We start from the raw sequence: 97250 nt of genomic DNA, 5'->3' as shown, positions 1-97250 counted from the left end.
GCTCCCGCAGCCCCGAAAGATCATCGCGTCCAACGGCCACGGTCCTCGCAACTCCCACAGATCGCGGGTGTTGCGAGGACCGTTAGAACCCAAGGTGTACCGGGGCCCTGTGATGACGTGCGGCCGCCTACGGGCGGCGCGGTTCGCTCAGCCGCACTGGCAGGTGCCGCCCGACTGGCAGCCGCAGCCGCAACCCGAGCCGCAGCCGCAGGCGGCGAGCAGCGGGAGGCTCCTGGGCTCGGCGGGCTGCTCGGTCTCGCGGTTCTGCGTGGGGTCGGGGACGGTGCTGGGGGATTCGGCCATGGGTCCCTCCTCGAGGCTGGTGCCTTTGTCCATTCCATGCCCGTTCCGCCGGGCGCATCAACGGCGCACAGTGGCTCGGCCAGGCCCCCGCCGGGGGGAGGGCCGGGAGCTACGCCCCCTCGACCCCCGTGACCGGCTGGATGTCCGACTGGAGCTCGTCGGCGTGCTCGCCCGTGACCAGGTAGACCACCCGCTTGGCGACCGCCACCGCGTGGTCGGCGTAACGCTCGTAGTACCGGCCGAGGAGGGTGACGTCCACGGCCGTCTCGATGCCGTGCTTCCAGCGGTCGTCGATCAGGTGCTGGAACAGGGTGCGGTGCAGGAGGTCCATCTCGTCGTCGTCCTGCTCCAGCTGGAGGGCCAGGTCGACGTCCTTGGTGACGATCACCTCGGCCGCCTTCGCCATCAGGCGCTGCGCGAGCTGGCCCATCTCCAGGATGGTCGCGTGCAGGTCGTGCGGGACCGCGCGCTCGGGGAAGCGGAGGCGGGCGAGCTTGGCGACGTGCTGGGCGAGGTCGCCGGAGCGCTCCAGGTCGGCGGACATGCGGAGCGAGGTGACGACGATCCTGAGGTCCGTCGCCACCGGCTGCTGCCGGGCCAGCAGTGCTATGGCCCGGGCCTCCAGGCCGTGCTGGAGCTCGTCCACCTTCTGGTCGGCCTCGATCACGCTCTCGGCCAGCTTGAGGTCGGAGTCGAGGATGGCCGTCGTGGCGCGTCCGATCGCCGACCCGACCAGCCGGGCCATCTCCACCAGGCTGTCGCCGATCGAGTCCAGTTCCTCGTGGTACGCGTCCCGCATCTTCGGCTCCCTCTCGTGCGTTCTTCGTTCGGGGGTTGGTACAGGGGCGGCGGCCGACCGCCGCCGGCGAGACCGGTATGACAACCGGCGGTGCGAACCCCACGCTTCCACGTTCCGGCCCCTACGCGTCCGTTTCCGTCACCCCGAATGAACCGTCACTGGCCCCCAGGTGAACTCTGGGCGACGAGTGTTCGAGGTCGCACTCGGATGGGTGCGGGCACGTCGCACCCCGTGCCTAACCTTGAGGCATGGACGTGAACGCGGCGGTCGCCGCAGCGGCAGCGATCGCCGGAGTACTCACCGGCGTCATCGCCATGCTCGCGTTCCGCTTCAGCGAGCGCGAGCAGAAGCGCCCGACCCGTACCTCCCTGCACACCGACGCGGTGCTGCCGCCGGGCGTGGACACCGTCCTGTCCGTGCTGCGGTCCTCCGCCGTCGTCCTCGACGAGGCCGACGCCGTGGTCAAGGCCAGCTCCGCCGCGTACGCCCTCGGGCTCGTACGCGGCGGCAAGCTGTCCGTGGAGCCCATGCTCCAGATGGCCCGGGACACCCGGCGGGACGGGGAGATACGGCAGGTCGAGCTGGACCTGCCCCGGCGCGGCACCGGGCGCGGCGAGGCCCTCGCGGTCTCCGCGCGTGTCGCCCCGCTGGGATCGCGGCTGGTGCTGCTGCTGGTGGAGGACCTGACCGAGGCCCGGCGCATCGAGGCGGTACGACGCGACTTCGTCGCCAATGTGAGCCACGAGCTGAAGACGCCCGTCGGTGCGCTCTCCCTGCTGTCGGAGGCCGTCATGGACGCCTCCGACGACCCGGAGGCCGTGCAGCGCTTCGCCGGGCGGATGCAGATCGAGGCCACCCGGCTGACCAGCCTGGTGCAGGAGCTCATCGACCTGTCGCGGGTGCAGAACGACGACCCGCTCGAGGACGCCGAGCCGGTGCGCGTGGACGAGCTGGTCGCCGAGGCCATCGACCGCTGCCGGCACCAGGCCGGCACCAAGCAGATCACCATGGCCACGAACGTGTGGGCGCCCGAGGGGCTCGACCAGGGTGCTGGCGGGCGACGGGCGGGCAGTCCGGCGGAGCTGCACGTGTGGGGCAACCGCGGCCAGCTCGCCGCGGCCCTCGGCAACCTCGTCGAGAACGCCGTCAACTACTCCCCGCCCCGCACCCGGGTCGGGATCGCCGCCCGCAGGATGACCGTGCCCGGCGGCGACCTGATCGAGATCGCCGTCACCGACCAGGGCATCGGCATCTCCGACAAGGACAAGGAGCGCATCTTCGAGCGCTTCTACCGTGTCGACCCGGCCCGTTCGCGTGCCACGGGGGGCACCGGACTGGGCCTCGCGATCGTGAAGCACGTGGTCGCCTCGCACGGCGGGGAGGTCACGGTGTGGAGCGCCGAAGGACAGGGCTCCACCTTCACCCTGCGGCTGCCCGAGGCCGCCGCGGCCCGTGCGGCCCGCGAGCGCGGCCGTGACCGCGCACAGCAGCACCCCGCCCTCGACGACGAGGCCGGGCAGCCCCCCACAGTCTCATCTCCGTACGAATCGCTTCCCGCCCCGGAGGTCCTTCCGTGACCCGAGTGCTCGTCGTCGAGGACGAGGAGTCCTTCTCCGACGCCCTGTCGTACATGCTCCGCAAGGAGGGCTTCGAGGTCGCCGTCGCGGCCACCGGGCCCGACGGACTCGACGAGTTCGAGCGCAACGGCGCCGACCTCGTCCTCCTCGACCTGATGCTGCCGGGGCTGCCCGGTACGGAGGTGTGCCGCCAGCTGCGCGGCCGCTCCAACGTCCCCGTGATCATGGTGACCGCCAAGGACAGCGAGATCGACAAGGTCGTCGGTCTGGAGATAGGGGCCGACGACTACGTCACCAAGCCCTTCTCCTCCCGGGAGCTGGTCGCCCGCATCCGCGCGGTGCTGCGCCGGCGCGGCGAGCCCGAGGAGGTCGCCCCGGCGGCGCTGGAGGCCGGCCCGGTCCGGATGGACGTCGACCGGCACGTGGTGACGGTGTCCGGCTCCAAGGTCGATCTGCCGCTGAAGGAGTTCGACCTGCTGGAGATGCTGCTGCGCAACGCGGGGCGCGTGCTGACCCGGATGCAGCTCATCGACCGGGTCTGGGGCGCCGACTACGTGGGCGACACCAAGACGCTGGACGTCCACGTCAAGCGGCTGCGCGCCAAGATCGAGCCGGACCCGGGGGCCCCGCGCTTCCTGGTGACGGTACGGGGGCTCGGCTACAAGTTCGAGCCGTAGGCCCGCGGCCCGGGCGGAGGCACGGCGAAGGGCGGCACCCCCGCAGTGGGGTGCCGCCCTTGTGCGTCCGGGCGCCCGCGGGCGCGGGCCGGTCGGCCGGTGTCAGTGGCCGGCGGCCGACTGCGACGCCGAGTCGCTCGGGACGACCTTGTCCGGGGTGCCGGCCGGGGAGCCGTTCTCCGAGGCGTTCGGCGAGCCCGCCGGGGGCTTCGCCGTGGACCCCGGCTTGCCGGAGGCGGTGGCGGAAGCGGTGGCCGTGGCGCCCGGGGCGGCCGGGATGCTGCTCGGGCCCCACTTGTCGAAGTAGGTCCCGGCCGGGACGACGAAGGCGCGCAGGCTCACGTCACCGGTCTTGCTGAAGGTGAAGGTGATCTTCTGGGCGTTGCCGTCGGTGACGTTGGGGCCCATGTCGGTCAGCGCGGCGGAGGCGTTGCCCTTGCCGCCGATGACGACGGAGCCGCCAGCCGGGACGGTCAGCTTGCCGCTGCCCTTGCCCTGGGCGGGGGTGAGCTGCGCGGAGCCGTCGCCGTCGACGCGGACCCCGTCCAGCGTCTGGTCGGCGGTGCCGTTGTTGAAGACGGTCGCGGAGATGACGGCCGGGCCCTTGGTCTGGGTGCCCGGCTGGGTGATGATCACCGCGTTCTGGACCTTGATGCCGCCGACGGTGACGGCCGCGTTGTCCGGCTTGACCTCGAGCGTCTGTGCATCGTTGCCGGCACCGCACGCGGCGAGCGAGGCGAGCGAGAACGCGATGGCGGCGGCGGCGAGGGCGCCGCGTCGAAGGCTGCTGCTCACGGCGGCGGCAACTCCTTGAACGTAGGCGGTACAGGGCGGCTCTCGGATAAAGCCGCCCTAAGCGTCTGTCAGCGGCCTTAGGTTACCGAGCCGTTCCCTGGGGCCCGCACCCGACCCGCCCCTGCGCCTGCCGGGGCACCCGGACACCGCTCGCGGACGAGGCCCAGGGAGCGCTCTCAATGCGGCTCTCCGGCCGCCCGCCGACCGCATTGGCCGTGCCGTCGTCCGCCATTCGCATAAGCGCCGTCCGGCATACCCGCCGGATTGGCCGAGGGCCGCGCCGCGCCCCCTCTCGCGGATTTCCGCCGAAGGAATGCGCCGCCGCCGCGGGAATTGATCACCGATCGCCGGGCCGGTCGTTGTGCCGCGGCCGTGATCAATTTCGGATTCGTCCCGAACGCGACGGAGGTCACCGAACGGAGTAGCGGAAGTCGGACACATGGAACCGGACAAATCGGGATGTTCAGCCGTTTGGACGGGCGGCCGGATGTGTGTAACGTACGAGTTTCTCCCCGTGCGGGCAGCCCCTCCGACCTGCGAATACCCGCTTCCTCTTGAGGCGCCGACCCCTTCCGAAGCACGTCCCGGTTGCTGTTGTCAAGCCCTGAGATATGCCCTGACCTGCGAAAACGCCATTCAGAAGACGCCGTATCCGTGTTACCCTGGATAGCCACGGAAGGGGTACCTGTCACATGACGTTCAAGGTTGGCGACACCGTGGTCTATCCCCATCACGGGGCCGCGCTGATCGAGGCCATCGAAACTCGCCAGATCAAAGGCGTGGACAAGACCTACTTGGTGCTGAAGGTCGCCCAGGGTGACCTGACGGTACGTGTGCCAGCGGACAATGCGGAGTTCGTCGGCGTGCGTGATGTGGTCGGTCAGGACGGGCTGGACCGGGTCTTCGAGGTGCTGCGCGCTCCGTACGCCGAGGAGCCCACGAACTGGTCCCGTCGCTACAAGGCAAACCTGGAGAAGCTCGCCTCCGGCGATGTCATCAAGGTCGCGGAAGTCGTGCGTGACCTGTGGCGTCGCGAGCGCGAGCGCGGACTCTCCGCCGGTGAGAAGCGCATGCTCGCCAAGGCCCGCCAGATCCTGGTGAGCGAACTCGCCCTCGCGGAGAACACCAACGAGGACAAGGCCGAGGCCCTGCTCGACGAGGTTCTCGCGTCCTGACGCGAGGTGCCCTGACATGAGGCGGCCGCCGGTCCGTCTCGGTTGAGCGTTCAGCACAGCGAAGCCAATGCCGCGGTGCCCGGTGACGTGACTGCTGTCGCCGGGCGCTGCGGCATGTTCGCACCCGCTGTACGAGATGCCCCGAGCACCCGATGCCCGCGGTGCCCGTGGTGCGCTCCTCGCGGTACGAGCGGCAGGTACCCGCACGCGGGACGGCCATGCCGTACGGCGGGGGAGGTCCCCCGATACTGTGTGCCGGGCCCGGGCATGTCGACTCGACCGCGGTCACGGAAGGGTCCGGTCAAGGCGTCCCGCCCGGCACGGTGTGGCCATACCCACGTAGGCCCCGCCGCCAAACCGGCGTCTGCCGGGCGGCCTCCGCCGCCTGCGTCCGCCAGGTGCCGGCCGGTCCGTCCGCCCGGGCGGGCGACCCCGGTTCGGCGGCAGGCCCCGCACACGAACCCGACAGGAACCGATGTCTGACGAATCGCGCCCCTCGCCCGCGGGCGCCCAGCCTTCAGCCCCCGTCGCCGCCGTGATCCCGGCCGCCGGCCGGGGCGTACGCCTCGGCCCCGGCGCGCCCAAGGCGCTGCGCACGCTGAACGGCACCCCCATGCTCGTCCACGCGGTGCGCGCCATGGCCGCCTCCCGCGCGGTCTCGCTGGTCGTCGTGGTCGCGCCGCCCGACGGCGCCGCCGAGGTCAAGTCGCTCCTCGACGCGCACGCGCTGCCCGAGCGGACCGACTTCGTCGTCGTCCCCGGCGGCGAGAGCCGCCAGGAGTCCGTCCGGCTCGGCCTGGCGGCGCTGCCGCCCGGTCACGACATCGTGCTCGTCCACGACGCGGCCCGGCCGCTGGTCCCGGTGGACACCGTGGACGCGGTCATCGAGGCGGTACGCGACGGGGCGCCCGCCGTCGTGCCCGCGCTGCCGCTCGCGGACACCGTCAAGCAGGTCGAACCGGCCGCCGAGCCCGGCGCGGCCGAGCCGGTGGTGGCCACGCCGGACCGCTCGCTGCTGCGGGCCGTGCAGACCCCGCAGGGCTTCGACCGGGCGACGCTGGTACGCGCCCACGAGACGGTCACCGACAACGTCACCGACGACGCGAGCATGGTCGAGCAGCTCGGCGAGCGGGTCGTGGCCGTGCCCGGCCACGAGGAGGCGTTCAAGGTCACCCGCCCGCTGGACCTGGTCCTCGCGGAGGCGGTCCTGGCCCGCCGGAGGCTGAACGATGGCTTCTGAGACGCCCCGCACCCCCGCGGACCCCGGCGCGCCGGCGACCCCCGGCTCTCCCGTGCCGCTGCCCCAGGTCGGCATCGGCACCGACATCCACGCCTTCGAGGACGGCCGCGAGCTGTGGTGCGCCGGCCTGAAGTGGGAGGGAGAGGGACCCGGACTGGCCGGCCATTCCGACGCCGACGTCGTCGCGCACGCCGCCTGCAACGCGCTGTTCTCGGCCGCAGGGCTGGGCGACCTCGGACAGCACTTCGGCACCGGGCGCCCCGAGTGGTCCGGCGCGTCCGGCGTCACGCTGCTGACCGAGGCCGCGCGGATCGTGCGCGCCGCGGGCTTCCGGATCGGGAACGTCGCCGTCCAGGTCGTCGGTCCGCGGCCGAAGATCGGCAAGCGCCGCGAGGAGGCGCAGGAGATCCTCTCCGAGGCGGCCGGCGCGCCGGTGTCCGTCTCCGGCGCGACCACCGACGGGCTGGGTTTCCCGGGGCGCGGCGAGGGCCTGATGGCGGTGGCCACGGCGCTGGTGGTGCGGGCGGGCTGAGGGTGCGGTCGGGCTGACGGCGTGCGAGGGTACCCGGAGAGTCACCAGTGACCGAGGACCCGGAGGGTGCCCCCATGTCCGCCGTACTGTCCGACCGGCTCAAGAACCTCCTCGACAGCCCCGTCTTCATCGTCGTCGGCACCGTGCAGCCCGACGGCAGCACGCAGTTGTCCCCGGTGTGGGTGAAGCGGGACGGCGACGACATCCTCGTCTCCACCACCGTGGACCGCCGCAAGACGAGGAACCTGGACCGCGACCCCCGCGTCAGCGTCGTGGTCCAGGACCCCGAGTCCCCCTACGAGTACGCCGAGATCCGCGGCACCGCCGAGCTGACCACCGAGGGCGGCCAGGAACTCATCGACGAACTGTCCGTGAAGTACAGCGGCAAGAAGTACGCCGAGTTCAACCCCGCCTCGGCCCAGGACTCCGAGCGAGTGGTCGTGCGGATCCGGCCGCGGAAGGTCGTCGGGAGCCTCTGACCCCCGGCCGGGGCGGCCGCCCGCGCCCGCACCGCGGCGCCGCCGGAGGCGACCGACGGCTCGCGGTCCGGCGGACGCGCGGCCGCGTCCGCGCCGAAGGGCCGCACGCGCGGCCGCACGGCCGAGTCGGGGACGCGAATACGGGGATTCACGGGCAAGGAGGGGACACGAATCCGCGGCCTTGTGGCGAAGCCGAGTCGGGGACGCGAATACGGGGATTCACGGGCAAGGAGGGGACACGAATCCGCGGCCTTGTGGCGAAGGGGCGCCAGGCACTGTCCCCGGCCCACTACCCTGGAGTGGTGACTATTCGCCTGTACGACACCAGCGCCCGGCAGATCCGTGACTTCACCCCGCTCCGGCCGGGCCGCGTCTCGATCTACCTGTGTGGCGCCACCGTGCAGGCCGCCCCGCACATCGGGCACATCCGGTCGGGCCTGAACTTCGACATCATGCGCCGCTGGTTCGCCTACCGCGGCTACGAGGTGACGTTCGTCCGCAACGTCACCGACATCGACGACAAGATCATCGCCAAGTCGCGCGAGCAGGACCGCCCGTGGTGGTCCATCGGCTACGACAACGAGCGCGCGTTCAACGACGGTTACACCGCGCTCGGCTGCCTGCCGCCCACCTACGAGCCCCGCGCCACCGGCCATGTGCCGGAGATGGTCGAGATGATGCGCACCCTCATCGACCGCGGGCACGCCTACGCCGCCGACGGCAACGTCTACTTCGACGTGCGCTCCTTCCCCGGCTACCTCCAGCTGTCCCGGCAGGAGCTGGACAACCTGCTCCAGCCCTCCGGCGAGGGCGAGACCGGCAAGCGCGACCCCCGCGACTTCGCCATGTGGAAGGCCGCCAAGCCGGGCGAGCCGACCTGGCCCACCCCGTGGGGCGAGGGCCGGCCGGGCTGGCACCTGGAGTGCTCCGCCATGGCGCACAAGTACCTCGGCTCCGCCTTCGACGTCCACGGCGGCGGCCTGGACCTGATCTTCCCGCACCACGAGAACGAGATCGCCCAGGCCAAGGCCTACGGCGACGACTTCGCCCAGTACTGGGTGCACAACGCCTGGGTGACCATGGCCGGCGACAAGATGTCCAAGTCGCTCGGCAACAGCGTGCTCGTCTCCGAGATGGTCAAGCAGTGGCGGCCCATCGTGCTGCGCTACTACCTCGGCACCCCGCACTACCGCTCGATGATCGAGTACAGCGAGGAGTCGCTGCGCGAGGCCGAGTCCGCGTTCGCCCGCATCGAGGGCTTCGTCCAGCGCGTGGTGGAGAAGGCCGGCCCGGTGGAACCGTCCGCCGAGGTGCCGCCCGCCTTCGCCGAGGCGATGGACGACGACCTCGGTGTCCCGCAGGCGCTCGCCGTCGTCCACACCACCGTCCGGCAGGGCAACAGCGCGCTGGCCGCGGACGACAAGGAGGCCGCCGTGGCCCGGCTCGCCGAGGTGCGCGCCATGCTCGGCGTCCTCGGCCTCGACCCGCTCGACGAGCAGTGGGCCCAGGAGAGCGACCGCGGCGACGACCTGCACGGAGTCGTGGACAGCCTGGTCCGCATGGTGCTGGACCAGCGGGAGGCCGCCCGGGCCCGCAAGGACTGGACGACCGCGGACGCCATCCGCGACCAGCTCGGCCAGTCCGGCCTGGTCGTCGAGGACAGCCCGCAGGGCCCCCGCTGGAGCCTCGGCCCCCGCTGAGACCGCGCGGTCCCCGGAGATCGACTGTGCCGCCCGGCGTACCGGGCGGCACACTTCATAGACGTAGCGGCACACTTCCATAGAGGTAGTGGACCGACTACGTGACAGACGTACGCCTAAGACGTACGACGCTTTCGACAGACAGGTAGGTCATGGCCGCGAACAACCGCCGCATGTCCGGCAAGAAGGGCGCGCAGGTCGGCAGCGGCGGCAAGCGGCGCCGCGGCCTGGAGGGCAAGGGCCCCACGCCGCCCGCCGAGATGCGCAAGGGACACGCCAAGCAGCGCGCCGCCCAGGCGAAGACGCGCCGCGCGCAGGGCCGCCCGCAGCAGCGCCGTGGATCGGGCAGGTCCTCGGCCGAGCTCGTCGTCGGCCGCAACCCGGTCGTCGAGGCGCTGCGCGAGGGCGTGCCCGCCACCACGCTCTACGTCCAGCAGTTCATCGACAACGACGAGCGCGTCCGCGAGGCGCTGCAGCTCGCGGCCGAGCGCGGCGGCATCAACCTCATGGAGGCCCCGCGCCCCGAGCTCGACCGGATGACGAACGGCCTCAACCACCAGGGCCTCGTCCTCCAGGTCCCGCCGTACGAGTACGCCCACCCCGAGGACCTCGCCGACGCCGCCGCCGACGCGGGCGAGGACCCGCTGATCGTCGCCCTCGACGGGGTGACCGACCCGCGCAACCTCGGCGCGGTCGTCCGGTCCGTCTCCGCGTTCGGCGGGCACGGCGTGGTCGTCCCCGAGCGGCGTGCGGCCGGCATGACCGCCGGCGCCTGGAAGACCTCCGCGGGCACCGCGGCCCGTACCCCCGTCGCCCGCGCCACCAATCTGACGCGCGCCCTGGAGGCGTACCAGAAGGCGGGCATCACGGTCGTCGGCCTCGCCGCGGACGGCGAGGCCGAACTCGGCGACCTGGAGGCCCTGGAGGGCCCCGTCGTCATCGTCGTCGGCAGCGAGGGCAAGGGACTGTCCCGGCTGGTCGGCGAGACCTGCGACCTGCGGGTACGGATTCCGATGCCCGGCGGGGCGGAGTCGCTGAACGCGGGTGTGGCCGCGGGCATCGTCCTGTACGAGGCGGCGCGCAGGCGCGGCTGACGGCGGGGGCGGCCGACCGCACCCGCCCGGCCCGGACGCCCGGCCGACCCGGCCCGGACGCCCGGCTGAGCCGGAACGGGTGTCCGGCCGGCCCGGCACGGGTGTCCGACCCGGAACGGACGCCCGGCCGACACGGAACGGGTGTCCGGGGCGGCCGGGCACGGGTGTCCGCCGGCCCGGCACGGCGCCCGTACCGCTTTGGGCCGGGTGGCCGCGCCCGACTCACGCGAACGGTCGCACCGGCTCGCACGAACGGCCGCACGAAGCGCCATGGGCACTCGAACGGGTGCCCATACATTCACTCACTCGGGTACATCCGTGAGTTCACCGCAACCTTGACGCGGTCCGGACAGATCCGCCGGGTCAAGGCAGTGTCCTAACTCCGCATCACTCGGTTAGATGAGTGTGGACACCAGAACACCCCGCACACCCACGGGGGACCGCTCGTCGGGATACGACGACGCTCCCGCGCTGAGCATGGTGAAGGTGCCGAGCGATCCGGCGCAGGTCATCGTCACTCACGCGAGCTTCCGCGTGCAGTTGGGCGCCGCGTCGTGGCGCGCCCGGTCCCCGCGGATCGCCCGGCCCCAGAGCGCCACCGAGAACACCGCCCGCGTGCCCCTCGCCGGTCTGGCCGGCCGGGCCGGGACCGCCACCCGCCGCCGCCCGGTCGTCTGGAGCGGCAGGTCCGCCCCCGACGACACCGGCGCCCACCGGCTGCTGCAGGCCGTACGCACCGGCAGCGTGGGCTACACCGAGGATTCGTCCGCCGACGTCGGAGCCACCCAGGTCATCCCGCGCATCGACGCCGGCCAGGGCTACGGCACCGGCCCCGGTGCCGACCTCGACCGGACCATGGAGACCCCCGTCGTCGGTGGCCGGCGCGCCCCGCAGCCGGGGGGAACCAGGCTGCTGCCGCACATGCGCACCGCGGGCAGCGCGTACGAGGAGATCGCACACGACGACTCCGGGTACGCCGGCGCCGGATACGCCTCCCCGGGCGGCGACCCGTCCCACGGCCACCCCGGCTACGCCGGTCCGCACGACGGCTTCGCGTACGACGACCACGGGTACGACGACCACGGGTACGACGACTACGCCCACGACGGTCCCGAGGACCGCGACGGCACGGCCGAGGACGAGCGCGCACGGTCCAGACGGCACGGCGACGACCCCGCCCGCCACGCCTACTACCCCGGCCGCCGGATGAACCTCGGCGTCGTCCTGCTGCCGCTGCGGATCTTCCTCGGGTTCGTCTCCATCTACGCCGGCATGGGCAAGCTGTGCGACCCGCTCTACTTCGACGGCGGCAAGCGCGGCTCCATGGTCAAGTGGCTCAACGCGCTGCACCCCTGGGAAGTCGCCGAGCCGCTGCGCCAGTTCGCGCTCCAGCACCCGGTCGGCTCCGGGCTGGTCATCGCCTTCCTCCAGGTCATCGTCGGCGTCCTGACGGTCCTGGGGTGCTGGCAGCGGGTCGCCGCGATCGTCGGCGCCCTGCTCTCGGCCGCGCTCATCGTCACCGTGAGCTGGCGCACCCTCCCCGTCTACGACGCCCCGGACATCATCTATCTCGCCGCCTGGTCACCGCTGATCATCGCCGGCGCACCGGTCTACTCCGTCGACGGCCGTCTCGCCGCCTCCGCCTGGCGGCGGCTCGGCCCGCGCTCCCACATCTGGGAGCTGCGCCGGTTCGTGCTGCGTCGCGGCGCCCTGCTCACGGTGGTCGTCACCGGCCTGACCCTGCTCACCGGCTCGCTGTTCGGCGACGCGGTGCGCGATGCCGACCGAGTGGTGGTGCCCCGACCCGGCGAGGCCCCGCGCAACGAGCGGCCCGGCTCCCCCCTCCCTCGGCAGTCCGAGGGCGAGCGGCACCGGGAGTCGCCGTCGGCTCCCGCCCGGCCCAGCCACCGTGGTGCGACGGCCGGCCCGTCCGGCGGCCCCGCGACCACCCCGGGCACGGCCCGGGAGAGCGGCGGCGCCGTCACCGGCGGCACGCCCAGCCAGACCCAGGGCACCACGGGCCGCGTCCTGCCGCGCCACTCCGCGCCGCAGCAGCAGGCGCCCAGCACCAGTGCCGGTCCGACCTCCGGCGGCACCGCGTCCGGCGGCACCGGTTCCACCGGCGGCACCGGCGGCGGCACCTCCTCCGGCCGGCCGGGCCTGGTGGGCGGCCTGCTGGGGTAGCCGGGGCAGCGGCCGGTACCGGCCGCGCCACGAGGACGGGGTCCCGCGCAGTTCGTGCGTGGGGCCCCGTCCTCGCGTGGCCGGAGGCCGTCAGGCCCGTCCCAGGGCGGCCAGCTCCTTCGCGGCCTCCGTGAGGTCCTTCGCGGTGTCGATGGCCCGCCAGTAGGCGCCCTGCGGGATCGGGAAGCCGGCCAGTCTCAGTTCGCGGGCCAGCCGGGGGAACGTGGTGCGTTCGTGGTCGCCGCGCTCCGGGAGCAGTGCGGAGAACTCGGGGGAGAAGACGTACACGCCCGCGTTGATCTCGAAGGTCGACGGCGGCGCCTCGATGAAGTCCGTGATGTGACCGAAGCCGTCCGTCTGCACCGCGCCCCAGGGGATGCGCGGACGGGCCAGCGCGAGGGTCGCCACCGCGTCGCGCTCGGTGTGGAAGTCCGCCATGTCGCGCAGCGAGAAGCGGGTCCAGATGTCGCCGTTGGTGGCGTACCAGGACCGGTCCGGGTGGGGCAGATGGGCGGCGGCGAACTTCAGGCCGCCGCCGCGGCCGAGGGGCTCCGTCTCCACGGCGGTGGTGACGTTCACCGGAAGCGCCGCCGACCTCAGCCACTCCTGAAGGACCTCGGCGAGATGACCGCAGGAGATCACCACGTCCGTGACGCCCTCCTCGGCGAGCCAGGTGAGCTGGTGCCCGATGATCGGGGTGCCCGTGCCGGGGATCTCGACCATCGGCTTGGGCCGGTCGTCGGTGTAGGGGCGCAGCCGGGACCCCTGGCCACCTGCCAGGACGACGGCTTGAGTGGGGCGGGACGCCGCATTCGGATGGGTCATGACGGCACTGTACGTGCCGCCCGCCGCGCCGCCTCGCGGCAGGCGGGGCCCGCTCAGAGGGTCCGGGTTTGGGCTTCCCGGGCACGGCCCGCAAGCCGACGGTGCCTCAGCGACTCGGGGCCGCAGGGCCTGTAGGCCGGCGAGCATGTCTCGGGGCCCGCGCCCCGACGAGGCGAGCAGGCACTGCCCCGGGCCACGCGTACGGCCCTGCCCGGGTGCCCGGGTGCGGGCCCGGGCGGCCGTGCCGATGCCGATGCGGGCACCGGTGCCCGTACCGGTGCCTGGACGGCACCGGACGGTGGGAGCGGGGCGCAAGGCCGGGACCGGCCGGGTGCGGGCGCGGCGGCGCGTGACCGTGTGCGGCCGGCCATGGTGGCGTTGGACGCGTCTCGTCGGCCGTGGTGGCGTTGGGCGCGTGCCGTCAGCTGGGAGCCGTCGGCCGGGTGCGGTCGGCCGGTGGGGCGTCAGCTGTGGGCGGCGAGGACGCCGGAGGCGAAGGATGTGTCGCAGACGGGGCGGGCGTACGACTGGGCGCGGGAGGGGCCGTAGATGCGGACCGCGGCACGGCCGAGGGTGCGGGCGATCGAGCCGCAGTACCTGGCCAGTGACGGGCGGCCGTTGACCGCCTGCTGGAGATGGGTGAGCGCGACCCCCGGGTCCTTCTCCTGGAGTTCCGTCAGCAGCTGCTCGCGCAGCGCGTCCTGCGGGGCGCGGGCACGGGTGCGGGCCGAGTTTCCGGTCGCCGACGTGTCGGACGCGGTGAGCACCGAGGTCGCTGGGTTCCCCGACCAGTTGACTCGGGTGACCGCGAGGGTCCCGGAGAGCACCAGGACGACGGGCAGGACGAGGGCGAGGGAGCGGCCGATCCGGCGGGCGGGGCCCCGGCCGCGTCGCGTGGGGTGGGTGGTGGAGTGCTTCACGCGTGGCAGCGTAGCCGCCGGTAATGATTTGGCGACATTTAGTCACCCCTTCGAGGGATGCTGAACGGCACATACCCGCGCGTCGTGTTGACGCACACGGCTCGAAATGTCCGGTGTGGCGAGATTTTCCGGGACAGCGAGAAGGGCCCCGCCGCAGTTCGCGGGGCCCTTCTCGTCAACCTGGGTGAATCGCCCGGGAATATCCCGAGGTTTCAGCCGTAAGGGTGGGGCGGAGGATGGCTCAGTCGGAGAGGCGCTCGCCCGTGGAGGTCGAGAAGACGTGGGTCTCGCCCGGCCGCGGCACGACGTGCACCGTGGCGCCCTTCTCCGGCACCGCGCGGCTGCTGACGCGGACGACCAGGTCCTTCTGCTCGCCGCCGACCTCGACGGTGCCGTAGATGTAGCCGTCGGCGCCGGTCTCCTCGACCACGTTCACCGAGACGGCGAGGCCGGCCGGGGCGTCGGCGCTGTCCTTGGTCAGCGAGGCGGCCGAGGCGCCGCCGCCCAGCTCGACGACGTCGAAGTGCTCGGGGCGGACACCGACGGTGACCGTGCGGTCGCCCTTGTCGGCGGCGGCCTTGAGCGCGTCCCGGTTGACCGGCACCACGCTGTTGCCGAACTTCACACCGCCGTCGGTGATCGGCACCTCGACCAGGTTCATGGCGGGGGAGCCGATGAAGCCGGCGACGAAGAGGTTCGCGGGCTTGTCGTACATGCTGCGCGGCGAGTCGACCTGCTGGAGCAGACCGTCCTTGAGCACGGCCACCCGGTCGCCCATCGTCATGGCCTCGACCTGGTCGTGGGTGACGTAGACGGTGGTGATGCCGAGCCGGCGCTGGAGGCTGGCGATCTGGGTACGGGTGGAGACACGCAGCTTGGCGTCCAGGTTGGACAGCGGCTCGTCCATGAGGAAGACCTGCGGCTCACGCACGATCGCGCGGCCCATGGCGACACGCTGGCGCTGACCGCCGGAGAGCGCCTTCGGCTTGCGGTCCAGGTACTCGGACAGGTCGAGGATCTTCGCGGCCTCCTCGACCTTCTGCCGGATCTCCGCCTTGTTGACGCCGGCGATCTTGAGCGCGAAGCCCATGTTGTCGGCCACCGTCATGTGCGGGTAGAGCGCGTAGTTCTGGAACACCATGGCGATGTCCCGGTCCTTGGGCGGCAGGTGGGTGACGTCGCGGTCACCGATGCGGATGGCACCGCGGTTGACGTCCTCGAGCCCCGCGAGCATGCGCAGCGAGGTGGACTTGCCGCAGCCGGAGGGACCGACCAGGACGAGGAACTCGCCGTCCGCGATGTCGATCTCCAGAGCGTCGACGGCGGGCTTCTCGGAACCCGGGTAGATGCGGGTCGCCTTGTCGAACTGCACAGTGGCCATGGTGAATGGGCCCCCTTCTACCGGCAGGAACGTGCCGGACGATCCGTTGTAGGAAGGTGGTTGCCACTACGGATGTTCCGTTGTGGTTGTCGTGTGGTCCACAAGAGTGAACTGGCACAGGACGGTACCTGGCGTTCACCTGGTCTGTCAGCACTTGAGGGCCTGTGAACTCCACGGAAATTCTCGAGAGCCCGTGCCGGGACCCGGGTACACTGCACGGGCATGGATGTGTTGCCTCCTTAGCTCAGCTGGTCAGAGCGCCGCTCTTGTAAAGCGAAGGTCGTCGGTTCGAATCCGACAGGGGGCTCTGAAGAAGGCCAGGTCAACCGCTGTTGACCTGGCCTTTTCTGTTCCTCGGAGCCGAGGGGCCCGGATCGGTCGGCGCCGTGCCGGGCCGCGCTCACCCGCGCGGCGGGGGGCGCCGGTCCCGCGGGATCAATGGATCACTCCCGCACCGCGGGTCTCCGGGGCGACGCCGGGGGTTCCGGCCTTCGCGGAGATCGCGTGGCGCGCGGCCGGCGGGTGGGCCCGCGGTGTAGGTGTCGTCGTAGTACCCGGCATGACCGGGGCCGCTGGCGTACGCCCGGGGCGGCAGTCCTCCGGTGTCGTCGGGACGCGTGCCCGCAACCGCCGGACCACTCGCACCCCCGCGGCGCCCGCACTCCTGCGGCGCCCGCACTCCTGCGGTGCCCGCACTCCTGCGGTGCCCGCACTCCTGCGGTGCCGCGCTCCGTGGCGCCACGTGCCCCCGCGGCGCGGGTGGTCTCCCGTGTTGTGGCTGGTCAGCCTGTTCTGAGTACCGCTGTGAGGACCTGGCGCAGGGTTTCCTCCGGGTCGGGTACGGCGTCCGTGGCCCGCCATGCCACGAAGCCGTCCGGGCGGACCAGCACCGCGCCGTCGGTCGTCGTGCCGTGGGTCCGCGCCCAGTCGGGGGCCGGTCCGTCCTCGCCGGGCGGTGTGTCGTAGGTGAGTTCGGCGCCGACGCGGTACGACTCCAGGCGCACGTTCCGTCTCTCCGCGACGCGGTGGGCCGCCGCGTGCCACCCGGCGGTCGAGCGGGCGTCGCTGAGCAGGACCAGGGTGCTTTCGTACAGGTCCAGGGTGGAGATGCGCGCGTCGCCGTGCCGGAGCCACATGTGGGGCGCCCGGCTGCCCGGTTCGCCGGTCAGCCGCATGGTCTCGGGCACCGCCTCCTGGTCCGGGGCGGCCCCCACCACGGCGCCGTGCGGGTACCGGTAGCCGAGGACGACGTTGAGGATGCCGCCGCGTCGGCCGCCGCCGAGGCCGGGGGCCGGGGCGAAGCCCGGGTGGCTGTGCTCGACGGAGCGGGCGGAGGCGCGGGCGCTGGTGGCCAGGGCGACCGGGCGGCGCTCGGTCTCGTAGGTGTCGAGGAGGCCGGGGCCGGCCCAGCCGTCGAGGACGGCGGCGAGTTTCCAGGCGAGGTTGTGGGCGTCCTGGATGCCGGTGTTGGAGCCGAAGGCGCCGGTGGGGGACATCTCGTGGGCCGAGTCGCCGGCGAGCAGGACCCGGCCCGCGGCGTAGCGGTCGGCGACGCGCTCGGCGGCGCGCCAGGAGGCCTTGCCGGTGATCTCCACGTCGAGGTCGGGGGCGCCGATGGCGCGGCGGATGTGCCGCTGGAGGCGGTCCTCGGTGAACTCGTCGAGGGTCTCGCCGTGCTCGGGGTGCCAGGGGGCGTGGAAGACCCAGTGCTCCTCGTTGTCGACGGGCAGCAGGGCGCCGTCGGCGTCGGGGTCGGTGAGGTAGCAGCAGATGAAGCGGCGTTCGCCGACGACGTCGGCGAGGAGTTTGGAGCGGAAGGTGACGCTGACGTTGGCGAAGAGGTCGCCCGGGCCGCTCTGGCCGATGCCGAGGCCGCGGCGGACGGGGCTGCGGGGGCCGTCGCACGCGACCAGGTAGTCGGCGCGCACGGTGTGGCGCTGGTCGGTGGCGCGGTCCCGGACGACTGCCGTGACACCTTCGCCGTCCTGTTCGAAGGTCTCCATCTCGTGGGAGTAGCGGAGTTCGCCACCGAGTCGGCGGGCGCCTTCGAGGAGGACGGGTTCGAGGTCGTTCTGGCTGCACAGGCACCAGGCGGTGGGGCTGAACCTGGCGAGGCCGCCGCCCGGGTCGATGTGCTTGAACAGCCATTCGCCGGCGTCGCCGACCAGGGTGGGGGTCTGGAGGATGCCGTGGTTGTCGGCCAGGAGCGAGGCCGCCGCCTTGATGTCCGGTTCGATGCCGGCCACCCGGTACAGCTCCATGGTCCGTACGTTGTTGCCGCGTCCGCGTGGGTGGATGGAGGTTCCGGAGTGCCGCTCGACGAGCATGTGCGGCACTCCGAGGCGGCCGAGGAAGAGCGAGGTGGACAGGCCCACCAGGGAACCGCCGACGATGAGGACGGGTACCCGGTGGTCGGCTTCTTGGCGCATCGATGCCTCCAGGGACGGGGTGCGGGGCGGGCGGTGCGGGCGCGTCGCTGTTTCCATGCCCGGTGGCGTCCGTTCCGCGTGCGTTCGCGGGGTCAATCACCCGTGTGATCACCCGCGTGGATCACACGAGTCGCGCGCCGATCGCACCCGGCACAGGATCGAGATCACGCTGACGTCGCGTCATCCGCGGTCGGCGTCCGAGTTCCCTGTCCCGTGCGAACCGCCGATCCCCGCCAAGGAGACGTACCCAGATGACCGCCATTTCTGAGCGTGTGTCGGAACCGACCGAGCAGCAGGCCGTGAAACGTGTCTCCCAGTCCGTCTTCGACGGCTCCCGGCTCCGGGTGGTGCTGCTGGTGGACGTCTACGACGGCGCCCAGCAGCAGTTCCTGGAGGCGTACGAGGAGATGTACAAGCAGGTCGCGTCCGTGCCCGGGCATGTCAGCGACCAGCTGTGCCAGTCGATCGAGAACCCCTCCCAGTGGCTCATCACCAGCGAGTGGGAGAGCGCCCCGCCGTTCCTCGCGTGGGTGAACAGCGAGGAGCACGTGCGGATGGTGCAGCCGATGCACAGCTGCATCCGGGACACCCGGTCGCTGCGGTTCCACATCGTCCGGGAGACCGGCGGCCAGAAGGCGTCCGGCGAGCGCCGGCTCCAGACGTCACCGCGGATCGGCGACGGTGTGATCCGGCACGCGCTGACGTTCACGGTGAAGCCGGGCAGCGAGGCGAAGGTCGCCGAGCTCCTGGCGAACTACGAGCCGCCCGAGCCTCAGGTCGACGGCACCACCCGGCTGCTGCGCACCTCCCTGTTCATGCACGGCAACCGGGTGGTGCGGGCGATCGAGGTGCGCGGCGACCTGCTGGCGGCGCTGCGCCACGTGGCGCGGCAGCCGCAGATCCGGGCGGTCGAGGAGGCCATCAACCCGTATCTGGAGCAGGACCGGGACCTGAACGACCAGGAGTCGGCGCGGGTGTTCTTCACCCGGGCGGCGCTGCCCGCCGTGCACCACGTGACGGCCGGCCGGGAGGGCGGCCAGACCGAGCGGCACGCGCTGTACTACCCGGCACGGCCGGGCATGGGCATGAAGCTGGCCGAGCTGCTGGCGCGGCAGGACGAGCGGGCCGCGGACGACCCGCGCGGTCCGGTGGTGCGCAGCACGGTCTTCGAGCGCGACGACGTGGTCGTACGCCTGATCGACATCCGGGGCGCGCTGGACGCCGACCCGGTGGCCGCGCTCGGCCTGGCGGACGCCGCGCAGGCGGCCGAGCTGACCACGCTCCTCGGTGAGGGCGCCGCCAAGAAGGACGGCGACCTGGTGCGGCTGCTCACGCTGGCCCGTATGGACTCCGTCACCGACCGCCGGTCCGCGCCGGACGCCTGAGGCGCCCCCAGTCGACCCACACACCTCCGGAGGAACGACGTGATCAAACCCAGGCCAAGGATCGTGGATCTCAGCGACACCGAGCCCAACACCAGGCGCGGAGGCGATCTGCGCGCCATGCTCACCCCGGCCACGGTGGGCTCCACCAGCGGTTTCATGGGCGTGGCCATCGTGCAGCCCGGCGACCGCATCGGCGAGCACTACCACCCCTATTCCGAGGAGTTCGTGTACGTCGTCTGCGGCGAGCTGGAGGTGGACCTGGACGGCGACCCGCATCCGCTCAGGCCCGAGCAGGGGCTGATGATCCCCGCCTACATGCGGCACCGGTTCCGCAACGTCGGCGACGTGGAGGCGCGGATCGTCTTCCACCTGGGTCCGCTGGCCCCGCGCCCGCAGCTGGGCCACGTGGACACCGAGGGCACGGAGACGGCGCCGGTGGCCGTGCCCGAGGAGGCCGGGGCGGCCGAGGTGCGGTCATGACCAGGCGGGTCGCGGTCACCGGCATAGGCATCGTGGCGCCGGGCGGGATCGGCGCGCAGGCGTTCTGGGACCTGCTGGCGAACGGGCGCACCGCGACGCGGGGCATCACGTTCTTCGACCCGTCCGGCCTGCGGTCCCGGATCGCCGCCGAGTGCGACTTCGATCCGGCGGCGTGCGGACTGGACGAGGACCAGATCGCGCGCTGCGACCGCTACATACAGTTCGCGCTGGCGGCCGGCCAGGAGGCGGTGCGGGACTCGGGACTCGACCTGACCGCGGAGAACCCCTGGCGGGTGGCGGTCTCGCTGGGCACCGCGGTCGGCGGCACCACCCGGCTGGAGAACGACTACGTCCTCGTCAGCCACGGCGGCGAGCGCTGGGACGTGGACCACGAGCGGGCGCGGCCGTACCTGGAGCGGGCGTTCACGCCGAGCACGCTGGCCTCGACGGTGGCGGAGCGGTTCGGGGCGCGCGGGCCGGTACAGACCGTGTCCACGGGCTGCACCTCCGGTCTCGACGCGGTCGGGTACGCGCTGCACACGGTGGAGGAGGGCCGGGCCGACATCTGCATAGCGGGTGCGTCGGACTCGCCGATCTCGCCGATCACGATGGCGTGCTTCGACGCGATCAAGGCGACGTCGCCGAACAACGACGACCCCGCGCACGCCTCCCGGCCCTTCGACAACGACCGCGACGGGTTCGTGATGGGCGAGGGCGGCGCGGTGCTGGTGCTGGAGGAGCTGGAGCACGCCCGGGCGCGCGGCGCGCACGTGTACTGCGAGCTGAGCGGCTACGCCACCTTCGGCAACGCCTACCACATGACCGGTCTGACCAGTGAGGGAGTGGAGATGGCACGGGCGATCGAGACCGCGCTGGACCACGCCCGGCTGGACGGCTCCGGGATCGACTACGTCAACGCGCACGGCTCCGGCACCCGGCAGAACGACCGGCACGAGACCGCCGCGGTGAAGCGGGCGCTGGGCGCGCACGCCTACGACACGCCGATGAGCTCCATCAAGTCGATGGTGGGTCACTCGCTCGGCGCGATCGGGGCCATCGAGGTGGTGGCCTGTGTGCTGGCCCTGGCCCACCAGGTGGTTCCGCCGACCGCCAACTACGAGACGCCCGACCCCGAGTGCGACCTGGATTACGTCCCGCGGGTCGCGCGCGAGCGGAAGCTGGACGCGGTGCTCTCCGTGGGCAGCGGGTTCGGCGGATTCCAGTCGGCCGTGATCCTGACCCGGCCGAGGGAGAGGTCACGATGAGCGCACCCAGCAAGCGGCGGGCGGCAGTCACCGGCATCGGTGTGGTCGCACCCAACGGAACCAGCACCGAGACGTTCTGGAAGTCCACCCAGGAGGGCGTGAGCGTCCTCGACCGGGTGACCCGCGAGGGTTGCGCGCACCTGCCGCTGAAAGTGGCGGGCGAGGTGCGGTCGTTCGACGCCTCGGCGGCGATCGAGGGCCGGTACCTGGTCCAGACGGACCGGTTCACGCACTTCGCGATGGCCGCGGCCGACGCGGCGCTGGAGGACGCCCGGCTGGGCCGGGCGGACACCGAGGGCACGCCGTTCTCGGCGGGCGTGGTCACCGCGGCGGGTTCCGGCGGCGGTGAGTTCGGCCAGCGGGAGCTGCAGAAGCTGTGGAGCCAGGGCAGCCGTTACGTCGGCCCGTGGCAGTCGATCGCCTGGTTCTACGCGGCCAGCACCGGTCAGGTCTCGATCCGGCGCGGCTTCAAGGGTCCGTGCTCGGTGGTCGCCGCCGACGAGGCCGGGGGTCTGGACGCGCTGGCGCACGCGGCACGGGCCGTCGGGCGTGGCACGGACCTGATCGTGGCCGGGTCCACGGAGGCGCCGCTGGCCCCGTACTCGATGGTCTGCCAGCTCGGCTACGGGGAGCTGAGCGCGGTGACCGAACCGGAGCGGGCGTACCGGCCGTTCACCGAGGAGGCCTGCGGTTTCGTGCCGGCCGAGGGCGGCGCGATGCTCGTCGTGGAGGAGGCGGCGGGCGCCCGGGAGCGGGGCGTGCCGGTGCGGGCCTTCGTGGCCGGGCACGCGGCCACCTTCACCGGCGCCTCCCGGTGGGAGCTGTCCCGGCAGGGACTGGCGGAGGCGATCCGGGGCGCGCTGGCCGAGGCGGGCTGCGCGCCCGAGGAGGTCGACGTGGTCTTCGCCGACGCCCTGGGCGTTGCCGAGGCGGACCGGGCGGAGGCGCTCGCCATCGCCGACGCGCTCGGGGCGCACGGCCGGCGGGTGCCGGTCACGGCGCCCAAGACCGGGACCGGCCGGGCCTACTGTGCGGCGCCGGTGCTGGACGCGGCGGCCGCGGTGCTGGCGATGGAACACGGTCTGATCCCGCCCACCCCCAACGTCTTCGACATCTGCCATGACCTCGATCTGGTGACCGGCAGCGCGCGTGCCGTACGGACGCGCACGGCGCTGGTCCTCAGCCGGGGGCTCATGGGCTCGAACTCGGCGCTGGTGCTGCGGCACGGCACCGCCGACGCCTCCTAGCGGGGGCGCCGGAGCAACCAGCCGGGAGCAACAAGGAGAGGAACCGCATGAGTGACCGAATCACCGTGGAAGAACTGTCCGAACTCATGAAGAAGGCCGCGGGCATCACCATCAGCCCGCAGGAGCTGGCGGACCGGTCCGGGACCGGCTTCGAGGAGCTCGGCATCGACTCGCTCGGCCTGCTCGGCATCGTGGGCGAGCTGGAGAACCGGCACGGCATGCCGATGCCGGCCGACGCGGAGCGCTGCAAGACGCCCCGGAAGTTCCTCGACCTCGTCAACAGCACCCTTCTCGCAGGAGCCTAGAGATGGCAGGACACACCGAGAACGAGATCACCATCGCCGCGCCGGTGGACCTGGTCTGGGACATGACCAACGACGTGGAGAAGTGGCCGCAGCTCTTCAGCGAGTACGCCTCCGCCGAGATCCTGTCCCAGGAGGGCGACAAGTGCACGTTCCGGCTGACCATGCACCCCGACGAGAACGGCGTCGTCTGGAGCTGGGTCTCCGAGCGTGAACCGGACCGCGCCACGCTCACGGTCCGCGCCCGGCGCGTGGAGACCGGGCCGTTCGCGCACATGAACATCCACTGGCGGTACGAGGAGGTGCCCGCCGGGACGCGGATGGTGTGGACCCAGGACTTCGCGATGAAGCCGGAGGCGCCGGTCGACGACGACTGGATGACCGACAACATCAACAAGAACTCCAAGGTCCAGATGGCCCTGATCCGCGACCGGATCGAGAAGGCCGCCGCCGGCCGCCGGGCCGAGCCGGCCCTGACCACCGACTGAGCCGGAGAGGGACGAGGAGGAGAAGGTCCATGCACCAGGCACTGATCGTGGCCCGGATGGCCCCGGGCTCGGCCCCGGACATCGCCAAGATCTTCGAGGAGTCCGACCGGGGGGAGCTGCCGCACCTGGTCGGCGTCACCCGGCGCAGCCTCTTCCAGTTCGGCGATGTGTACATGCACCTCGTCGAGGCCGAACGGGACCCGGGGCCGGCCATCGCGAAGGTGGCCGGGCACCCCGAGTTCCGCGGCATCAGCGAGCGGCTGTCGGCGTACGTCAGCGCCTACGACCCCGAGACCTGGCGTTCGCCGAAGGACGCGATGGCGCACCGCTTCTACCTGTGGGAGCGCGACACCTCCCGCTGAGCGGAGCGCTCCCGCCGGTCGGGGAGCCTCCGTCGCGCGGGCAGGCCGCCCGTGGCGACGGGACACCCGCCGTCCGGCCCCCTGTCCAGGACCTCCGGACGGCCAACGGCCGCCGGGCCCGCAGCGTCGCGGGCCCGGCGGCCGTTGGTCCGGGTGCGGTCCGGTGCGGTGCGCCCGGTGCGATCCGGTCCGGTGCGGTGGGGCGCGCTCTCCGGCCGGCCGGTGTGTGCCGGCCGGGAGCGGGTGCGCTCCCGCCGGTCAGGCGGGGACGGTGCAGTCGAAGGCGTGCAGGTAGGGGTTGACCGGGCTGATGTCGTCGATGACCAGGCCGGCCGCCGTCAGCCGGCTCACCATGGACTCGGTGGTGTGCTTGGCCCCGCCGACGTTCATCAGCAGCAGCAGGTCCATGGCGGTGCTGAACCGCATCGACGGGGTGTCGTCGACGAGGTTCTCGATGACCACGACCCGGGCCTTAGGGCCGCCCGCCGCCATGACGTTGCGCAGGCACCGTGCGGTGGAGTCGTCGTCCCACTCCAGGATGTTCTTGATGATGTAGACGTCGGCCCGCACCGGAACGGCCTCGCGGCAGTCGCCGGCCACGATGCTCACCCGGCCGGCCAGCGAGCCGCCCTCGCGCAGCCGCGGGTCGGCGTTCTCCACCACGCGCGGCAGGTCCAGCAGGGTGCCGTGCATGGCGGGGTACTTCTCCAGCAGGCCGGCCACCACGTGTCCCTGGCCGCCGCCGATGTCGACGACCGAGTCGGCCCCGGAGAGGTCCAGCAGGTCGGCCACGTCCTGGGCCGACTGCCTGCTGGAGGTCGTCATGGCCCGGTTGAAGACGTCCGCCGACTCGGGGGCGTCCTCGTTGAGGTAGACGAAGAACTCCTTGCCGAACAGGTCCTGCACGACGTTGCGGCCGGTGCGCACCGCCTCGTCCAGCTTCGGCCAGGCCTCCCAGGTCCACGGCTCGGTGCACCACAGGGTGATCCAGCGCAGGCTGCCCGGGTCGTCCTCGCGCAGCAGCCGCGACATGTCGGTGTGCGCGAACGTGCCGTCCGGCTGCTCGGTGAAGACGCCGTAGCAGGTCAGCGCGCGCAGCAGCCGGCGCAGTGGCCCGGGTTCGGTCTTCACCGCCGTCGCGAGGTCGGCCACGGCCATGGGGGTGTCCCCGAGCGCGTCGGCCACGCCCAGCCGGGCGGCGGCTCGCAGGGCGGCGGCACACGCCGCCCCGAACACGAGCTCCCTGAGCCGCATGGGCGGCGGTGGGGCGGTCTGAGCGGTCGTCATGTACCGCCTTCCTTCCTTCTCGGTTCCGTGACTTTTGTGAGCGGCCGGGCCCGGGGCCCGCCGTCACCTTCCCGTCGTCGCCCGAAGGGCGGCCGTGGCGTCCGGTGCGCGCTTGGGGGGTCTTGAGGAGCGTGGGGGAGCGCGCCGGGCGTCGCGGGGCGGACGTGGATTCGACGACGGGCCCTACGGCCTCAGCACAGTCCCGCGGGCTTGGAGGCCCGGCAGGAGTTCTGCCGGAAGGTGTTGCCGCGCTTGGCGCTCTCCTGGTCGACCAGGTCGGCGGGGGCGTTGTCCTGGAGCGCGTTGTCGTGGACGCGGTTGCGCTCGTTGGCGGCGCCGACGAAGCTCCTGAAGAGCACGATGCCGCCGGACAGCGGGGACGTGCCCGAGTTGCCGAGGACCGTGTTGTGGCGGACCTCGGTGTCCTCGGCGCCGGTCAGGACGATGCCCGAGCCCTGGAGGAAGGGCAGCCGGGCGGTCTTCGCGCAGTACTTGTTGTTCTGCGCGACCAGGTTGCCGCGCACGGTCAGCGCGCCGGCCCTGGGCTTGTTCTCGTCGCCGACGACGAACACGCCCGCGCAGTTGCCGGTGACGTGGTTGCCGGCGACGGTGAGGTCGCGCAGCCGGCGGACGGTGACGCCGATCCGGTTGTCCTCCAGCCGGTTGTCGGCGACGACCGTCCCGCCGGTGTCCACCGCGCCCTGCTCCGCGGTGATCGTGTTGGCGAGGAAGACGCCCGCGTCGCCGTTGCCGCGGGCGAGGTTCTCCCGGTACTCGCTGCGCCGGGAGCGCTCCTCGGCCAAGCCCCACAGCCCGTTCCTCTCGGCGCTCACGTGCCGCACGGTCAGCCCCTCGGTGCCCACGGCGACCAGTCCGGCGCGGGGGAAGCCGGTCACGGTCAGGTTGGAGACGGTGACGTCCTCCAGCCGCTCCGCCTTGGTGCCGACCACGCAGATGCCGTTGCCGCGCGAGCCGCAGTCGTCCGTGGGCTTCGTGGTGGCGGGCTTCAGGACGGTGGTGCCCTGACTCGTTCCCCGCAGGGTCAGTCCGGGCGTCGTCACCTTGACGCTCTGGTGGTAGGTGCCCGGCATCAGCAGGACGGTGTCGCCCGGCCTGGCGGCGTCCACCGCCTTCTGGATCGACTGGCCCGAGCGCACCAGATGCACCAGCGGCACGGACACGGAGATCGGCGGGGCGGCGGCCACTCCGGAGCCGACGAGCGCTGCCGCACTCAGGAGCAGGGCGATATGGCGTTTCGTCATATTCTGTACGCTATGACCCTATTTGCCCGAGTTCGCCGGATGGGCCGTCCGGCGGCGTGTCACCGCCCCCGCGGGGGCCGTCGGCAGCGCGGGGCGCGGCCGTCCTGCGGGGAGGCGCTCCCGGGCGGTCCGCCGGTCCGCGGCCCCCGCCGGCGCGGGCGGCCGGCCGCCCGACGCGGCAGGCCCACGGCGGACGCCCGGCCCGCCGCCCGCCGGTACTCCCCTGGGCGGCGGCCGGCTCGGCAGGCACCCCGATCACCCGCGCGACCATACTTGCGGGTATGAGCGGGGTCATCCGGATGCGGCGCGGACTCCAGGCGGCGGCGGCGTACGTCCGCAGCGCCCCGGGCACCTACGTCTGGCTGCTGATCCTGTTCGTCACGACCGTGGCCCTGCACCACATGTCGCCCAGGCTGGAGGAGGACTTCCTGCGGCAGCGGTCGACCAACATCCACGAGCTGTCGGACAACCCGGTGCGGGTGCTGTTCTCCAGCGCCATGTGGATCCCGGGCGGCCGCTGGCTGCCGTACGTGCCCCTGTACACGCTCTTCCACGCGCAGGCCGAACGCTGGCTGGGCACCCTGCGCTGGCTGGTGGTGTGCGTGGCGGCGCACGTGCTGGCCACGCTGATCAGCGAGGGCGCGCTGCTGTGGGGGATCTCGCGCGGCGTGGTGCCGACGGGCTCCGTCAACACCCTGGACGTCGGCGTGAGTTACGCGCTGGCCGGGGTGGTCGGCGTGCTGGCCTACCGGATCGCGCGGCCCTGGCGGTATCTGTACCTGGCCGCAGTGCTGGCCTTCTTCGGGGTGCCGCTGCTGACCGGGCGCACCTTCACCGATCTCGGGCATTTCACCGCGGTGCTGATCGGACTCGGCTGTCGTCCGCTGGTCAGGGGCCGCGCGAAAGCATGGAATCCGAAGGAGACACTGGCCGCCCTCAGGCATTAACGTCCCCGCCATGAGCAGCTCGGCAAGCAGTGCCGCGGGCGGCGGCACCGGCAATGGCGGCATCGTGAACGGCGGCATCTCCTTCTGGTTCGCGGACGACGGACTCCCGGCGGTGCGTGAACCGCTCACCGGCGACGCGACCGCCGACGTGGTGATCGTCGGCGGCGGGTACACGGGCCTGTGGACGGCGTACTACCTCAAGAAGGCCGCGCCCTTCCTGCGGATCACCGTCCTGGAGCAGAAGTTCTGCGGCTACGGGGCCTCCGGCCGCAACGGCGGCTGGCTCTACAACGGCGTGGCCGGCCGCGACCGGTACGCGAAGCTGCACGGCCACGAGGCCGCCGTACGCCTGCAACGGGCGATGAACGACACCGTGGACGAGGTGGTCCGGGTCGCCGCGGAGGAGGGCGTCGAGGCGGACGTCCACCGGGGCGGGGTGCTGGAAGTGGCGCGCACGCCCGCGCAGTTGGCCCGGCTGAAGGCGTTCTGCGAGCAGGAGCGGGCGTACGGCGAGAAGGACCGTGAACTGTTCGGGGCGCGGCAGACCGCCGAGCGGATCCGGGTCGCGGACGCCGTGGGCTCCACCTGGACCCCGCACGGCGCCCGGCTGAACCCGGCGAAGCTGGTCAAGGGCCTGGCGGCGGCCGTCGAGGCGCTCGGCGTGACCGTCCACGAGGCGACCCCGGTCACCGAGATCCGCCCCAAGCACGCGGTCACCCCGTACGGCACCGTCCGCGCCCCGTACGTCCTGCGCTGCACCGAGGGCTTCACCGCCTCCCTGAAGGGGATGAGGCGCACCTGGCTGCCGATGAACTCCTCGATGATCGCCACCGAGCCGCTCTCCGACGAGCAGTGGGAGTCCATCGGCTGGGCGGGCCGCGAGACCCTGGGCGACATGGCGCACGCCTACATGTACGCCCAGCGCACCGCCGACGGCCGGATCGCGCTCGGCGGACGCGGAGTGCCCTACCGCTTCGGCTCGCGCACCGACAACGACGGCCGCACCGGGCGCGAGACCGTCGAGGCGCTGCGCGACATCCTGGTCGCCTTCTTCCCCGCCCTGGCCGGGGTGCGCGTCGAGCACGCCTGGTCCGGCGTGCTCGGCGTGCCGCGCGACTGGTGCGCGACCGTCACCCTGGACCGTACGACCGGCCTGGGCTGGGCGGGCGGCTACGTCGGCTCGGGCGTCGCCACCTCCAACCTCGCCGCCCGCACCCTGACGGACCTCGTCCAGCAGGACTCCGGCCAGGCCGGACCGACCGAGCTGACCGCGCTGCCCTGGGTCGGCCACAAGGTGCGCAAGTGGGAGCCGGAACCGCTGCGCTGGCTGGGCGTGCAGGGCATGTACGCCACCTACCGCACGGCCGACCGGCGTGAAGTCCGCACCCACAGCGCCGAGTCCTCCCGGCTGGCCCGGATCGCCGACCGGGTGGCGGGCCGCCACTGACGGAAGGCACCGGGCCGGAGGAGTTCCGCACGGGGAGGGGTCCCGGGGTCGCACCCGGGCCCCTTCCCGTCCCTCCCTGCCCCTCGCGGGTCCTGGCCGGCCGGTCGTTCCGGTCTCCTTCCGTGCCGCGGACGGTCCTCCCGTCCTCGGGCCGTCGCCGCGGTCCCTCAGGTCACCGACCCCGGCTCGGGCGCCTTCACCGGGGACCCGTGGCCGGGCGTGCGCGCCGTCACCATCAGGCCGGCGACCACGCCGGCCAGCAGCATGACGGCGGCGGCCCACCAGATGGCGACCGTGTAACCGTGCACGATCCCCTCCGGGACCACCCGCGCCCTGTCCGCCGGGCCGCGCGGCCGGGCGGCGACGTACGCGGTGGCGCTGGTCGTGGCGACCGTGTTGAGCAGGGCGGTGCCGATCGAACCACCCACCTGCTGCGAGGTGTTCACGGTCGCGGAGGTCACGCCCGCGTCGCGCGGGGCGACGCCCGCGGTCGCGGTGGCGAACACCGGCATGAAGGTCAGGCCCATGCCGAGGCCCATCAGCAGCAGCGCGGGCAGCACCTCGGTGGTGTACCGCGAGACGACCGTCAGCCGGGTCAGGAGCAGCAGGCCGGCCGCGGCCAGGACCGTGCCGGGGACCATGAGCAGCCGCGGCGGCGCGTGGCTCAGCAGCCGGGCGGAGACCTGCGTGGAGCCGATGACGACCGCGGCGGTCAGCGGCAGGAACGCCAGGCCCGTCCGCAGCGGCGAGTAGCCGAGGATCTCCTGGAGGTAGTAGGTCATGAACAGGAACAGCCCGAACATGCCGATCACGGCCAGCAGCATGGTCAGGAAGCAGCCGGCCCTGGCGCGGTCCCGGACGACGTGCGGGGGCAGCAGCGGCACCGGGGCGCGGGCCTGCCACCGCACGAACGCCGTGAGCATCGCCGCGCCCGCCGCGAACAGGCTCAGCACCAGCGGGTCCGTCCAGCCGCGCGGCTGGGCCTCGCTGAATCCGTAGACGACGGCGACCAGCCCGCCGCAGCCCAGCACCGCGCCCGGCACGTCCAGCCGGGCGCCGGCGTTCCCGGGCCGGCCGCGCAGCAGCGTGAGCGCGCCGAGGACGGCGACGACCGCGATGGGCACGTTGACGTACAGGCACCAGCGCCAGTTCAGGTACTCGGTCAGCAGCCCGCCGACGATGAAGCCGATCGCCGAGCCGCTGCCCGCGAGCGCGCCGTAGATGCCGAACGCCTTCCCGCGCTCCCCGGGATCGGTGAAGGTCGTGGTGAGCAGGCTGAGCGCCGACGGCGCGAGCACGGCGGCGAACGCCCCCTGAAGGGCCCGGGCGCCGAAGAGCATGCCGGAGGAGGTGGCCGCGCCGCCCAGCGCGGAGGCGACGGCGAAGCCGATGAGCCCGACGACGAACGTGCGCCTGCGCCCCACCAGGTCGGAGATCCGCCCGCCCAGCAGGAGCAGCCCGCCGAAGGCGAGGGTGTAGGCGGTGATCACCCACTGGCGGTTCGCGTCGGACATGCGCAGGGCGCGCTGCGCGGAGGGCAGCGCGATGTTCACGATGGTGGCGTCCAGCACGACCATGAGCTGCGCGAGCGCGATCACCACCAGGGCCCACCAGCGGTGAGTCTCGCAGGACCGGGCGTGCCGGGGGCCGTGGCCGCGGGGGCGGTTCCGGCGCGGTCGGCCGGCGCGGTCGGCGTGGAGGGTGCGGCTCGCGTGCCGCGCCTGATTCGCGCGATGTCCGCGTAGGGGGGAGGAGTCACCTTGGGGGGTGCCACTCATTTCGCCAGAAGACCATGGATCGGGGCGGGTCGCATCCGGGGGCGATGTCAGTGCCGGGGTGCAGCATGGGGACATGACGAGGAGAGCGAACGGCCGGGGCGCCTCGGGCGGGGCCGCGGTGAAGGCGGCGCGGCGGCCCGAGGTGCGGCTGCCCGCGCCGGCGGAGTACCGGGGCGCGGGGCTGGCGCCCGACGGGGACTACGACGGGCTGGAGTTCCGGGAGACCGACTTCGCCGGGCAGGACGGAGCGGGCGCCCGCTTCATGGACTGCGCGCTGCGGGGCTGCGTGCTGGACGACGCCTCGCTGCGTCACGCCCGTCTCCTCGACTCGGTCCTCACCGGGGTGCGGGGTGTCGGTACCGACCTCGCGGAGGCGACCCTGCGCGACGTGGAGCTGACCGACGCCCGGCTCGGCGGGACGCAGCTGCACGGCGCGGTGCTGGAACGGGTGTGGATCCGCGGCGGCAAGATCGACTACCTGAACCTGCGCAAGGCGCGGCTGCGGGACGTCGTCTTCGAGGGCTGTGTCATGGTCGAGCCGGACTTCGGAGGAGCCCGGCTGGAGCGGGTGGAGTTCGTGGACTGCGCGCTCAAGGGCGCGGACTTCACCGCGGTCACGCTCACCGACGTGGACCTGCGCGGCGCCGCCCCGCTGGAGATCGCGGGCGGGGCGGACCGGCTGGCGGGGGCGGTGATCAGCACCGGTCAGCTGCTCGACCTGGCCCCGGTGCTGGCGGCGCGGCTGGGGATCAGGGTGGAGGACTGAGAGCCGGCACGGCGAAGGGAGCCGGGCGGTCAGGGCAGACGGGGGAAACGCGCCTGGAGGGTCCAGATCGCCGGGTTCTCCGCGAGGTCCTCGTGCAGGTCGCACAGGTCGGCGATCAGGTCGTGCAGGAAGTCGCGGGCCTCCCGGCGCAGCTCGGTGTGGGAGAAGGACAGCGGGGCCTCCTCCGCGGGCATCCAGTCCGCCTCGATGTCCACCCAGCCGAAGCGGCGCTCGAAGAGCATGCGGTCGGTGGACTCGGTGAAGTCCAGTTCCGCGCGCTGGGGGCGGGCCGCCCGGGAGCCCGCCGGGTCCCGGTCCACCCGTTCCACGATGTCGCACAGCGCCCATGCGAAGTCGAGCACCGGCACCCAGCCCCAGGCGGTGGCCAGTTCGCGGTCCGACTCGGTGTCGGCGAGGTACACGTCGCCGCAGAACAGGTCGTGGCGCAGGGCGTGGACGTCCGCGCGGCGGTAGTCCGTCTGCGGCGGATCGGGGAAGCGGTTGGAGAGGGCGTAGCCGATGTCGAGCACGTAGGCGATGGTGTCACGGGCTCCTTCCGGGAGCGCACGGGCTCCCCGCCGGGGCACGGGCTCCCCGCCGGGGCGCGTGCTCCCCGCGGGGCGCGGGGTCCTCTCGCGCCCGGTGGCGGCCGCGGGGGTGTCCCTGGCTCTCGCCGGGAGCAGGCGCGGTCCCCTGTGAGGGTGTGCGGCGCGCGCCGTGGTCCGCCGGCTCCCGGGGTGTTCCGCGTTTTTCGCACGGATCCATGACCGCCGCATAGGATCGCACCTGTGTACAGACCCGCACAGGCTGTCCGGGCCGTCGCCGCCTCGGTCCTGCTCGCCGTCGCCCTGAGCGGGTGCGACGGAGGCGTCCAGGGCGAGCCGGGCGGCTCCGGCCTCCGCGACCCGTACTTCCCCAAGGCCGGCAACGGCGGGTACGACGTCACCCACTACGGCCTCACCCTCGGCTACGAGCCGGCCGGCCGCCGCCTGACCGGCACCGCGGTGATCACCGCCCGCGCCACCCGGGACCTGTCCGCCTTCGACCTCGATCTGACGGGGTTCGAGGTGCGGGGGGTGACCGTCGAGGGGCGGGACGCCCGTTTCAACCGGGCCGGCCAGGAACTGACCGTCCGGCCGCACGACGAGCTGCGGAAGGGCGAGACGTTCGGCGTCACCGTCCGCTACTCCGGCACACCGCGGACCCTCACCGACGCCGACGGATCGAAGGAGGGCTGGCTGCCGACCTCCGACGGCGCCGTGGCCCTCGGTGAACCGGTGGGCTCCATGGCCTGGTTCCCGAGCAACGACCACCCCTCCGACAAGGCCGCCTACGACATCTCCGTCACCGTGCCCGGGAAGCTGACGGCCGTCTCCAACGGCGAGTTGAAGAGCGTGACGGTCAACGGGAGCCGCCGGACGTTCCACTGGCACACCGCCGAGCCGATGGCCAGCTACCTCGCCACGGTCGCGATCGGCGACTTCCAGGTGAGCCGCTACGAGCTGGAGAACGGCACGCCGGTGTACGTCGCCGTCGACCCCGCCCTGGCCGAGGCGAGCAAGCCGGTCCTCGCCCGGCTCCCCGAGATCATGGAGTGGGCGGAGGACAACTTCGGTCCGTACCCCTTCTCCTCCACCGGCGCGATCGTCGACCGCGTCCAGGGCGCCGACTACGCCCTGGAGACCCAGAACCGGCCCGTCTTCCCCAGCGCCCCCGACACCGGCACCCTCGTCCACGAACTCGCCCACCAGTGGTTCGGCGACTCCGTCACGCCGAAGAACTGGCGGGACATGTGGCTCAACGAGGCGTTCGCGACGTACGCGGAGTGGCTGTGGAAGGAGGACAACGACGGCCCGAGCGCCCAGGAGACCTTCGACGCCGTCTACCGCGGCCAGGGGGACAACGGCATGGCCGTCTGGGACTTTCCGCCGGCCCGGCCGAGCAGCGCCGCGGACATCTCCGACGCGCCCGTGTACGACCGCGGCGCGATGGTCCTGCACAAGATCCGTCAGAAGGTCGGCGACGACGCCTTCTACGACATCGTCCAGGGCTGGGCCGCCGCTCACCGCCACGGCAACGCCTCCACCGCCGACTTCACGTCCTACGTGGAGAAGAAGGCGCCCGGCAAGGACTTCGGCGAGATCTGGAAGGACTGGCTCTACGGCGAGGGCAGGCCGACGAGCCCGTGACCCGGCACGCACGCACCGGGGCCCCGGCCGTGAAGGCCGGGGCCCCGGTGCGAGTGCGAAGGAACCGTCAGACGTTCACGCCGAAGTCCTGGGCGATGCCGACCAGGCCCGAGGCGTAACCCTGGCCGACCGCGCGGAACTTCCACTCCGCGCCGTTGCGGTACAGCTCGCCGAAGACCATGGCCGTCTCCGTGGCCGCGTCCTCCGACAGGTCGTAGCGGGCGATCTCGGCGCCACCGGCCTGGTTGACGATGCGGATGTAGGCGTTGCGGACCTGGCCGAAGTTCTGGCCGCGGTTCTCGGCGTCGTAGATGGAGACCGGGAAGACGACCTTGTCGACGTCGGCGGGCAGCCCGGCCAGGTTGACGTTGATCGCCTCGTCGTCGCCGGAGCCCTCGCCGGTGAGGTTGTCGCCGGTGTGGACGATGGTGTTGTCCGGCGTCTGCTTGTTGTTGAAGAAGACGAAGTGGGCGTCGGAGTACACCTTGCCCTGGGTGTTGACCGCGATGGCGGAGGCGTCCAGGTCGAAGTCCGTGCCGGTGGTGGTGCGGACGTCCCAGCCGAGGCCCACGGTGACGGCGGTCAGGCCCGGAGCCTCCTTGGTGAGCGAGACGTTGCCACCCTTGGACAGGCTTACAGCCATTGTTGGGAGTCCCTTCCCTCGTTGCGTGTGCGGACGAAGCTACCGCCACTCGAAAGAACGCCGAGAGGGGTCCCCATGGTTCCGGATCTCTTTACCTTTTTTACCAAGGCCGGTTCGAACGCCGTCGGGGCCCGGGCCGGGCCGTTGCGCGGATCGCGCCGCGGTGCGGCGGCGCACATGACGCGGTGCGGCGGCGAAAATGTGGTGACGTGACCCGGACGGCGGCGGGAACATGGAGGGCATGTCCGGTCCCCATGTCATCCGCGGCTCCGTCGTGCTCCCCGAGGCCGAGCTGGCCTGGCGCTTCTCGCGGTCCTCGGGGCCCGGCGGCCAGCACGTCAACACCAGTGACTCGCGGGTCGAGCTGAGCTTCGACCTGGCGCGCACCGAGGCCCTGCCCGAGGTGTGGAAGCGGCGCGCGCTGGAGCGGCTCGCGGGCCGGCTCGTCGACGGGGTCGTCACCGTCCGCGCCTCCGAGCACCGTTCCCAGTGGCGCAACCGCGAAGCCGCCGCCGTACGCCTCGCGGCCCTGCTCGCCGAGGCGACCGCGCCGCCGCCCAGGCCGCGCAGGCCCACCCGGATCCCGCGCGGCATCAACGAACGGCGGCTGCGGGAGAAGAAACAGCGCGCCGAGACCAAGCGGGGCCGGTCGGGGCGGGACTGGGGCTAGGGACTTCCGGGGCCAGGATCCACCGGCCGGCTCACGCCAGGGTCTTCCGGGGCCAGGGTCTTCCGGCCGGGGCATGCCGGGCTAGCCAGGGCGGGGACGACCCGGGCGGTAGGCCCCGGGGTCCGGGGTTCAGCGAGCGGCCCCGTCCGCCAGTTCGAGTACGCCCACGGTCTGATCGCCGCTCGTCTCGCCGTCGGTGCGGAAGCCCAGCCCGAGGTAGAAACCCTCCGGGCCGTCGGGGCCCGGGTGCCAGCTCACGTGCATCCGGGTGCCGCCCCGGCGGCGGATCTCGGCGGCGACGCGGCCGACCGCGTACCGGCCGTAGCCGCGCCCCTGCTCCCCGGCCGCGATGTTCAGCCGCCACAGACCGGAGCGGATCACGCTGCCGTCCAGGTGCCAGTCGATGTCGAAGAAGGCCATGAGGAAGCCCACCGGGCGGTCGCCGTCGACGATCAGCCGCGGCCAGGCGACACCCGGGTGGACGTAGGCCTCGGCGAGGGACTTCACGACCGGTGCGACCGCGTGCTCCTGGCCGGGGCGGACCCGGATGCCGAGTGCGGCGTCGAGGTTGTCGGCGGTGATCTCCTCGAGGCGGAGCGCGGGAACGGCGTCGGTGGTCGTCACCGGCGCACCGTAGACGGCGTGCCCGGCGCGCGGCCACCGGATTTCCGGCTCGGCCCGGCGACCGGCTCGTCCCGGCTGTCGACTCGGCCCGGCGACCGGCTCGGTCCGGCCGTCGGTTCAGCCCAGTTGCCGGTACCGGCCCTTGAAGTACATCAGCGGGCCGCCCTCCGCGCTCGGGAGCCGAGCCGTCAGCACCCGGCCGACGACCAGGGTGTGGTCGCCCGCGGGCACCCGCTGTTCGGTGCGCAGTTCCAGGGTGGCCAGGGCGTCGCCCACCAGCGGGGCGCCGGAGACCTCGCCGCGGACGCAGGCGATGTCCTCGAAGAGCAGGCGGTCGCTGATCCTGCCCTTCATGGCGAACCGGCCGGCGATGTGCCGCTGGCTCTCGGCCAGGACGGACACCGCCCACAGCGGCTGCTCGGCGAGCAGGTCGTCCATGCGTGAGCCCTCGCGCAGACTGACCAGGGCCAGCGGCGGGTCCAGGGAGACCGACAGGAACGCCGTCGCCGTCATGCCCACGTCCTCGCCGCCCGGGGCCAGCGGGTCGTCCGGGTCGAGCGGCGGCTCCTGCGCGGTCACCAGCACCACGCCCGCGGCCAGCCGGGACATCGCGGCGCGGAACTCGTCGTTGGTCACCCCCTCAGCATGCCCAAAGGCGGCGGTGGCGGCGGGGGAGGAGGACGGCGCAGCAGATGTGTTCAGCACACACTCAACGCTAACCACCGGCTCCCGGCACCCGCATCGGGCCCATGGCCGAAGCCGGACCTAGGACCAGAGGACCAGCGGCGGACCGGAGGCCGCGGGCGTAGGGCGCGGGCCGCGGGACGTGGGCCGCGGCGGACGCGGGCCGGCGGGCGGAAGAGGAGGTGGCGGGGCGGGCGGCGGGGCGGAACCCGTGATTCCAGCCCGCGGCGCGCGACCGTCGTGCATCATGGCCGCACACCCACAAAGTTTGCGTTCGGTGAACGCACAGGGAAAATGCAGAAACTCCTCTCAATTGTTCACGTTTAGCTGTGACTTGAGTCACAAGAGGCCTTAATTGTTGACCCTGTGTACCGAGTGGGCTCCGCGCTGTGATTCAGTGGCTGAGACCGCACGGAACAATACGCCGACGAGAACCCTTTGATTCGCTGCGAGGTTTCGGGGGGAGGGCGAGCATGGAGACCGAGTCGGAACCGTACGTCCGCCTTACGACCCTGCGACAACTGCACCAGGTCATGGCGGACATGAACACGGCGCGGAGCCTGGCGGACACGCTGCAGACCGTCGCCGACGGCGTCGTGACCGGCCTCGGCTACGAACTGGCCTGCGTCAACCTCGTGCGCGCCGACGGCGACCTCGTGGTCGCCGCCTTCTCGGGCAACCCCGCCGCGGAGGCCCTGATCACCGGCAGGGTCGGCTCCCGCGACTCCTGGGACCGCCGGCTCGCCATGGGCGAGAAGTGGGGCGACCTGGTCTTCATATCGCACACCGAGGGCTGGGTCCTCGACGACGACGACGTCCCGCAGTGGTACACCGACGGGCCGGCCCCCCGCTTCGAGGACGAGTGGCACCCGTCCGACCGGCTGTTCGCGCCCATGTACGCCCCCGGCGCCCCCGGTGGAGCCCCCGGCGAACTGCTCGGCGTGCTCTCCGTGGACCGCCCGCGCAACGGCCGCCGGCCCGGCGCCTGGGGCCGCGAGGCCCTCCAGGTGTACGCGTTCCAGGCGGCCATAGCGATCAGCAACGCCCGGCTGCGCGCCAACATGCAGCGCGCCCTGGTCCGTCTGGAGCGCGACCAGCAGGCCCTGCGGGCCAGCGAGGAGAGCTTCCGGCAGGCGTTCGAGTACGCACCCTCCGGCATGGCCATCGCCGAGATGGGCGGCGACCAGCACGGCCGCATCCTGCGCACCAACGACGCGCTGTGCCGCCTGCTGGGCCGCCCCGCCTCCGCGATGCGCCGCTACTCCTTCGCCGACCTCGTCCACCCCGAGGACATCGGCACCCTGCTGCGCACCTCGGCCGAGGGCGGCCGCGCCGAGCTGCGCCTGGGCCGCCGCGACGGCACCTACGTCTGGGTGTCGCTGCGCAACTCCGTCGTCGCGGACGCCGCCGACGGCCCCCGCTTCCTGCTCACCCACGTAGAGGACATCGAGGAGCGCAAGCGCCGCGAGCTGCACCTCGCCCACCGCGCCTCCCACGACTCCCTCACCGGCCTGCCGAACTCCGCCGAACTGCGCGCCCGCCTCTCCGCGCGCCTGTGCCGGCGCCCGCAGTCCGCGCACCCCGGCGAGTACGACTCCCTGGACGCGGCCTACGGCCACCCGGTCTACGACAGCGGCGGCCACGGCTTCGACTTCGGGCCCGGCGCCCCGGCGTACGACGCCTACGACCACCACGTGCACACCGTCGCCCCCGAGGGCGACCGGGACGACGGCGCCAAGGGGCTCGCCGTCCTCTTCTGCGACCTGGACGGCTTCAAGTCGATCAACGACCGGTTCGGGCACAACGCGGGCGACGCCGTCCTCATCGAGGTGGCCCGGCGGCTCGGCAACGGGGTGCGCGACGGCGACACGGTGGCCCGGCTCGGCGGCGACGAGTTCGTGATCCTCGCCGACGGCCTCGGCCGCGCCGACGCCCAGGACCTCGCCGTGCGGCTGCGCAACGAGATCATCCAGCCGATCCGCGCCGAGGGCCGCGCCGTCCGCGTCGGCGCCAGCTTCGGCATCGGCTGGGCGCACTGCGGGATGACGGCGGACGAAGTGCTCAAGTCCGCTGACGAACGGATGTACGTCGAGAAACGATCTCGTCCCAAACAGCATCGCCGGGCCGGATGATCCGCAGGTCAGAGGCTTGCCGCCGGCTGGGTCACCCGTCCGGGCCCACGGGAGCGGGTAGGCTCGGTCCAATCTCACGACGTACTGCATCCGACCCGCACTGTTGAGGAGCACCAAGGGATGACGCCCGGCAACAACGGCGCGAGCACGCCCGAGGACGACGACCCGTTCGGCTATCTGTACGCCGACGGCCAGGCCAACGGAGCCCAGCCGCCGTCCGGCGGATACGGCTATCCGGGATCGGTCAACCGGGTCCGCACGGTCGGCCAGCGGCAGTACGGCCAGCAGGCCCCCACCGCGCCGTACGGGCAGGCCCCCGCTCAACAGCAGGGCGCGTACGGCCAGCAGAACGCCCACTACGCCGCACCCGAGACCCTCCCGGGCGGCGCGCAGCCGCCCCGGCAGCAGGACCGCGGCGGCAACGGCCGCGGTGGCCGCAGGGGGCCCAACACCAAGGGTCTGCTGATCGGCGCCGTCGCGGTGGTCGCCGCGGTCGTCATCGGCATCGGCATGGCCATGATGAGCGACAAGGGCGAGGACAAGACCGCCGGTCAGGCCGGCGGCGGTACCCCCGCGCCCACCCAGAACTCCCCGCAGCCCACCTCCTCGGCGAGCAGCAGCGTCGCCCCCGACGGCGAGCTGCCGAAGATCGACGCCAAGGCGCTGCTGCTGGGCGGCGGCGCCACCACCGCCTCGTCGGTCAAGGGCGCCCAGGCGGACGGCGGCGTCTACGTGGGGAACTTCAACAACGTCGGCGCCTCGGTCACCTGGACCGTCAACGGCATCCCGGAGGACGGCAAGTACACCGTCTTCATCGGCTACGGCGTCCCGGGCAAGGACGGCACCGCCACCCTCACGGTCAACGGCACCCCGTCCAGCACGCCCGTCAAGCTGATGAACTGGGCGCACGCCCCCGAGGGCGACTACGAGAAGGGCTGGACGAAGACCTTCAACTATGTCCAGCTCACCAAGGGCACGAACACCATCAAGATCTCGTGCGAGCAGGGCAACCAGTGCGACGCCAACCTCGACCAGCTGTGGATGGCCAAGGGCTGGGTCAAGTCGAGCTGACCCTCACGCCGCGCTGACCTCCCCCGTCACCGCCACCCGGCCGAGCAGTTTCTCGTAGGCCGGGTGGTCGTACTCGCCGGCCGCCGGGGCCAGGACCGTGGCGGTGGACAGGGCGACGGCCCGGGCCAGGCGGTCCGGCCAGGGGAGGCGTTCGGCGAGGCCCGAGAGCAGGCCCGCGACCGCGGAGTCGCCCGCGCCGGTCGGGTTGCCCTGGACGCGGGCCGGCGGTGCGGCCCGCCACAGGCCCTCCGGGGTGTGCGCCAGCAGCCCTTCCGCGCCGAGCGAGGCCACCACCGCGCGGGCGCCGCGCCGGCGGACGTCCTGGGTGGCGCGCAGCGGGTCGTGGGAGCCGGTCAGTTCGGCGAGCTCGTCGGCGTTGGGCTTGACGATGTCGGGGCGGCCCGCGATGCCGCGGCGCAGCGCCTCGCCGCTGGTGTCCAGCAGCACCGGGACGTTCGCGGCGCGCGCGGTGCGCACCAGGCCCGCGTACGCGCCCACCGGCAGGCCGGGCGGCAGGCTGCCGCACAGCGCCACCGCCGACACCGAGCCGAGCAGGTCCTCGTAGACGTCCTGGAAGGCGGACCACTCGGCGGGGGCGACCACCGGCCCGGGCTCGTTGAGCTGGGTGGTGTCGCCCAGGCGCTCGTCCACGACCGCTATCGTGCGGCGGGTCGCGCCGGCCACCGGGACCAGCGCGTCCACCACGCGGGGCGTGGCCGAGAGCCGGTCGCGCAGCACGCGTCCGGTGGCTCCGCCCGCGAAGCCGGTGACGGTCACCTCGTGGCCGAGGGCCGCGAGGACCCGGGCGACGTTGACCCCCTTGCCGCCGGGCCGTTCGGCCACCTCCGTCACCCGGTGCGAGGCGTGGGGCCGTAGCGACGGCACCCGGTAGGTGATGTCGAGAGCGGTGTTCAGAGTGACCGTGAGGATCACCTGGCCCGACCTCCCCCGAGTAAGTGCGCCTGGCACGCCTGTCACGATGCCCCGGGCGTTCCCGGGGCTTCGATCATGCCAAACGGACGGCCCACCGCCCACCCCTCGGATCGGCCACCGCGGCCGGACGGGGGACGGATCAGCCCAGTTGCGGATCGACCACCCATTCGCCGCGCCGCAGCACGCCCTTGAGCGCGAAGTCCTGGTCCAGGACCACCAGGTCGGCGTCCTTGCCGGGCTCCAGGGAGCCCACCCGGTCGTCCAGTCCGAGCAGCCGGGCCGGGTTGGTGGACAGCGCGGCCACCACGTCCTCCACCGGCAGCCGGTCGACGGTCACCGCGCGCTGGAAGGCCCGGTCCAGGGTCAGCGTCGAACCGGCGATGGAACCGCCTTCCACCAGCCGTGCCACGCCCTCGGCGACCTCGACCTCCAGGGGGCCGAGCATGTAGCGGCCGTCGCCGATGCCGGCGGCGTCCATGGCGTCGGTGATGAAGGCGACCCGAGCCGCGCCGGCGTGGTGGAAGGCCAGCTCCAGGGCGGCCGGGTGCAGGTGCACGCCGTCGTTGATCAGCTCGACCGTGACCCGCTCGTCCTCCAGCAGGGCGGTGATCGGACCGGGAGCGCGGTGGCCGACCGGCGGCATCGCGTTGAACAGGTGGGTGGCGACGGTGGCGCCCGCGTCGATCGCCTCCACCGTCTGCTCGTACGTCGCGTCGGTGTGCCCGATCGCCGCGATCACGCCGTGCTCGGCGAGCAGCCGTACGGAGTCGATGCCGCCGGGCAGCTCGGTGGCGAGCGTGACCATCTTCGCGTGCCCGCGGGCCGCGTCGATCAGCTTGCGGACCTCGGCCGGGTCGGGGTGGCGCAGCAGGGCCTCGGAGTGCGCGCCCTTGCGGCACGGCGAGATGAACGGTCCCTCGAAGTGGACGCCCGCGATCTCGCCCTGCTCGGCGAGTTCCGACAGCAGGCCGGCCTGCTTGGTGAGGATGCCCATGTCGTCGGTGACGGTGGAGGCCACGAGGGTGGTGCTGCCGTGCGCCCGGTGGGTGCGGACGGCGGTCATGACCTCGTCGGCCGTGCCGGAGAAGGAGGCGCCGCCGCCGCCGTGGTTGTGGATGTCGACGAACCCGGGGACCAGCCAGTGTCCGGTGGCGTCGATCGTCTCGGCGTCGGCCGCGGCCGTGCCGGGGTCGGCGATCCGCGTGCCGTCGACGATCACGCGGCCGCCGTCGACGATCCCGGTGGGCAGCACCACCCGGGCTCCGGTGAGAACCTTGCTAGCGGCCATCAGGTGGCTACCTCCGGGAAGTTGGAAGTGTTGAGGAGGTCCCAGGCGAGGAGGCCCGCGCCCAGGCATCCGGCGGTGTCCCCGAGGGCGGCGGGGACGATCGACGGCAGTTTCTGGAAGGTGACCCGGCGGCGGACGGCCTCCCGCAGCGGTGCGAACAGGGTCTCCCCCGCCTCGGCGAGACCGCCGCCGATGATCAGCGTGCGCGGGTCCAGCAGGGTGAGGGCGGTGACCAGCCCGTCGGCGAGCGCGTCCACCGCCTCCTGCCAGACCGCCTGTGCCCGTGCGTCCCCGGACTCCACCGCCTTGGCGCAGTCCGCGGCGTCCGCCCGGGGGTCCCCGCACGCCTCGGCCCAGGCCTGGCTGACCGCCGACGCGGACGCGAGGCGCTCCAGACAGCCGCGCTGCCCGCACGGGCAGGGGATGCCGCCGGGCCTCACGACGATGTGGCCGATCTCGCCGGCGAAGCCGTGCGCGCCCGCCTCCACCCGGCCGTCGATGCCGATGGCCCCCGCGATCCCGGTGCCCAGCGGCACGAAGAAGAACCGGTCCGCGCCCCTGCCCGCGCCGATGCGGCCCTCGGCGAGCCCGCCGGTGCGCACGTCGTGGCCCAGGGCGACCGGGCTGCCGAGCCGCTTGGCGAGCAGGTCGCGCAGCGGTACGTCGCGCCAGCCGAGGTTGGCCGCGTAGGCGGCGACGCCCCGCTCCTCGTCGACGATGCCGGGGACGGCGACGCCCGCGGCGGCGGCCGGCTCGCCGAAGCGCTCGACGCCCAGCGCCCGCAGCTCGGCGGCGAAGCCGAGGATGTTCTCGACGACGGCGTCGGGCCCGCGCTCGCGACCGGTCGCGCGGCGTGCCTGGTGCAGCAGCGCGCCGTCGGCGGCGACCAGCGCGGCCTTCATCCCGGTGCCGCCCACATCGAGAGCGATGACGTGTCTCACGGGGGACAGTGTGGCCCTTCGACCCGCGAGAGGTCTAGTCCACTCACGTGGTGTAGACCTATCGTGTCCACATGGTGAACGGCGAGACGGCAGGGGCGGAAGAGGCAGTGCAGCGGCGCGGTAAAGCAATGATCGCGGTGGTGTCCGCAGTGGGCATGACGGCGGTTCTCGGCGGCTGCGGGAGCACGGGCTCCTCCGACGTCACCCTCCGACTGGTCGCCGCCGACTACGGGGACTCCGCGGCCAACGGTTCGCAGAAGTACTGGGACCAGCTGGCCCGGGACTACCAGTCCCGGCACCCGGGCGTGAAGGTCGAGGTCAGCGTCTATCCCTGGACCGACGTCGACCGCAAGGTCAAGGAGATGGCCGACGCCGGCGACCCGCCCGACATGGCGCAGATCGGCGCCTATGCCGACTACGCCGACAAGGGCCTGCTCTACAAGGCCGACGACCTGCTCTCCATCCCCGTGCAGGCCGACTTCCTCGGCCAGCTCTCCGAGGCGGGACAGCTGCGCCACGTGCAGTACGGCATCCCGTTCGCCGCCTCCACCCGCGTGCTCTTCTACAACAAGACCCTCTTCGCCCAGGCGGGCATCACCACCCCGCCCAAGACCTGGGACCAGCTCGCCGCCGACGCCCAGGCGCTGAAGGCCAAGGGGGTGAAGTACCCGTACGCGTTGCCGCTGGGCCCCGAGGAGGCGCAGGCCGAGACCCTTCAGTGGCTGCTGAGCGGCGGGGCCGGCTACACCGACGACATCGGCACCTACACCATCAACTCCCCGGAGAACGCCGAGACGTTCACCTGGCTCAAGGACGAGCTGGTCGGCAAGGGCCTGACCGGCCCGGTCGCCCCCGGCAAGCTCAACCGCGCGAAGGCGTTCTCGGCCTTCGCGGCCGGCGACGTCGGCATGCTCGACGGCCACCCCACGCTGATGCAGCAGGCCACGAAGGGGGGCGTGAAGTTCGGCATGGTGCCGGTGCCGGGCAGGAACGGAACGCCCAAGGCGACCATGGGCGTCACCGACTGGATGATGGCCTTCAAGAAGCACGGCCACAAGGACCAGATCGGCGACTTCCTCGACTTCGTCTACAGCGAGAAGAACGTCCTGGACTTCTCCCGCGAGTACGACCTGCTGCCCGTCACCAGCTCCGCCTCGGACGCGATGAGCGCGGCGCAGGAGGACAAGAACCTGTGGCCGTTCCTGGAGGAGCTGCCGCTCGCCCAGCTCTATCCGTTCGGCAAGACGTCCTGGGCGCAGGTCAGCGCGGACATCAAGAAGGAGATCGGCCGGACGGTGAGCCCCGAGGGCGACCCCACCGCGATCCTGAACCAGTTGCAGACCACGGCGTCCCAGGTGGAGAGCGCGCAGAGCGCGGGCTAGGGACTCCCGTCCGGACAGTGCCGGGCCGCGAGCCGGACCGAGTCCCGCGGGTTCCGTCGGGCTCGGTTCACGGCCCCTCGGGCCCCGCCCGGGGCGGCCCCGGCGGTCGGCCCGCGTGGTTGTCGGCGCCGCGAGCTACCGTGCCGGGTATGGACGAGCGGGACGACGAGCGCCCCCGGGGCGAGGGCGGCGACCGGACCTCGGGCCGGGGCGAGGACGCTGGCCGGGCCCCCGGCGCAGGCGAGGAAGGCGGCCGGGTCCTCGGCGGGAGCGAGGCCGGTGGCCGGAGCTCCGGCGGGGATGAGGAGGATGGCCGGTCCCCTGCCGGCGAGGACGAGGCCGGTGGCCGGACCCTCGGCGGGAACGGGGCCGGTGGCCAGGCTTCCGGCGAAGGCGAAGGCGAAGGCGAAGGCGAAGGCGAGGCCGCGGCCGGGGCCGGGGGGCAGGGCCCGGGCGAGGAGCGGCGGCTCGGCCGCCGGGAACGGGACATCCTCGCCCTGGAGCGGCGCGGCTTCTTGGGCCCCGGCGCCAAGGAGCGCGCGATACGCGAGGAGCTCGGCCTGTCACCCGTTCGCTACTACCAGCTCCTCAACGCCCTCCTCGACGACACCCGCGCGCTGGCGCACGACCCGGTCACGGTGAACCGCCTGCGCCGGATACGGGAGACCCGCCGGTCCGGGCGGTGAGGCGGCGGCCCGACGCGACTCGGCCCCGGCCCGGCCCGGCGGTGATCCGGCCCGCCGCGGCGACGACGGGAGCGGCGGACGGCACGGGCCGGTCCCGGCGCTGTGGAGGAGTGGGCCCGGCCGAGTGTGGATAGGTTCGGCACATGGGCAGCCATGACAAGCAGGACACCGCCTCGACCGACTTCGACCCGTCCCTGCCGACGCCGGCCACCCGGGCCGGGCGGGACGGTCTCGACGCCCTCCTCGCGCGGCCGGAACGGGCGGTGATCGCACTCGACTTCGACGGGACGCTCGCCCCCATCGTGCCCGACCCCGACCGGGCCCGGGCCCATCCGGGGGCGGTGCCCGCGCTGGCCGTCCTCGCCCCGAAGGTGGCCGCCGTCGTGGTGGTCACCGGACGCCCGGCCGGCGTCGCGGTGCGGCACGGCGGCTTCGCGGGCGTACCCGGCCTGGAGCACCTCGTCGTCCTCGGCCACTACGGCGCCGAACGCTGGGACGCCGCCACCGGGAACGTCACCGCCCCGGCCCCGCACCCCGGAGTCGCCGCCGTCCGCGCCGAACTCCCGGGCTTCCTCGACCGGATCGGCGCCTGGCACGGCACCTGGATCGAGGAGAAGGGCCGTTCCCTCGCCGTCCACACCCGCCGTGCCGAGGACCCGCAGGCCGCCTTCGACGGGCTGCGCGGACCCCTCGCCGACCTGGCCGCCCGGCACGGCCTGATCGTCGAGCCGGGCCGCATGGTCCTGGAACTGCGTCCCCCGGGCATGGACAAGGGCGTGGCGCTGGCGGAGTACGTCCGCGACCTGGGCGCCGCCTCGGTCCTCTACGCCGGCGACGACCTCGGCGACCTCCCCGCCTTCGCCGCGGTGGAGAAGCTGCGCTCCGACGGCGTACCGGGCGTCCTGGTGTGCAGCGGCAGCACGGAGGTAACGGAGCTGTCGGAGCGGGCCGACCTGGTGGTGAACGGTCCGGCGGGCGTGGTGGAACTGCTGAGGACGCTGGCGGACCGGCTCGGGTAGGGCCGCGCGCTTCGTGGGCACGCGGCTTCCTCCGAGTGCCGGGCGCTCCGGGGGATTCCCGCGTACCTCGTGGGCGCGCGCCCGTCTCCCGGTGCCGGATGCCCCGGGAGGACCCCGCGCACATCGCGGGCGCGCGCCTTTCCGCCGGTGCCCGGCGCCTCGGGGGAGCCCCGCGCACCCGGGGGCGCCGTCCGATCAGCCGTCCAGCTCTCCCAGCTGGTCCAGGAACCACTGGGCCGGCGGAAGGGCGGTGGCGGCGGCCGCGAGCCGCTTGCTCCGCTCCGCCCGCTCGGGGCCCGCCATGCTCAGCGCCTCGTGCAGCGCGTCCGCCGTACCGACCACGTCGTACGGATTGACCGCGATCGAGTCGTCGCCCAGCTCCGCGTACGCCCCCGCCTCCCGGGACAGCACCAGCGCGCACCCCGCGTCGGAGACGACCGGCACCTCCTTGGCGACCAGGTTCATGCCGTCCCGGATGGGGTTGACCAGCGCCACGTCCGCGATCCGGTATGCCGCCAGCGACCGGGCGAAGTCGTCCTTGACGTGCAGCACGACCGGAGTCCAGCCGGGCGTCCCGTACCGCTCGTTGATCTCCTCCGCCAGCCGCCGTACCTGGGCCGTGTACTCCCGGTACACGGCGAGGTCCTGCCGCGAGGGGTAGGCGAAGGCGACGTGCACCACCCGTTCGCGCCACTCGGGGCGGTCCTGGAGCAGCTGCCGGTACGCCAGCAGACCGCGCACGATGTTCTTCGACAGCTCGGTGCGGTCCACCCGGACGATCGTCCGGCGCGCACCGCCGTCCGGAGCCGCGCCGATCTCCTCGCGCAGCGCCGCCATCCGCTCCTTGACGTCGGCCCGGTGCGAGCGCTCCCGCAGGAACTCCGCGTCCGCGCCCAGCCCGTGCACCCCGATCCGGGTGCCCCCGAGCCCGCCGACGAGGGCGTCGCAGCACCCGGCGAACGCGTCCGCCCACCGCTGGGTGAGGAAGCCCAGCCGGTCCGCGCCCAGCATGCCGTGCAGCACCTGCCGGGCGATGTCGTCGGGGAGCAGCCGGAAGTAGTCCACCGGCGCCCACGGCGTGTGCGAGAAGTGCCCGATCCGCAGATCCGGCCGGAAGTCGCGCAGCATCCCCGGCACCAGCGTCAGGTGGTAGTCCTGCACCACCACGGCCGCGCCCTCGGCCGCCTCCTCCGCCAGCGCCTGGGCGAACGCCCGGTTGTAGGCCTCGTACGACGCCCACTGGCGCCGGAACTCCGCGTCGAAGACGGGCTCCAGCGGGGTCTGGTAGAGCATGTGGTGCACGAACCACAGCACCGAGTTGGCGATGCCGTTGTACGCGTCGGAGAAGACGTCCGGGTCGATGTCCAGCATCCGGACCTGCTGCCCGCCGGTGTCCTGTGACGGCAGCCTGTGCCCGCCCTCGAAGCGGCGCACCGCCTCCCGGTCGGCGTCGTTCAGCGCGGCGCACACCCACACCGCGCCCGCGTCCGGGCCGATGGCGGACAGTCCGGAGACCAGCCCCCCGCCACCGCGTTTCGCGTGCAGCGAGCCGTCCTCGTGCACCTCGTACGAAACCGGTCCGCGATTGGACGCGACCAGCACCCCGGCACCGTGCGTAGCAGCCATGGTCCTCAACCTAGCCCGGCCCCCGAACACTCAAACGTACGGTCCGGCTTCGTAGCCGGGCGACCGCGGCGCGGTGCGGGATTCAGGCCACCCGCCTCGCGCCGCCCTCGCGCGCCGCCCGTCTCAGGCCACCCGCCGGGCGGCGTACTCCGCGATCTCGGTCATCGGCGGGCGCTCCTCGGTGTCCACGGAGTACGTGCGCGGCTCGAAGCCGTCCTCGCCGCGCTCGAACTGGGTCAGGGCGGGACGGATCAGATGGCCGCGGGCCAGACGCAGCTGGGCGGTGCGGTAGATCGCGGCGGCCATCCGGCCGAGCGCCTGCCCGTCCTGGTGCCGGTGCTTGCGCTCGCCCACGTCGACCTGGGCGAGCGCGTCCAGGCCGACCAGGTGCAGCGCGTCGACCAGCATGCCCAGCTCGACGCCGTAGCCGACCGGGAACGGCAGCCGCTCCAGCAGCGAGCGGCGGGCGGCGTACTCGCCGCCGAGCGGCTGCACGAAGCCGGCCAGCCGCGGCCAGTGCATGTTGAGCAGCGGGCGGGCCATCAGCTCGGTGACCCGGCCGCCCTGCCCGGCGGCGCCGGCCAGCGGGCGGTCGTACATCGCCTTGACGAGCTGCACGCCGGGGTCGGTGAGCAGCGGGCCGACGATCCCGGTGACGAAGTCCGAGGAGAAGTCCCGCAGGTCGGCGTCGACGAAGCAGACGACGTCCCCGTGGGTGACCAGCAGCGAGCGCCACAGCACCTCGCCCTTGCCGGGGACCGCCGGGATGCGGGGCAGTATCGCGTCGCGGTGCACGACCCGGGCGCCCGCGGCGGCCGCCACCCGCGAGGTGCGGTCGGTGGAGCCCGAGTCGACGACCACCACCTCGTCGACGAGCGGGGCCTGCCGCATCAGGTCGCGGCGGATCACGGAGACGATGTCACCGACCGTCTCCTCCTCGTTCAGCGCGGGCAGCACCACGCTGACCGTCGAGCCGCTCGCGCGCTTCGCGGCCAGGACCGTGGCGAGCGGACGATCGGTCACGGACCAGGAACGCGTCCTCAGCCAGCGCTCGACTTCTTCCAGCACGGTCGACGGCTCCTTAACTCCTGCTCGGTACGGCCACCGCTCGCGCCAGGGCGCGGATCACATCATGCTGTGATCTGTCTCGCGGTTCGGACGACTATCTCTCACTGTCCCGGCCTTCGGTTACAGTCTTGAACAACGCGGATGACCATCGCATGCCGGGGTCGCCGCGTCTCCACAATCGAATACCGCTCATCCAGAGGGGCAGAGGGACACGGCCCGATGAAGCCCCGGCAACCCTCCAGCCGGTCTCGACGATCCATTGCGAGGCTCCCGGCTAGGGAAGGTGCCAAATCCGTCTCACGGCGAGATGCGTCGTGAGGAAGATGAGGAGAAAGGGCCTCGCCTCCATGGCTGTGCAGACCGTCGCAAGCAGCACCGACTCCACCGTAGACCTCGGCCCCGCCGCGGCGCTGAGCTGCCGCGAATGCGGTCACCGCGTGCCCCTCGGCCCGGTCTTCGCCTGCGAGGAGTGTTTCGGCCCGCTCGAGATCGCCTACGACTTCTCGGCCTACGACACCGAGGAGCTGCGCAAGCGGATCGAGTCGGGCCCCGCGAACATCTGGCGCTACGCCCCGCTGCTGCCCGTGCCCGCCGACGTGGCCGACAAGCCGAACATCAACCCGGGCTGGACCAAGCTCGTCAAGGCCGACCACCTCGCCCGCGAACTCGGCGTGACCGGCGGCCTGTACGTGAAGGACGACTCCGGCAACCCGACGCACTCCTTCAAGGACCGGGTGGTCGCCCAGGCCCTGGAGGCCGCCCGCGCCTTCGGCTTCACCACCCTGTCCTGCTCCTCCACCGGCAACCTGGCCGGCGCGGTCGGCGCCGCCGCCGCCCGGGCCGGGCTGCGCTCCTGCGTCTTCATCCCGCACGACCTGGAGCAGGGCAAGGTCGTCATGGCCGCGATCTACGGCGGCGAGCTCGTCGGCATCGAGGGCAACTACGACGACGTGAACCGCTTCTGCTCCGAGCTGATCGGCGACCCGGCCGGCGAGGGCTGGGGCTTCGTCAACGTCAACCTGCGGCCGTACTACGCCGAGGGCTCCAAGACGCTGGCGTACGAGATCTGTGAGCAGCTCGGCTGGCGGCTGCCCGACCAGATCGTCGTCCCGATAGCCTCCGGCTCGCAGCTCACCAAGGTCGACAAGGGCCTGCGGGAGCTGATCGAGCTCGGTCTGGTCGAGGACCGGCCGTACAAGATTTTCGGCGCCCAGGCCGAGGGCTGCTCGCCGGTGTCCACCGCCTTCAAGGCCGGGCACGACGTGGTACGGCCGCAGAAGCCGAACACCATCGCCAAGTCCCTCGCCATCGGCAACCCGGCGGACGGCCCCTACGTCCTGGACATCGCGCGCCGCACCGGCGGCGCGGTCGAGGACGTGACGGACGAACAGGTGGTCGACGCGATCAAGCTGCTCGCCCGGACCGAGGGCATCTTCGCCGAGACGGCGGGCGGTGTGACGGTCGGCGTGACGAGGAAGCTGATCGAGAACGGCCTCCTCGACCCGGCCAAGACCACCGTCGTCCTCAACACCGGTGACGGTCTGAAGACCCTGGACGCGGTGGCGGGCACCGGCCTGACCGCGACCATCCGTCCGAACCTGGACTCCTTCCGAGAGGCTGGCCTCGCATGAGCGTGACCGTTCGCATCCCGACCATCCTGCGCACCTACACCGGCGGCCGGGCCGAGGTGAGCGCCGAGGGCGCGACCCTCGCCGAGGTCATCTCCGACCTGGAGAAGAACCACACGGGCATCGCCGCGCGCGTCCTGGACGACCAGGGCAAGCTGCGCCGCTTCGTCAACGTCTACGTCAACGACGACGACGTCCGCTTCGAGCAGGGCCTGGAGACCTCCACCCCGGACGGCGCCGGCGTGTCGATCATCCCGGCGGTCGCCGGCGGCTGAGCCTTACCTCAGGTAACTCCGATTACCGACCGTTCGTCCGATTGCCCCCTCCGTGAGAGAAACGGAGGGGGCAATTCTGTGTGGTTGAGCGCGGTACAGTTGGGGAACGCGCTCCTGACCAACGGATCAGGAAGCCTCTTTTTCCTGCCGCCCGCCGATCAGAAGTAGCCAAAGTGCGCGGGCTTTTCGCGGCATTTGCCTTGTTTGTCGGGCCCGACTTGCCCTGAAGTGTGGCGAATTCTCCCCACATTCCGGACCGCTCCCGTCCAGAATTCTCGTCCGATTGACCTGTTGCAGACGGCAGTTGGACAGATACATTCGGCCGCGGTCGACGCGTTCCGGCGCACGCCCCCGATCCACGGGGGGTGAGGTCTGACCCGGATCCGCGAAGTGTGGATCTGTGCAAGGGCCAGTAATAGGGGAGTTAGGCATGGCTCAGGGCACCGTCAAGTGGTTCAACGCGGAGAAGGGGTACGGCTTCATCGCGGTCGACGGTGGTGCGGACGTCTTCGTCCACTACAGCGCGATCCAGATGGACGGCTACCGCTCGCTGGAAGAGGGTCAGCGGGTCGAGTTCGAGATCTCGCAGGGCCAGAAGGGTCCGCAGGCCGACATGGTTCGCGTCACGGCCTGAATCGCGCGACCACCGCAAGCGATCTTCGAAGGGTCCGCACCTCCGCCGGGGGGTGCGGGCCCTTCGGCCTGTCCGTCCGGCGGGGGCCCGTCCGTGCGGGCGTGTGCCCACGGGCGCGCGGACGCCGGATCACGGGGCGGGCGCCGGACCACGGGGCGGACGCCGGACGCCGCGACCCGCGGCGTGTCCGCGGGTGCGCGGGCGCCGGTGCGGGCCCCTGGGGCGCTCCCGCCCGCCGCCGTCCGACCGCCGCCCCGCGTCGGATCCACTTCGCCGACGCTTGCACTCTCAGGGGTCGAGTGCTAATCATTGCGTTAGCACTCTGAAGGTGAGAGTGACAACGAGGACCGGGTCGGTGAGGCCCGCGGGCCGGGTGGGGCAAGGAACCACGAGGCCGGCGAGCCGTCCGTCGCGGGCGCGGGCGCGGTCCGAAGGAATCACCCCCAGTCCTGGAGGGACCACTTCACATGGCCAAGATCATCGCGTTCGACGAGGAGGCGCGGCGAGGCCTCGAGCGCGGCATGAACCAGCTCGCGGACGCCGTCAAGGTGACCCTCGGCCCCAAGGGCCGGAACGTCGTCCTCGAGAAGAAGTGGGGCGCCCCCACGATCACCAACGACGGTGTCTCCATCGCCAAGGAGATCGAGCTCGAGGACCCGTACGAGAAGATCGGCGCCGAGCTGGTCAAGGAAGTCGCCAAGAAGACGGACGACGTCGCCGGTGACGGTACGACCACGGCGACCGTGCTCGCCCAGGCGCTGGTCCGCGAGGGCCTGCGCAACGTGGCCGCCGGTGCCAACCCGATGGCCCTGAAGCGCGGTATCGAGAAGGCCGTCGAGGCCGTCTCCGCCGCCCTGCTCGACCAGGCCAAGGAGGTCGAGACCAAGGAGCAGATCGCCTCCACCGCCTCCATCTCCGCCGCCGACACCCAGATCGGCGAGCTGATCGCCGAGGCCATGGACAAGGTCGGCAAGGAAGGCGTCATCACCGTCGAGGAGTCGCAGACCTTCGGTCTGGAGCTCGAGCTCACCGAGGGCATGCGCTTCGACAAGGGCTACATCTCCGCCTACTTCGCCACCGACATGGAGCGCATGGAGGCGGTGCTCGAGGACCCGTACATCCTCATCGCCAACTCCAAGATCTCCTCGGTCAAGGACCTGCTCCCGCTGCTGGAGAAGGTCATGCAGTCGGGCAAGCCGCTGCTGATCATCGCCGAGGACGTCGAGGGCGAGGCCCTGTCGACCCTGGTCGTCAACAAGATCCGCGGCACCTTCAAGTCCGTCGCCGTCAAGGCCCCGGGCTTCGGCGACCGCCGCAAGGCCATGCTCGGCGACATCGCCATCCTCACGGGCGGCGAGGTCATCTCCGAGGAGGTCGGCCTCAAGCTGGAGAACGCCACCCTCGACCTGCTGGGCAAGGCCCGCAAGGTGGTCATCACCAAGGACGAGACCACCATCGTCGACGGTGCCGGCTCCTCCGAGCAGGTGGGCGGCCGCGTGAACCAGATCCGCGCCGAGATCGAGAACAGCGACTCCGACTACGACCGCGAGAAGCTGCAGGAGCGCCTGGCGAAGCTCGCCGGCGGTGTCGCGGTCATCAAGGCCGGCGCCGCCACCGAGGTGGAGCTCAAGGAGCGCAAGCACCGCATCGAGGACGCCGTGCGCAACGCCAAGGCGGCCGTCGAGGAGGGCATCGTCGCCGGTGGTGGCGTGGCCCTGCTCCAGGCCTCCCAGGTGTTCGAGAAGCTGGAGCTCGAGGGCGACGAGGCCACCGGTGCCGCCGCCGTCAAGCTGGCGCTCGAGGCCCCGCTGAAGCAGATCGCCGTCAACGCCGGCCTCGAGGGCGGCGTCGTGGTGGAGAAGGTGCGCAACCTGACCCCGGGCCACGGCCTGAACGCCGCGACCGGCGAGTACGTCGACCTGGTCGCCGAGGGCATCATCGACCCGGCGAAGGTGACCCGTTCCGCGCTGCAGAACGCCGCCTCCATCGCCGCGCTGTTCCTCACCACCGAGGCCGTCATCGCCGACAAGCCGGAGAAGGCCGCCGCGCCGGCCGGCGGCGGCATGCCGGGCGGTGACATGGACTTCTGATCCTTTCGAGGATCGGACCCGTCCGTCGCGTACCGAGGGCGGCACCCCCTGGAGACAGGGGGTGCCGCCCTCGGCGTTCTCCGGAACGCGGGCGCCCGGGGCCGGAATGCCGGGGTGGACGGCGGGGTTGACGACGACGCAGACTTGATGCACATGCACATACCGTCTGGTATCCGCACTTGCCGAGGAGTCCCATGAGCGTCACCACGTCCGAGTCCGTCCCCGAGAACGCCTCCCGCGCGGCCCGCGTCCTCTCCCGTCCGGTCGCGCTGGGCGGCCTGACCGTCCCGAACCGCATCGCGATGGCCCCGATGACCCGCATGTTCTCCCCGGGCGGCGTCCCGGGCGAGGACGTGGCGTCGTACTACGCCCGTCGCGCCGCCGCGGGTGTCGGCCTGATCGTCACCGAGGGCACTTACGTGGGGCACGAGTCGGCGGGGGAGAGCACTCGGGTGCCGCGCTTCCACGGCGCGGAGCAGCTCGCGGGCTGGGCGAAGGTCGCCGACGCCGTGCACGCGGCGGGCGGCACGATCGTGCCGCAGCTGTGGCACATCGGAATGGTCCGCAGGCAGGGCAGGGGGCCGTTCCCGCAGGCGCCGGCGGTCGGCCCCTCCGGGCTGCGGACCGACGGGACGGAGGGCGCCGGCAAGGCGATGACCCGGGCCGACATCGACGACGTCGTCGGCGCGTTCGCCGAGGCGGCCGCCGACGCCGAGCGCATCGGCTTCGACGGCGTGGAGATCCACGGCGCCCACGGCTACCTGCTCGACCAGTTCCTGTGGGCGGGCACCAACCGCCGTACGGACGCCTACGGCGGCGACGCGGTGGCCCGTACGAAGTTCTCGGCGGAGGTCGTGGCGGCGGTCCGCGCCGCCGTCTCGCCCGGCTTCCCCGTCATCTTCCGGTACTCGCAGTGGAAGCAGGACGCCTACGACGCGCGCCTCGCCGAGACCCCCGAGGAGCTGGAGGCGATCCTGGCCCCGCTGGCCGAGGCCGGCGTGGACGTCTTCCACGCCTCCACCCGCCGCTACTGGCTGCCGGAGTTCGAGGGCTCGGACCTCAACCTCGCGGGCTGGACCAAGAAGCTCACCGGCAAGCAGGTCATCACGGTCGGCTCGGTCGGCCTCGACGGCGACTTCCTCAAGGCGTTCCAGGGCGAGGGCGCGGCGATCGGCGGCCTGGACAACCTGCTGGACCGCCTGGAGCGCGACGAGTTCGACATGGTCGCCGTGGGTCGCGCGCTGCTCCAGGACCCGCAGTGGGCGGCCAAGGTGCTCCAGGGCCGCTCCGAGGAGCTGAGGCCGTACGACGCGGAGTCGCTGAAGACGCTGAGCTGACGCCTTGACCCGGCACGAGGCCGGTGGCCCCTCGCGGGCCGCCGGCCTCCCTCTGGCCGGAATACAACTTGCTTAAGTCAATCAAATCGAATTATGGTTGCCTGAGTCAAGTACCCCTGCCCTCCACGGAGACGTCCCTCATGTCCGACGCACAGGTCCGGCCCACCACGGCCGAGGCCCCGCCCAACCCCAACGCAGTCGTGGCCGTACTGGCCTTCGGCGGCATCGTGGTCTCGCTGATGCAGACCCTGGTGATCCCGATCGTCTCGGAGCTGCCCAAGCTGCTGCACGCCTCGGCGTCGGACGCCGCCTGGGTCATCACCGCCACGCTGCTCGCCGCCGCCGTCGCCACCCCGGTCATGGGCCGCCTCGGCGACATGTACGGCAAGCGCCGCATGCTCCTGGTGAGCATCGGCATGCTGGTGGCCGGCTCGGTCACCGCCGCGGTGAGCGACTCCCTGACGCCGATGATCGTCGGACGGGCGATGCAGGGCCTCGCCTCCGGTGTGATCCCCCTCGGCATCAGCATCATGCGCGACGAACTGCCCGCCGAGCGGCTGGGTTCGGCGACCGCGATGATGAGCGCCTCGCTCGGCGTCGGCGGCGCCCTCGGTCTGCCCGCCGCCGCGGTCATCGCCGAGAACTTCGACTGGCACGTGCTGTTCTGGGCCTCGGCGGCCATGGGCGTCGTCGCGGCGGCCCTGGTGCTGTTCCTGGTGCCGGAGTCGAAGGTGCGCTCGGGCGGCCGTTTCGACGTCGTGGGCGCCCTCGGCATGGCGGCCGGCCTGATGTGCCTCCTGCTGGCGATCTCCAAGGGCGCCGACTGGGGCTGGGGCAGCGCCACCACCCTGGGCCTGTTCGCGGCGGCGGTCGTCATCCTCGTCGCCTGGGGCTTCTTCGAACTGCGCGTGCGGGAACCGCTGGTGGACCTGCGCACCACGGCCCGCCGCCAGGTGCTGGTGACGAACCTCGCCTCCATCGCGATCGGCTTCGGGATGTTCTCGATGTCCCTGGTCATCCCGCAGCTGCTGCAGCTGCCCGCGCAGACCGGCTACGGCCTCGGCGAGTCGCTCCTCGTCTCCGGCCTCGTCATGGCCCCCTCCGGACTGGTGATGATGGCCGTCGCCCCGGTCTCGGCGGCCGTCTCACGCACCCGGGGACCCAAGGTGACGCTGATGATCGGCGCGCTGATCGTGGCGGCCGGCTACGGCCTCAACATCGCGCTCATGAGCCAGGTCTGGCACTTCGTGCTGGCGTCCTGCGTGATCGGCGCCGGCATCGGCTTCACCTACGGCGCGATGCCTACGCTGATCATGGGCGCCGTGCCCGCCTCCGAGACCGGCGCGGCCAACAGCCTCAACACCCTGATGCGCTCCATCGGCACCTCCACCGCCAGCGCGGTGGCCGGTGTGGTGCTCGCCCACATGACCACGCGGTTCGGCCCCTACGCGCTGCCCTCGGAGAACGGCTTCCGCACGGTCCTGGGCCTCGGCGCGGGCGCCGCACTGCTCGGCTTCGCCGTCGCCTCCTTCATCCCGCGCCAGCGGGTCGCCGCCACGGGCGAGCCGGTCGCCGCGGCGAGCGGGCAGGAGAAGCCGGCGGTGAAGGCGTAGCACGTCCGCGCACCGACCGCGCGGGCCCGGCGGACTACATGTTCCCGAGCGGTTCGATGTCGACGCGCACCGGGGTGCCCCAGACCCGCACGACCTCGTAGTCGGTGAACTCGTGCACGAGCCGGTACGCCATCGCGGCGCGCGGCGCGCGCCGCTGGGCGGCGATGAACAGCTCGGCCTCGCGCCGGTCCCGGCGCGGGGTCCCGCACAGCTGCCACTCCCGCCCGTTCCACAGCTCCGGCAGCCAGCGCTGCTGGGGCTGCGGCCGGTCCTCGCGCACGCCGTACCGGGACGGCGCGGGGGCGGCGGGCTCGCCGCCCGGCCGGGCGTACGGCGGATACGCCCCGTCGACCTCGGAGCGGCGGGCGGCCCGCCGCCGGGTCTCGCACAGCAGGCAGAGGTCGGGGGCGCTGTCGTCGACGGGCCCGTTCGGATGCTCGGGGCACCGGGTGGCGGCCGCGGCCGTGGTGACGCTCTCCTCCAGCAGGTCCAGGGCGCGCCGCAGGTCGCCCTTCACCTCGTGCAGCTTGGCGTCGGGCGTGTCGGCGGTGAGCGCCTCCCCGTGCTCGCCGAGGAGCCGGAGGGCCCGCCCGAGGGCGGTGAGCTGGGCATGGTTCATGGCCCTCCCAGCGTAGGCCGCCGGGCCCGGGGCCGGTGGGGGAGGAGGGGGGATCCGCGCCACACCGCGGGGCACGGCCCGCGCTCCCGCGGCCCTGCCGCCGCCTCCGCCCTCCCCGCCGCCGCGTCCGGGTCCCCGGCCCGGATCCGCCTCGCCCCCGTCAGGTCCCCGCGTGGGTCAGGGCCGTGCGGAGGTGGCCCGAGGACCGGGTCAGGAGGTGGGTGGCCGTGCCGGCGTCCACGTCGGCCAGGAGGACCAGGATGGCGGTCTTCACCTCGCCGTCCGCGGCCGCGAGGGCGCGTTCGATCTCGTCGTCCCCGGCGCCCGTGGCCAGGGCGACGATCCGGCGGGAGCGGGCGCGCAGCTTGTCGTTGGAGGCGCGCACGTCGACCATCAGGTTCCCGTAGGTCTTGCCCAGCCGGATCATCGTGATCGTCGAGATCATGTTCAGCACCAGCTTCTGGGCCGTGCCGGCCTTCAGACGGGTCGAACCGGTCAGCAGTTCGGGGCCGGTGACGATCTCGATGCCATGCTCGGCGGCGGCGGCCAGCGCGCTGCCGGAGTTGCAGGCCAGGCCGACGGTGAGCGCGCCCAGCCGACGGGCGTGCTCGACCGCGCCGATGGCGTAGGGGGTGCGGCCGGAGGCCGAGACGCCGACCACCGTGTCGTCCCGGGTGAGGCCGAGGGCGTCCAGCGCCTCGACCGCCAGCCCGCGCGAGTCCTCCGCCCCCTCCACCGAGGTCACCATGGCCTCGGCGCCGCCCGCGATCAGCCCGATGACCTGCGACGGGTCCGTGTTGAAGGTCGGCGGGCACTCCGAGGCGTCCAGCACCCCCAGCCGGCCCGCCGTACCCGCGCCCGCGTAGATCAGCCGGCCGCCGCGCGCCATCCGCTGCGCCACCGCGTCGATCGCGGCGGCGATCTCCGGCAGCCGCCGCGCCACCGCGGCGGGCACGGTCGCGTCCTCGGCGTTCATCAGCCGGGCGATCTCCAGGGTGGGCAGCCGGTCGATCTCGGCCAGCTCCGGGCGGAACGCCTCGGTCGTCAGCGACTCCAACTCGGAGCGCAGCTCACGGTAGTGGGGCGTGGAGGTCATGAGGGGCGGCTCTCTTCGTGCGACGGCGATACGACTGACTGACTGACTTGGTGGAGGTGTACGCGCGGTTCCGCACGGGCTCGTACCTCTCCGCTTCCCGGCCACGGCCATTGCGGCGCCCGGCCGCGGTGGCGCCGGACGCTCCGGCGCCGGGCTACGGGCGCCGGTCCCCGCCGCGTGGGCTGTGCCGGTGGGCCAGTGCCTCGTACGAAGCCGCCAGGGCCGGCGCCGCGGTCTCGTAGGTCCGCTGCGCCACCCCCACGAACAGGCAGTCGACGACGAGCAGTTGGCTGGTGCGGGAGGACATCGCCGCCGGACGCAGCTCGCTCTCGCGGGCCGTGGAGGTGGTCAGGACGTGGTCGGCGTACTGCGTGACGGGCGAGTCGGGACGGCCGGTGATCGCGACGGTGGTCGCGCCGTGCTCGAAGGCGACCCGCAGCGGCTCGATCACGTCCCCGGTGGAACCCGAATGGGTGATGGCGATCGCCACGTCTCCGGTGCGCAGTTGCACCGCGTTGGTGACGGCGAGGTGCGGGTCGCAGTGCGCGTGCGCTATCAGCCCTATGCGCAGCAGCTTCTGGGTGAGGTCCTGGGCGACCAGGGCGGAGGCGCCGACGCCGTACACGTCCGTGCGGCGGGCGGTGGCCAGGGCGCCGACGGCCGCGCCGAGCTGGACGGTGTCGAGGCCGGCGGCGGTGTCGGCGAGGGTCTGCTGCTCGTCGTAGGCGAGCTTGGCGACGACGTCGGCGATGGGGTCGTCCACCGCGATGTCGGTCGTTATGGCGGGCGCGCGGCCGGACTGCTGCTGGGCGGCGAGCCCGGCGAGGGCGAGACGCAGGTCGCGGTAGCCGGGATAGCCGAGCAGGCGGGCGGTGCGCACGACGGTCGCCTCGCTGGTGCCGGTCAGCTCGGCGAGGCCGGTGACCGTGAGGGCCGCGCAGCCGGCCGGGTCGCCCGCCACGGCCTCGGCGACCCGCTGCATGGAGCGGGTCATGGAGGGCGCGAGCGTGCGCACCTTCGCCGCGAGCGCGGCGGGCGCGGGCGGCGCGCTGTCCGGGGCGCCCCTGGTGCCCGAGCCTGCGAAACTTTCCTTCACGTCCTGGGTCACACCATGAAAGCTATTTTCCGAGCGGACGTGTGGTCAAGAGTGCGCACAATGGAGGCATGGACCCCATCAGCCCGCTGGAGCAGGCTCTGCACGCCGCGCGCGCCCTGGTACTCGCCGATCTGGTCGCGGGCGAGGTCGCCCAGGCGGACGTGGTCTCCCTCGTGGAGGACTCCGTCGTCCAGCGCCGATGGTGGGTGGAGCAGTGGCCGGACGGCGCGCGGTACGTGGCCGGCCTGGTCGCCCAGGACGTGCAGGACGCGCTGCTGGAGCGGTACGGCCGCTGGCCGCTGTGCCCGGTGTGCGGCTACGGCGACCCGCACGCGCTGGACGTGGAGCCGGAACTCGGCCCCGACCCGCACTGGGTGTGCGCCAAGGCGGGCGTGAAGGTCGCGCCGGTGGGAGCGCTGGCCCGGGCCACGGGCGGGAAAGCCACCTCGTGACGGCCGCCCGTACGGCGGCGGGGGCGGCGGTGGACGTCCGCACGGCGGCGGCGTCGGCGGTGAGCGTGACGGCGACGGCGTGACGATCTACATCGACCCGGCGAACTGGCCGGGGCACGGCCGGATGTGGTCCCACCTCGTCAGCGACCTGTCCTACGACGAACTGCACCTGTTCGCCGCCACCCTGGGCGTGCCCCCGCGCGCCTTCGACCGCGACCACTACGACCTGCCCGCCCACCGCTACCCCGAAGCGGTGGCGGCGGGGGCGGTCGAGGTCAGCAGCCGGGAGGTGGTGCGGCTGCTGCACGCGGCCGGGCTGCGCCGCCGCAAGCGCCGCTCTCAGGGACGCAGTTCGTAGGCGAGCAGCTCCTCCGCGTCGTCCACCTGGACGAAACCGGCGCGGGTGAGAACCCGTTGGGAGGGGATGTTGTCCCGGTCGACCGTGGCGAGCAGCCGGTGCACGTCGTCGCGGGCCAGCGCCCAGGCCGACAGCGCGCGCAGCGCCTCGGTGGCGTAGCCCCGGCCGCGGCCCGCCTCGGCGAGGTCGTAGCCGACCTCGGCGCGCCCGTCCTCGTCGGGCGCGCCGTGGAAGCCCATCGCGCCGACCGCGCGCCCGTCATCCCGCCGCACCAGCACGAAGACACCCCACTCGGGCCGGTGCACCCCGCTCTCGTGCGCCTTCACGGTCATCCCGGCGGCGATCCGCGTGCCCTCGAAGGGGCCGCCCTCGATCCACCGGAAGCCGCCGTCCCCGCCGGTGCTCAGATCCCGCGCCGCGGCCGGGGTGACGCCTTCCAGGATGAGGCGTTCGGCGGGTATGCGGATCGTGCCGTCGTGTCCGTCAGGTGTTGTCATCGTCCTCGTTCCCCGTGTTCGACCGGTACGACCGACACGATGGCACAGGTCGGGGCGGCGGGTGCGGAATACGGCCGCGGGAGGCGGACCGGCCGGGCCGGCGCCCCGGCGGTGTCACGCCGTCAGCATCTCCAGCTCGGAGGCGAGGTTGTAGCGCGCCGTGGCCTCCCAGTGCCGTTCGCCGTACGGGGTGCGGAACAGGCGGGGCAGGGCGAGGAGTTGGCGCAGGACATCGGCGCGGCCCCGGCGGAAGGCGTCGTTCGGGACGAAGTGGTACTCCTCGCGGACGCCGGCCGTGTAGGCGGCGTACGCCGACGGGGGCGCGGCCAGGATCGCGAGGTCGGCGTCGCACAGGACCCGGCCGTCACGGTCGTCGCCCGCCGGGTCGTGGGTGACGGTGAGCCGGACCAGGCGGGCCACCTCGGCGGTCTTCCGCGCCGGCACCCCGGCCTCGGTCAGCGCGCGCTCGGCGAGCCGCGCGGAGCGCTCCTCGTTCTCGGAGCGCTCCGGGAGGTACACCGCGTCGTGGAACCAGGCGGCCAGCCGGACCACGTCGGGGTCGGCGGCGTACTCCGCCAGGACGTCGACGTGGTCGAGCACGGCGGTGAGGTGGGTGAGCGTGTGGTAGTGCCGCTGCGGCTCCTGCCAGCGGCGCAGCAGGGCGTCGGCGTACGGCAGCGGGTCGGGGTCGCGGGCGCCCTCCCGTGCCGAGAGCAGGGTCCGCAGCCAGCGGGCGCGGAGCGCGACGGGGTCGGCGTGTTCGGCCATGCGCTCATTCTCCCGCCGGGCGGGGGCGCCGTGCGTGCGAAGTCTCGCGTTCGGGTCATGTCGGAAAAAGGGCGTGCCGGGCCCGCGCGCCCGTTGGTGCGGGCCGGATAGCCCTAGCGTGGAGCCATGACTTCTGCTGATCCGCACGAGGTACGGGACCCGGAACTGCCCGGGCTGCTGCTCGCCATGGAGCGGGACGCGCTCGTTCCGTTGCTGCGTTCGCGGCCGGAGGCGGACTTCGCGCTGCCGACCGCCGCGTGTCCGGGGTGGTCGGTGCGGGACCTGATCGCGCACTGTTCCGCCGTGTTGACGAGGGTGGTCGAAAACCGGTTCGAGAAGGGGGTGTTCTCGCCCGAGTCCAACGACCGGGACATCGCCGAGCGGTCCGGCTGGCCGCACGCCCGGGTGGTGGACGAGCTGGAACGGGGGATGACCGAGGCCGGACCGCTGATCGCGGAGGCCGGGGGCGTGCTGGACCTGATCGCGCTCGGGGAGTGGGTGCACGCCGGCGATGTGCGCGAGACCCTCGGCGAGCCGGGGGCGTACGCCGGCGCCGGACTGCCGCACGCGCTGACGCTCCTCGGCCGGGTCACCCGGGAGAAGGGCCTTCTGCCGCTCCACGCCGACCTGGACGACCTGGACGAGCCGCTGCGGTTCGGCGACGTGAGCGGCGAGCGGCCCCCGGCGCGCTACATCGGCGACGCCGCCACACTGGTACGGCTCTACGCGGGACGCCCGGCCCCGGCGGCCGGGACGGGGTACGAGCTCGCGGGCGTGGAGAAGGGAGAACTGAACATCTTCCGGTGACCGGCCCCCCCTCCGGGGACCTGCTCGGCGTACCCTGAGATTGGACTAGACCTGTCAAGCCCCAGGGGAAACCGAGGAAAGGGGTCCCATGAGCATGCGTGCAGTCCTGGAGGTGATCGCCCTCGACATCGAGGACGCGGTCGCCGCCCAGGCCGGAGGCGCGGACCGCCTCGAGCTGGTCACCGACATGGCGGCCGACGGGCTCACCCCGTCGGCCGGGACCGTGGCCGGGATCCGCGCCGCCGTCGACATTCCGCTGCGCGTGATGGTGCGGCTCGCGGACGGATTCGCCGCGGGCGGTTCCGGGGGCGTGGACAGGCTGGCTGGGGCCGTCGGCGAACTGCGGGAGGCGGGCGCCGAGGAGTTCGTGCTCGGGTTCCTCGACGCGGACGGCGGAGCGGACCTCGCGGCCGTGGAGCGGGTGGTGAGCGAGCTCGACGGGTGCCGGTGGACCTTCCACCGGGCGATCGACCGGGCCGTCGACCGGGACGCCCTGCGCAAGCAGCTGGACGGCCTGCCCGGCCTCGACACCTACCTGACGGCGGGCGCGGCCGGCGGCGTCGACGACGGACTGCCCGTCCTGGTCGCGGAGGCGGCCCGCAGCGGGGAGCCCGGCTACGAGCCGCGGATCATGGTGGGCGGCGGTCTGCGGCTCGACCATGTGCCGGCCCTGCGGTCGGCCGGCATCGACGCCTTCCACATCGGCGGAGCGGCCCGGCCCACCGGGTGGGCCGGGCCGGTCTCCGTCGGCGCGGTGGCGGAGTGGCGCTCGGTGCTCGACGGCGAGGCGGTCCAGCGCCCGGCCGTGTGAGGTGCGGCGGGCCCGCAGTGGCACACCCCGCCCCGCCCGCGAAGGAGGCCGCCGACGCCTTCCGCGCCGGCCGCGCGCGGAGCGGGGCTCGGTAGTGGCGCGGCCGGCCGGTGGCGCGGGGTGCGGCCGTGGTGCGGCGGGTCGGTGGCGCGGCATGGGCGCGGAAACGCGGCCGGTCCACCGCGCGGAGTGCGGTCGCGGCGCCGGGTGCGCGGCCGGCCTGCCGGGCGGGGTGCGGTCGCCGTCGCGGTCCGGCCGGCGCGTCCGGTGCGGTCCGGCCGGCGCGTCCGGTGCGGGCGGGGTGCGGTCGCCGTCGCGGTCCGGCCGGCGCGCCCGGTGCGGGCGGGGCGGCGCGTCCGGTGCGGGCGGCCGGTCAGGACAGCTGCGGCGGGAGCGGGGCCGCGTGGGCCACGATCAGACCCGAGACGGCTCGGGTCAGGGCCACGTAGAGGCGGCGCAGGCCGGTGCGTTCGTCGGGTTCGCCGTCGACCACGGCCTGCGGTTCGTCGAGGACGACGTAGTCGTACTCGAGACCCTTGGCCAGTGAGGCCGGGACCAGGGTGAGCCGGGTCTCGGCCGTCGTCTCCTGGCCGGGGGACAGGTACGTCAGCCCGGCCGCCGTCAGCGCCTCGGCGAGGACGGGGACGCGGGCGTCGGCGGCGATCAGGCCGGTCGAGCCCTCGTTGCGCAGCAGCTCCGCGCAGGCGGCGACCACCTCCGCCGCCCCGGCGGGATCCTCGGGAGCGTCCCCCGCGGCGCCCGTGATCGTACGGACCTCGAAGAAGCCCGGGTTCTCCCGGACCGACGCGACCGGGGCCAGGCCCGGGGCGATGTGCGGAAGCAGCCGGGAGGCGTAGGCGATGACGTCCGTCGGCACGCGGAAACCGGCGGTCAGCTCCTCGATGACCCCCTCGGACTTGCCGAGGTGGGCCAGGGCCTCCTCCCAGGTGCGGGTGGCCCACGGCGTGGTGCCCTGCGCGAGGTCGCCGAGGACGGTCGCGGAGCCGGTGGTGCAGCGCCGGCCGACCGCCCGGTACTGCATGGGGGAGAGGTCCTGCGCCTCGTCCAGGACCACGTGGCCCAGGGAGTGCGTCCGCTCGACGAGATCCGCGGTCTCGTCGATCAGCACCGCGTCCGCCGCCGACCACTTGGCCGACCTGACCGACCGCACCGGCCTCGCCCACAGGATCGTCTTGCGCTCCTCCTCGGTGAGGACGCCGTCGGCGTGCTCGGCGAGGAAGTCCGCGTCCGTCAGCAGCCGCAGCACCAGCTTCGCCGGGTCGACCGGCGGCCAGAGCGCCTTGACCGCGGCCTTCACCGCCGCGTTGCGGGCGACCGAGTCCTGCACCCGGTCGTCCGGGGCCTCGCCCGCGCGCTCCATCTGCACCAGCACGGCGTGCGCGATGCGCTGCGGCAGGGCCGCGCGGCCCGCGCCGTAGCGGATGCCTCGGTCCAGCAACTCGCGGACGATGTCCTCCAGTTCGTAGGCCGGGACGCGCCAGCGACGGGAGCCGCGCACCACCACGACCGGCTCGGTGGGCATCGTGACGTGGGAGTACACCGCCCGCCTGAGGACCTCCGCCATGCGCGCGTCGCCCTTGATGACCGCGGCCGCCGCGTCGTCGCTCCCGCGCACCTCCACATGGGCGACCAGGTCGTCGACCGTCGCCTGCTGGACCGTCAGCTCGCCCAGGGCCGGCAGCACCTGCTCGATGTAGTGGAGGAAGGACTTGTTCGGCCCGATGACGAGGGTGCCCGTGCGGGCGAGGCGCTCGCGGTGGGCGTAGAGGAGGTAGGCGACCCGGTGCAGGCCGACGGCGGTCTTCCCGGTGCCGGGGCCGCCCTGGACGCAGACGGTGCCGCCCAGGCCGGACCGTACGATCTCGTCCTGCTCGGGCTGGATGGTCGCCACGATGTCGCGCATCGGGCCCACGCGCGGGCGCTCGATCTCCTGCTGGAGCAGCTTGCTGGTGGTGGCCGCCTCGGCCGGGTCGGACAGGTGCTCGTCCTCGTACGCCGTGAGGTCGCCGCCGGTGTAGCCGAAGCGGCGGCGCAGCGCGACGTCCATCGCGTCCTTCCTGGACGCCCGGTAGAACGGCTGCGAGACCGGTGCGCGCCAGTCGATGACCATGGGGTCGCCGTCGGCGTCGTGCACGTGCCGCCGCCCGATGTAGAAGCGCTCGCCCCGCGCGCCCTCCGCCTGCTCCGCGCCCGGCGCGTGCGAGTAGTCGAGGCGGCCGAAGAACAGCGGGGTGTCGCTGAGGTCGGCCAGTGCCTTGATGCGCTCGTCGATCTGGCGGGCGAGTACCTCGGCGTTGACCCAGTTGGCGGTGACGTCGCGGATGTCGAGCGACTCGACGTCCTCGCGCATGGCCCGCAGGGCGGCGCGGGAGGCGGCGAGGTGCGAGCGCTCGCGGGTGAGGGGGTTCTCGGCGGTCGGGGCGGCGTCGGCGGGCGTGGACAAGGGAAGTGCCTCCGGAGGACCTACGGGACAGGCGGCTGTGCCTGGTGCGGTTGTTGCGCCGGACGCGGCCGCGGTGCGGCTGGGCGCGGGTTCTGCCGACCGGTTTCCGTCCGGTCGGCGGCTCTCCGTGGGGAGGCGGGCAAGAGCGGAGATTGTAGGTCTTCGCGTTGGCGGAGGCCAACCGGTTTTCCGGGGCCGCCCGCTCGTCCCCTAGGGGGAGTCACCTGCCGGGCGTAGGGGGTGCGCTCCCTCCAGAGGGGTACGTGGAGGGCAAGGAGGTTGGCTCCGCAGAGCGATGCCGGCCTCATGTCCCCCGATCCACCATTGAGCCATGAGTGCAGCAACCATCCATCCCGCAACCGCTGCCCGTCCGGCCGGCGCCACGGCCGTCCAGGGCAGCCACCACCACCGTCTGGGCGACGTCCTGCACGCCGTGAAGGTCTTCGCGGGCGCCGCGTTCGACGTGGTCGTCCTCGGCGAGTACGGCGAGGAAGCGGGCGTGCGCCGCAAGTGACCTTCTAGGGTCGGTCCGTGACAGAACGGACAGTGGCCCTCCGGTCGCGCACGGCGGTCCCCCTCGCCCTCCTCGTCGTCTCCTTCACCGCCCTCGGGGTCCTGTTCGCCGTCCTGCGGGTCCCGATGCCCGACGCGGTCGTCTACCGGGCCGAGGGCGCGGCCGTCCTGCACGGCCACGACCTGTACGGGTTCACGGTCACCGAGGGGCGGCTGCCGGCCACGTACCCGCCGTTCGCGGCGGTGCTGTTCGTGCCGGCCGCGTGGCTGCCCGTCCCGGCGGTGAAGGCGGCGTTCTGCGCGGGCAACGCGCTGCTGCTCGCCTGGCTCGTCCGGCTGTCCGCCCGCCTCGCCGAGCGCCCGGTGCGGGCGCGGACGCTGTGCGCCGCTACGGCGCTCGCCGTCTGGCTCGAACCGGTCTTCCAGACCTTCTGGTACGGGCAGATCAACCTCTCGCTCGCCTGCCTGGTCCTGTGGGACCTCACCCGGCCGCCCGGCGCGCGCGGCAGGGGCGCCGCGCTCGGCGTCGCGACCGGCGTCAAGCTCACCCCGGGGCTCTTCGTCGTCTACCTGCTGCTGCGCGGCCGCGGCCGCGAGGCGGCCACGGCGACGGCGGCGTTCGCCGGGACCGTCGCCGTGGGCGCGCTCGTGCTGCCCGCGGCGAGCGTCGAGTACTGGACCCGGCTCTTCTACCGGTCCGACCGGGTGGGGAGGCCGTGGATCGTCGACAACCAGTCCCTCCAGGGCATGGCCGCCCGCCTGCTGCGGGACCCGTCGCCCGGCCTCGCCTGGCTGCTGCCGGCGCTCGCGGTGGCCGCCGTCGGCCTGTGGCTCGCCCGGCGGGCGCCTCGGGCCCGGTGGGGCGTCCTGCTCACGGCCCTGACCGCCCTGCTCGTCTCACCGATCAGCTGGTCGCACCACTGGGTGTGGTGCGTGCCGCTGATCGCCGTGCTCCTCGCCGAGGGCCGCCGGGGCTGGGCCGCGGTCGCCGTCGTCTGCTTCACGGCCCGCACGATGTGGCTGGTCCCGCACGCCGGCGACCGCGTCCTGCGCCTGCCGTGGTGGCAGCAGCCGCCGGCGTCGCCGTACGCGCTGCTGGCGCTGGCCCTGCTGGCGGCCGCCGGGTGGGTGCGGCGCCGGGACGGGCCCGGGGACGCCTCCCGTCAGACTCCGCCCGCCAGCAGCTCGTCAGCGTCCATGATCCGGTAGGCGTAGCCCTGCTCGGCCAGGAAGCGCTGGCGGTGGGCGGCGAAGTCCTGGTCGATCGTGTCGCGGGCCACCACCGAGTAGAAGTGGGCCTGGTGGCCGTCGGCCTTGGGGCGCAGCACGCGGCCGAGGCGCTGGGCCTCCTCCTGGCGGGAGCCGAAGGTGCCCGAGACCTGGATGGCGACGGTGGCCTCCGGCAGATCGATGGAGAAGTTGGCGACCTTCGACACCACGAGCACGTTGATCTCGCCCTCGCGGAAGGCGTCGAAGAGCTTCTCGCGCTGCGCGTTGGACGTCTCGCCCTTGATGACCGGGGCGTTCAGGTGCTCGCCGAGCTCGTCGAGCTGGTCGATGTACTGGCCGATGACCAGGATCTGCTGCCCGGCGAAACGGCGGACGATCGCCTCCGTGACCTTCCGCTTGGTCGCGGTGGTCGCGCAGAAGCGGTACTTCTCCTCGGTCTCGGCGGTGGCGTAGGCGAGCCGCTCGGAGTCGGTCAGGTTCACCCGGACCTCGACGCAGTCGGCGGGCGCGATGTGGCCCTGCGCCTCGATCTCCTTCCACGGGGCGTCGAACCGCTTCGGCCCGATCAGGGAGAACACGTCGGACTCGCGGCCGTCCTCCCGCACGAGCGTCGCGGTCAGGCCCAGCCGGCGGCGGGCCTGGAGATCGGCGGTGAACTTGAAGACCGGCGCGGGCAGCAGATGGACCTCGTCGTAGACGATCAGACCCCAGTCCCGGGAGTCGAACAGTTCGAGGTGCGGGTAGACGCCCTTCCGCTTGGTGGTGAGCACCTGGTACGTGGCGATGGTGACCGGGCGGATCTCCTTCCTCGTCCCGCTGTACTCGCCGATCTCGTCCTCGGTCAGCGAGGTCCGCTTCACCAGCTCGTGCTTCCACTGCCGGGCGGAGACGGTGTTGGTGACGAGGATGAGGGTGGTGGACTTCGCCTGGGCCATCGAACCCGCGCCGACCAGCGTCTTGCCCGCCCCGCAGGGCAGGACCACGACCCCGCTGCCGCCGTGCCAGAAGTTCTCCACGGCCTGCTTCTGGTAGGGCCTGAGCGCCCAGCCGTCCTCGCGCAGTTCGATCGGGTGCGCCTCGCCGTCGACGTACCCGGCGAGGTCCTCGGCGGGCCAGCCCAGCTTCAGCAGCACCTGCTTGATCTGCCCGCGCTCGGAGGGGTGCACGGCCACGGAGTCCGGGTCGATGCGCACGCCGACCAGCGGAGCGATCCGCTTGGACTTCAGCACCTCCTCCAGCACCGGCCGGTCGGTGGTGGTCAGCACCAGCCCGTGCGCCGGGTGCTTGGACAGGGTCAGCCTGCCGTAGCGGTCCATCGTCTCGGCGATGTCGACGAGCAGCGCGTGCGGTACCGGGTAACGGCTGTACTGCACGAGCGCGTCCACGACCTGCTCGGCGTCGTGCCCGGCGGCCCGCGCGTTCCACAGGCCGAGCGGAGTCACCCGGTAGGTGTGGATGTGCTCGGGCGCCCGTTCCAGCTCGGCGAACGGCGCGATGGCGCGGCGGCATTCGTCGGCCTGCTCGTGGTCGACCTCGAGCAGCAGGGTCTTGTCCGACTGGACGATCAGGGGACCATTCACGCGCAGCGCCCTTTCCATGCGGTCAAACGTCCAGTGTGCCCCAACGGCGGCCGATGCGTTCCACGGCGCCGCGCGAGCGCGCGCGGACGGGCGGCCGCCCGCCCGCCGCCGCGGGGCCCGGCGCAGGCGCCCCGCCCCGTCCGCCCGGTGGTCGTCACCCCTCGTCGTCCGCCAGCTCCGCCACCCCAGTGATCCGGTGCAGCGGATAGGTGCGGACCTCGTCGGCGGTGTGGTCGTACGCCGTCACGAAGCCGCCCTCGACGCGGATCGGCGCGATCACCCGCTGGCTGGCGGCGCCGTCGGCGTTGACGTAGCCGATCCACAGCGCTTCGCCGGTGAGGACGGCGGCCTGCACGGTGGCCAGGGTCTCGGCGGGACCGGTGCGGGGCGGATCGCCGCCGTCCGCCGGCTCCGGCGCCGGTCTGCGCGGGGCGGTGGAGGCCAGGTCGCCGGCCCGGATCGCCCGGATCGCGGCCGACAGCAGCGTGGCGTCCGGGGCGGGCGGGCCGTCCGGGACCGGTTCGGGGGCGGTGCGCGGCGGAGTGCGGTGGGAGTCGGCGCGGGTGACGAGGACGTCGCCCTCCGCGGACTCGGCCGCCGGGGCGTACCCCATCGCGCGCAGGCCTTCCAGGAGCGTGGCCGGGTCGGCCTGCGCCGCCAGCACGGTCGGCGCGAGCCGGCGCAGCCGCAGGCCGGCGGAGCGCCTGTCGGCGAGGATCTCGTTCAGCAGCGCGTCGTCGTCGCAGCGCACGTACGCCGAGGCCGCGCCCACCCGCAGGTGCCCGTGGCGCCGCGCCACGTCGTCGATCAGGTACGCGAGCGGCTGCGGGACCGGCGTTCGGGAGTGCTCGGCGAGGAAGGCGTGCAGGTCGGCGGCGCTGCGGCCGGCGTCCAGGGCGCGGCGCACGGAGGCCGGGGTGAACCGGTAGACGGTCGCGCCGCCCTTGGACTCCACGTCGGCGAGCACGCCCAGCACATCGGCGAGCGGACGCCGCAGCGGGCCGGGCGCCACCGCCGTCAGGTCCGCCTGGAGCAGGACGTGGTCCAGCGGTTCGGGCAGGAGCGGGGCGAGGAGGCGGGCGGCCGCCGCGGAAGCCGCGGCCTGCTCGGCGGGGGACAGGGGCGCCCGGGCGGCCGGTGAGCCGGAGGCGGCTTCGGCGGTGTCGGCGGGCCGGGCGTGGTGCCGGTGGACGGGCAGCTTGTCACCCGGACCGGCGGACCGGCGCGCGGACTCGTCCGTGGCCGTACGCGTGTGCGCCGGCGCGGATTCGGACCCGGGTGCCGGGGGCGCTCCCAGCAGTGCCCGCCCGTGCGCGGACAGCGCGCCGCGTCCGGTGACGCCCAGCAGCTCCGCCTCGGACAGCGTCCACCGGGCCAGCCGGCCGCGCAGGTCGTGGTCGCCCGTCCGCTGCGGTCCGCGCAGCGGGCGCTCCCAGCGCAGCCGGGCCAGCACCGAATCGGCGTCCACAGCGGCGCCCTCGGGCAGCGCGGCCAGCAGGGTCAGCACCCGGTGCCGTACCTCCGGCGCGGCCGAACGGTCCAGGCCCGGCCCGAGCGCGGACAGCGCGCGGTCCTTGGCGTCCCGCCCGCCGACCACCCCCGGCGTCCGGGTGGCCGCCAGCCAGGCCCGGGCCAGGTGCGCCCAGCGGTCGGCCGGGGGCCGCTCCCGCCACTCGTCGTAGGCGGGGGTGGCCGCGTAGCGCTCGTCGGCCTCCCCGTCGGAGGCCAGCAGGCCGGCCGCGTAGGCCAGTTCCACCCAGAAGGCGGCCACCGGCTCGGACACGTCCAGGGCGACGGCGGTGCGCTTGAGGTCCCGCACGCTCAGGCCGCCCGCGCGCAGCACGCCCGGCCCGCCCTCGTCCCAGTCCTTCAGCAGCTCCTCGACGGTGGCGAGTGCCGTGTACGCCTGCCCGGCCGCCGTCGCGTCCACAACCTGTGGACGGTGCGCGGCGGTCGTCGTCACGGCCGGCGGCAACGGCTCGGGCGCCCGGTGCGCGCGCCCGGCGCGCAGGTGCAGGGCGACTTCGCGCGGGAGTACGACGGTGCCGGGCGCGGTGGGCAGCAGCAGGCCCCGGTCGAGCAGCAGCCGCAGCCGGGGCGCCGGGTCGGCGGTCACCTGACCGTAGGGCGGCCCCCACACCAGGCGGTCGAGCACGTCGAGGGAGTCGGCCGGCACGTCGGCGAGCAGCGCGGCCATCCGCCCGCGGTCGGTGAACAGTCCGGTGAGCGAGGCGACGGCGGAGACCGAGTCATGGGTGGACGGCAGCCCGGCGGCCGTCACGATCTCCTGGATCCGCCCCGGCGACATGCCGGCCGTGGCCTCCTGCACGGTCGGCCCGAGCCCGGTGGGGGACGGGTGCTGCGGGGACGGCGCGAGCAGTTCGCGGGCGGTGCGCACCAGGTGCAGCCGGTCGTCGCCGCCCCAGACCAGGGCCTGCTCGCGCAGGGTGCCCAGGGCGCGGGGCAGCGTGTCGGCGACGGCGGGGTCACCGGCGTCCCCGGCCATCAGGCCGAGCAGTTCGCCGTACGGCGCGGGGTCGCCCGCCACGGCCAGCGCCTCCGCCGTCTGCAGGGCGAAGCGGTCCAGCCGCTCCAGCGCGCGCACCACCGAGGCACGGGTCCCGGCGCGGGTGGCGAGCTGTGTGAGGTCGGTCGGGACCGGTGTGATGAGGTCCGGGCGGCTGCGCAGGAGCGCGGCCAGGGAGACGTCGTCGCGCGCGCGAAGCGCCTCCGCGAGCGAGCGGGGGGCTGCCGCCGGTTTCTCATCGCTGCTCATCCGACCCACGTTAGCGGGTGGGTACGGCCGCGGGGCAGGCGTCCGTCCCGCGCGCGGCACGGCGACGGGCGGCTACGACGCCCGCCCGCCAGGCGGTACCTTCGTCCCACGGGGCCATCTGCCGGCCGCTCCGGAGGGGTGTCGTGGGGATCGAGAGCGACCAGGTCGTCTACGAGTATCTGAGCCGCGTCGGGGACGTCGCCCAGCAGCAGCACCTGTCCTCGGCCGTCCGGATGCGGCTCGTCTCGGAGCTGCGCAACGAGATCGACCGGTGCCGTGCCAAGGCCGCCGTGGACAGCCCCGCCGCCGTCCGCGGCATCCTCGACCGCCTCGGCAGTCCCGACGAGATCGTCGCGGCGGCGGGCGGCGCCGGCGGACGGGGACCTCAGCAGGCGGCGCCGGCCCCGGCCGTGCCCGTGCAGCGCGAGCCCGAGGCCCCCGCGGCGCCGGGCACGGTCGGCACGAAGGGGGCGTCCGGAACGGGCGACGCCCCGACGGAGGCCGGGACGGAGCGGACGCGGCGGCCCAGGGGCCTGCGCCGGATGGTGCCCGGGCCACGCCCCGCCGAGCCCGCCGCGAGCCCGCCGCCCTCCTCGGGCGGCGCGCTTCCGCCGCATCTGGCGACCGCCGGCGAGCTCGGCGGCTCGGCGGCGGCCCGCGGCGACTGGTGGCGCACGGACGGCAGCCCGTTCGGGATCGGCGACGACGTGCCCGGTTTCGTCGGCGGCGTGGAGATCTCGGACCTGCTCAAGGCCCCCGCGCTGAAGGAACCGCCCAAGGAGGACCGGACCGCGCCCGCCGACGCGGCGGTCGATGTGCCGGCGGACCGTCCGGAACCCGCCCCCGCCCGCAGACGCTTCGCCCTGCTGCCCCGGCGCGCGGGCACGTGGAGCAACCCCCTGCTCCTGCTCGCCGCCGTGCTGCTGGTCGCCGGAGCGGTGCTCGGCAACTGGATCGCGCTGCTGCTCGGCTGGGTCATCGCCTACGGCTCCCGGCGGCTGACCCCGCTGGAGACCAAGTGGGCGGTGATGGGCATGCCCGGGCTGGCGGTCGCGGCCGGTCTCGTCTGGCTCTGGGGCCGCGACAACGGCCGCTGGGGCGACCCCATCGCCCAGGGCCACGTCAACGACGCGGTCACCCAGACCTGGCCCTGGGTGGTGCGCTCCGCGGCGGTGCTGTCGGCCCTGTTCCTGGTCTGGCGCTCACAGCGGCAGCGGGAGCGCTAGCGGCGCGGCGACGCAGGTGCCCGGTACGGCCCGCGGGCCGCTCCCACGCCGCACGGACCGCCCCTACGCCTCACGGGCCGCCCCTCGTCGCACGGGCCGCCCCTCGTCGCACGGGTCGGCGCATGTCACACGGACCGGGCGTCCACGGGCCGTGGCTCCCTGGGCACAATGGCCCATATGACTGCGCGCCCGCTGACCGTCGGCTTCGATCTCGACATGACCCTCATCGACTCCCGTCCCGGCATCCACGCCTGCTATCTGGCGCTGTCCGAGCGGACGGGGACGTACATCGACGCCGACCTGGCGGTCACCCGGCTCGGGCCGCCGCTCACCGAGGAGCTGGCCCACTGGTTCCCGGCCGGGCGGATCGAGGCGGTGGCGGGCCTGTACCGCGAGATGTACCCGACGTTCGCCGTCGCCGCCACGCCAGCGCTGACCGGCGCCCGCGAGGCGATCGCGGCCGTACGGCAGTCGGGCGGCCGGTCCATCGTCGTCACCGCCAAGTACGAGCCGAACGCCAGGCTGCACCTGGACCACCTCGGCATGGAGCCGGACGCGGTGATCGGCGACCTGTGGGCGGAACGGAAGGCGCTGGCGCTGCGCGAGCACGGCGCACAGGTGTACGTCGGCGACCATGTGGGTGATGTGCGCGGTGCCCGCGCGGCCGGCGCCCTGTCGGTCGCGGTGGCCACCGGCCCGTGCGACGAGAGGGAATTGCGGGCGGCGGGCGCCGACGTCGTACTCGCCGACCTGTCCGAGTTCCCGAATTGGTTTTCGGACTACCGTCAGGTCTTTTCGGACGAAGAACCGCGGGAGGCCGACGGCTATCCGGCGTCCGAGCGCGCCTGACGGCGCCCGGCGGCGACCGACTGGAGCAGGCCGGCCCCGGCGATCAGGAAGCCGAGAGCCATGAGCATGCTCAGTCCGAACATGTAGGTCGGAAAAGGCTTCACCCCGAGGAACAGCGGAGCCACCGTGACCAGAGTGGCCACCGTACCGATGAAGAACACGATGACACCGGCACGGATCAGCCGGTCACCGGCCGCGGCGGAATTCGGTTGGGTTTTGTCACGCACTCCACCAGGGTAGTTCCCAGCGCGAAGGAACAACCGGGCGACGTCTTGTCAGCCGCCCCAAGACCATTAGCCTGGGTACCGGCGGGTCCGGGCGCGACCCGCCCGAGTGCTATCCAGAGCCGTTTCCGAAGCAGTTTTCCGACGAGTACGAGGACGAGGACAGACGTGCCTACCGGCAAGGTCAAGTGGTTCAACAGCGAGAAGGGCTTCGGCTTCCTCTCCCGCGACGACGGCGGCGACGTCTTCGTCCATTCCTCGGTCCTCCCCGCCGGAGTAGACGTGCTCAAGCCGGGACAGCGAGTGGAGTTCGGGGTGGTCGCCGGGCAGCGCGGCGACCAGGCACTGTCGGTGACCATCCTGGACCCGACCCCGTCGGTCGCGGCGGCCCAGCGCAAGAAGCCCGACGAACTGCTCCCCATCGTCCAGGACCTGACGAGCCTGCTGGAGGACGTCGGCCAGACGCTGAACCGGGGCCGCTACCCCGACAAGGCCTACGGCAAGAAGGTCGCCACCCTGCTCCGCGCGGTCGCCGACCAGCTCGACGTCTAGCCCCTTTCCACCCCTCCCGGCCCGGGCCGCCGGGGTCAGGGGAAGGCGAGCGCGTCCGGGCCGAGGGGCGGGACGAGTCCCTCGGCCGCCGCGCGCGTGAGCAGCCCGCGCACGGCCGCGTAGCCGTCCTCGCCGAGGTCGGCGGTGAACTCGTTGACGTACAGCCCGATGTGCTGGTCGGCGACGGCCGGGTCCATCTCCTGGGCGTGCTCCATGACGTACGGCCGGGACGCCTCGGGGTCCGCCCAGGCGGTGCGCACCGAGGCGCGGATCGACTCGGCGAGGCGGGTCAGCGTCCCGGCGCCCAGCTCCCGCCTGGCGATGATCGCGCCGAGCGGGATCGGCAGCCCGGTGGTGTCCTCCCAGTGCTCGCCCATGTCGGCGAGCTTGTGCAGGCCGTAGTTCTGGTAGGTGAAGCGGGCCTCGTGGATCACCAGACCGGCGTCGACCTTCCCGTCCCGCACGGCCGGCATGATCTCGTGGAACGGCATCACCACGATCTCGCCCACCCCGCCGGGCACCGTGTCCGCCGCCCACAGCCGGAACAGCAGGTACGCCGTCGACTTCTCGCTCGGCACCGCGACCGTACGGCCCTTGAGGTCGGCGTCCGGCTCCCGGGTGAGCACCAGCGGCCCGCAGCCCCGGCCCAGCGCGCCGCCGCAGGGCAGCAGCGCGTACTCGTCGAGGACGTACGGCAGTACGGCGTACGACACCTTCAGCACGTCGAACTCGCCGCGCTCTGCCATGCCGTTGGTGATGTCGATGTCGGCGAAGGTGACGTCGAGCGCGGGGGCGTCCGGGACCCGGTCGTGGGCGAGGGCGTCGAAGACGAAGGTGTCGTTGGGGCAGGGCGAGTAGGCGATCCGCAGCCGCTCGGGAAGGCTCTCACCGGGCTGCTGCTCAGGGTTCTGCGGGCTCATGCGGTTTCCAACTCTCCAGTACGGGGGCGAGCTTCCCGAAGCCCTCGGTCAGGGCGTTCAGGGCGTCGCCGATGCGCCAGGCGGCGCGGTCGCGCGGGCCGACGGGGTTGGAGACCGCGCGCAGCTCCAGCACCGGGACGCGGTGCGCGGCGGCGGCCTCGGCGACCCCGAACCCCTCCATCGCCTCGGTGCGGGCGCGGGGGTGGCGGGCGCGCAGGGCGTCGGCCCGGGCCGCGGTGCCGGTCACGGTCGAGACGGTCAGGGCCGTGCCGACGGCCGCTCCGGTGGCGGCCGCGATGGCCCGCACGAGTGATTCGGGCGGACGGTGGGTGACGGTGCCGAAGCCGAGCTCCGTCACCGGCAGGAAGCCGTCGCCGGTCTCGGCGCCCAGGTCGGCCGCGGTGATCTCGTCGGCGACGACCAGCGAACCGACGGGCGCGCCGGGCAGGAAGCCGCCCGCGATGCCGGCGGAGACGACGAGGCCGTAGGGCGCGCCGCGGAGGGCGGCGGCGGTCAGCGCGGCGGCGGTGGCGGCGGCGGCCGACGCGGGTCCGACCCCGGCGGCGAGCAGGTCGAGGCCGGCGCCGGTGCGGTGCACGGTCGCCCCGGGCAGCGGGAGTTCACCCGCCGACCCGGGGAACGCCCGTGCCACCGCGTCCCGTTCGACCGGTACCGCGGTGGCGACGAGCACGCGCGTGGAAGGCACCGGGGATCCGGTCAGGAGTCCTTCTGGAGCTTGAAGGTCCACACGCCCTTCACGTCCTTCTCGCCCTCCTTGATGGAGACCTTCGTCGAGTTGCCGGTGGCGCCGTACTGGGCGTTGAAGAACACGCTGCCCGGGATGGTGCGGTAGCTCTTCTTGCTGGAGTCGGTGAGCGGCTGGTCGTTCATCAGGATGGTCCAGCCCTCGTCGGCGATCTTGGGATCGACGCCGAAGCGCACGGTCTCGTCGGGGTCGACCTTGATCGACTCGACGTCCGTGTCCTTGAGGCACTTGGCCAGGTCGGCGGTCGACAGCGCCTTGCCGTCCTTGTAGCAGGTGGCCTCCGAGTGCACCGAGTTGTCGCCCACGGTGATCGTGGCCATCGGCGTCGGCTTTTCGCAGGCCGTCAGGAGGAGCAGTCCGGCGGAAACGGCGCCGGCGGCGGCGACGGCGCGGCGGCGTCGCACGGCGGATTGCAGCGAGGTCATGGCCGAAGGCTATCGGGCGCGTCCAGCCCCCCGGCCACGCGGGGGTACGGCGTGCCGTGCGGCGGCACACGGGGTGCGGCGCGGTGGGCCACGCGGGGTACGGCGCCGCGGGAGCGGGGCGCGCCGCGCGATGGGGCACGGCGTCGTGGTGGTCAGGCCGCCCGGGGGTGGCCCGATCCGCTCCGCCGGGCGGAGGCCAGCAGGCCCCGTACGGTGGTCAGCCAGCCGGTGGCCACGATCGCGGCGCCCACGGCCAGGCCCAGTACGCCGTTCAGCGGCAGCACGATGCCGATCGCGCCGCCGAGCACCCAGGCCATCTGGAGCAGCGTCTCCGCCCGCGCGAACGCCGACGTCCGCACCAGCTCGGGCACGTCCCGCTGGATCAGCGCGTCCAGGGACAGCTTGGCCAGCGCCTGCCCGAACCCGGCGACCGCCGCCAGGCACGTCACCAGGACCGTGCCGAAGAGGACCGCGGCCGTGACCGCCGCGCCCAGCACGATCGCCACGACCGTCACGACGATGATCTCCGGGGCCCGTGACCGCAGCCACGCCCCGACCGCCGTGCCCAGCGCGTTGCCCGTGCCCGCCGCGGCCCCCACTATGCCCAGCGACACCGCCGCGCTCTGGCCGGCCAGCGGATGCTCCCGCAGCAGGAAGGCCAGGAAGAAGATCAGGAAGCCGGACAGGCAGCGCAGGGCCGCGTTGGCCGCCAGGGCGTGCGTGACGGCCGTGCCGACGGTGCGCAGCCCCGGCCGCTTGGGCGCCTTGCGGAGCGGCCCGTGCAGCCGCTGCCCGTCCGTCGCGAGCAGCGCCCGGTCCTCGCCCTTGGCCGAGTCCACCTTCCGCGGCAGGGAGAAGGACAGGAACGTTCCCGCGACGAAGATCACAAAGGCGCCGTACAGCGGCCAGCCCGGGCCGACCAGATGCAGCCCCGCCGCGACGGGCGCGGCGGCGCCGGTGGCCAGCAGCCCGCCGAGCGTCACCCGCGAGTTCGCCTTGACCAGCGAGAACCGGGGCGGCAGCAGCCGCGGCACGACGGCGCTGCGGACCACTCCGTACGCCTTGGAGGCGACCAGCACCCCCAGCGCCGCCGGGTACAGCTCCAGCCCGCCGCCGGCCGCGGCGCCCGCGATGACCAGCGCCAGCAGCGCGCGGGCGAGCATCGCGGCGGCCATCGCGGCCCGGCGGCCGTGCGGCAGCCGGTCCAGGAGGGGGCCGATCACGGGCGCGAGGAGCGTGAAGGGCGCCATCGTGATGGCGAGGTAGAGCGCGACCCGGCCGCGGGCCTCGTCGGTGGGCACGGAGAAGAAGACGGTGGAGGCGAGCGCCACGGTGACCATCACGTCGCCGGCGCCGTTCACGGCGTGCAGCTCGATCAGCTTGCCCAGCCCGGACTCGCCGGCGCCGTGCGCGTGGGTGACCCGGCGGATGCCGCGGACGGTTGCGGTGACCGGGAACCGCAGGGCACGGCCGACCGCGCGGACGGACCCGCCGAACCGGCCCGAACCGCTGCCTCGGCTGCTCTCCCCGGGTCCCTGGGGCTCGTCGGTCCCAGTGGTCTGCGGGGGCGTCCTCGGGGCTGCCACCCCGTCATACTGCCCCGAGACGGGCACGGCTAGCGCCATGACGGCACGGATCGGGCCGACCGGCCCCCTGCGGACGCACTCCCCACCACCGCGGCCCGGCGCGCCCCGGCGACCCGGATCCGCGCACCGCGCGGGCGGAAGTCCGCGCACGGCGCGAGCGGGCCCCGTGGCGCCCACGGCCGCGAACCGCGCACGCCGCGAACGGGATCCGCGCACGCCACGGCCGCGAACCGGCGGGCCCGGAAAGCGGATCCGCCCGTCCCGCGCCCGGGCGTCCACGCGTGACGCGACCGGGAATCGGCCCGCCGCGCGGCAGTGAAGCAACCGTCGGTGTAGGCCCAGCGGCAGCGAGAAGGTAGCGTGCGTAGCGCGCCGTGGCGAACGTTCTCGGCCGCGCGCCTTACGGGCATACCGCAGAATGGATGACGTAGGTGCGCCCGAGCGCGATCGGGCGCGGACGTCGACGCGGTCCGCAGGTCCGCTCCGTCCGCCCCGCCGCCTTCAGGCCGGCGCACCCGAGAGACGGCGTAGGAGAGAAGCGATACCTGTGAGCGCAGCGAGCACGCGAAGCCGCACCCCCGACCGCCTGTGCGCCGAGGCCGTCGACCTCGCCCGCGCCGCAGCCGAGGAGGTGGCGGCGCCCGGCGTCGTCGGCGAGCACGCGGGCATGGTGACCGAGGGCGACCGGGTCGTCACCCACTTCTTCGAGTGCAAGGAGCTCGGCTACCGGGGCTGGCGCTGGGCCGTCACGGTGGCCCGCGCCTCCCGCGCGAAGATCGTCACCCTGGACGAGGCCGTGCTGCTGCCCGGCCCCGACGCGCTCCTCGCCCCGGAGTGGGTGCCGTGGAGCGAGCGGCTGCGCCCCGGCGACATGGGCCCCGGCGACCTGCTGCCCACCGACGCCGAGGACCTGCGGCTGGAGCCCGGTTTCTCCGGCGAGGACGGGCCCGCGCCGAACTCCGCCGTGTCCGAGGAGATGGCCGAGCTGGCCGAGGCCGAGGACGCCGACGTCACCGCGGGCCCCCCGCGGAACCTGCCCGTGGCGCCCTCGCGCGGCTCCGTCGCGGCGGTCGCCGAGGAACTGGGCATGCGCCGCGCCCGGGTCCTGTCCCGCTACGGCCTGCACGTCGCCGCCGACCGCTGGGAGGAGGCGTTCGGCGCCAAGACCCCGATGGCGCAGGCGGCCCCGGCGTCCTGCGCGAGCTGCGGCTTCCTGACGCCGATCGGCGGCTCCCTGGGCCAGGCCTTCGGGGCCTGCGCCAACGAGTTCTCCCCGGCCGACGGGCGGGTGGTCTCGCTGGCCTACGGGTGCGGCGGGCACTCCGAGGCCGCGGTCATGCCGAGGCCGCCGCAGCCGGCCCCGCCGGTGATCGACGAGACTCGGGTGGACCCCTTCCCGCTGCGGCCCGCGCGGGACTCCGGCTCGGTGCCGGCCGTCTCCGACGAGGACACGGCGGAGCTGGGGCACTCGTAGGACCCGCGGCGGAGGCGCCGGCCCCGCGTCGGCGACTTCCGGCGGTGCCGGAGACCCCGTCGGCGGTCCCCGTCGGCGTCGGAACGTCTGTCCGTGGTACGTCCGTCCACCGCGCACGCCGGTTCGCGCGGACGTGTCCGCGCGCCGCGCTGCCTCGTCAAGTGGTCCGTCCACTCTGTCGTGATGTGTCCGTACGCCGGGCGCGTCCGTTCCGTCGCGGTGCGTCCGTCCGCCGGGTGCGCCGGCCCGCCGGGGTGGATCCGTCCGTGAGTGTGTTGTAGATCACAGTTGTCGGGGTGGTCGTGCTCCCGGCCCGCGCCGCCCTCCACAGCCCCTCTCGCCCCTGGACCCGCTTCACCGCCCCCCGGGCGCCCTCATCGCCCCCATGGGCGTCGACGGCCCCGTGCCGTGCCCCGCGCGTCCCGTGCCCGGTCCCCGGCGGCCGGGTGGCCGGGTGGCGGGCCGCCGCCGGTCGGCCCCGGACGACCCCGTGGTCGCCCAGGGCCGCGCGGTACCTTCGACCTCACCCTCATGAGGAGAATCAAAGTGAGCATGTTGGTGCAGCCGTCCGCCGGAGGAGATCCGTTCGGGACCGCGCGCCTGCGGCGCGGTGTGCTGGACGCCTGGGCGACCAGCCCGGCGAGGTTCCGGGAGGACGCCAACGCCGAGGAGGACCTCGTCCTCGGCGGCTACCGGGACCGGCTCGTCGTCGAGCTGGCGCAGAACGCCGCCGACGCCGCCGCCCGCGCCGGCGTCCCCGGCCGGCTCCGCCTCACCCTCCGCGACGGCGTCCTGGCCGCCGCCAACACCGGGGCCCCGCTGGACGCGACCGGTGTGGAGTCGCTGTCCACCCTGCGCGCGTCCGCGAAACGGGACGCCGCCGCGCGGACCGCCGCCGTCGGCCGCTTCGGCGTCGGCTTCGCCGCCGTCCTCGCCGTCACCGACGAGCCCGCGGTCGTCGGCCGGCACGGCGGGGTGCGCTGGTCCCTGGCCGAGGCCCGGGACCTGGCCGAGGAGACCGCCCGGCACAGCCCGGGCCTCGGCGACGAGATCCGCCGCCGCGACGGACACGTGCCGCTGCTGCGGATCCCGTTCGCCGCCGAGGGCACCGCGCCCGACCCGTACGACACCGTCGTCATCCTGCCGCTGCGCGACACGGCCGCCGCCGACCTCGCCGAACGGCTGCTGCTCGCCGTCGACGACGCCCTGCTCCTCGCCCTGCCCGGACTGGAGGAGGTCGTCGTCGAGATCGGCGACGCCGGCCCCCGTACGCTGCGCCGCCGCACCGAGGACGCGTTCACCGTCGTGGAGGACACCCGCGAGGGCGCCACCCGGTGGCGCACCGCCGCCGCGCACGGACCGCTCACGCCCGAGCTGCTCGCCGACCGGCCGGTGGAGGAACGGCTGCGGCCCCACTGGTCGGTGACCTGGGCCGTTCCCGTCGGCGCCGACGGCGGCCCGGCCCGCCCGCGCACCAGCCCGGTCGTGCACGCCCCCACCCCGAGCGACGAACCCCTCGGGGTCCCGGCGCTGCTCATCGCCTCGTTCCCGCTGGACAACACCCGCCGGCACACCGCGCCCGGCCCGCTCACCGACTTCCTCGTGCAGCGCGCCGCCGACGCCTACGCCGGACTCCTCGCCGACTGGCACCCGGTGACCGAGGGCGTCATCGACCTCGTGCCCGGCCCGCTCGGCAAGGGCGAGCTGGACGGCACACTGCGCCAGGCGATCCTCGACCGGCTGCCGCGGACCTCCTTCCTGCCGCCCGCCGTGCCGCCGGAGGAGCACTCCGACCTGCCCGCCTCGCTGCGCCCCCGGGACGCCGAGGTGGTGGAGGGCGCGGGCGCGGAGACCGTGCGCGTCCTGGCCGAGGTGCTGCCCACCCTGCTGCCCGCCGGCCTCGAACGGCGCGCCGAGCTGCGCACGCTGGGCGTGGCCCGCCTCCCGCTGACCGACGCCGTCGACCGGCTGGCCGGACTGGAGAGGGAGCCGGACTGGTGGCGGCGGCTGTACGACAGCCTCGCGGGCGTCGACCCCGACCGGCTCTCCGGACTGCCCGTGCCCCTCGCCGACGGGCGTACCACCATCGGCCCCCGGCAGGTCCTGCTGCCCGCCCCGGACGCCGCACCGGTCGACCCGGAGGTGCTGGCCCGGCTCGGTCTGAAGGTCGCCCACCCGGACGCCGCCCATCCGATCCTGGAGAAGCTCGGCGCCCTGCCCGCCAGCCCGCGCGCGGTGCTCACCACCCCGCAGGTGCGGGCCGCGGTGGCCGCCTCCCTGGACGAGGGCGGCGGGGCGTGGGACGAGGACACCCCGGACGCCGAGGAACTGGCCGACACCGTCCTCGCCCTGGTCCGGGACGCGGGCCTGGAGCCGGGCGACGAGCCCTGGCTCGGCGCGCTCGCCCTGCCCGACGAGGACGGCGAACTCGCCCCGGCCGGTGAACTGGTCCACCCCGGCGGCCCGTTCGCACAGATCATGAGCGAGGACGAACTCCCCGCCGTCGACGCGGAGCTGGCGGAGAGGTGGGGCGAGCAGCCGCTGGCCGCCTGCGGCGTGCTCGTGGACTTCGCCCTCGTGCGGGCCACGGACGTCGTCCTCGACCCCGACGAACTGGAGCCGCGCGAGGGCGACTTCCCCCAGCCGGACGACCCCGGACTGCTCGACGCCGTCGACGTGTGGTGCGAGGACGTCCTCGACCGCTTCCCGGACAGCCCGGTGCCGCCGGTCGCCACCGAGATCGTCGCCGTGCGCGACCTGGACCTCGTCGACGACGACCAGTGGCCGCGGGCGCTCGCGCTGCTGGCCCGGCCGCCGCTGCGCGACGCCCTCACCCAGCCGGTGCGGATCCTGCTGCCGGACGGCACCCACGAGGTCGTACGGCCCTACACCGCATGGTGGCTGCGCGGGCACCCGGTGCTCGGCGGACGCCGGCCGGCCGGTCTGCGCGCGGCCGGCTCCGACCCGCTGCTGCGCGGCCTGTACGACGAGGCCGACGCCACCGGTTTCGACGACGAGCAGGTGCTGCGGGCGCTGGGCGTGCGCACGAGCGTGGCCGCGCTGCTCGACGAACCCGGCGGCGCCGCCGAGCTGCTCGACCGGCTCGCCGACCCCGAGCGCCCGGTGACCTCCGCCCAACTGCACGCCCTGTACGGCGCTCTGGCCGAGCTGGAACCCGAACAGGTCACGCTGCCCGACGAACTGCGGGCCGTGGTCGACGGGCGGGTCGAGGTGGTGGACGCGGCCGACGCCGTGGTGTGCGACTCCCCGGACCTGCTGCCGTTCACGGCCGGCGTCCCGCTGCTTCCCGTACGGCCCGCGCTCGCCGCCGAGCTGGCCGAGCTGTTCCAGGTGCGCCGGCTGAGCGAGTCCGTCACCGGCGAGGTGGACTCGGCGGGCGCCGAGCACGACGTACCGGAGCCGGTGCGGACGCTGCTCGGTCCGCGCACGCCCGAGAGCTATGTCGAGCACGAGGAACTCGTCGTCGACGGGACCGAGCTGGACTGGCGCCTGACGCCGGACGGGGTGCTGCACGCGGCGACCCTGGAGGGCGTGGCCGCCGGTCTCGCCTGGGCGGCCGGCCAGTGGCCCCGCCGCTTCGAGGTGGCCGCGCTGCTGGAGGACCCGTCCCGGACGGAGGAACTGGCACGGGACCGCTGGTTCGACTGAGACCCGGAGTCCGTGCCGGGCACGGGGGCGGTCGCGGTGAGCGGGGGCGGGCGTGCAGGGGGCACTGGGGAGCGTCCCGTGGGGAGGGCCGTGCGCGGTCGGCCCCTCGGGGCGGGCGGTCCTGGTAGCTGTCGTGACCGTCCCGTAGTCGCCCGGAGGGGCGGCCCGCGGCGTCCGGTGAGTGCTGCTGGGTCCCCTGACTACCCCTGGCTGGCCCGAGCCCGGCGAAAGTCCTCGTACTGGACGTACTCGGGCCGTGCCCGGTGCGCGGGTGGGCCGCTCGAAGAGTTCGGGGGAGCGCGCCGGGCGGCGCGGGGCGGACCGGAACTCGACGACGGTCCTCAGACCGGGAAGCGGCGGCCGATCCACTTCCAGCAGAGTTCCAGGACGGCCGCCGCCACCACGGCGACGCCCACCGCGAGCCAGGGCATCGCGGTCCCCACCAGCCTCAGCGCGAAGAAGTGCTGGAGCGCCGGCACGGCCAGCACGACGAGGAACGCCGCTCCCATCGCGGCCACCAGCACGACGCGCCACCAGGTGTAGGGGCGGGCGATGATCGCCAGCACCCACATCGAGACCAGGAACAGGGTGAGCGTCGCCGCGCTGGTCTCCGCGTCGAGCGCGTCCGCCCCGCTGTAGTGGCTGCGGGCGACCAGATACGTCACGAAGGTCGCCACGGCGGCCACCACTCCGCCCGGCACCGCGTACCGCATGACCCGCCGGACGAAGTGGGGCCGGGCGCGTTCCGTGTTCGGCGCGAGGGCCAGGAAGAAGGCCGGCACGCCGATGGTGAGCGTCGACAGCAGGGTCAGGTGCCGGGGCAGGAACGGGTACTCCACCTGCGAACACACCACCAGCACGGCCAGCAGCACCGAGTAGACCGTCTTGACGAGGAACAGGGTGGCGACGCGGGTGATGTTCCCGATGACCCGCCGTCCCTCCGCGACCACCGAGGGCAGACCGGCGAAGCTGTTGTCCAGCAGCACGATCTGCGCGACCGCCCGGGTCGCCTCCGAGCCCGAACCCATCGCCACGCCGATGTCGGCGTCCTTCAGCGCGAGGACGTCGTTCACGCCGTCGCCGGTCATCGCGACCGTGTGCCCGCTCGACTGGAGGGCGCCCACCATGTCCCGCTTCTGCTGCGGGGTGACCCGCCCGAACACCGTCCCCTCGTCGAGCTCCTTCGCCAGGGCCGACCGCTCGGCGGGCAGTCGGCGGGCGTCGACGGCGGCGCCGGTGAGCCCGACCTTGGCGGCCACCGCGCCGACGGAGACCGCGTTGTCGCCGGAGATGACCTTCGCGCGGACGTCCTGGTCGGCGAAGTAGCGCAGGGTGCCGGCGGCGTCGGGCCGCAGCCGCTGCTCCAGCACGACCAGGGCGGCGGGGCTGAGGGCGCGGGCGACGTCCGGGTCGTCCAGCTCGCCGGCCGCGCGGGCGAGCAGCAGGACGCGCAGGCCCCGCTCGTTCAGCCGGCCGGTCTCGGCGAGGGCCGGGGAGTCGGTGGGCAGGAGGACGTCCGGGGCGCCCAGCAGCCAGGTGCTGGACTCGCCGTTGCCCTCGCTGAAGCTGGCGCCGCTGTACTTGCGGGCGGAGGAGAAGGGCAGCGACTCCACGCAGCGCCACTCCTCGTTGTCCGGGCAGGCGTCGATGATCGCCCGCAGGGAGGCGTTCGGGCGCGGGTCGGACTCGCCTAGGGCGCCCAGGACCTGGCGGACGTAGGACTCGTCGTGGCCGTCCAGCAGTCGCAGCTCGGTGACGTCCATGCCGCCCTCGGTGAGGGTGCCGGTCTTGTCCAGGCACACGGTGTCGACGCGGGCCAGGCCCTCGATGGCCGGCAGCTCCTGCACCAGGCACTGCCGGCGGCCCAGCCGGATGACGCCGATGGCGAAGGCGACGGAGGTGAGGAGCACCAGCCCCTCGGGGACCATGGGCACGATGCCGCCGACGGTGCGGGCCAGGGAGCCCTTCAGATCGGTGTTCTTCACCACGAGCTGGCTGATCACCAGGCCGATCGCGGTCGGGACCATCATCCAGGTCACGTACTTGAGGATGGTGGAGATGCCGGAGCGCAGCTCGGAGTGGACGAGGGTGAAGCGGGAGGCCTCCTCGGCGAGCTGGGCGGCGTACGCCTCGCGGCCGACCCTGGTGGCCTGGAAGGCGCCGCCGCCGGCGACGACGAAGCTGCCGGACATCACGAGGTCACCGGGGCGTTTGACGACGGGGTCGGCCTCTCCGGTGAGCAGCGACTCGTCGATCTCCAGTCCGTCCGCCTCGACGCACGCGCCGTCCACCACCACCTTGTCCCCCGGCCCGATCTCGATCACGTCGTCGAGGACGATCTCGGAGGTGGCGATCCGGGTGGCCGCGCCGTCGCGCCGCACGGTCGGGCGGGCCTCGCCGATCACGGCGAGCGAGTCGAGGGTCTGCTTGGCCCGCCACTCCTGGATGATGCCGATGCCGGTGTTGGCGAGGATCACGAAGCCGAAGAGGCTGTCCTGGATCGGAGCCACGAACAGCATGATCAGCCAGAGCACGCCGATGATCGCGTTGAAGCGGGTGAGGACGTTCGCCCGGACGATCTCGGGGAGGGAACGGCTGCTGCGCACCGGTACGTCGTTGACCTGGCCTCGGGCGACGCGTTCGGCGACCTCGGCGGTGGCGAGTCCGGTCGTCCGGGCCGGCGGTATGGGCACGGGGTGCACGGGGTCCAGCTCCGCGCCCGCGTCGGTATGCGTCATGCATTCGACGGTACGTGGGCGCGGGTGGGTTCACTCGTCGAGCGGGCCGGCCGTCCCCTCTCGCCGCGGCGTACGGTCCGGCGGGCCCGGGATCACTCCGCGGGGGCCGGGCGTCCCGCCGGCGCGGCCTCCCGGTCGGCGGCGCGCTTGATCGCCGCGTCGCGCTTGCGGACGTACCAGATGCCGATCAGGCCGAGGCCGCCGCCCGCGAGGCAGGTCCACAGCCACCAGGTGCGGCCGTGGTCGTCGAACCAGCCGTAGAAGGGGAGCTGGACCAGGAAGAGGACGAACCAGACGATCGTGCCGCCGGTGATGGTGGCGACCACGGGGCCCTCCAGGGGCTCCGGCGCCTCGTGCTTGGGGGTCCACTTCGCCATGGCCTCAGCTTACGGCCCGCCCCGGACGGCGGGTGCGGCCCGGCCACCGGGGACGCACGCGACCCGGCCCGTGTGTCGGGACCTGGGCCCGAACGGGGTCTACGCGCGGAGATAGCCTTTTTCGCCTTCATATGTTCATACTGAAACTGTCTGAGTCTGGCCACTTCTGTTCGTAGGAAACACCAACCAGCAATCTGGGGGAGACCTGGTGGTGACCGAAGTCGGCGAGACTCGATCACGTTTGATCCCCTTCCAGGCCCGGTACTCCGGTACCTCCCCGCATCCCTGAGGTCATACGCATGTCCACCTCGGCCACCGCCAAGGTTCCAGCCCCCGAGAAGCCGGGAACGCCGCCCGCGTTCGGCGCCCTCGACCGTTACTTCAAGATCTCCGAGCGGGGCAGCTCGCTGTCCCGTGAGATCCGCGGAGGCTTCGCCACCTTCTTCGCGATGGCCTACATCATCGTGCTGAACCCGATCATCCTGGGCAGCGCGAAGGACATGTACGGGCACCAGCTCGACAACGGCCAGCTCGTCACCGCGACCGCCCTGGTGGCGGCGTTCACCACGCTCCTGATGGGCGTCATAGGCAACGTCCCGATCGCGCTCGCCGCGGGACTCGGCGTCAACACCGTGGTCGCGCTCCAGCTCGCGCCGCGCATGTCGTGGCCGGACGCCATGGGCATGGTCGTCCTCGCCGGCTTCGTCGTCATGGTGCTCGTCGCGACCGGTCTGCGCGAACGCGTGATGAACGCCGTCCCGCTCGGTCTGCGCAAGGGCATATCCATCGGCATCGGCCTGTTCATCATGCTGATCGGCCTGGTCGACTCCGGGTTCGTCTCCCGCATCCCGGACGCCGCCCACACCACCGTCCCGCTCCAGCTCGGCGCGGACGGTCACCTCAACGGCTGGCCGGTCCTCGTCTTCGTCCTGGGCGCGCTGCTCACGCTCTCCCTCATCGTGCGCAAGGTCCCCGGCGCGATCCTGCTGTCGATCGTCGCGATGACCGTCGTGGCCGTGATCGTCAACTCCGTCGCCAAGATCCCCTCCTGGGGACTGACCACCCCCAAGTGGCCGGGCAACCCCGTGTCCACCCCGGACTTCGGTCTGCTGGGCAAGGTCGACCTCTTCGGCGGCTTCGACAAGGTCGGCGTGCTGACCGGCATCCTGTTCGTCTTCACCGTGCTGCTGTCCTGCTTCTTCGACGCCATGGGCACGATCATGGGCATCAGCGACGAGGCCAGGCTGACCGACGCCCAGGGCCAGATGCCCGGGATGAACAAGGTCCTCTTCATCGACGGCATCGCCGTCGCGGCCGGCGGCGCCAGCTCCGCCTCGGCCACCACCTGCTTCGTGGAGTCGACGGCGGGCGTCGGCGAGGGGGCGCGGACCGGGTTCGCCAACGTCGTCACCGGCGCGCTGTTCACCGTGGCGCTCTTCCTCACCCCGATCGCCACGATGGTCCCGTCCCAGGCGGCCACCCCGGCCCTGCTCGCGGTCGGCTTCCTGATCCTGTCCGGCTCGATCAGGGAGATCGACTGGGCGGACCACACGATCGCCATCCCGGCCTTCGTGACGATGCTGATGATGCCGTTCACCTACTCGATCACCAACGGCATCGGCATGGGCTTCATCACCTTCGTCGTGCTTCGGCTGGCCTCCGGCCGCGGCCGGGAGGTCCCGGCGGCGCTGTACGTGGTCTCGGCGGTCTTCGCCTTCTACTACCTGATGCCGGCCCTGGGCCTGCTCTGATCCGCACCGGCCGGTTCCGCGGGGTCAGGATGGTCGGGTGACCCCGTAGAACCGCTCCGTCTCCTCGACGGCGGCCTGGAACCGTTCGTCGAAGTCGTCTCGAATGAGCGTCCGGACTACATAGTCCTGGACGCTCATTCCCCTTTTGGCGGCATGCTCCCGGAGCCGTTCGAGCAGCTCGCGGTCCATGCGCAGGCTGAGCACGCTGGTCCCCATGGAGACGAGGGTCGCGGCAGCTCTCCGCGCGAGGTGCCACCTTCCACTTCGAGTTCACCCGGACGAGTGACAGTGTTCGGCCGGTAGTGGTCAGCGTCACGGGGTGCGAGCGTGTCCCCGGTGGTCTTTAGCGAGAGTAATGAGTTACGCTAAAGAACATGCCGGACCTTACCCATGGCGACGACGCTGCCGCCGTGAACTCCCTGCGCTCCGCCGTGATGCGGCTGTCCCGTCGACTCAAGCACCAGCGCGTCGACGAGTCGCTGAGCCCCACCGAGATGTCGGTGCTGGGCACCCTGTCCAACTGCGGCAGCGCCACGCCGGGTGAGCTCGCCCGCAAGGAGCACGTGCAGCCGCCCTCGATGACCCGCATCGTGGCGCTGCTCGAGGCCAAGGGCCTGGTCCGGCTGGAGCCGCACCCCGAGGACCGGCGCCAGAAGGTCGTCACCAAGACCGAGCAGGCCGTGACCATGCTCGAGGAGAGCCGCCGCAAGCGGAACGCCTTCCTGGCCGGCCTGGTCGACGGCCTCGACGAGGACGAGTGGGCGAAACTGCGCGCGGCCGCCCCCGTGCTGGAAAAGCTCGCGCACCTGTAAAGCACGTCAGCCGAGGAGGCGAACCCCTTTGAGTACGGGATCCGGAGCAGCTTCCGCCCCCGCACCGACCGCCCACGACACCCAGCCCGCCCCCGACTCCCGCACCGCCTCCCCCCGCAAGACCTCGATGTTCAGCTCGCTGAAGGTCAGGAACTACCGCCTGTTCTTCCTGGGCCAGGTCGTCTCCAACACCGGCACCTGGATGCAGCGCATCGCCCAGGACTGGCTGGTGCTGAGCCTCACCGGCTCCTCGGCCGCCGTCGGCATCACCACGGCGCTGCAGTTCCTGCCGATGCTGCTCTTCGGCCTGTACGGCGGCGTCCTCGTCGACCGTCTGCCGAAGCGGCCCACGCTGCTCGTCACGCAGTCCGCGATGGCCGTCACCGGCCTGGTCCTCGCCGCGCTCACGCTCTCCGGTCAGGTCCAGGTGTGGCACGTCTACCTCGCGGCCTTCGCCGTCGGTCTCGCCACGGTCCTGGACAACCCGGCCCGGCAGTCCTTCGTCTCCGAGATGGTCGGCCCGAACCAGCTCCAGAACGCGGTCAGCCTGAACTCGGCGAACTTCCAGTCCGCCCGGCTCATCGGCCCCGCCGTCGCGGGCCTCATGATCACCGGCGTCGGCACCGGCTGGGCGTTCCTCGCCAACGGCCTGTCCTTCGTCGCGCCCATCGCCGGCCTGCTGCTGATGCGCGCCCGTGAGCTGCACGTCGTCGAACGCGCCCCGCGCGGCAAGGGCCAGCTCCGCGAGGGCCTGCGCTACGTGGCCGGCCGGCCCGATCTGATCTGGCCGATCGTCCTGGTCGGCTTCATCGGCACCTTCGGCTTCAACTTCCCGGTGTGGTTGTCGGCCTACGCCGACGACGTCTTCCACGCGGGCGCCGGCGCGTACAGCCTCTTCAACACCGTGATGGCGGTCGGCTCGCTGGTCGGCGCCCTGCTCGCGGCCCGCCGCGGCACGGCCCGGCTGCGCGTGCTGATCGCGGCGGCCGCCGCCTTCGGCGCGCTGGAGGTCGTGGCGGCGCTGGCCCCGTCGTACTGGCTGTTCGCGCTGCTGATGGCCCCGATCGGGGTCTTCGGCCTGACGGTCAACGTCACGGCCAACACCGCGGTCCAGATGGCCACCGACCCCGCCATGCGCGGCCGGGTGATGGCGTTGTTCATGATGGTCTTCATGGGCGGCACCCCGCTGGGCGCACCGCTCGTCGGCTGGGTCACCGACGCCTACGGCGCCCGGATCGGCTTCGCCCTCGGCGGGCTGATCTCGCTCGCCGCGGCCACCACCATCGGCCTGGTCCTGGCCCGCGTCGGCGACCTGCGCCTCTCGGTCGCCTGGCACCGCGGCCACCCGCGCGTGGACCTCGTCCCGCGCGAGCGCCGCGAGGCGCTGGCGGCGGCGGCGTAGCACCTCGCACCGGACACCGGCCCGGCGGCCTCGGCCGCCGGGCCGGTGTCGGTCGCGCCGCGCGGCACACCGCCACGCACGGTGAACTGGACACGCCGGGGAGTGCGGCGGGGACACTGACCCCATGAGACTCTTCGCCGCCGTACTGCCTCCCGAAGACGTCATCACGGCGCTCGCGGCCGAGGTCGCCGAGCTGCGGAGGCTGCCCGGTTCGGAGCGGCTGCGCTGGACGGAGCGGCCCGGGTGGCACTTCACGCTCGCGTTCTACGGCGAGGTCGGTGAGGAGGTCCTGCCGGAGCTGTCGGCCCGTCTGGAGAAGGCCGCGCACCGGACGCCGCCCTTCACTCTGGCGCTGCACGGCGGCGGGCAGTTCGGGCGCGGCAAGGCGCTGTGGACGGGAGCCGACGGCGATCTGCGCGCCCTGGGACTCCTCGCCGGGCGCGCGGAGGCGGCGGGACGCAAGGCGGGCGTCGAGACGGGGGAGCACCGCCGCTACAAGGCCCACCTGACCGTGGCGCGGGCCCGGGCGGCGGTGGACGTGCGGCCGTACGTCACGGCGCTCCAGGGATTCACCGGCCGTGGCTGGACGGTGGCGGAGCTGGTGCTCGTGCGCAGCCGGTTGCCGAGGTCGGGGGTGCCGGGCGAGCAGCCCCGCTACGAGCCGGTCGGCCGCTGGGCACTCGGCGGGGCCGGTTAGGCTCGAATACGTGGACCCGAAAACCCGTAACCGGATCATGGCCGGTGCGCTCGTGCTGATGCTGGCCGTCGTAGCCCTGGCGGCCGCGCTCGGCAGGTGAGGCCGGACGCGGCCGCCAGGGGCGCTCGGACGGCGCACGCCTACCAGGCGAAGGCCTCCGGGGACGGCCCCGGACCTGGGAAGATCTCGTCCAGCCCGGCCAGCACCTCCTCGTTCAGCTCCAACTCGACGGCGCGCAGCGCGGAGTGGAGCTGTTCGGCGGTGCGCGGGCCGACGATCGGGCCGGTCACGCCGGGCCGGGTGAGCAGCCAGGCCAGCGCGGCCTCGCCCGGCTCGGGGCCGTGCTTGTCGAGCAGGCCCTCGTAGGCCTCGATCCGGGCGCGCACGGCCGGGTCGGCCAGGGCGTCGACGGCCCGGCCGGAGGCGCGCCGGCCGCTCTCGGCCTGCTTCTTCAGCACCCCGCCCAGCAGACCGCCGTGCAGCGGCGACCAGGGGACGACCCCGAGCCCGTAGTCCTGGACGGCCGGGATCACCTCCATCTCGGCGCGCCGCTCGGTGAGGTTGTAGAGGCACTGCCATGGCGGAGTCCGAGCGCAGCCTCATCATGGAGCGCACCCGCGCCGGACTCGACGCAGCCAAGGCGCAGGGGCGTACCGGCGGACGGCCGTCCGTCGTGAACGAGGACGTGCTGACCGTGGCCCGCGCGAGGAAGGCGAAGGGAGAGAGCGTCAGTGCCATCGCCAAGGCTCTGGGCGTCTCCCGGGCCACGCTGTACCGGCACCTCGGAGACGACTCCTGACGGCGGAACCTGATGCCCTTGCCTGGAGCGGACTCGAAGCAGTTGGCTTGTGGCCCATGAAGTACACCCAGCTCGGACGCACCGGACTCAAGGTCAGCCGACTCGTTCTCGGCACGATGAACTTCGGTCCGCAGACAGACGAATCAACCAGCCACGGCATTATGGACGCCGCTCTCGACGCGGGTCTGAACTTTCTGGATACGGCCAACGTCTATGGGTGGGGTGAGAACAAGGGCCGCACCGAGGAGATCATCGGAACTTGGTTCGCCCAGGGTGGCGGGCGGCGCGACAAGGTCGTCCTCGCCACCAAGGTGTACGGGAACATGGCGGGTGACGGGGACGTCTGGCCCAACCACGACAAGCTCTCCGCGGTGAACATCCGACGGGCCGTCGACGCCTCCCTCAAGCGGCTGCAGACCGACTACATCGACATCTACCAGTTCCATCACATCGACCGGTCGACGCCGTTCGAGGAGATCTGGCAGGCGATCGACGTCCTGGTCCAGCAGGGCAAGATCCTCTACGCGGGGTCGTCCAACTTCCCCGGCTACAAGATCGCCCAGGCGAACGAGACCGCCGCCCGGCGCGGCCGCATGGGCCTGGTCAGCGAGCAGTGCCTCTACAACCTCGCTGAGCGCCGCGCCGAGATGGAGGTCATCCCGGCCGCGCAGGACTACGGCCTCGGTGTCATCCCCTGGTCTCCGCTGCACGGAGGACTGCTCGGCGGCGTCCTCAAGAAGGAGGCCACACAGGGGCGCCGGGCGAGCGGCCGCGCTGCCGACGCGCTCAAGGACACCAAGACACGCGAGCAGATCCAGGCGTACGAGAACCTCCTCGACAAGCACGGCCTCGAGCCCGGTGAGGCGGCACTGGCCTGGCTGCTGACCCGCCCCGGCGTCACCGGCCCGATCGTCGGCCCTCGCACGCAGGAGCAGCTGGACTCGGCGCTGCGCGCCCTACAGCTGGAGCTGAGCGAGGAACTGCTGACGTCTCTGGACGAGATCTTCCCCGGTCCCGGACCGTCTCCCGAAGCCTTCGCATGGTGAGGTAGCGGGTCTGTGTCGGAGTCGTCGCCTTCTGCTTGCGTTCGAGGCGAGTGGGAGGCGGCGGCTTCGTCGTTTCCACTCGGGGTCCGCAGGAGCGGTGAGCGTCAGCGATGCGCTGCTGCGGAACCTGGCGTCAAAATCGCCGGTTGGCCGTGTCGAAGAAGTTGATCCCCGCGTCCAGCGCCGCGTCCATGATCGCGTGGCTGTCCGCCTCGTCGGTCTGCGGACCGAAGTTCATGGTGCCGAGCACCAGTCGGCTGACCTTGAGTCCCGTGCGTCCGAGCTCTGTGTACCTCATGGTCCCCAAGCCAATGCCTTCGAGTGCGCTCGAAGCAAGGGGGACCGGGGGCGGAGCGGGTGGCGCCGGGTGCGGCGGCGGTCAGTCGCGGGGGAAGCCGTCGGTCCGCAGGGTGAGGCCGAGGGGCGTGGTGGTCATGTCCACCTCCGCACCGAAGGCGACGGACGTGTCGGTGAGGTACTCGCCGTCCTTGGGCTGGGTGTACAGGTGGCACCTCGCCCGGTACGGATCCACGATCAGGTAGACCGGGACCCCGGCGAGGGCGTACGCGGTCTTCTTGGGGCCGTAGTCGTTGGCGGCAGTGCCCTCGGAGATGACCTCGGCGACGAACTCGACGTCCTGGTGACGCCAGCGGCCCTCGTCGTCCTTCTTCGCCGAGTCGCCGAGCATGGCCACGTCCGGACAGAACCCGTTCTCGTGGCCCGGGAAGTCGATCCGGACATCCGAGAAGACCATGACATCCATCCCGAACTCGTCTTCCAGTGCCCGTACGATTCGGCGGATGACACCCCAATGGGTGTCGCGCTGCGGCGTCACATGAATGTTGCCCCCGACGATCTCGACCCGGAACCCTTCGGGGACGGGCATGCGCTCCAGCCGCTCGAACCACTCGTCCAGGCGCTTGGTGTTGGCGTCGGCCATCTCGATCCTGTCTGCGAGGACGGTCATCGTGGCGCTCCTCCCCGGCCGCCCCACGCACGAGTGCGGCCGCGCGGTACAACGATACGCACGGTGACCGGTACACGGGTGGCCGTGCATATGCCGCCGGGAGAAGCCGGCGCGCTCAGTGGCCGCCGTACTCCTCGCCCCACCCCCACGCCTGGTGCATGGCGACCGCGAAGGCCTCCGCGATCCGGTGCTCGCCGCGCGCGTTCGGATGGGTGCCGTCGTAGGTGTCGGAGTGGATGTCGTACTCGGGCGGAGGGGAGGCGAGGAGCAGGGGCGAGCGGGGCTCGTCCAGGTCGGCCGCGGCCTTGGCGAGCAGCTCGTTGAAGAGGGTCACCTGGGCGGCGAAGGGCGGGTCGGCCTGTGCGCGGATGTTGGGTATCACCGGGAGCAGGACCATGTGGATGCGGGGGTTGGCCTGCCGCGCCGCCGCGACGAAGGCCGTCACGTTTGCCGCCGTCTGCTCGGCGTTCGTGTAGAAGCCCAGGTCTATGAGGCCCAGTGAGACGAGGAGCACGTCGGCCCCGCTGTCGCGCACCGCGTCGCCGATCAGCGGCACCATGTGCTGCCAGCCCTCGCCCCAGCCGGCCAGGTGGGCGCGGGGGAAGTCGGGATCGGCGTACGCGTACGAGGCCGGCGCGTCGACCGTCTTGTCGTACAGCGTCTCGCGGGGGCCGACGAGGGTGAACGGGCCGCCGTACGTGTCGCGCAGATGCTGCCACAACCGGTACCGCCATGTGTGTTCGCCCGCGCTGCCGATCGTCATGGAGTCACCGACGGGCATGAACCTGAGCATCCGCTTATCGTGGACGATCGCGGCGGCGGCCCGAGCACCGGGTGGGTGTGAGGCCTGCCACCTCACCTGGACCTCCCGGCAGGATGGCAGGCTTGGGGCATGCGCCGACCGTTCGCCCTCCTCGCCGGGGCCCTTCTCGTGGGTGCGTTCGCCGTGCCCGTCACCGCATCGGCCGTCGACGGCGACGGCGGGTTCACGATCAAGGACCCGCGGATCAAGGAGTCCAGCGGGCTCGCCGCCTCGCGGCTGCATCCCGGTGTCTACTGGACCCACAACGACAGCGACGACGGCCCCTACATCTACGCCGTGGACGGCAGGACCGGCGAGACCGTCGCCACCGTCACGCTCAGCGGCATCGGCAAGCCCCGTGACGTCGAGGCCATCTCCATCGGCCCCGGCAACCGGATCTACGTGGGCGACATCGGCGACAACCTCGACGGCACCTGGCCCTACGTGTGGATCTACGAGCTGCCCGAGCCCAAGGTCCTGAAGGACCAGACGATCCGGGCCACGCAGTACGTGGTGAAGTACTCGGACGGGGCCCGCAACGCCGAGTCGCTGGTCGTGCACCCGAAGACCGGGCGCGTGTACATCATCGACAAGAAGGAGGACGGCGGGCACCTCTTCGAGGGGCCGGCCCGTCTGTCCTCCTCGGGCGCCAACATCTTCAAGCCGATCGCTCCGGTCGACCTGTGGGCCACCGACGCCGCCTTCTCGCCCGACGGCACCCGGCTCGCCGTGCGCGGCTACTTCGGCGGCATCCACTACGACTGGAACGGCGGGAGGATCAAGCGCGCCGGCAGGCTCGACGTGCCGTTGCAGAGGCAGGGCGAGTCGGTCACGTACACCGTCGACGGCTCCAGGCTGCTGTACGGCAGCGAGGGCGCCGACAGCCCCGTACAGGCCAAGGACGCGCCCGGGGGTGGCGGCGGATCGTCGAAGTCGCCGTCGGACGGCCGGGGGTCGCAGGCCTCCGGAGGGAGCGGCGCGGGCGGAGGCATGTCCGGCGGGCTGAAGACCGGGCTGGTCGCGGTCGTGGTCGGAGCCCTCGCGGTGTTCGGGCTGGGGCGGCTGCTGCGGCGCAGGTGACTCCTCCGGCGCCCCGCGGGGCGCCGCCCGAGCGGTGTACGCCGCGTCGTCGCCGCCCGAACACCTGGGCGCGGGCCGCGGTCAGCAGGGCCCGCGCGATCCGGGCACCGCTTCCGCGCCGCCGGGTCCGGGACACCTTCCTCGTCCGGCGGCTCTCATCCTCGACCCGCGCGCGCAGGGTGTCCGGCGGACACCGGGCGCCCTGCGGCGTCGTGGCGGAAACGGGCCGGGACGGTTGTCGCGTCAGCACCCTTGACGGGCCGCTGTGGCGTGGCTTCCATGGAGGGGCGCGGTTATGGGAGCGCTCCCATTCGTTCCGGGCCCGCGCCTCCGAGAGGAAGCAGCGACACATGTTCCGCAGCTTGCGAAGAGCGCTGTGCACTGCCGCCGCGGCGCTCCTGATACCGCTGGGCGCAGGATCGGGCCTCGGCCTGTCGACGGCCGCGCACGCGGCCGGGGCCGCCACGACGGCGACCGCGGGCGCCGGCTACTGGCACACCAGCGGGCGCCAGATCCTGGACGCGGCCGGCGATCCGGTCCGCATCGCCGGCGTCAACTGGTTCGGTTTCGAGACCGGCAACCATGTGGTCCACGGGCTGTGGGCCCGCGACTACAAGAGCATGATCGACCAGATGAAGTCGCTGGGCTACAACACCATCCGGCTGCCCTACAGCGACGACCTCTTCAAGGCCGGCACCACCGCCGACAGCATCAACTTCAACGGCATGAACGCCGACCTCCGGGGCCTGACCCCCCTGCAGATCATGGACAGGATCGTGGCGTACGCCGGCCAGGACGGTCTGAAGGTCATCCTGGACCGCCACCGACCGGACTCCGGCGGCCAGTCGGCGCTCTGGTACACCTCCGCCGTCCCCGAGTCGACGTGGATCGCGGACCTGAAGGCGCTGGCGTCCCGCTACCAGGGCCAGGACACCGTCATCGGCATCGACCTGCACAACGAGCCCCACGATCCGGCCTGCTGGGGCTGCGGCGACCAGGCGACCGACTGGCGGCTGGCCGCCGAGCGCGCGGGCAACGCGGTCCTGTCGGTCAATCCCGACCTGCTGGTCTTCGTCGAGGGCGTGCAGACGGTCAACGGCGTCTCCGGCTGGTGGGGCGGCAACCTGATGGGCGTCGGCCAGTACCCGGTACGCCTCGACGTCGCGAACCGGGTCGTGTACTCCGCCCACGACTACGCCACCAGCGTGGCCCAGCAGAGCTGGTTCGGCGACCCCTCCTTCCCCGCCAACATGCCGGGCGTCTGGGACAAGTACTGGGGCTACGTCTTCAAGCAGAACATCGCACCCGTGTGGGTGGGCGAGTTCGGTACGACGCTCCAGTCGACGGTGGACCAGAAGTGGCTGGCGGCACTGGTGGGTTACCTGCGCCCCACGGCGGGGAACGGCGGCGACGGCTTCCAGTGGACCTTCTGGTCGTGGAACCCCGACTCGGGTGACACGGGCGGCATCCTGAAGGACGACTGGCAGACCGTCGACACGGTCAAGGACGGCTACCTGGCGAGCATCAAGGCGCCCGGCTTCCCGACGGGCGGCGGCAACGGCGGAGGTGGCGGGGGCGACGGCGGCGGGAACGGGAGCAAGCCCGCCTGCTCCGCCGCGTACGTCGTCAGCAGCGACTGGGGCGGCGGCTTCAACGCCCAGGTGACGGTGACCAACACGGGCACCGCTGCGATCAAGTCCTGGAAGGTGACCTGGACCTGGAGCGGCTCGCAGAAGGTCACCAACATGTGGAACGCGACGTACACGCAGAGCGGTGCGACCGTGACGGCGGTCAACGCCGATCACAACGGGGCGATCCCGGCGGGCGGTTCGGCGAGCTTCGGCTTCGGCGGGGCGCCCGGCGGCGGCGGCGCGCCGAGCGTGAGCTGCACGGCGGCGTGACGGCGAACGGGCGCCCGGTGGCCGACCACCGGGCGCCCGTGCCTCAGGGAGCGTTGCGCGCGGGGCCCGGCGCTCTTCGGAGCACGGGCCTCCGGCCGCGTTCCGAACACCGTCCGGGAGGCGCGGGACGGGGCCGACGGCACGGCACGGATCCGACCGGCACCGAGAGGACCCACCGACCGTGCGTGGGCCTGGAGCCGACCGGGCGCGGACGCGAGGCCGGCGGTGCGTGCCGAGCGGTCGGCCGTGTGCGGACGAGTGGCCGGACGCGCGCGCCGACGGTGAACCGGACGTGCGCGCGCCGACGCGAAAGGGCGCCCGGCGGTCACCGCCGAGCGCCCTGGTCGCCGTGTGGAAGACGGCTACAGCTTCTCGATCACGTGGTCGACGCACTGGGTCAGGGCCTCGACGTCGGCCGGGTCGACGGCCGGGAACATGGCGATGCGGAGCTGGTTGCGGCC

General features: G+C 73.1%; 86 protein-coding genes, 1 tRNA gene, 4 pseudogenes and 1 riboswitch. Of the genes and pseudogenes, 52 read left to right on the top strand and 39 right to left on the bottom strand.

All coding sequences use genetic code 11. The annotated features are described in order from the left end of the window. Window positions 1-147: 147 nt before the first annotated feature. Complete coding sequence (locus tag ACF061_RS35210; RefSeq protein WP_392271087.1) at window positions 148-303, bottom strand: hypothetical protein; 156 nt, start codon at window positions 301-303, stop codon at window positions 148-150. 109 nt (window positions 304-412) lie between these two features. Beyond that, window positions 413-1102, bottom strand: a complete 690-nt coding sequence (gene phoU, locus ACF061_RS35205) for a phosphate signaling complex protein PhoU (RefSeq protein ID WP_392271086.1) — start codon at window positions 1100-1102, stop codon at window positions 413-415. A gap of 248 nt (window positions 1103-1350) precedes the next feature. Here phoU and ACF061_RS35200 point away from each other — a divergent pair, with 248 nt between their 5' ends. Both ACF061_RS35200 and ACF061_RS35195 read left to right on the top strand, forming a co-directional pair. Next, entirely contained in the window at window positions 1351-2679 is a 1329-nt protein-coding gene (locus ACF061_RS35200; RefSeq protein ID WP_392271085.1) for a sensor histidine kinase, read from the top strand. Further along, window positions 2676-3356 carry a response regulator gene (locus ACF061_RS35195; protein WP_392271084.1) on the top strand — a complete coding sequence of 227 codons (681 nt, stop codon included), beginning with the start codon at window positions 2676-2678 and terminating at the stop codon, window positions 3354-3356. The genes ACF061_RS35200 and ACF061_RS35195 overlap by 4 nt, the downstream gene beginning before the upstream one ends. 102 nt (window positions 3357-3458) lie before the next feature. On the opposite strand, the gene ACF061_RS35190 is transcribed toward ACF061_RS35195, so the two are convergent. Further along, window positions 3459-4151 carry a DUF461 domain-containing protein gene (locus ACF061_RS35190; protein WP_392271083.1) on the bottom strand — a complete coding sequence of 231 codons (693 nt, stop codon included), beginning with the start codon at window positions 4149-4151 and terminating at the stop codon, window positions 3459-3461. 692 nt (window positions 4152-4843) lie between these two features. Here ACF061_RS35190 and ACF061_RS35185 point away from each other — a divergent pair. The 7 genes from ACF061_RS35185 (at window position 4844) to ACF061_RS35155 (ending at window position 12555) form a co-directional block, all read left to right on the top strand. Further along, complete coding sequence (locus ACF061_RS35185) at window positions 4844-5326, top strand: CarD family transcriptional regulator (protein ID WP_003953493.1); 483 nt, start codon at window positions 4844-4846, stop codon at window positions 5324-5326. 475 nt (window positions 5327-5801) lie between these two features. After that, window positions 5802-6566, top strand: a complete 765-nt coding sequence (gene ispD, locus ACF061_RS35180) for a 2-C-methyl-D-erythritol 4-phosphate cytidylyltransferase (protein ID WP_392271082.1) — start codon at window positions 5802-5804, stop codon at window positions 6564-6566. Next, a complete protein-coding gene (gene ispF, locus ACF061_RS35175; protein ID WP_392271081.1) occupies window positions 6556-7098 on the top strand; it encodes a 2-C-methyl-D-erythritol 2,4-cyclodiphosphate synthase in 543 nt (180 codons plus the stop codon). Before ispD ends, ispF begins: the two co-directional genes overlap by 11 nt. Before the next feature lie 74 nt (window positions 7099-7172). Then, on the top strand, window positions 7173-7577 hold the full coding sequence (locus tag ACF061_RS35170) for a PPOX class F420-dependent oxidoreductase (protein ID WP_392271080.1): 405 nt from the start codon (window positions 7173-7175) through the stop codon (window positions 7575-7577). 302 nt (window positions 7578-7879) lie between these two features. Beyond that, complete coding sequence (gene cysS, locus ACF061_RS35165; RefSeq protein ID WP_392271079.1) at window positions 7880-9277, top strand: cysteine--tRNA ligase; 1398 nt, start codon at window positions 7880-7882, stop codon at window positions 9275-9277. Window positions 9278-9429: 152 nt separating this feature from the next. Continuing rightward, a complete protein-coding gene (gene rlmB, locus ACF061_RS35160) occupies window positions 9430-10371 on the top strand; it encodes a 23S rRNA (guanosine(2251)-2'-O)-methyltransferase RlmB (RefSeq protein WP_392271078.1) in 942 nt (313 codons plus the stop codon). Between the two features lie 399 nt (window positions 10372-10770). Beyond that, on the top strand, window positions 10771-12555 hold the full coding sequence (locus tag ACF061_RS35155) for a DoxX family protein (RefSeq protein WP_392271077.1): 1785 nt from the start codon (window positions 10771-10773) through the stop codon (window positions 12553-12555). 90 nt (window positions 12556-12645) lie between these two features. Here ACF061_RS35155 and ACF061_RS35150 read toward each other — a convergent pair whose 3' ends face one another. The 3 genes from ACF061_RS35150 to msiK all read right to left on the bottom strand — a co-directional run bounded on the left by ACF061_RS35150 (window position 12646) and on the right by msiK (window position 15681). Next, complete coding sequence (locus tag ACF061_RS35150; RefSeq protein ID WP_392271076.1) at window positions 12646-13380, bottom strand: NDP-sugar synthase; 735 nt, start codon at window positions 13378-13380, stop codon at window positions 12646-12648. Between the two features lie 464 nt (window positions 13381-13844). Further along, window positions 13845-14300 carry a hypothetical protein gene (locus tag ACF061_RS35145; protein WP_392271075.1) on the bottom strand — a complete coding sequence of 152 codons (456 nt, stop codon included), beginning with the start codon at window positions 14298-14300 and terminating at the stop codon, window positions 13845-13847. A 241-nt stretch (window positions 14301-14541) separates the two neighbouring features. Next, window positions 14542-15681: a diacetylchitobiose ABC transporter ATP-binding protein MsiK gene (msiK, locus tag ACF061_RS35140; RefSeq protein ID WP_392271074.1), complete on the bottom strand. Its 1140-nt coding sequence runs from the start codon at window positions 15679-15681 to the stop codon at window positions 14542-14544. 233 nt (window positions 15682-15914) lie between these two features. Between msiK and ACF061_RS35135 the strand changes: the two genes are divergently transcribed. Beyond that, window positions 15915-15988: transfer RNA gene (locus ACF061_RS35135), tRNA-Thr, on the top strand. A gap of 475 nt (window positions 15989-16463) precedes the next feature. On the opposite strand, the gene ACF061_RS35130 is transcribed toward ACF061_RS35135, so the two are convergent. Next, entirely contained in the window at window positions 16464-18110 is a 1647-nt protein-coding gene (locus tag ACF061_RS35130; protein ID WP_392271091.1) for an FAD-dependent oxidoreductase, read from the bottom strand. A gap of 251 nt (window positions 18111-18361) precedes the next feature. Here ACF061_RS35130 and ACF061_RS35125 point away from each other — a divergent pair, with 251 nt between their 5' ends. Genes ACF061_RS35125 through ACF061_RS35095 form a run of 7 tightly spaced genes read left to right on the top strand, consistent with a single transcriptional unit; the run spans window position 18362 to window position 23639 of the window. Next, a complete protein-coding gene (locus ACF061_RS35125; protein WP_392271073.1) occupies window positions 18362-19495 on the top strand; it encodes a SchA/CurD-like domain-containing protein in 1134 nt (377 codons plus the stop codon). A gap of 39 nt (window positions 19496-19534) precedes the next feature. Then, window positions 19535-19975, top strand: coding sequence for a cupin domain-containing protein (locus ACF061_RS35120; RefSeq protein WP_392271072.1), 441 nt, complete (start codon window positions 19535-19537; stop codon window positions 19973-19975). After that, window positions 19972-21240 (top strand): beta-ketoacyl-[acyl-carrier-protein] synthase family protein, encoded by a 1269-nt coding sequence (locus ACF061_RS35115; protein ID WP_392271071.1) that lies wholly within the window; start codon window positions 19972-19974, stop codon window positions 21238-21240. The genes ACF061_RS35120 and ACF061_RS35115 overlap by 4 nt, the downstream gene beginning before the upstream one ends. Continuing rightward, complete coding sequence (locus tag ACF061_RS35110; protein WP_392271070.1) at window positions 21237-22487, top strand: beta-ketoacyl synthase N-terminal-like domain-containing protein; 1251 nt, start codon at window positions 21237-21239, stop codon at window positions 22485-22487. Before ACF061_RS35115 ends, ACF061_RS35110 begins: the two co-directional genes overlap by 4 nt. A 47-nt stretch (window positions 22488-22534) precedes the next feature. Further along, window positions 22535-22792: an acyl carrier protein gene (locus ACF061_RS35105; RefSeq protein ID WP_392271069.1), complete on the top strand. Its 258-nt coding sequence runs from the start codon at window positions 22535-22537 to the stop codon at window positions 22790-22792. A 2-nt stretch (window positions 22793-22794) separates the two neighbouring features. Beyond that, window positions 22795-23277, top strand: a complete 483-nt coding sequence (locus tag ACF061_RS35100; protein WP_392271068.1) for an SRPBCC family protein — start codon at window positions 22795-22797, stop codon at window positions 23275-23277. Window positions 23278-23306: 29 nt separating this feature from the next. Next, a complete protein-coding gene (locus tag ACF061_RS35095) occupies window positions 23307-23639 on the top strand; it encodes a TcmI family type II polyketide cyclase (protein ID WP_392271067.1) in 333 nt (110 codons plus the stop codon). A 258-nt stretch (window positions 23640-23897) separates the two neighbouring features. Here the strand turns inward: ACF061_RS35095 and ACF061_RS35090 are convergent, their stop codons facing one another. Then, on the bottom strand, window positions 23898-24926 hold the full coding sequence (locus tag ACF061_RS35090) for a methyltransferase (RefSeq protein WP_392271066.1): 1029 nt from the start codon (window positions 24924-24926) through the stop codon (window positions 23898-23900). 191 nt (window positions 24927-25117) lie between these two features. After that, window positions 25118-26188, bottom strand: coding sequence for a nitrous oxide reductase family maturation protein NosD (locus ACF061_RS35085; protein ID WP_392271065.1), 1071 nt, complete (start codon window positions 26186-26188; stop codon window positions 25118-25120). Between the two features lie 281 nt (window positions 26189-26469). Between ACF061_RS35085 and ACF061_RS35080 the strand changes: the two genes are divergently transcribed. Then, window positions 26470-27135: a rhomboid-like protein gene (locus ACF061_RS35080; protein WP_392271064.1), complete on the top strand. Its 666-nt coding sequence runs from the start codon at window positions 26470-26472 to the stop codon at window positions 27133-27135. Window positions 27136-27145: 10 nt separating this feature from the next. Beyond that, window positions 27146-28582 carry an NAD(P)/FAD-dependent oxidoreductase gene (locus tag ACF061_RS35075; protein ID WP_392271063.1) on the top strand — a complete coding sequence of 479 codons (1437 nt, stop codon included), beginning with the start codon at window positions 27146-27148 and terminating at the stop codon, window positions 28580-28582. 167 nt (window positions 28583-28749) lie between these two features. Here ACF061_RS35075 and ACF061_RS35070 read toward each other — a convergent pair whose 3' ends face one another. Then, entirely contained in the window at window positions 28750-30159 is a 1410-nt protein-coding gene (locus ACF061_RS35070) for an MFS transporter (protein WP_392271090.1), read from the bottom strand. Window positions 30160-30433: 274 nt separating this feature from the next. Between ACF061_RS35070 and ACF061_RS35065 the strand changes: the two genes are divergently transcribed. After that, window positions 30434-31126, top strand: coding sequence for a pentapeptide repeat-containing protein (locus tag ACF061_RS35065; protein WP_392271062.1), 693 nt, complete (start codon window positions 30434-30436; stop codon window positions 31124-31126). Between the two features lie 29 nt (window positions 31127-31155). On the opposite strand, the gene ACF061_RS35060 is transcribed toward ACF061_RS35065, so the two are convergent. Further along, window positions 31156-31656 carry a hypothetical protein gene (locus ACF061_RS35060; protein ID WP_392271089.1) on the bottom strand — a complete coding sequence of 167 codons (501 nt, stop codon included), beginning with the start codon at window positions 31654-31656 and terminating at the stop codon, window positions 31156-31158. Between the two features lie 258 nt (window positions 31657-31914). Between ACF061_RS35060 and ACF061_RS35055 the strand changes: the two genes are divergently transcribed. Then, on the top strand, window positions 31915-33315 hold the full coding sequence (locus tag ACF061_RS35055) for a M1 family metallopeptidase (protein WP_392271061.1): 1401 nt from the start codon (window positions 31915-31917) through the stop codon (window positions 33313-33315). Between the two features lie 67 nt (window positions 33316-33382). Here the strand turns inward: ACF061_RS35055 and ACF061_RS35050 are convergent, their stop codons facing one another. Beyond that, complete coding sequence (locus ACF061_RS35050; RefSeq protein ID WP_392271060.1) at window positions 33383-33958, bottom strand: TerD family protein; 576 nt, start codon at window positions 33956-33958, stop codon at window positions 33383-33385. 232 nt (window positions 33959-34190) lie between these two features. Between ACF061_RS35050 and arfB the strand changes: the two genes are divergently transcribed. Further along, the gene (gene arfB, locus ACF061_RS35045) at window positions 34191-34628 is read left to right on the top strand and encodes an alternative ribosome rescue aminoacyl-tRNA hydrolase ArfB (RefSeq protein WP_392271059.1); all 438 of its coding nucleotides are present in this window, start codon (window positions 34191-34193) and stop codon (window positions 34626-34628) included. A 129-nt stretch (window positions 34629-34757) separates the two neighbouring features. On the opposite strand, the gene ACF061_RS35040 is transcribed toward arfB, so the two are convergent. Next, window positions 34758-35252, bottom strand: a complete 495-nt coding sequence (locus tag ACF061_RS35040) for a GNAT family N-acetyltransferase (protein ID WP_392271058.1) — start codon at window positions 35250-35252, stop codon at window positions 34758-34760. A gap of 117 nt (window positions 35253-35369) precedes the next feature. Next, entirely contained in the window at window positions 35370-35957 is a 588-nt protein-coding gene (locus ACF061_RS35035; protein ID WP_392271057.1) for a flavin reductase family protein, read from the bottom strand. Window positions 35958-36409: 452 nt separating this feature from the next. On the opposite strand from ACF061_RS35035, the gene cdgB reads away from it, so the two are divergent. After that, complete coding sequence (gene cdgB, locus ACF061_RS35030; protein WP_392271056.1) at window positions 36410-38068, top strand: diguanylate cyclase CdgB; 1659 nt, start codon at window positions 36410-36412, stop codon at window positions 38066-38068. 120 nt (window positions 38069-38188) lie between these two features. Continuing rightward, window positions 38189-39139 (top strand): carbohydrate-binding protein, encoded by a 951-nt coding sequence (locus ACF061_RS35025; RefSeq protein WP_392271055.1) that lies wholly within the window; start codon window positions 38189-38191, stop codon window positions 39137-39139. A 3-nt stretch (window positions 39140-39142) separates the two neighbouring features. Here ACF061_RS35025 and ACF061_RS35020 read toward each other — a convergent pair whose 3' ends face one another. The 3 genes from ACF061_RS35020 to ACF061_RS35010 all read right to left on the bottom strand — a co-directional run bounded on the left by ACF061_RS35020 (window position 39143) and on the right by ACF061_RS35010 (window position 42301). Then, window positions 39143-40072, bottom strand: a complete 930-nt coding sequence (locus tag ACF061_RS35020) for a 1-phosphofructokinase family hexose kinase (protein ID WP_392271054.1) — start codon at window positions 40070-40072, stop codon at window positions 39143-39145. Between the two features lie 139 nt (window positions 40073-40211). Further along, the gene (gene nagA / locus ACF061_RS35015; protein WP_392271053.1) at window positions 40212-41360 is read right to left on the bottom strand and encodes an N-acetylglucosamine-6-phosphate deacetylase; all 1149 of its coding nucleotides are present in this window, start codon (window positions 41358-41360) and stop codon (window positions 40212-40214) included. Further along, window positions 41360-42301: an ROK family protein gene (locus ACF061_RS35010; RefSeq protein ID WP_392271052.1), complete on the bottom strand. Its 942-nt coding sequence runs from the start codon at window positions 42299-42301 to the stop codon at window positions 41360-41362. The genes nagA and ACF061_RS35010 overlap by 1 nt, the downstream gene beginning before the upstream one ends. Before the next feature lie 128 nt (window positions 42302-42429). Here ACF061_RS35010 and ACF061_RS35005 point away from each other — a divergent pair, with 128 nt between their 5' ends. The 3 genes and pseudogenes from ACF061_RS35005 (at window position 42430) to otsB (ending at window position 45388) form a co-directional block, all read left to right on the top strand. After that, window positions 42430-43683 carry an ABC transporter substrate-binding protein gene (locus tag ACF061_RS35005; RefSeq protein WP_392271088.1) on the top strand — a complete coding sequence of 418 codons (1254 nt, stop codon included), beginning with the start codon at window positions 42430-42432 and terminating at the stop codon, window positions 43681-43683. A 455-nt stretch (window positions 43684-44138) separates the two neighbouring features. Continuing rightward, window positions 44139-44369, top strand: a pseudogene (locus ACF061_RS35000) (DUF3263 domain-containing protein); the annotation flags it as partial. Window positions 44370-44512: 143 nt separating this feature from the next. Continuing rightward, on the top strand, window positions 44513-45388 hold the full coding sequence (otsB, locus tag ACF061_RS34995; RefSeq protein ID WP_392271051.1) for a trehalose-phosphatase: 876 nt from the start codon (window positions 44513-44515) through the stop codon (window positions 45386-45388). A gap of 195 nt (window positions 45389-45583) precedes the next feature. On the opposite strand, the gene ACF061_RS34990 is transcribed toward otsB, so the two are convergent. Both ACF061_RS34990 and ACF061_RS34985 read right to left on the bottom strand, forming a co-directional pair. Continuing rightward, complete coding sequence (locus ACF061_RS34990; RefSeq protein ID WP_392271050.1) at window positions 45584-47014, bottom strand: trehalose-6-phosphate synthase; 1431 nt, start codon at window positions 47012-47014, stop codon at window positions 45584-45586. A 123-nt stretch (window positions 47015-47137) separates the two neighbouring features. Next, window positions 47138-48082 carry a glucosyl-3-phosphoglycerate synthase gene (locus ACF061_RS34985; protein ID WP_392271049.1) on the bottom strand — a complete coding sequence of 315 codons (945 nt, stop codon included), beginning with the start codon at window positions 48080-48082 and terminating at the stop codon, window positions 47138-47140. Window positions 48083-48268: 186 nt separating this feature from the next. After that, window positions 48269-48412, top strand: a riboswitch (SAM riboswitch). Window positions 48413-48429: 17 nt separating this feature from the next. On the opposite strand from ACF061_RS34985, the gene thrC reads away from it, so the two are divergent. The 6 genes from thrC to ACF061_RS34955 all read left to right on the top strand — a co-directional run bounded on the left by thrC (window position 48430) and on the right by ACF061_RS34955 (window position 55659). After that, window positions 48430-49713: a threonine synthase gene (thrC, locus tag ACF061_RS34980; protein ID WP_392271048.1), complete on the top strand. Its 1284-nt coding sequence runs from the start codon at window positions 48430-48432 to the stop codon at window positions 49711-49713. Further along, entirely contained in the window at window positions 49710-49985 is a 276-nt protein-coding gene (locus ACF061_RS34975) for a MoaD/ThiS family protein (protein WP_392271047.1), read from the top strand. The genes thrC and ACF061_RS34975 overlap by 4 nt, the downstream gene beginning before the upstream one ends. A gap of 430 nt (window positions 49986-50415) precedes the next feature. Further along, window positions 50416-50619, top strand: a complete 204-nt coding sequence (locus ACF061_RS34970; RefSeq protein ID WP_009189266.1) for a cold-shock protein — start codon at window positions 50416-50418, stop codon at window positions 50617-50619. A 467-nt stretch (window positions 50620-51086) separates the two neighbouring features. Next, window positions 51087-52709 (top strand): chaperonin GroEL, encoded by a 1623-nt coding sequence (groL, locus tag ACF061_RS34965; protein ID WP_009189265.1) that lies wholly within the window; start codon window positions 51087-51089, stop codon window positions 52707-52709. A gap of 194 nt (window positions 52710-52903) precedes the next feature. Next, window positions 52904-54046, top strand: coding sequence for an NADH:flavin oxidoreductase (locus ACF061_RS34960; protein ID WP_392271046.1), 1143 nt, complete (start codon window positions 52904-52906; stop codon window positions 54044-54046). A 140-nt stretch (window positions 54047-54186) separates the two neighbouring features. Continuing rightward, window positions 54187-55659, top strand: coding sequence for an MFS transporter (locus ACF061_RS34955; RefSeq protein WP_392271045.1), 1473 nt, complete (start codon window positions 54187-54189; stop codon window positions 55657-55659). Window positions 55660-55693: 34 nt separating this feature from the next. Here ACF061_RS34955 and ACF061_RS34950 read toward each other — a convergent pair whose 3' ends face one another. The 3 genes from ACF061_RS34950 to ACF061_RS34940 all read right to left on the bottom strand — a co-directional run bounded on the left by ACF061_RS34950 (window position 55694) and on the right by ACF061_RS34940 (window position 58482). Continuing rightward, complete coding sequence (locus tag ACF061_RS34950; RefSeq protein WP_392271044.1) at window positions 55694-56278, bottom strand: hypothetical protein; 585 nt, start codon at window positions 56276-56278, stop codon at window positions 55694-55696. A 160-nt stretch (window positions 56279-56438) separates the two neighbouring features. Further along, window positions 56439-57374 (bottom strand): N-acetylmuramic acid 6-phosphate etherase, encoded by a 936-nt coding sequence (gene murQ / locus ACF061_RS34945; protein ID WP_392271043.1) that lies wholly within the window; start codon window positions 57372-57374, stop codon window positions 56439-56441. A gap of 154 nt (window positions 57375-57528) precedes the next feature. Then, a complete protein-coding gene (locus tag ACF061_RS34940) occupies window positions 57529-58482 on the bottom strand; it encodes a MurR/RpiR family transcriptional regulator (protein ID WP_392271042.1) in 954 nt (317 codons plus the stop codon). Between the two features lie 56 nt (window positions 58483-58538). On the opposite strand from ACF061_RS34940, the gene ACF061_RS34935 reads away from it, so the two are divergent. Both ACF061_RS34935 and ACF061_RS34930 read left to right on the top strand, forming a co-directional pair. Then, entirely contained in the window at window positions 58539-58922 is a 384-nt protein-coding gene (locus ACF061_RS34935; RefSeq protein ID WP_392271041.1) for a hypothetical protein, read from the top strand. A gap of 79 nt (window positions 58923-59001) precedes the next feature. Next, a complete protein-coding gene (locus tag ACF061_RS34930) occupies window positions 59002-59280 on the top strand; it encodes a DUF4031 domain-containing protein (protein ID WP_392271040.1) in 279 nt (92 codons plus the stop codon). Here the strand turns inward: ACF061_RS34930 and ACF061_RS34925 are convergent. Next, a pseudogene (locus tag ACF061_RS34925) lies at window positions 59262-59741 on the bottom strand (GNAT family N-acetyltransferase); the annotation flags it as partial. The gene ACF061_RS34930 and the pseudogene ACF061_RS34925 sit on opposite strands and share 19 nt — an antisense overlap. Window positions 59742-59891: 150 nt before the next feature. Beyond that, complete coding sequence (locus tag ACF061_RS34920; RefSeq protein ID WP_392271039.1) at window positions 59892-60545, bottom strand: hypothetical protein; 654 nt, start codon at window positions 60543-60545, stop codon at window positions 59892-59894. Window positions 60546-60671: 126 nt separating this feature from the next. Here ACF061_RS34920 and ACF061_RS34915 point away from each other — a divergent pair, with 126 nt between their 5' ends. Next, window positions 60672-61352, top strand: a complete 681-nt coding sequence (locus ACF061_RS34915; protein ID WP_392271038.1) for a maleylpyruvate isomerase family mycothiol-dependent enzyme — start codon at window positions 60672-60674, stop codon at window positions 61350-61352. An 88-nt stretch (window positions 61353-61440) separates the two neighbouring features. Next, on the top strand, window positions 61441-62163 hold the full coding sequence (locus ACF061_RS34910) for a copper homeostasis protein CutC (protein ID WP_392271037.1): 723 nt from the start codon (window positions 61441-61443) through the stop codon (window positions 62161-62163). A gap of 373 nt (window positions 62164-62536) precedes the next feature. Here ACF061_RS34910 and ACF061_RS34905 read toward each other — a convergent pair whose 3' ends face one another. Then, the gene (locus ACF061_RS34905; protein ID WP_392271036.1) at window positions 62537-64627 is read right to left on the bottom strand and encodes a HelD family protein; all 2091 of its coding nucleotides are present in this window, start codon (window positions 64625-64627) and stop codon (window positions 62537-62539) included. 331 nt (window positions 64628-64958) lie between these two features. On the opposite strand from ACF061_RS34905, the gene ACF061_RS34900 reads away from it, so the two are divergent. Together ACF061_RS34900 and ACF061_RS34895 are read left to right on the top strand one after the other, a co-directional pair. Beyond that, entirely contained in the window at window positions 64959-65141 is a 183-nt protein-coding gene (locus ACF061_RS34900) for a hypothetical protein (protein WP_392271035.1), read from the top strand. A gap of 17 nt (window positions 65142-65158) precedes the next feature. After that, the gene (locus tag ACF061_RS34895; RefSeq protein ID WP_392271034.1) at window positions 65159-66349 is read left to right on the top strand and encodes a glycosyltransferase 87 family protein; all 1191 of its coding nucleotides are present in this window, start codon (window positions 65159-65161) and stop codon (window positions 66347-66349) included. Here the strand turns inward: ACF061_RS34895 and ACF061_RS34890 are convergent. After that, window positions 66304-67950, bottom strand: coding sequence for a DNA repair helicase XPB (locus ACF061_RS34890; protein WP_392271033.1), 1647 nt, complete (start codon window positions 67948-67950; stop codon window positions 66304-66306). The two genes, ACF061_RS34895 and ACF061_RS34890, sit on opposite strands and share 46 nt — an antisense overlap. 154 nt (window positions 67951-68104) lie before the next feature. Next, window positions 68105-70726 carry a helicase-associated domain-containing protein gene (locus ACF061_RS34885; RefSeq protein WP_392271032.1) on the bottom strand — a complete coding sequence of 874 codons (2622 nt, stop codon included), beginning with the start codon at window positions 70724-70726 and terminating at the stop codon, window positions 68105-68107. 143 nt (window positions 70727-70869) lie between these two features. Here ACF061_RS34885 and ACF061_RS34880 point away from each other — a divergent pair, with 143 nt between their 5' ends. Together ACF061_RS34880 and ACF061_RS34875 are read left to right on the top strand one after the other, a co-directional pair. Continuing rightward, on the top strand, window positions 70870-71952 hold the full coding sequence (locus ACF061_RS34880) for a hypothetical protein (RefSeq protein ID WP_392271031.1): 1083 nt from the start codon (window positions 70870-70872) through the stop codon (window positions 71950-71952). 177 nt (window positions 71953-72129) lie between these two features. After that, window positions 72130-72801 carry an HAD family hydrolase gene (locus tag ACF061_RS34875; RefSeq protein ID WP_392271030.1) on the top strand — a complete coding sequence of 224 codons (672 nt, stop codon included), beginning with the start codon at window positions 72130-72132 and terminating at the stop codon, window positions 72799-72801. Here ACF061_RS34875 and ACF061_RS34870 read toward each other — a convergent pair. Further along, window positions 72777-73028 carry a hypothetical protein gene (locus ACF061_RS34870; protein WP_392271029.1) on the bottom strand — a complete coding sequence of 84 codons (252 nt, stop codon included), beginning with the start codon at window positions 73026-73028 and terminating at the stop codon, window positions 72777-72779. The two genes, ACF061_RS34875 and ACF061_RS34870, sit on opposite strands and share 25 nt — an antisense overlap. A gap of 165 nt (window positions 73029-73193) precedes the next feature. Here ACF061_RS34870 and ACF061_RS34865 point away from each other — a divergent pair, with 165 nt between their 5' ends. Next, window positions 73194-73577 (top strand): cold-shock protein, encoded by a 384-nt coding sequence (locus ACF061_RS34865; protein ID WP_392271028.1) that lies wholly within the window; start codon window positions 73194-73196, stop codon window positions 73575-73577. 35 nt (window positions 73578-73612) lie between these two features. On the opposite strand, the gene ACF061_RS34860 is transcribed toward ACF061_RS34865, so the two are convergent. The 4 genes from ACF061_RS34860 to ACF061_RS34845 all read right to left on the bottom strand — a co-directional run bounded on the left by ACF061_RS34860 (window position 73613) and on the right by ACF061_RS34845 (window position 77274). Beyond that, window positions 73613-74497, bottom strand: coding sequence for a 1,4-dihydroxy-6-naphthoate synthase (locus tag ACF061_RS34860; protein ID WP_392271027.1), 885 nt, complete (start codon window positions 74495-74497; stop codon window positions 73613-73615). Next, entirely contained in the window at window positions 74478-75203 is a 726-nt protein-coding gene (locus tag ACF061_RS34855) for a futalosine hydrolase (RefSeq protein ID WP_392271026.1), read from the bottom strand. Before ACF061_RS34855 ends, ACF061_RS34860 begins: the two co-directional genes overlap by 20 nt. 11 nt (window positions 75204-75214) lie before the next feature. Continuing rightward, window positions 75215-75688 (bottom strand): DUF2771 domain-containing protein, encoded by a 474-nt coding sequence (locus tag ACF061_RS34850; RefSeq protein ID WP_392271025.1) that lies wholly within the window; start codon window positions 75686-75688, stop codon window positions 75215-75217. 152 nt (window positions 75689-75840) lie between these two features. After that, complete coding sequence (locus tag ACF061_RS34845; RefSeq protein ID WP_392271024.1) at window positions 75841-77274, bottom strand: MFS transporter; 1434 nt, start codon at window positions 77272-77274, stop codon at window positions 75841-75843. Window positions 77275-77821: 547 nt separating this feature from the next. Between ACF061_RS34845 and ACF061_RS34840 the strand changes: the two genes are divergently transcribed. Both ACF061_RS34840 and ACF061_RS34835 read left to right on the top strand, forming a co-directional pair. Then, window positions 77822-78748 carry a DUF3027 domain-containing protein gene (locus ACF061_RS34840; RefSeq protein ID WP_392271023.1) on the top strand — a complete coding sequence of 309 codons (927 nt, stop codon included), beginning with the start codon at window positions 77822-77824 and terminating at the stop codon, window positions 78746-78748. A 546-nt stretch (window positions 78749-79294) separates the two neighbouring features. Next, window positions 79295-82417 carry a sacsin N-terminal ATP-binding-like domain-containing protein gene (locus ACF061_RS34835; RefSeq protein ID WP_392271022.1) on the top strand — a complete coding sequence of 1041 codons (3123 nt, stop codon included), beginning with the start codon at window positions 79295-79297 and terminating at the stop codon, window positions 82415-82417. Window positions 82418-82758: 341 nt separating this feature from the next. Here the strand turns inward: ACF061_RS34835 and ACF061_RS34830 are convergent, their stop codons facing one another. Together ACF061_RS34830 and ACF061_RS34825 are read right to left on the bottom strand one after the other, a co-directional pair. Next, window positions 82759-85155, bottom strand: coding sequence for an HAD-IC family P-type ATPase (locus ACF061_RS34830; protein WP_392271021.1), 2397 nt, complete (start codon window positions 85153-85155; stop codon window positions 82759-82761). Window positions 85156-85247: 92 nt separating this feature from the next. Further along, window positions 85248-85532 carry a DUF2530 domain-containing protein gene (locus ACF061_RS34825; protein ID WP_392271020.1) on the bottom strand — a complete coding sequence of 95 codons (285 nt, stop codon included), beginning with the start codon at window positions 85530-85532 and terminating at the stop codon, window positions 85248-85250. Window positions 85533-85831: 299 nt separating this feature from the next. On the opposite strand from ACF061_RS34825, the gene ACF061_RS34820 reads away from it, so the two are divergent. Continuing rightward, window positions 85832-87283, top strand: coding sequence for an NCS2 family permease (locus ACF061_RS34820; protein WP_392271019.1), 1452 nt, complete (start codon window positions 85832-85834; stop codon window positions 87281-87283). A gap of 24 nt (window positions 87284-87307) precedes the next feature. Here the strand turns inward: ACF061_RS34820 and ACF061_RS34815 are convergent, their stop codons facing one another. After that, window positions 87308-87499, bottom strand: coding sequence for a ribbon-helix-helix protein, CopG family (locus ACF061_RS34815; protein ID WP_392271018.1), 192 nt, complete (start codon window positions 87497-87499; stop codon window positions 87308-87310). A gap of 158 nt (window positions 87500-87657) precedes the next feature. On the opposite strand from ACF061_RS34815, the gene ACF061_RS34810 reads away from it, so the two are divergent. From ACF061_RS34810 to thpR, 3 genes are all read left to right on the top strand, one after another. Further along, the gene (locus tag ACF061_RS34810) at window positions 87658-88095 is read left to right on the top strand and encodes a MarR family winged helix-turn-helix transcriptional regulator (protein ID WP_392271017.1); all 438 of its coding nucleotides are present in this window, start codon (window positions 87658-87660) and stop codon (window positions 88093-88095) included. A gap of 28 nt (window positions 88096-88123) precedes the next feature. After that, on the top strand, window positions 88124-89497 hold the full coding sequence (locus tag ACF061_RS34805; protein WP_392271016.1) for an MFS transporter: 1374 nt from the start codon (window positions 88124-88126) through the stop codon (window positions 89495-89497). A gap of 124 nt (window positions 89498-89621) precedes the next feature. Continuing rightward, complete coding sequence (thpR, locus tag ACF061_RS34800) at window positions 89622-90194, top strand: RNA 2',3'-cyclic phosphodiesterase (RefSeq protein ID WP_392271015.1); 573 nt, start codon at window positions 89622-89624, stop codon at window positions 90192-90194. A 140-nt stretch (window positions 90195-90334) separates the two neighbouring features. Here the strand turns inward: thpR and ACF061_RS34795 are convergent. Then, a pseudogene (locus ACF061_RS34795) lies at window positions 90335-90769 on the bottom strand (aldo/keto reductase); the annotation flags it as partial. Window positions 90770-90771: 2 nt separating this feature from the next. Between ACF061_RS34795 and ACF061_RS34790 the strand changes: the two are divergent. Then, window positions 90772-90993 (top strand): recombinase family protein, encoded by a 222-nt coding sequence (locus ACF061_RS34790; protein WP_392271014.1) that lies wholly within the window; start codon window positions 90772-90774, stop codon window positions 90991-90993. 56 nt (window positions 90994-91049) lie between these two features. After that, window positions 91050-92039: an aldo/keto reductase gene (locus ACF061_RS34785; protein ID WP_210988890.1), complete on the top strand. Its 990-nt coding sequence runs from the start codon at window positions 91050-91052 to the stop codon at window positions 92037-92039. A gap of 145 nt (window positions 92040-92184) precedes the next feature. Here the strand turns inward: ACF061_RS34785 and ACF061_RS34780 are convergent. The 3 genes and pseudogenes from ACF061_RS34780 to ACF061_RS34770 all read right to left on the bottom strand — a co-directional run. After that, window positions 92185-92337: pseudogene (locus ACF061_RS34780) on the bottom strand (aldo/keto reductase); the annotation flags it as partial. 81 nt (window positions 92338-92418) lie between these two features. Then, the gene (locus ACF061_RS34775) at window positions 92419-93006 is read right to left on the bottom strand and encodes a Uma2 family endonuclease (RefSeq protein ID WP_392271013.1); all 588 of its coding nucleotides are present in this window, start codon (window positions 93004-93006) and stop codon (window positions 92419-92421) included. A gap of 115 nt (window positions 93007-93121) precedes the next feature. Further along, entirely contained in the window at window positions 93122-93799 is a 678-nt protein-coding gene (locus ACF061_RS34770; protein WP_392271012.1) for a GDSL-type esterase/lipase family protein, read from the bottom strand. Between the two features lie 99 nt (window positions 93800-93898). On the opposite strand from ACF061_RS34770, the gene ACF061_RS34765 reads away from it, so the two are divergent. Next, a complete protein-coding gene (locus ACF061_RS34765; protein ID WP_392271011.1) occupies window positions 93899-94888 on the top strand; it encodes a WD40 repeat domain-containing protein in 990 nt (329 codons plus the stop codon). A 350-nt stretch (window positions 94889-95238) separates the two neighbouring features. Then, window positions 95239-96789 carry a cellulase family glycosylhydrolase gene (locus ACF061_RS34760; protein ID WP_392271010.1) on the top strand — a complete coding sequence of 517 codons (1551 nt, stop codon included), beginning with the start codon at window positions 95239-95241 and terminating at the stop codon, window positions 96787-96789. Window positions 96790-97250 lie beyond the last annotated feature (461 nt).

The organism is Streptomyces sp. NPDC015220 (assembly GCF_043079345.1).
Classification (GTDB): Bacteria; Actinomycetota; Actinomycetes; order Streptomycetales; family Streptomycetaceae; genus Streptomyces.
Note: the sequence above shows the minus strand (reverse complement) of the source record. Positions and strands in the feature narration are given on the sequence as shown.

Coding starts and splice junctions, on each gene's coding strand:
- ACF061_RS35080 (WP_392271064.1), top strand. CDS start 26,470: ATGAGCGGGGTCATCCGGATGCGGCGCGGACTCCAGGCGGCGGCGGCG.
- ACF061_RS35150 (WP_392271076.1), bottom strand. CDS start 13,380: ATGACCCATCCGAATGCGGCGTCCCGCCCCACTCAAGCCGTCGTCCTG.
- ACF061_RS35130 (WP_392271091.1), bottom strand. CDS start 18,110: ATGCGCCAAGAAGCCGACCACCGGGTACCCGTCCTCATCGTCGGCGGT.
- rlmB (WP_392271078.1), top strand. CDS start 9,430: ATGGCCGCGAACAACCGCCGCATGTCCGGCAAGAAGGGCGCGCAGGTC.
- ACF061_RS34935 (WP_392271041.1), top strand. CDS start 58,539: ATGGACCCCATCAGCCCGCTGGAGCAGGCTCTGCACGCCGCGCGCGCC.
- ACF061_RS35155 (WP_392271077.1), top strand. CDS start 10,771: ATGAGTGTGGACACCAGAACACCCCGCACACCCACGGGGGACCGCTCG.
- ispD (WP_392271082.1), top strand. CDS start 5,802: ATGTCTGACGAATCGCGCCCCTCGCCCGCGGGCGCCCAGCCTTCAGCC.
- ACF061_RS34900 (WP_392271035.1), top strand. CDS start 64,959: ATGAGTGCAGCAACCATCCATCCCGCAACCGCTGCCCGTCCGGCCGGC.
- ACF061_RS34810 (WP_392271017.1), top strand. CDS start 87,658: ATGCCGGACCTTACCCATGGCGACGACGCTGCCGCCGTGAACTCCCTG.
- ACF061_RS35100 (WP_392271068.1), top strand. CDS start 22,795: ATGGCAGGACACACCGAGAACGAGATCACCATCGCCGCGCCGGTGGAC.
- ACF061_RS34875 (WP_392271030.1), top strand. CDS start 72,130: ATGACTGCGCGCCCGCTGACCGTCGGCTTCGATCTCGACATGACCCTC.
- ACF061_RS34860 (WP_392271027.1), bottom strand. CDS start 74,497: ATGAGCCCGCAGAACCCTGAGCAGCAGCCCGGTGAGAGCCTTCCCGAG.
- ACF061_RS34885 (WP_392271032.1), bottom strand. CDS start 70,726: ATGAGCAGCGATGAGAAACCGGCGGCAGCCCCCCGCTCGCTCGCGGAG.
- thrC (WP_392271048.1), top strand. CDS start 48,430: ATGGCTGTGCAGACCGTCGCAAGCAGCACCGACTCCACCGTAGACCTC.
- ACF061_RS35185 (WP_003953493.1), top strand. CDS start 4,844: ATGACGTTCAAGGTTGGCGACACCGTGGTCTATCCCCATCACGGGGCC.
- ACF061_RS35050 (WP_392271060.1), bottom strand. CDS start 33,958: ATGGCTGTAAGCCTGTCCAAGGGTGGCAACGTCTCGCTCACCAAGGAG.
- nagA (WP_392271053.1), bottom strand. CDS start 41,360: ATGGCCGCTAGCAAGGTTCTCACCGGAGCCCGGGTGGTGCTGCCCACC.
- ACF061_RS35070 (WP_392271090.1), bottom strand. CDS start 30,159: ATGGTCGTGCTGGACGCCACCATCGTGAACATCGCGCTGCCCTCCGCG.
- ACF061_RS34765 (WP_392271011.1), top strand. CDS start 93,899: ATGCGCCGACCGTTCGCCCTCCTCGCCGGGGCCCTTCTCGTGGGTGCG.
- ACF061_RS34785 (WP_210988890.1), top strand. CDS start 91,050: ATGAAGTACACCCAGCTCGGACGCACCGGACTCAAGGTCAGCCGACTC.
- ACF061_RS35075 (WP_392271063.1), top strand. CDS start 27,146: ATGAGCAGCTCGGCAAGCAGTGCCGCGGGCGGCGGCACCGGCAATGGC.
- ispF (WP_392271081.1), top strand. CDS start 6,556: ATGGCTTCTGAGACGCCCCGCACCCCCGCGGACCCCGGCGCGCCGGCG.
- ACF061_RS35095 (WP_392271067.1), top strand. CDS start 23,307: ATGCACCAGGCACTGATCGTGGCCCGGATGGCCCCGGGCTCGGCCCCG.
- ACF061_RS34770 (WP_392271012.1), bottom strand. CDS start 93,799: ATGCTCAGGTTCATGCCCGTCGGTGACTCCATGACGATCGGCAGCGCG.
- ACF061_RS34960 (WP_392271046.1), top strand. CDS start 52,904: ATGAGCGTCACCACGTCCGAGTCCGTCCCCGAGAACGCCTCCCGCGCG.
- ACF061_RS35105 (WP_392271069.1), top strand. CDS start 22,535: ATGAGTGACCGAATCACCGTGGAAGAACTGTCCGAACTCATGAAGAAG.
- cdgB (WP_392271056.1), top strand. CDS start 36,410: ATGGAGACCGAGTCGGAACCGTACGTCCGCCTTACGACCCTGCGACAA.
- msiK (WP_392271074.1), bottom strand. CDS start 15,681: ATGGCCACTGTGCAGTTCGACAAGGCGACCCGCATCTACCCGGGTTCC.
- ACF061_RS35090 (WP_392271066.1), bottom strand. CDS start 24,926: ATGACGACCGCTCAGACCGCCCCACCGCCGCCCATGCGGCTCAGGGAG.
- ACF061_RS34790 (WP_392271014.1), top strand. CDS start 90,772: ATGGCGGAGTCCGAGCGCAGCCTCATCATGGAGCGCACCCGCGCCGGA.
- ACF061_RS34825 (WP_392271020.1), bottom strand. CDS start 85,532: ATGGCGAAGTGGACCCCCAAGCACGAGGCGCCGGAGCCCCTGGAGGGC.
- ACF061_RS34910 (WP_392271037.1), top strand. CDS start 61,441: ATGAGCATGCGTGCAGTCCTGGAGGTGATCGCCCTCGACATCGAGGAC.
- ACF061_RS35170 (WP_392271080.1), top strand. CDS start 7,173: ATGTCCGCCGTACTGTCCGACCGGCTCAAGAACCTCCTCGACAGCCCC.
- ACF061_RS35005 (WP_392271088.1), top strand. CDS start 42,430: ATGATCGCGGTGGTGTCCGCAGTGGGCATGACGGCGGTTCTCGGCGGC.
- ACF061_RS34975 (WP_392271047.1), top strand. CDS start 49,710: ATGAGCGTGACCGTTCGCATCCCGACCATCCTGCGCACCTACACCGGC.
- groL (WP_009189265.1), top strand. CDS start 51,087: ATGGCCAAGATCATCGCGTTCGACGAGGAGGCGCGGCGAGGCCTCGAG.
- otsB (WP_392271051.1), top strand. CDS start 44,513: ATGGGCAGCCATGACAAGCAGGACACCGCCTCGACCGACTTCGACCCG.
- ACF061_RS34850 (WP_392271025.1), bottom strand. CDS start 75,688: ATGACCTCGCTGCAATCCGCCGTGCGACGCCGCCGCGCCGTCGCCGCC.
- ACF061_RS34820 (WP_392271019.1), top strand. CDS start 85,832: ATGTCCACCTCGGCCACCGCCAAGGTTCCAGCCCCCGAGAAGCCGGGA.
- phoU (WP_392271086.1), bottom strand. CDS start 1,102: ATGCGGGACGCGTACCACGAGGAACTGGACTCGATCGGCGACAGCCTG.
- murQ (WP_392271043.1), bottom strand. CDS start 57,374: ATGACCTCCACGCCCCACTACCGTGAGCTGCGCTCCGAGTTGGAGTCG.
- ACF061_RS34990 (WP_392271050.1), bottom strand. CDS start 47,014: ATGGCTGCTACGCACGGTGCCGGGGTGCTGGTCGCGTCCAATCGCGGA.
- ACF061_RS35115 (WP_392271071.1), top strand. CDS start 19,972: ATGACCAGGCGGGTCGCGGTCACCGGCATAGGCATCGTGGCGCCGGGC.
- ACF061_RS35110 (WP_392271070.1), top strand. CDS start 21,237: ATGAGCGCACCCAGCAAGCGGCGGGCGGCAGTCACCGGCATCGGTGTG.
- ACF061_RS34775 (WP_392271013.1), bottom strand. CDS start 93,006: ATGACCGTCCTCGCAGACAGGATCGAGATGGCCGACGCCAACACCAAG.
- ACF061_RS34815 (WP_392271018.1), bottom strand. CDS start 87,499: ATGGGGACCAGCGTGCTCAGCCTGCGCATGGACCGCGAGCTGCTCGAA.
- ACF061_RS35210 (WP_392271087.1), bottom strand. CDS start 303: ATGGCCGAATCCCCCAGCACCGTCCCCGACCCCACGCAGAACCGCGAG.
- ACF061_RS35065 (WP_392271062.1), top strand. CDS start 30,434: ATGACGAGGAGAGCGAACGGCCGGGGCGCCTCGGGCGGGGCCGCGGTG.
- ACF061_RS34760 (WP_392271010.1), top strand. CDS start 95,239: ATGTTCCGCAGCTTGCGAAGAGCGCTGTGCACTGCCGCCGCGGCGCTC.
- ACF061_RS34920 (WP_392271039.1), bottom strand. CDS start 60,545: ATGGCCGAACACGCCGACCCCGTCGCGCTCCGCGCCCGCTGGCTGCGG.
- thpR (WP_392271015.1), top strand. CDS start 89,622: ATGAGACTCTTCGCCGCCGTACTGCCTCCCGAAGACGTCATCACGGCG.
- ACF061_RS35125 (WP_392271073.1), top strand. CDS start 18,362: ATGACCGCCATTTCTGAGCGTGTGTCGGAACCGACCGAGCAGCAGGCC.
- ACF061_RS35200 (WP_392271085.1), top strand. CDS start 1,351: ATGGACGTGAACGCGGCGGTCGCCGCAGCGGCAGCGATCGCCGGAGTA.
- ACF061_RS34830 (WP_392271021.1), bottom strand. CDS start 85,155: ATGACGCATACCGACGCGGGCGCGGAGCTGGACCCCGTGCACCCCGTG.
- ACF061_RS34955 (WP_392271045.1), top strand. CDS start 54,187: ATGTCCGACGCACAGGTCCGGCCCACCACGGCCGAGGCCCCGCCCAAC.
- ACF061_RS34915 (WP_392271038.1), top strand. CDS start 60,672: ATGACTTCTGCTGATCCGCACGAGGTACGGGACCCGGAACTGCCCGGG.
- ACF061_RS34970 (WP_009189266.1), top strand. CDS start 50,416: ATGGCTCAGGGCACCGTCAAGTGGTTCAACGCGGAGAAGGGGTACGGC.
- ACF061_RS35085 (WP_392271065.1), bottom strand. CDS start 26,188: ATGACGAAACGCCATATCGCCCTGCTCCTGAGTGCGGCAGCGCTCGTC.
- arfB (WP_392271059.1), top strand. CDS start 34,191: ATGGAGGGCATGTCCGGTCCCCATGTCATCCGCGGCTCCGTCGTGCTC.
- ACF061_RS34950 (WP_392271044.1), bottom strand. CDS start 56,278: ATGAACCATGCCCAGCTCACCGCCCTCGGGCGGGCCCTCCGGCTCCTC.
- ACF061_RS35025 (WP_392271055.1), top strand. CDS start 38,189: ATGACGCCCGGCAACAACGGCGCGAGCACGCCCGAGGACGACGACCCG.